This is a genomic window from Variovorax sp. NFACC27, from assembly GCF_048301545.1.
GTDB classification, from domain to species: Bacteria; Pseudomonadota; Gammaproteobacteria; order Burkholderiales; family Burkholderiaceae_C; genus Variovorax; species Variovorax gossypii.
Genome location: NZ_CP157613.1, coordinates 3,700,010 through 3,812,340, shown reverse-complemented (window position 1 = coordinate 3,812,340; position 112,331 = coordinate 3,700,010). Strand labels below are relative to the sequence as shown.

The window sequence follows — 112,331 nt, the reverse complement described above, 5'->3', positions numbered from 1 at the left end:
TCGGCACTCGACCCCGAGACCGTCGGCGAAGTGCTCAGCGTGATGCAGAAGCTCGCGCAGGAGGGCATGACCATGATCGTCGTGACCCACGAGATGGGCTTCGCGAAGCGCGTGGCCGACTGGGTGGTGGTGTTCGAGGCCGGCGCCATCATCGAACAGGGCCCGCCGCAGCAGATCTTCGAAAACCCGACCGTGGAGCGCACGCGCGACTTCCTCGGCCATCTCGGCTGGAACGGCTGAGCACTCTTCTTCCCCCAACAAGACACACGCACAACAGGCACGCAATGAAAATCACCAACGCACGCGTCATCGTCTGCAGCCCCGGGCGCAACTTCGTCACCCTGAAGATCGAGACCGACGAGGGCCTCACCGGCATCGGCGACGCCACGCTGAACGGACGCGAACTGTCCGTGGCCGCCTATCTCACGGAGCACGTCATTCCCTGCCTGATCGGCCGCGACGCGCACCAGATCGAGGACATCTGGCAGTACCTCTACAAGGGCGCCTACTGGCGCCGCGGCCCGGTGACCATGACCGCCATCGCCGCGGTCGACACTGCGCTGTGGGACATCAAGGCCAAGGCCGCCAACCTGCCCCTGTACCAGCTGCTCGGCGGCAAGAGCCGCACCGGCGTGATGGTGTACGGCCACGCCAACGGCCGCGACATCGAGCAGACCGTGGAAGAAGTGCTGCGCTACAAGGAAGAAGGCTATCTGGCGATCCGCGCGCAGAGCGGCGTGCCGGGCCTGGAGAAGGTCTACGGCGTGGGCCGCGGCACCATGTTCTACGAGCCGGCCGACGCCGACCTGCCCAGCGAGCACGACTGGTCGACCGCCAAGTACCTGGAGCACACGCCGAAGCTGTTCGACGCGGTGCGCAGCGCGGTCGGCCCCGACATCCACCTGCTGCACGACGTTCACCACCGCCTGACGCCCATCGAGGCCGGACGGCTGGGCAAGGCGCTGGAGCCCTTCAACCTGTTCTGGATGGAAGACGCCACGCCGGCCGAGAACCAGGAATCCTTCAGGCTGATCCGCCAGCACACGACCACGCCGCTGGCCGTGGGCGAGATCTTCAACAGCATCTGGGACTGCAAGGACCTGATCGAGAACCAGCTGATCGACTACATCCGCACCACGGTGGTCCACGCCGGCGGCATCACGCAGCTGCGCCGCATCGCCGACCTGGCCTCGCTCTACCAGGTGCGCACCGGCTGCCACGGCGCGACCGATCTTTCGCCGGCCTGCATGGGCGCGGCGCTGCACTTCGACATGTGGGTGCCCAACTTCGGCATCCAGGAGTACATGCGCCACACGGAAGAGACCGATGCGGTGTTCCCGCACGCCTACAGCTTTGCCGACGGCATGCTGCACCCGGGCGAGGCGCCGGGCCACGGCGTGGACATCGACGAGAAGCTCGCCGCAAAGTATCCGTACAAGCGCGCCTACCTGCCGGTGAACCGGCAGCAGCACGACGGCACGCTCTGGAACTGGTGAGCGGAGAACACGACGCCATGAAGCGCCTGCATCCCGACGCCCTGCCCCACCTGCCCACGGACGTTGCGAGGCCGCGCTACGCGCGCAGCGAGCTGCGCGCCGGCATCGTCCACCTGGGCGTGGGCGCCTTCCACCGCGCGCACCTCGCCGTCGTCAACGAGGCCGCGCTGCACGCCAGCGGCGACCTGCGCTGGGGCACGGTCGGCGTCTCGCTGCGCGCGGCCGACACGCGCGACGCGCTGCAGCCGCAAGGCGGCCTCTACACACTGGCCCTGCGCGATGCGGCCGACGACGGCAGCCCGCGCGAGACGCTTCAGGTGGTGGGCAACCTGCTCGACGTGCTCGTCGCGCCGGAAGACCCGCAGGCCGTGCTCGAACGCATCGCCCATCCGGACACGCGCATCGTCGGCCTCACGATCACCGAGAAGGGCTACCACCACGACCCGGCCACCGGCGCATTGCGGCTGGACGACGCCGGCATCGCTCACGACCTGGCGAACCCGCAAGCGCCGCGCACCATGCCCGGCTTCGTGGTGCACGCGCTGAACCTGCGCCGCCAGCGCGAGTTGCCGCCGGTCACGCTGCTGTCGTGCGACAACCTGCCCGCCAACGGCGACACGCTGCGCGGCATCGTGCTGGCGTTCGCAAGGCAGGTCGACCCGGCGTTGCACGACTGGATCGACGCGCACTGCACCTTTCCCAACTCGATGGTCGACCGCATCGTGCCGCGCACCACCGACGCCGACCGGGAGCGCATCTCGGCACGGCTGGGCGAGGAAGACGCATGGCCGGTGGTCGGAGAGCCCTTTCTCGAATGGGTGGTGGAAGACCGCTTCGCCAACGGCCGGCCCGACTGGACCGCAGGCGGAGCCCGCTTCGTCGAGCACGCCGAGCCTTTCGAGCGGCTGAAGCTGCGCATGGTCAACGGCAGCCATTCGGCGCTGGCGTACCTGGGCGCGATGGCCGGGCTGCACACGGTGGACCGCGCGGTGGCCGTGCCCGAACTGCGCGCCTACATCGACGCGCTGATGCGCGAGGAGATCGCGCCCACGCTGCCGGTGATGCAAGGGCTGGACCTCGACGGCTATCGTGCGCGGCTGCTGCAGCGCTTTTCGAACCCCGCCCTGCAGCACCAGACGAAGCAGATCGCGATGGACGGCTCGCAGAAGCTGCCGCAGCGCCTGCTGGGCACGGTGCGCGACCGGCTCGCGGCCGGGCAGCCGATCGAACGGTTGGCGTTGGCCGTGGCCGCATGGATCCATTACCTTCGCGGCGTCGACGAGACCGGCGCCTTGCACGACATCCAGGATCCGCTGGCCGCCGCCCTGGCAGAACGGCTGGCGCAGGCCGGCGCGGCGTCGTCCTCGGTGCACGAGCGGGTTGCCTTCTTCACCGGCTTTGCCCCGGTGTTCGGCGAGCTCGGTGGCGTGCCCGCCTTCGTCTACGCGGTGGCCCGGCATCTCGCGATGCTGGAGGAGCGCGGCGTGATCGCGGCGCTCGAGGCGGCCGCGTGACGTGAATCAGGGCGTGGCGAGCACCATCGTCCAGTAGAACGGATAGGCGTTGGCCGAGTTGCCGCGCACGCATGCCAGGGCCACGTGCTTGTAGCTCGCGCCCATCAGGTTGCGGCAGTGGCCTTCGCTCAACTGCCAGGAGTTCATGGCGGACGCCACGCTTGTCTGGCCCGCCGCGATGTTCTCTGCAACGCCCGACCATGCGTAGCCCGCGTCGGTGACGCGCACGCCCACGGTGCTGCCGTCCGAGCCGGTGTGGTCGAAGACATTCTTCGCGACCATGTCGTTCGACTGGCGCGCGGCCGCGGTGTCGAGCCTGGTGTTCCAAGAGAGAGGCGCTGCGGCCGGGAATTGCGTGGCTCCGCAGGTGCGGGCTTCGCTTCGGAACTGGTTGACACGGGTGATCGTGTCCTGCGCGAAGTCCGGCAGGCCGCAGCTCTCGAGAGCGGTGGGCGCAGATGCGGGAGCCGGTGCCGGTGCCGGAGCAGTCGCAGGGGCAGGCGCGGGCGCGGGCGCGGGTGCGTCCGGTACGCCCAGGCCCAGAGGCACTCCTCCACCGCCCCCGCCTCCTCCACCGCCGCACGATGCGAGCAGCAATGTGGCGAGGACGCTGGTGGCGGTGGCTGTGTGTCTCAGGCTCATTCGTTTCTTGTCGCGATCAGGGAAAGCAGGCAGTGCAAGGGTTTCAGAGAAGGCGCGTTCATCGTGCGGAGCGCGATCGGCTGCGCCGTTCCAGCTTCGCCGCCAGTTCGGCCGAGGAAAGTCCGCGCGGAGCGGAGCGGATCGCCTCGTAGCGATAGACGCGAAAGCCGTCCTTCTGGATGAAGCTGAGCGGCTCCCAGCCGCGGGCCAGTGCGCAGTCGGTGATCTGCGCCATCTGCACGCCCAGGTAGTCCTGCAGGCTGTCGGCCACCGCGAGTTCGAATTTCTTCAGTTCGCGGTCCAGTGATTCGATCGCTGCGATGGCCGCCTCGACGGTGGTGAAGGGGCGCACGTGCGTCACGTGCCTGCCGTGCGAGTGGGAGCGTTCCGGCACGGAGCTTTCCGGGCCGAAGTCCACGCTGGCCCCGCCCTCCATGCCGTTGAGGCCGCCAATCGAGCTCATTGCGCTCATCGCGCTCATTTCAGTCATTGCGTTCATGCCATGAACCCCATGTCGCGCAGGTAGGTGATGCCACTGGGCGCGGTGATGTTGTTGAAATTCTTCAGGTTGGGCAGGATGCCGTTGAGGTCGGAGTCGGGCACGCCGAACCACTTGGCCAGCGTTGCGGCGTACTGGTCGACGGATGTGGTGGGCAGGAGCCGGCCCTGGCCGACGTGCCACTGGTCGTCGTCGGCGGAGGTGTTGCCCACGCTCACCGGCGGCGGCGTGCCGTAGAAGGCCTTGCCCTTCACGGCATTGGCGCCGCCGACCACGAAGTGATGGCTGCCCCAGCCGTGGTCGGAGCCGTTGCCGTTGCTCGAAAGCGTGCGGCCGAAGTCGGAGGCGGTGAAGGCCGTCACCTTGTCGGAGACGCCAAGGGCTTCCATCTGCCGCTGGAAGGCGAACAGGGCTTCGGACAGGCGCTGCATCAGCGGACCCTGCTTGGTGTCGAGGTCGTCGTGCAGGTCGTAGCCGCCCATGGAGACGAAGAACACCTGCCGCCTAACTCCCAGCGAAGTGCGCCCGCGGATCAGCCGCGCCACCATCTTGAGCTGGTCGGCCAGGTTGTTGCTGGTCGGGAAGTTGGCGTTCAGGTCGTCGGGCTGGATGGCCGTGGTGATCTTTCCTTCCGCCTCCACCGCGCGCAGCGTGACCTTGTTGTATTCGTTCTCCAGCGTGTGGCCGCGCGCCTGCTGCGCCAGCTGCTGCATGGCGGCCTTGACCGCCGACGAGCCGTAGACGTTGCCGGTGGCCGAACTCACGCTGTTGATGCGCACCGCGCCGCGCGTGCCGACCTGGTACTGCAGCGCCTCGTCGCCCGAGAGGAACACCGCGTTGCCCGCTACAGAGATGCAGGTGAACAGCGACGCGTTGCGCTGCCCGCTCAGCATCAGGTCGCCGAGGTTGCCGCCCCAGCCGATGGTGGAGCCCTCGGGCGAGGACGACTGCCAGATCGACTGCTGGTCGTTGTGCGAGAACAGCTTGGGCGGGATCGGGAAGTCCTTGCGGTTCGTGCCGTTGAACTGCGCGCGCGTGAGCGGCTTGACGAGCGGGCCGACGTTGAGCTGCACCGCCATCTTGCCTTCGTCGAACAGCGTGGTGAGCCTGGTCATCGCCGGGTTCAGCGCGTACTTGCGACCGTTGGCGAGCGAAACGGCAGGCTTGAGCTCGGTGGCTGCGAGCGCTGCGTCGTACGGCAGCGCGATGGCGCCGCGGATGGTGCTGTACTTCGTGTAGCTGTCGGTGTCGAAGTTGACCAGGGTGTTGGCGTAGTCGTTGCCGCCGAACAGGAAGACGCAGACCAGCGCCTTGTAGTCGTCGCCCGGCGCAGCCTGCGCGGCGGCCTCGCCCATGGCGGCGAGGTTGAGTGCGAACGGCAGCGCGGTGCCGGCCATCGCGAGTTGGCCCGAGCGGCGCAGGAAGGCGCGGCGCGTGTGGCGGGCAGGATCGATCAGGTGCATGTTCGGTTCGCTCCGGCTTCTTTCTTCATTTCTGCACGAGGTATTCGGGCGAGCCCATCACCAGCAGCACGCCGGCGCAGATGAGGTCGAGCCTGCGTGCATCGGTCGAGGGGTTCACCAGCGGCGCCTTGCTCAGCGCATCGGTGATCAGCGCGACCGTGGCGGCCGAGAGCTGGTTGCCCGTGAGCAGCAGGTTGAGCCGGCGCACCAGCGCGGCGGGGTCGGTCACCAGCGCCTTCTCGGCCGCATATGTGGCGATCACGTCCTTGCTGTCGAAGCCGTTCTGCAGGATGCCCTGGAGGAAGTTGAGGTAGCCACCAACGCTGGTCTCGTTAACCAGCTGGAACTCGGGCGCCACCATCTTGTTGCTGGCGATGGAGGTCGAGGGCGGCACGTAGCCGGGCCGGAAGAAGTTGAATACCGAGGGCGAGCGCAGCGGGCACTGCCCGAGGCTCTGGCTGGGATCGGAGGTGTTGCCGATGTCCCAGGTGTCGAGCGTCGAGCCGACGCCGAAGGTGCGGCCCCATTGCACGAGCCGCAGCATGGGCTCGCGCAGGTGGCCGAAGTTCGGGTCGGAAAGGCCGGCGGGGCCGCGCGCCTCGTCGTCGAGCAGCACGGCGGCGAACACGCTCTTCATGTCGCCGCGCACGCCGGCGCCGTTGTTGGCGAAGGTGTCGGCCACGCGCTTCACGTAGGCGGGGCTGGGGTTGCTGGTGACCAGCCGCTGGATCAGCTGCCGGCCGATGAAGGGCCCGACGTTCGGGTGATTGAAGAGCGTGTCGAGCGCGATCTTCAATGCCGCCGGGCCGGCCGTGCCTGCGGGCACCGTGGCGCCGAGGAAGCGCGCTTCCAGCATCGAGTGATTGGCCGCCGTGTACGCCATGGGACGCGTGGTCCAGGCGTTGGTCTCGATGGTGTAGCTGGCGTTGGGCGGGCGAAAGGCATTGCGCTCCGCAGCACGGATGTCGAGGTCGTAGCCGGTGAAGACGCGCGCGAGGTTCGTGACGTCACTCTGCACGTAGGTCTCGATCGGCTGGCCGTCGGCGCCGGTCTTCACCGTGCCATTGCTCTCCAGCTGATAGAGGCCGATGGTCATGAGCTGCATGACTTCGCGCGCATAGTTCTCGTCGGGCTGGCGGCCGGAGTTGTCTTCCTTCCTGTTGCCGCGGGTGTTGAGGTAGAAGCCCATCGCGGGATTCAGCGTCACGTCTTCCAGCAGCTGGCGGAAGTTGCCGGTGACACCGTTGGCAAGCATGTCCCAGTACTGCGCCATCATGGACGTGGGCCAGCTCGACCCGATCTCGGTGCCCGAGACCACGAAGATCTCGCTCAGTGCCAGCGCCATGCGCTTGCGCACCGGGTCGGCGGCCGTCATGAGCTGGCGCCAGATCATGGCATCGGCGTTGACAGTCTCGTACGGCTTGCTGTTGACCCACTCCCAGGCCGAAGGCTGGCGCGCCGCACCGAGCTGCTCGCTAAGCCACGGCATGTAGCCCTTGGCGCGCACGGCGGCAATCTCGGCGTCCGAGGCGGAGAACTGGGCCTGCAGCAGGAAGCGGGCGGCCTCGGCGTCGTTCTGCGCCTGGGGATAGTGATAGGGACCGTTGTCGGGCGTCGTGCCCGGACCGGGGTTGGAACCGGGCAGGCCGCCGATCGGAAAGCCAACGCCTGCGGAGCCACCGCCACCCCCGCCTCCACCGCATGCGGCCAGTGCCGCCGCCATGGAGAACGCAGCCGCGACCTTCAGGGGCCGCGAGCCGTCCTGAATTGCCCTGTGCTCGCCTGTTGCCGCTGTCTCCGCGACGTACACCACCTCGTCGGCCGGTCTTGCGCGCTCGGCCTCCAACTGTTCCAGCATGATCCTCGCTCCTGCGGCGTATCGACGCCTGTTGGAGGGATCAAGGCAAGCGGCATGCCCCTGCGGAAAACAACCGGACGGGTGTCCAAAACTGGCGAGGTCGCCACAAAAATGTGTGCCAATGTGACTTTTTAGTCACTCCTTGAAACAAAATTGGCATGCCAGAGGGCATGCCAATGCTTCAGCAAACATTCAGGCGACAGTGTCAATCGCGCTCGTCGTCCCAGCCGTTCGGCGGGCGATAGGGATAGCCGGGGCCGTAGTAGATGCGACCGGGCGGCGGGGTGTAGATCGGAGCCGGACGGTAATACACCGGAGGCGCCGGCCGGTAGTAGACCGGCGGCGGCGGTTCGTAATAGATGGGAGCCGGATACGGGTAGACCGGCGGAGGCGCGTAGTACGGTGCCGGATAGCCGCCGACCACGTAGCCGGGGGTGCCGATCTGCACCGACCAGCTTCCGCGCGCATTTGCGGCTCCAGCAGCCAGCAACGCGCCGGCGATGACGGCACCGACGGCCGCCCACTTGAAAACAGAAGATTGAGGTTTGAGGTTCACGGTGGCTCCAGGGCCAAGGGCGGACACGCCCGGGTGGATACGCAACGCCGGATGCATCTTCGCGGTGCACCCGATTGCATGCAAGCATGGTAGCCAAACGTCACCGCGGCGAGCGGTGACAGCGCCGTGTTCAGCGCGCGATTTCGCGGCGCGAGAGCATCACGTCGCCGCTGGTGGTGTTGAAGGCGATGGTCGGCGCGCTGTAGTCGCTCAGCGGAGCGCCCAGGCCGATTTCGCCGCGGCCGTGCAGCACGCACTCTTCGCGCCGCAGGGCGATCTCGGTGCTCGGCCCGTCGTTGCCGTGGAAGCGCACCCAGGTGCCGTAGGTGCTGACGTCGATCAGCACGCAGCTGCCCTGCCGCAGTTCGATGCGCGCATGAAGCCTCGAGACGCGGGGGTCGTTGACCACGAACTGCGCGTCGTCGACGCGGCCCAGGTGGATCGGAAGCTCCTCCGTGCGGAACATCGAGCGGACATCGAGCCAAGCCAGCTCGATCTGGCCGAACGAGGAGTCGGGCATGCGCAAGGGAGCCAGCGCGGCGGGCACGGTGAGGAATGTCGTCACGTCCTCCTGCCAGTCGATCCGGTGCACGACCGACATCTCGCTGCGCCCGCGGATGTTGATGAGGCCGAGGTCGCGATGCTGCACAGAGCCTTCACGCAATTGGGAGATGACTGCGGCGGTCACCCAGATCTGGCCCGGGCCGGCCAGGTCGCTCAGCCGCGAGGCCAGGTTGACGGCATCGCCGTAGCAATCGCCCTCGACCTCGACCACCTCGCCGCTGGCCACGCCGATCTGCAGCGCCATGCGCAAGGGTGCCGGCCACGCGAGCAGCCGCTTCTGGTGATAGCGCTGCAACTCGATGACCGCATGCGTCGCCGCCGCGCCGCTGGTGAAGATGGCGAACACGCCATCGCCGAGCGACTTCACCACCCGGCCGCCATGCGCCTGGCACACGCCGCCGATCCACTGCGTCAGCCGGGTCACGGTCTCGGTGGCACGCGCATTTCCCATGGCCTCGAAGACCCTCGTGCTCCCCGTCAAGTCCGCGAATACGACTGTGGAATTGACACCCATACTCTTGTGATTCTCGATTTCTATCGCTGGTTGTAAATGCCCGTGGGCTCCCTGCATTTCCACGCAGGCAGTTCTCCTGGCACATGTACGTTCACGCGCCGGAGAGGAAACCTGCTTGTCCTTCGCCTTCGATAAATAAAACTATCGGATCGGGATATGTATACGCCACCTGTGAATGAACAGATGCAAAAGGTTCATTCCATTCAAGACTTGTAGTACTTTGGAAAACAAAATTCAATGACTAGTGAAAACGATAAGTAAAGCGTGTTGTTTACAAACAAGAAACATCGTTTCGGATCTTGTGGAATGGTTAACTGAGGCTTAAGGTAGCGGCCGTTCCCGCTTCCGGCAATACGCTTTCCGTTCCCACCCATGCTCTTGCGCCGCTTTCTTCGTCTGCTGAACGTACCCGGCTTCGGATCCCGCCAGGCGACGGAGAGCCAGCTCGGTCGTATCCGTACTGCGATGCTGTCGGTGCTCCAGGGTCATGGGGGCCACTCGGTCCAGCGCGTCAGTCAGCGCGTGCGTTTCGCCGCCGACGTCGAAGCACTCTGGTACCTGCGGCAGGACGTGATGATGGCGTTGAGCGCCATCGACGGCGAGACCGCCGCCCGTCGGCAAATGAAAGCCATCAACAGCATGTTCAAAGGCGGATTGCCCGGTTCAATGGGGCCTCGGGCGCACCAGCGCTTTACCCAAAGCAAATGAAACAACGACGGCCCTTTCGGGGCCGTTTTCATTTTTAACGTTTTATTTTCTTTGTGTCTTGATCAATGGGCGTGATGATGGTCATGTCCATGGTGATCGTCATGCGCGGATGCGTGTCGGTGGCCCCAAACGAGAAAAATATCACGCCCTTCCGCCGCCATCGATACCTTGGCGCCCACCGGCAATAGCACCTTCGTCTGCACGTGGCCGAACGGCAGGCCCGCGAGCACGGGGATCTTGAGCGACGAACGCAGCCGGTCGATCACCGTGTTCAGACCGAACCCGCGGTCATAGCCCGGCACGCTGCGGATGCCGGTGAACTGCCCGAACACGATCGCGCGCTGGCGCGCCAGCACGCCGGCCATCCGCAGCTGGTCGAGCATTCGTTCGATGCGGTACGGATGCTCGTTGACGTCCTCGATGAAGAGCACGCCCTTGTCCACCACCGGGAAATACGGCGTACCGAGCAGGCTGTTGAGCACGCAGAGATTGCCGCCCCACAGCACCGCGTCCTGCACGGGCTTGAACTTCAGGTCGATGTCGCGCGCCGGCATGCGCCAGCCGGTGCCTTCGCCCTGCCCTGTGACGAGATCGTCGAAGCACGCTTCCATGATGTCGTCAGGGCCGCCTTCGGCGCCGAAGTCTTCGCCGACTGCGGGGCCCGACCAGGTCACGGCGCCGGTCTTGGTCAGCAGCGCGTTCTGCAGCGCGGTGAAGTCGCTGCAGCCGACGAACTCGGTGCCCTTCTCGATCGCCTTGGTCAGCGCCTTGTACGGAATGGCGTCGAGGATCCGCGTGAGCCCGTAGCCGCCGCGCGCGATGAGAGCCACGTCGGCGCCGCTGGCGGCGGCGCGCGAGATTGCGGCGAGCCGTGTGGCGTCGTCGCCCGCGAAGCGCTGGTGCACCGAGAGTGCCGCATCGTCGACTTCGACTTCATGGCCCAGCGCCTTGAGCCGCTTCACGCCGCGCCGGAAAGCGGCCTTGTCGCGGACCGCGCTGGAGGGGGAGTAGATGTAGATGTGTTTGGTCACGCGGTCGAGTATCCCATTGCGTTTCGCACTTGCGGCACGAACGTTCGGGCCTGCTCGGGCGACGGCCCCGAAGAAGTCGCTACGGGCCCGAGCGCACGCAGAGCTGCTTCGTAGCCACGATCGGGGAACGGCGCGCGCCATGCATCGCCGATGCGTTCACGCCCTTCCGGCGCGACAAGCGCGGCGGCAAAACGCTCAGGGGCTGCAGCCATCAGCAACGCGGCAAGTCCGGAGCCTGCATCGCTGTGCACGAGCGCCATCGGCGTCGAGCCGGGTTGCACGCGGTCCAGCCATTCGAGCAGCACGTCGCGATGCCACTCGAGGCGATGCGACGCCTCGCGCTTGGGCTTGTCGCTCCTGCCGAAGCCGATCAGGTCGGGCACCAATGTGCGCACACCGGGCAGGCCCACGAGATGCCGGAAGAAGTAGCCCCACTCGCCGGGCCCGTGCAGGCACAGGCAGCAGGCGGCGCCCGTCCCATCGCCCTCCCCATGTTCGTCGATGTAGTGCATGCGCCAGCCATGCTGGCTCAGAAGGTCCTGCACGTAGTGCGGCGCGAAGCCATAGCCGGACAGCGCATCGAAGCGCTCGTTCGGCGTACGCAGCGCGTCGTCGCGCAGCGGCTCGGCCTGAGCACGCGCGGCGCTGCGGCGTTGCTGGAAGAAAGCCTGCAGCACCGCGGCGCACTCCTGTGCCAGCACCCCGCCCTGCACCTGCGTGTGGTGATTCAGCCGCGGCTCGGCGAAGAGATCGAGCACCGAGCCGGCCGCACCGGTCTTCGGATCGGCCGCGCCGTACACCACGCGCGCGAGGCGCGAGTGCAGCATCGCCCCGGAGCACATCGCGCACGGCTCGAGCGTGACGAACAGCTCGCAGCCGTCGAGCCGGTAGTTGCCGAGCGCCGCCGCGCCGGCGCGCAGTGCATTGATCTCGGCATGCGCGCTCGGATCATGCTGAGCCACGGGCGTATTGCGGCCCGACGCGATCAACCGGCCGTCCTTCACCAGCACCGCTCCCACCGGCACCTCGCCCGCCTCGGCGGCAAGCTGCGCCTCGGCGAGCGCAAGCGCCATCCAGTGCGCATCGTCGTGCGTCACGGGCGACGGGATCGGCTCAGTTGTCATCGGGCATCTGCCGCGTCTTCGCGGCAGCGTCCAGCGCTTCCTTGACCTGTTGCTGAACCTGCTGCGCCTGGTCGCGCACGTTCACGGGTGCGTCACCGGCGGCCGGCGCGGCCACGCCGGGCACAGCCGGCCGCGCGGAGGAAGCCGCGCTCGTCATCTGCTTTTTCGCGAGCAGGCCGACGATCACCAGCGCCAGTACGAGGCCGATCAGGCCGAGTCCGCGCATCTCAGCGACCCTCCGCCACCGGAGCCTCGGCGATCATGCCCAGGCGGTCCATCCACACGGCAAGTGCCTGTTCGTCCGGCGTGCCCGCGCTGTAGACGGCATGCATCGCGGCATGCGATTCGCGCCGGTGCTGGTTGAGCTTGATCTTGCATTGCAGCGCCGTCACGCACAGCTCGAAGCCCACGATGCCGGCGAGCATCTTGAGCTGGAACTCCTCGCCCAGGTCGCGCCACTGCTGCGCGTAGGCGGGTTCGTGGTCGTGGATCAGCTTCTTGAGCAGTGCGTCCTTGTCGCCCGGCTCCTCGATCAGCCGCGCCTCCACGGTGCAGTGCACCGCCAGGTAGTTCCAGGTCGGCACGCGGGCCAGGTCGGGATAGACGGAGGGCGAGAGGTACGAATGCGGTCCGAGGAAGGTGACCGCCGCCCGGGGCCGGGCCTGCAGATAGCGCCAGTGCGGGTTGGGCTTGGCGCAATGTCCCCACAGCACCAGTTCGTCGCCCGCGCGTTGTTCGGCCACCAGCGGCAGGTGCGTGATGTACGGCAGTCCGTCGTCATCGTTCGAGATCAGGCTCGCGAACGGGTGCGAGCGCATCAGCTCCAGCGCGATGGCCGGATCCTTGGCATTGAACTGCGGGGGCATGTACATGGGGCTTATTCCTCGTGGAACCTCGTGGCGAGGCCCCATTCTCCCCGAGCCGCCTACTTTGCGCGCGGCGTCTCCAGCAGCTTCACCATCGCGGTGTAGCCGCGCGCCTTCGCCAGTTGCAGCGGCGTGTTGCCCTGGCGGTCCGTCAGCTTGAGGCTGGCACCGGCGTCGACCAGTGCAGCCAGCGTGCGCTGGTGGCGAGGCCCGCCGTCGCCCAGCACGATGGACTCGATCACCGCCGTCCAGTGCAGGTTGTTGACGTGGTCGAGCGGCGCGCCCGCGGCGATCAGCCTGCGCACCACTTCATCGTGTCCGAGATGGGCCGCCGCGATGAGCGCGGTGCCGTCGTAGCGGCTCGTGGTCTGCCCGGGCTTCGCTCCGAGCGACAGCAGCACCGAGAGCGTCGCGGCGTCGTCCGCCACCGAGGCGATGGTGACGGCGTCGTAGCGGTCGTCCTCCAGCAGGTCGAGGTCCGCGCCGGCCTTGGCCAGCAGCTTGATCGCATCGCGCTGCCGCGCGAACGTGGCGACATGCAGCGGCGTGCGGCCCCGCGCGTCGCGCGCATCGAGATTCGCACCCGAGGCGATGAGCGCCTTCAGCTTCTGCAGGTCGCCATGCCATGCGGCCTGGTGCAGCCCGTCGAAGGCCAGCACCTCGGCCGCCAGCGGCGGCACCTGGGCGAGCGCGCCCAGCGGCACGCCCAGCCCGAGCGCGACCGCCAGCACACCCGGCCAGATACCGCGCGCCTTCATCAGAGCAGGCCCTTGACCTTCTCGAGCGCCGCGTTGGCGCACTGCTCGTCGAGGTGGCCGCCGGGCGCACCGCCCACGCCGACCGCGCCGATCACTTCATTGCCCGACTTGACCGGCACGCCGCCGCCCAGCAGCAGGAAGCCCGGCAGGTACACCAGGTTCGCCGCGCCCGGGTTCTTCTGCGCGCCTTCCATCATGGCCTGCGTGGGGCTCTTGGCCGAAGCCGAAGTCCAGGCCTTGCGCTCGCTCGACGCCAGCGTGTGGGGGCCGGCGTTGTCGGCGCGCTGCACGGCACGCACGGTGCCGGCGCGGTCGACCACGGTGGCGGCCACGTTGTAGCCGTTGGCCGCGCAGGCCGCCACGGCTTCGGCCGCGATCTGGTTGGCCAGCGCGAGAGACATGTTCTTTTCGGTACGCACTGCCGGTGCGGGCGTCTGGGCCTGGGCGACGGAAGCGGCGAGCAGGACAGCGAGGCTGCCGAGGCGAACGATGGTTTGCATTGTTTGGTTTCTCCAGTGGATTCGGGTAGTTGCGCCGGCTGTTGCCGACGGCTGCGCCACTGTAGAAAACACGGCCAGCGACGGCCATTCGTACGGCTACGCCCGCCGCTCCGTAGTTCTACGGAGCGCCGTCGTCCACCAGCACGGCATAGCGCCGGATCAGCTGCGCGAGTGAATCGCAGTCGAGCTTGGCGAACAGGTTCGCACGGTGCGTCTCGACCGTGCGCGGCGACAGCGCCAGCGTTCGCGCGATCTCCTTGTTGGTCAGCCCCTGCACGATGAAGGCGAGCACCTCGCGCTCCCGCTCCGACAGCTGCGACACCCTCTCGCGCGCGGCGTTGTCGGCCTGCGAGCGCTCGCGCGAGCGCACGTGCTGGCGCACCGCCTGCTGCAGCGCCTCGAGCAGTTGCTCGTCGTCCACCGGCTTCTCGAGGAACTCGGCCGCGCCGGCCTTGAAGGCGCGGCGGCACATCTCGACGGTGCCGTGGCCCGTCAGCATGATCACCGGCTGGTCGACGCCCTGCGCCACCAGCCGGTCGAGCACCGTGAGCCCGCTGATGCCGGGCATGCGCACGTCGAGCACGATGGCGCCGACGCTCGCGCGGTCGAAGCCGTCGATGAAGGCCTGCGGGTCGGCCCAGGCCTGCACGCGCAGGCCGACGGTGCCGATCAGCAGCGAGAGGCTGTCGCGCACCGCCTGGTCGTCGTCGATCAGGTGGATCAGCGGCGATTGCGGCTGATGGGTGTTCGGAATGCTCATGAAGACGACGCGACGAGTGGCAGCAGCAAGGTGAAGCGCGCACCGCGCGGCGAGGCATTGGCCGCGCTCAGGCTGCCGCCCATGCCGCCGGCCAGCGTTTCGCTGAGGCTCAGGCCGAGGCCCAGCCCGCCTTCGCGCGTGCTGAAGAAGGGTTCGAAAAGGCGCGGCAGCGCTTCAGGGGCGATGCCGCGCCCGTTGTCGGTCACGGTCAGCACGCCCTCCTGCCCGTTGCGGCCGACCGACACGACGAGGCGCCGTTCGGCCGCAGGCACGAGGTCGAGCGCCTGCAGCGCGTTCATCAGCAGGTTGTGCACGATCTGCTCGAGCGCCACCGCCTCCGCTTGCACGCGCACAGGGGCCTGCGCCGTGGCATCGAACTGCGCGGCGACGTCGTGCTTCGCGAACTCGGGCGCGAGCAGGTGCATGGCACTGCGCACGACCTCCTGCAGCACAAGAGGCCGGGTCTCGCCGCCGGCTTCGGGCCGCTCGATCACGCGGCGCAGGCGCCCCACCACGCCGGCCGCGCGGCGAGCCTGCTCGACCGCCTGCCCCATCGCGTCGCGTGCGGTGACCAGGTCGGGCGGCTCGTCGTCGAGCAGGCGGCGGGCGGCCTGGGCGTTGGCAAGCACCGCCGTCAGCGGCTGGTTGAGTTCGTGCGCGAGGCCTGCCGACAGTTCGCCCAGCGCATTGAGCCTGGCGACCTGCCCGAGCCGCAACAGCTCCTCGGCCCGCCGCCGCGCCACGCGCTGGCGCTGCGCGGCCCACAGGCCCGCCAGCAGCACCGCCATGGCCAGCGCCCAGCCGGCAATGGCGCGCCACGGCAGCTCGCCCCAGCCCACCTGCCGCTCGGCCACGAGATCGAAAGGCTGGCTCGGCGAGGCCAGTGCCTTGCTCAGGGCGAAACGCCATCCGGTCTCCGGGCTCGTGGACAGAACACCGGGTTGCAGCACCAGCTGCTGCCCGTCTCGCTGCAGGCTCAGCCGCACGGGGCTGCGCTGCGGGTTCATCGGCCAGTCGCGCCATGGCACGGAGCCGGCCAGGTCGATGTCGAGCGCGTAGCTGAACGGCGTGGCGCCGATCACCAGCACATAGCGGCCATGGGCCAGGTCGAGCGTTGCCAGCTCGGCGCGCTGCAGGCTGCGCGAACGCGCCTCGGCCGCTGCCAGCACGGCGGCCTGCGAGCTGTCGGGCCAGGGCTCGTCGCGCTCGCGGCGCTGCACGCGCAGGATCGATGAATACACCGAGGGCAGGCGCTGCTCGGGATGGTCCGCGCCGGTGCTGGGCTCCAGCAGCGCGAGCGTGGCCAGCACGGCGTCGTACTGCACCATCTGCTGGCTCATGAGGCGGTGCGCGATGCGCACGTCGGTCTCGAAGTCCTGGTGCATCCGCGCCAGCTCCGAGCGTGCGAGCCACACCGCGCCCACGGCGGTGAGCGCCAGCCATGCCAGCCACCAACCGCCTTGCGAACGCAACCACTGTTTCATGGCGCGGATTGTGCCCGGCGCCGCGACGCCGCCCGGTTGGCCGAAAATGCGGCAACAGACATGGCCGACACACAGGACTCCCTTTTCCCCGATCTCCCGCGCCCCGAGGACGCATCCGCGGCAGCATCTCCGTCCGCCAAGGCGCAGGCCGCCGAACCTTCCGCGAAGAAGAAGCCGCGCACCGCGACAGTCGAGCCAGCGCCGACGAATCCGGAACTGGTCGAACTGGCCGCCGCGCTGCCTCCCAACCTGCGGCTGGGTACATCGTCGTGGAGCTACCCCGGCTGGGCGGACCTGGTGTGGGACGGCGAATACGCCGAGACGGTGCTGTCGAAGAACGGGCTTTCCGCACTCGCGAAGCATCCTCTGTTCCGCACCGTGAGCGTGGACCGCAACTTCTACCGCGCCCTCACCGCCAGCCAGTACGCGCGCTACGCATCCATGGTGCCCGACGACTTCCGCTTCATGGTGAAGGCGCCGAGCCTCGTGACCGACGCCACCGTGCGCGACGAAAGCGGCCGGGGCATGCAGGCCAACCCGGTGTTCCTCAGCAGCGAGATCGCTCGGCAGGAATTCGTGCTGCCCGCACTGGAAGGGCTCGGCCATCGCATCGGCGTGCTGGTGTTCCAGCTGAGCCCGATCCCGGGGCACATCCTGGCCGACCAGCCCGCCCTGCTCGCGCGCATCGCGGCGATGCTCGAATCGCTGCCCGACATCAGGTCGACGGCGCCCGACGCGGTGATCGCCGTCGAGGTGCGCGACCCGCAACTGCTCAACCCTGCCTTCGCCGAGATGTTGCGCAGCGTGGGCGCCACCTTCTGCATGGGCCTGCACGCCAAGATGCCGCCCATCGAAGACCAGCTGCCGATGTTGCGGGCGCTGTGGCCGGGGCCGCTGGTGTGCCGCTGGAACCTGCACCGGCGCCACGGCCGTTTCGGCTACGAAGACGCCGAGAAGCTCTACGGCCCCTTCGACAAGATCGTCGACCCCGATCCGGAAACGCGCGCGGCGCTCGCCAAGGTGATCGCCGGCACCACCCGCGCGGGCCAGAACGCCTTCGTCACCGTGAGCAACAACGCCGAAGGCTGCGCGCCGCTGACGATCGCGCAGCTCGCGCGGGACATCCTCGAACTGGCGCCGCGTTAGCCGATGTTCTGCTTCGCCGCGACCGTCATCTCGACCTCGACGGTCGCGTTCTTCGGCAGCGCATAGACGCCGACCGCCGTGCGCACATGCACGCCGGCGTCGCCGAACACGCGATGCAGCAGGTCGGAGGCGGCATCAGCCACTTCGCTCTGCTGCGTGAAATCGGCCGTGCACTGCACGAACACACCCACGCGCAGGACCTTCTCGACGACATCGAGCGAACCGAGCGCGCGCCGCAGCAGCGCGAGGCTGCGCAGGGCACAGATCTGCGCGCCTTCGCGCGCCTTGTCGAGCGACACAGCGTCGCCCACGCGGCCGGTGACCACCACCGTGGTGCCCACGCGCGGCACCTGCCCGCTCAGGTAGATGGTGCGGCCGTCGCGCACCAGCGGCACGTAGTGGCCGCCGGCGATGATCTCGCCGTCGAAGCTGTGGCCCAGCTCCGCCGCGATCTGGTCGGCGATCTGGTCCCGGGTCTTTTCTGCTGCTGTCGTCATGTCGTTTCCGTGAAAGTGAGAGCCATTGTCGTCAGCTGTTCCGCATCGAAACAGATACAGAAGGCGTCGATGCGAGACAGAACAGCTCAAGCGGCCGGAAGGCCCGATGCGACGTCGGGCCACCGGCCCAGCACTTCATGCACGCCCTCGCCCACGTGGCTGTCGATCAGTACCAGCGAGGCCGCGGTCCATCGGACGGGTTCTTCCAGCGCGTGCTTCTCGAGCTTGCGGCGCGCATAAGCCACCGTCATGTGCGGCGTGAACGAGCGCGGAGGCTTCAGGCCCGCATCGGCCAGCGCCTCGCCCAGGCGCTGCCTGAAGGCCTTGAGCGCCGAGACGCCTTCGTCATCGTCGGCGCACAGCACGAGCGCGCCCTTGGTATAGCTCATGGCCTTCTCGAAGACGATGTCGAACGTGGGCGGCACCACCGACGCCGCAGCCTTGGAGGCCAGCGCGACCTTGTCGGCGGGCACGCTCGGATATCCGCCGAGGTCGAACAGCGTGACATGCAGGCGATGCGCGTCGACCAACGTTCCTTTCAGTGCGTGCTGCGAATTCATGCGCCCGCCGAGCGCGGCGATCGATGTTGCGTCGTGCGAGGCGGGAACGATGGCGAAGAAGAGAGAGTGTTCGAGCGCGGGCGCCACGCGAGGCGCCTTGCTCCGGGGACGTGGCAAAGGTTTCGGCGGAGGCTCGATACCTGGAAGAAGAAGCTGTTCTGACATGTCTCGATCATCGCCCATCGATCGGGCTCTTCATCTGCTCTTCAGCAAGCGTCAAGCAGCCCTTCAGGCTGGCTTTCGAGAATCGTTTCACGAGGGTGGCACCGCAATGCGCAGCCACCTGTCGGATCGATCTCAACCATCCAACCAGGAACTTCATCTTGACGAAAACGCAAGCCTGCACCGCCCTTGCAGCAGCCCTTCTGCTCGGCACCATCTCCACGGCCTCGAGCGCCGCCGGCCCGAACCAGGACACCGGAATCTACGTGGGCGGCGCAATCGGCCGCTCGAGCTACAGCCTCTCGTCTTCCAACCGCGTGCCCGTGCCGTGGGGCGGCCAGAAGAGCAGCAAGGCCGGCACGGCCTACAAGCTGTACGGCGGCTATCGCTTCACCGAGACCTTCGGCGTGGAAGCAGGCTATGCGCGCCTCGGCCGCGTGAGCCAGTGGAGCTCGAACGGCGCCTACTCGCGCCTGCAGGCCGGCACCGGCCAGGTCTTCTACGCGGCCGCCACCGCCCACCTGCCGCTGGGCGAATCGTTCGCCCTCAACGGCCGCCTCGGCGTCGCACGTGGGCGCGTCTCCGGCGACAACAACTGGGCACTGCCCAGCCAGCGCATCTCGGGCAGCTCGACCGGCATGATGGTCGGCTTCGGCGCGGAGTACCGCGTGACGCAGAACCTGTCGATCACCGCTGACTACGACTACTTCGGCAAGCTGTCGAAGCAGGCGAAGGGCGGGATGATGACTGTGGGTTTGAAGGCGAGCTTCTGAGCGTCGCCTCTTTCTTCCGATGACTCGTCGACGCGGCCTCGCATCAGCGGGGCCGCGTTGCTTCGTTCGTCACTCCCACTCAATGGTTTCCGAGGACCGGAAACCCGCATGGATGCTAGCTTTGTGGAGTCGGGGCAGCGTACTTTACCGTCACTTCTACCGTCGAAAAACGACCGCTTTTGCTGGCGCGGGAGATGGGCTCGTTTTGCGAGGTGGCTACTCCAGCAGATCAATCGTCAAGTAGCGGCAACATTCAAGACCCAACTTCGCCCTATCTAGGTGCCCTGGCCGCAGCGTCCGAGGTGTGGTCCGGCAAACCGGCAGTTTCCCGCTACACAGCCCCGGTCACGGCCAGCATCCGCGGCATCGCCGGCGATCTGACCACGCTCAACGCGATGAAGCCGTATCCGCCTGCGCCTTGTTTTGCATATCAGTCGTGCCACTCAAAGCACCCCGTACGCCTGATGAACCTCCTCAGAATCTTGTCGGAAGCTACAACCAGCTGGTGATCGCGATGATTCTCTGCCGACTTGGAACCGTGAAACAGGTTGCATCGAACGAGGTAGATTGTGCGCAAGAGTTGCGGCCAGGTGAGCCGGGCTCCATTCGCCCAGCCAACAGGTTGCTGCTTGACGGTGGCGCGCAGCGCTTCGTCCATGAGCTCTATGCGGTTGAATTTACGAAAAGCGTCTCTTCCGAGCTTCTTGCGCACATCCCGCACGTTCAAGACCGGGAGCAGCGCAGTCAAACTCAGAATGTTCTCCGAGAACTCGGTATCGTCATTCAGGAGAGCCTCGTATGCGGTAACGAGTTTTTCGTGATCAGCCACGGCACTGATCATCGCCGCATCCGTCTCAGCCTGCGTGACGCACTCCATCCACCCGTTGAAAGCCATCCAAACATTGACGAAAGACGAGAAGGCCGAGCGCTGCTGCTCGGACGCTTCGACAAGCTCACGAGCCAAGTCGGCGGCTTCAGGATCAAGAGAACGAAAGTTGTCGAAGCTGGTCATGGAGCAAGCCAAGGCGGAAGTGGATGGATGAGTTTACGAGGCACGGAATTGAGCCGACCGCACGGAGACTTTTTCGACGTCATACAGGCGATGCTTCTTGGCGCCGCCGATCAGTAGAATTTACTGAACACGTTTCCTGTTGCCTGGGCAGTATCCCGTCGCACTTAGCGGCCTAGCGCCTCGATGCGGGCATCGCGGCGCTGAAGGCTATGAGGCTGCTTGCGAGTAATCACCTTGATGGCGCGGATCGACTTCCACTAGGCGATCTGTTGCCCCGGGCTCTGGCAGCTTCGCGCCAAGTTAATAGTCCACGGAGTCGCGCATGACTGAGCCTGGCAAGAGAGTTGCCGACGAGTTCTACATCCACCTGTCGGCGGTTGGGACGATTCAGGATGCATTCACTCGCCAGGCTATCGAGTGCGCCGTCCAGGGCTTGCCTCCGCAGCTTTCGCATGTGCCGAACGTTGCCAAGATCAATGTTCGTACCGGGCGACTGTCTCTGCTTTCCTACCCCGACTTCTTTGAATCTCCCTTTCCCACGCTTGCTGCGACATGGGTGTTTTTGCCTGGCACCGCAACGCCGGCATGGCACCGGACCTATTCGGATTCGCTGAATCCTCCCATTTTGCATCGCAAGGAGTTGCTGGTTGAGTCAACGCAACCTCAGCGAGAGCAATGGGTGGCCCTTACAAAAACTGCAGAGAGTCTCGGCCTTTTCGATGATGTAGCCACGATCGGGTTTCGTCTCAACTGGGACAGGCTGATCAAGAGCAGGGGCTATAGCCTAGTAGGCGACGAGTTCCTTCCGATAGGAAACGATGTCGCCGCAGGTGGTCGGTCTCCAGGGTGGGATTTCGAGGGGCCGATTCAACGCCATCTAACCGCGCTGGCGAGGAGCAGTCTGTCGGCGCCTGTACAGATGCTAGTGCGGCATGGCTTGCTTCAACCTGGAATGACATTCTTTGACTATGGCTGCGGTCGGGGCGGCGATGTTTGTGCGCTTAGCGCGGACGGCGTCGCCGCCAGCGGTTGGGACCCGCACTACCTGCCCGAGGCAACCATCGCTCCCGCCGATGCCGTCAACCTCGGATTCGTAATCAACGTCATTGAGGACCCCGCCGAGAGGATAGAAGCCATCACAAAGGCCTTCGAACTGGCGCGAACCGTGATGTCCGTCGGCGTCATGCTATACGGCGGTGACCTTCCCGGAAAACCTTATCGCGACGGCTTCCTAACGTCGCGAAATACCTTTCAGAAGTATTTTTCGCAGAGCGAACTGAAGGACTATGTCGAGCACGCCCTGCAGCGTAACGTGTTTATGGTCGGGCCGGGCGTCGCCTTTGTCTTTGCAAACACCGAAGCAGAGCAGCGCTTTAGTGCCGGCCGCTACCGGCGCAAGAACGTCGCTCTGCGCCTTTTGGTCACCCGCGCCCCCAGACCGGCTAGTCCGCAGACTATCCGCAAAGTCAAGGCACGCGAGCCACCACCCCCTAGACACTCACGCGCCGAGGAAAAATTCACCGCAGCACGGCCGCTGCTCGATGACCTTTGGACGACGACCCTCGAACTTGGACGCGCACCGGAGGCTGATGAAGTCACGAACTTAGCAGCGATCAATGCAGACCTTGGCGGCCTGCCTAAGGCGCTCCGGCTGCTGGCCCGTCACTACGACTACACGCTGGTGGGCGCGGCGGCCGAGGCGCGTTCAGATGATGTCCGTCTGCTGATGGCGATGCAGCAGTTTGCGAAGCGACCCGCCTATCGACAGCTTGAAAAGCGCCTGCAACGCGACATCAAAGCATTCTTTGGAGACTATCGGTCGGCGCAGGCTGCGGGCCTGCAGCTCTTGCTCGATGCAGCCGATCCTCAGAAGATTCTTGCCGCGTGCCGGCTCGCCGCGACGCAAGGCCTCGGGTGGCTCGACGAGGAACACTCGCTACAAGTCCACATCTCGCTTGTCGAACGCCTTCCTGCGTTGCTTCGCGCCTACGTCACCTGCGGCCTGATCATTTGGGACGCACTCAGTGACGTGCAACTCGTTAAGATCCACATCGCCTCCGGCAAGCTGACCCTAATGGAATTCGAGGCTTTCGACGAAGACCCCCTGCCGCGCCTGCGCCGCCGCATCAAGGTCATAGTCAGGAAACTCGACTGCGATGTCTTCGAATACGGAAGCTCGGCCTATCCGAAGCCCGTGCTGTACCGCAAGAGCCGCTACCTGCACGAAGACCATCCAGGCTACGCCGAGCAACTTGCCTTCGATGAGGCAATCGAGCGATTGGGAGTGCTTAGCGACTTGGAGTTCGGACCTACGGCTGAAGCCCTCACAAGGCTGCTCGACGCCAAGAGGCTGGCCGTCGAAGGAATGCGGCTCGGCCGAAGTGCGTCGATCCCCGACCTCGACGCTCCTTGCGGTGCCTTTCTGACCTATCGCGCGTTGATTCAGTGTGGTGATACCAGGAATCGGCTCGGCATTGCCAATCTCCCCTTCAACCCGGCAACCTACAACGCATTGCATGACCTCGCTACCCAGGTACTCGACCCCGTGATCGATTATTTTGGCTCGATACGACTCACTTACGGCTTTTCGTCAACCGAGCTGACCCGCAACATCGAACGAGGCATAGCGCCGAAACTCGATCAGCATGCCGCCTGCGAGCGCGGACCGAGGGGAGCACTTGTATGCGAGCGCGGCGGCGCAGCCTGCGATTTCCTCGTTGAAGACGAAGACATGCGCGAGGTAGCCGAGTGGATCGTTGCCAACACACCGTTCGACCGCCTCTACTTCTATGGAAGTGATCGGGCCGTTCATGTCAGCTTTTCGTCCACACCTGCCAAGCAAGCTTTTGCAATGATGTCATCGCCTACCGGGCGACTCATGCCGCGTCCGTTCTTACCTAGCGCCTAAAGCTTCAGTCCAATCCTTTTACTCTGCGCGGCAAATTTGCCGGCTCCCCCCTCACCTCCGACCACTTCGCCCTCAGTTCTGCCGCAGGGGGGGATTTGGCACCACACATATAGAGCAGCAGGTCGCGGCACAACACACGATGCTTTGGATCCATCGTGTTGCGATGAGACCAAATGGTCCCGGCGAAAGGCGCCTGATCCAATCGTCGTGGCAGAAGAGCCAGCCATTCCCACCAATTGCCTTCCTTCTCCGTCTTAAGGCGCATCGCCACATCCGTCATCAGCGCGAGGCCCATTGGTCGGAAGTACACGCTGCCACCGTCCGCTGTTCTATGGCGCTGGCACACTTCTTCCACTTCGCTAGCTTTGAAGTACTCCCCAAGGCCTGGTTCTACGACCGAGAGTCTCTCGAAATACTTGATAGCCCACTTGTAATATTTGTCCAATTCTGCGTCGGTTGGTCGGTTGTATTCCAGGTCTTTCTTCTTCGAGCCGCTGAGCTCGAGGAACAATTCCCGAAGCACGTCGTACAGGTTTCCGATCGTCGTGAAGGCGACGCCTTCATCTCTTCCCAGATTATTCGTGTGATGCAAGGCAATTCGCGGCGAGCGAAACCATGGATGATCTTCGACCATACGACGGGCCGTGATTGCCATTGCGTCGTTCTCATCGAGCGCAATTCGCTCCATCTTGGATACAGGAATTGCCGTTTTGTTGAGCGTCGTGAATAGCCGTCTTGTGCGCTCTTTTTTCTCGACACGATGCGCGATGACGAGCACAGAAACTAGGTCCTGCGTCGCGGTTGGAGCCTCCCCGGCGCCCTGCTTCGGCGGAGACTCCATCATGCGCTTCATACCCGCCAGGCGGTGCTGCCCATCAACAGCGAACAATTGCTCGCTTCCACTTAGTTCCAATATGCCGAGCGACTCCCCAGCGTTGCCCAGTTGAGGCCTTCCCTGCCTACCAGCCTGAAGTTCAAGAGGCACCCACTCGGGCGTTCCGCCGTACAACGCAACGACCAGCGAATTGAAGAAGCGCTCAGGCTCCTTTTTCAAATAGTCAGAGATGTCCTCGGCTCGTCCCTCCTTCAGCGAGCGCTGAATCCAAGCCGAAAGCTCCTTGTTGTTGTGAAGTTCATTTCCGAACGACACACGCTCTGCAAGATCGGGAAGTGGAATGACCGTGCTGTAATAGGTCCAGTCGCCGAACCTGCCGCGCAGCGCCGGCAGTGCCAGCGGCAGACTTACATGTGCCGTGGTGTTAGAAGGCATGGCTAGGACTCAAATAGGTTGCAGGATAAGTTCTGTCGGTAAATGGCGGGCGAAATGCCCCGAGCAATTGGGTTTCCAGATTCACCAGCTCCGCTTTGCGCGCCGGCAGGGCTGAGTAAAAGAACTCAAGATGCCCATCCCAAGCATTGAGCATAAAGAACACCCTCGCGCGTTTGAATTTCTTCTTTTCCTGCAGATACTGACCGAAACGGTCACGAAGCGTCGAATCGCTCGTGCCATCCCCGGTCTGCCCGATGTACATCACCCATCCATGAGGAGGCAGACCGGCATGGGGGATCCGCACAACAAACGCATACAGACCGGGCTCCTCCGGCACGCTCTTCTTTGCTGAGGCGCCAAACTTTACGGACTGCCAAGCCAACGGCGGCACAACGTTCGCGCGATGAAACTCGGCAGGCGCGACTATGAATGTGGCGGCCTGGAGCTGGTTGTCGACCAGACTCGCACCTACCGGATCTCGCGTTAGCGCTTCTGACCAATGCATGTCACCCTTTGTCTCGTCTACGAGTTCGTCGCTGGGTCGTTTCGACACCGCCAGCCGGGACCGCCAAGCTCGGCGGGAATAATCTCACCGAATGCGTGATCGCTAGAACGCCTTCACCTTGATGGGCTTCGAGTCCTTGACCGTCATGAATACACCGGTCGGCAACGCCGCAAAGCTGACCTTCTTTCGGAACATGTTCTGCAACACCTGGTTGCTCGCCGCGTTCGTCTTGAAGCAGATTGGAAGACCGATGTTTTCAAGGTGATCGTCACCTGCCCCGTCATAGTCGTCTGGACTCTGCGAGGCAAGTGCCACCATGAGGCCCTTGGATCTGTGCAGCCGTATGTTGTCTGACAGCGCCTTATGCCGAGAAGCAAGCAGATGACGAGCTTCATCGACCGCAAGCACCGCACGAATAGCACGATGGCCCTCCGCATCCTGCGGTGCTTCGCTCGTGCGCTTGAGGAATGTGTTGAGCGCATCGAGAAGCATATAAGCAGCGAGATTCTTCTGCGTGTCGTGCGCGCCTGCAAACGTGATGATCCAACTTTGCGCGAAGAAACGCGAGGGTGGCATCTCCGGACGAAAGATTGTTCGCTCTGTCAGATCGCTGATGGTCGAAATCACGCTGTCTGTCTTCAGCCCTCGATCTTGATAAAAGTCGCGGAGCGTTTGCCCCACATCTTCGAGGCTGATCTGCTTGCGCATCGAGAAGAGCGGACGAAGCGCGTCCTTCACGGTCTCCAACTGCACAGCCCCTGCCTTGCTCTGCATCACCTTCGCGAACGAGTCGCGGAAGCCCATGATGGCGTCCGAAGCAGTTAGGTCCGACTCGTCCGATCCGAAGAACATATCGAGTGGTATGGGCTCGTCGGGCACACGGACGACGCGTGCGCCGATTGCGTTTATAAAGTCGTGCCGATTGGCAAGGTCGCCCTTGCCAAGGTCCAGCACAATCACTGGCGCGCCGCTCTGTTTACGCACTTGGGCGATCATCTCAAGCATGGTGCGCGTCTTGCCGGAACCAGCTTGGCCCATGACCGCCACATGCGGTGAATATCCGACCCCGTTGACCGTCCACCGGAACGGCCCATCGGCGTCAACAGTCCGCCCAAGATCGACGATGACGGGTGAGGGGTCGCGCCCCGGCCCTTCCCACTGGGTCCCAGCGATATCCGCAGTTGCTGTTGGACTCACTCCTCCGGTTTCCGGAAGGTTCGCTCGTCGCCGCACGAGCACATCGACGAACTTGTTGTAGTCCTCGCCTGCCTCTTCCCAATCTTCAAACAGCAGTGCAATGCCGCGATTCCAATGCCGCCTGACAAGGTCCTGCAACGTCGATAGCGTCATTTCGGCCCGAGGGTCGGTGCGGCGCAGGTGGGTGAACAGCAAGCCGACCCAGAGCGGGAGCTCTTCGAGGCCAAACAGCACATCACCTTTGATCGACTTTCCCGCCCCATCTAAGCTGCCGGTCGGATACGTGCTCTCTGAAAGCGACCGCCCGATGGCGAGGCGCGCAACGCGGTTCCTTGCCTGGAGGCCAAGACTTGAACGAAGCTGCTCGGTGCGTTTGTCTGCTTCGGCCGACGTCTGAAAGCCTGCGAGGAGCACCTGTTCCAAGGTGACCGCGCTCATTGCGTCAGCTCCACGAAGTATTCATTCTCGATGGCCGTCGTGCGGCCAACGCCGCTACCGATCTCGGCGTGCTGCAGCAAGTACGTCATGCCGACGTTGGGCTCCATCGCCGCGTAGGTCTCGCGGTCGATTTCCTTGTCCTGCGACAGCAGGATCACTTGCCGCTTCTTGTCGGAAACCCAGTATTTGAGAATGTTCGCTCGATGCGTGCTGTCGAGACGACCCAATGGGGTATCGACCACCAGCGGAGCATCGATACCGGAGATGTCAGCAAGGCCCGCGAGCAGCGCAGTCGCGAACACCTGATTCTCTCCTGCAGATTTATCGAACGGAATCTCCTCGCCCTCTTTGCTCAGGATCGTGGTCCTGCCCGATTCATCGATGTGGATTCGATTCACCTGCTTTTTGTGCGCGAGCTTCTTGTAGACCCCCGTCATTGCCTCAGCGAGTTGCTCCACCTTAAGTGCATAGAGCTGCGGGATCAATTCGTTGATGAGGTTACATACGCGCTCTGCCCTACCGACCATCGATTTGACCGGATTCGCTTGGACAAATTTTTCATGCTCGCGAGCGTAGAGCGCGCGTTCCTGATCGATGGTGCCCTTGAGCCCAGACATCTGTCGCTCAACGTCGCCCAGTTCCCTCTGACGTTGATCCAGCGTCGCATTCACCGCAGTCAGTTCCCCGTTCAGCTTCGCAAGCGAGCCGTCACGGTCCACGCCTTCGATCTTGGTGTAGCGGTTGATCAATTCGCGAATCTTCTTCTGCAGTGATTCACGCTTGGCCACCAGACCGAGCACATCCTGTGCTCCCATGCGCAGGCCATTCATCGACTGAAGCAGGGCCGCACGCTTGGGGCCGAGGTACTCATGCACCACGGTCTCGGCGCAGCCCGCCGGCATCGGATAGAACAAGCTTTCCCATGCAGCGTTCAGACGGGCCTGCAACGCGGCCTCTTGCTCCGAGGTCAGTTCCGGGCTGAGTGGTGGCTCGGTTGTTGCATAGAACGTCCCAATGAACTTGGCCTTCTCGGGCTCCAGGCTTCGCTTGCGAGAGTCCCAGCTATCGCGAGCAATTTCCTCCTGCACCTGCTTTGCGAGTCCTTCCATCAGGTCGCGCGCCACCAAATGGAAAGGAAGCTTGCTTGCAACTAGATCGTCTAGAGCATCCTCAGTGACTTTGAGCTCCGTCTCGGCGTCAGCCTGCTGCTTGACCACGTCTGACACGCTGGCTACATCACCCGCGCCAGCGCCAAGCTGCATCATCCGATTGGTGAGGTCCGTACGTTGAACCTGCAAGCTCTTTACCGACTCATCCAGCGCATGCTGTTTGCGCTCAGCTTCTTCGTAGTCACGCTCGTGATGAGATAAAGTTTCGAACAGCTCACGATGCTTTTGTTCATCCATGACTGAAATGCCAGTGGATCGGTTCGTCTGGAATTCCTCCAGCCGCTTCTTCAGCTTGCGCAGCAAGACCACGCCGAGCAACCCTTCGATACCGGTGCGGATCTGGTCGCCGCGGCTTTGATCGGCAAGTTTCTTCACTTCCTCGCCATCAAAGAAGAAGAAAGGGGCAACGTGCGCAGGTATGAAGCGCTGGTCAAGCAATTCGGGGAGGCGGTCAGAGGCAAGTGCCCGACCTCGTATTCCATCCCGGACTTCATAGATGACTACCTCATCTTCTCCCGTCCAGTCGCCCGATCGGCTGAAGAACCACTTGCGAGTGACCTCAAACCCTTCGGCCTTCGACTGATTGATTTGGAGCTTCACCCACATTGAGTCGCGCCCAGTGCGGATAGCCGTCCCGTGTAAAGCGCGCTCTACGAATTTTCGATAGCCGACGTCATCCTTCAGCCCTGCGCGGCCCAGGTGCTCGACCGCTTCCTTGCCGTATAGCCCGAGGTAAAGTGCCTCCAATACCGACGTCTTTCCGTAGCCGTTCATACCGCCAATCAACACGATATTCCTGCCCGCTCGCGGCTGGGGGAATTCGAATGTCTGATGTTGGTAACTCTTGAAGTTAAACAGTTCAATCTTTGCAATCCACATGGCGTAGTTGTGCTTTCAGTCCATGCGGCTGAGGGTTTCTTCAATGCGCGGGTACACGTTGCGTGCACGCTCCTCGCCCGAACGCTCGCGTTGGATGCCCACCAAATCCTCAAGGACATCCATGGGCACGCCGTGCTTAAGACACAACTGTTCCAAGACGGCGCGTGCACCAGGGTCTGACCAGAGCGGCAGGTCACCGAGAAAAACATCACTCATCACTCTCCTCCTCGTTGTTTGACCGGCCGGCTTATTTCCTCGGCCCATATCGTATGAATCCGCTCGATCTCGTCTCGAGAGATGAGTTCATCGCCATACTCGGCCTGCGTCGCAAGTAATCTGTCGAGAATCATCTTCCGCGCCTGGATCGTGAACGGGCCTGGTACATGTTGAATCTGCTCGCCGCGCGGATTGAAACGAATCTCGCCGTTGCGGCGTTCAACCGATCGGTAGCGCGGATCGTTGCGGATGTCTTTTAGCCATTGCCGAAATTCAATGAGCGCCGAAAAGTGATGGTTGCCTGAATCCACAAATCCTTGAAGGCTCTTGTCCTTCTCAACAACGGTACACGTCCAGCAGCCGAAGCGACTGTTAGCGGTCCCACAGCCTGGGGCCTCATCCTTGCTCAGAACCACGGGGCACTCGCCACCCTCCGCGTCTCTGTAAAGTTGAATCAGATCGCGGTGCGTACCGCCCCAAGGAGGCTCACGCTCACCCAACACCTCCCACACGTCGTCAATCGTCAGATGGACGATAGGCCGGTAGATAAACGCCCCCGGCAACTCCGAGTGCGGCGTCAAATTTGAGTCTGCGAGATTCCGAAATTTGTTGATTGAATTGCGCCGACTGTCGCTCTCGTCCAGCCGCACGCCGAGCGCCACGATTGCAGCCCCATGCGCAGACACGTTGTCGAGGATGTAGCGGCTGGTAGGCTGAATTTTGAGCCGGTCGGTACACCAACGCATCGTCTGATTCGGACTTGGATAACCCTTGCCGATGAGCAATGTCCAGAAAGTCTTATCAGCGGCTGGCCGGGTCGTGACCACTGTTACCGGCAAACGCAAGCTCTCAGCCATTTCTCTCAGCGCCGCCTGCACCTTCGCGAGATGTGCCATGACGAGCGGACTTTCCACCTGCGTATCGTTCGAGACGACGTGAACATGCCGCTTTCGGCGCGACGGCGGAATCTGGAGCAGCGCCTCGAAGACAGCTTGCGCAACAACGGTTGAATCCTTGCCTCCGGAAAAACCGATGATCCAAGGATAGTCCTGAACGTCGGACAGGTATTCCGCGCGCACAGAGGCAACTACCTCATCCCACAGTTCCGTGGTGTCCAAAGGGGCGTCAACTGCCACCGGGGATACTGCCGCAGCAGTGGTCTGTTCAATGAGCATGTATGTTTTGGGCGGCTTTTCGAACAACGCGACTTAACGGTCGGTTCGCTCGAAGGTAATATTTAGGCGCGCGCCAATGGCGGCTGCGAATTTTTTGAGCGTTCTGGTCGAAGGAATGGTGCGACCGGCCTCGAGACGGGCGATGTTGCTCTGCGTAGTTTGCATGCGTTGAGCAACCTCTTCCTGCGTCAGACCTGCGCGACCGCGCGCCTTGGCAATTGCTTCGGCCAACGCGTGCTCTACGTCGAGTGATGCAGACACGTCTCCACTGACCCTGTCTTCCAGTAAATTGGACTGCACTTCCTTGAGCTTTTGCATATGACCCTCTTGCGCGGATTTGCAGCGAGTACGTGCCGAAGACGCACGCCGAACAGAAGCGCCGCCGCGCACGCGCGGATCGCTTCGTGCACCAGCAACGATCGTCTCAGCAATTCCCATCCATGAATTATATCGAAAATGATATGCGAAATCCTACGGGCAACCCCGAATGATGTGGCCGTGGCGAGACCCTCACCCGCTATCCGAAGAATTCGTTCCTTCTCAGGCTTCCGAGGGTGCGTTAGGTCGAGGTCGCGTTCGATTCTCTGTCCACAGGGAAACCAGTTCAGGTTCCGGCTCGTCCGGACGTAGACGCTCCGCGATCCGAGCAATGTCAGTGGGTTTGACGGTGATACGCCCGATCCAAACGTCGACACCCTTCGCCAGCGGCACGAGTACGGAAACAACGGCGCAAAGGCCACGAATGAGCAGCACCTCGATCGACGGACTACTCCGGCCTGCGCGCGCGCCCAGGCCGCGGTCGAAGATCCTGTCGAACCGTTTGACGCTGTCCGAACTGACAGACGCAGGCGCTATCAATGTTGTGACCAATCCGCCTTCGCCCGATGGGCTTCGGCGGGACATGGCCCTCAACTCGCCAATCATGGTCTGTAGGTCTTCTGACAGTCCCCAGATCGTGCCACCAGGTCTGAACCAGAACAGATCCCACGCTTGCGAAGCCTGACCACCTTCGCTATGACGTGCGATCAGCGCCGTCAGGCTCTTTCGATTGCGTTCCAGGCAAGAACTCCCGACGATGAAGGTCACCTCGGAATCGTCGCTCGCCCGTTCCCGGTCCAGCCACGCTTTCAGGTCCACGAAGCCGTCAGCGTCAATTGACTCGTCGATGAACGTCGAATAGGTCAATCGCGCATATTCGGAGCGCGAAGCGGCCGTCGGAACGGGATCACTCAGACTTTTCAGGGCTTGGCTCATCGCGTCGGTCAGAAGACGCAGCTTCTGCGGCCGATCAGTCTCTGTCTCGATCAGGGTCGTCTCCAGCTTTGGCTGGCTACCAAGGACAAGTGATTGCTTGCCGGAAATCTGCGCATAGCTGAAACGTCCTGGTGCAACGTCGGATATTGCGTACAGGCCCCAAGCCTCCGGGTTCTTGATACGCCGGATCAAGCGCAGATAGTCGCGGAAGTTGTCGTGGAACGCCTCGCGGGCAAAGCTCTCCGGAATGTCCGCTCGACCGAGCGAAGGCGTCAGGCCGATCAGGTTCTTGACGTTATGCAACCCCCGCGACCGGATCATGTTCTTGCTGATCAAATCGAACCAGATGCGGGCGGGGAAGCTCTCGACATCGGTGATCACGGGTGGTCCTTCCCCCGCGGTGCGAAACAGTTCCTTGCCCGTCGCGTGGAGCGAAACTTCGTTGCCTTCCAGCGTGATCAACGTCCGAGCCTGGAGATCGGCAAGCACGATCTCCATCTCAGTCTGGCTGAAACCGAAGAAGCGCGCCAATCGGGAGGCGCTGACGCTTTCGCACAGGTTTAACGCCCTCAGTGCGAACTCATCGACCATCGGCATGCGCTTGTCGCGAGTCACCTGGGCAGCGATGAGAAACTCGCGACAGGGCACGTTGAATCCAAAGGAACTCACCTGCACCGGTTCGGAAAGGTCAAGATCATTCATTCGGTCTCTCCGGCTTTCACGACCTTGGCCCCGACCGGGAAGGCCGACATGAAGGTGAGCACCCGTCCCATGGGCGATGTGGATCGCGGCTCCGTCCACATCGGAGCCGATCCCACGACAATCAGTCGCTCCTTCGCCCTCGACACGGCAACGTTGCATCGATTGTTCGAGCCCACGTGACCGATCTCGCCATGCTTGTTCGACCGGACAAGGGAGAGGATGACGATGGTGTTCTCCTTGCCCTGGTACGCATCGACCGTGTCGATTCGCAGCAGGCGGCGGAACTTCGCATCCCAGGTGTGCCGCGCGACAGCCATCTCGATCTTGGCCTTCTGACCGGAGTACATGCAGATGATGCCAATGGGGGACTCGTCGTCGCCCTTGGCGAGTTGATCGACGAGTTCCCTCTGGGTGGCAAGGGACTCCAGCAAACGAACGATCGTCGCCACCTCAGCGTCGTTGTGAAGCGTCGTTTGACCTGGAAGTTTCACTTCCAATGGGTTTCGCTCTTCCGAGGTGTCGATCCAGGTCATAGGCCTGCGCAACCAGTCCGGGGCATCGGCACCTACCATGAAATCCGACGAACGCGCGTCGGAGGTACGAAGCATCACGTCATTTGGCTCATAAAAGCAGGACGAGACCATCTTGCAGATCGCAGGGTCCATCCGGTACTGCTCCGTCAATCGCTGTCCGGCAGAGCGCCCGTATGCTGAGTTGAACGAGCGCTCGAAGTCGCTGGCGGCGAACTGTTCGCGTGCGATGTCTGGACGATCTTCTTGCAGTTGATCAAGCAGTTCGCGGCCAATCATCGGCATCAGTTGCAGGTGGTCACCGACAAGAAGCACTCTGCGCCCGAGTTGGATGGGAACAGCAAGCTCGCTGGGCGTGCATCGCGCGGCCTCGTCCACGATGACCCAGTCGAACGTCTGAGAGTCGATGCGAATTCGGGTTTGCCCAACCCCAACGCACGTTGCCGTGATGATCGAACGGGTCTTGGCCAAGAACTCCTCGAAATTGCGCTGTGGCGAAGCGAGCGACGACAGCCAGTCCTGTGTGAGCGCAAGAATTTCCCGTGCGGAAGTAAGGTCGGCCGGAGATGCCCCGGGATGTCCCTGAAGCAAGCTGGCGAATGCTTCATCAAGCTCTTCAAGGGGCCGCGACCTGTCCACCCGACGATTCAAGCTGGCACGCGCAGCCTCTTCGAACGCGGCGCCGGCGCGTTCGAGCTGCACGCGAGATCTCTCCCGGTCGACCGCAAGTTCGTCGGTCTCCTGCGCAGCCAGCAACTGCAACTGCGCACAGCGTCTGGCCAGAGTGCCAATTGCTTGATCCAACACCACGACATCCTTGGCAATTCCCGCTGGAATCCCCTTCGCGGAAGCCAACTGCGAAAATCTAAACCGTAGCGCGCCTTCGAATCGGAGCCGGTACCTCTCCCTTAACTCTGCCGTATGGTACGGGCGGATACGCTCGGTGATGCCCTTTGAGCCAATGCGCAGCAGGTTTGGCTTGTCGCCATGCCGCTTGTACAGCAGTACCAGTGAGTCGATTACGTTATTCACCGCCTCATGCGATTGACTTGCGATGAGGATTCTCTTGGCCCCTCCCCGTGTGATCAGCCAGTGGGCGAACGAGGCGATGAACCGCGTCTTGCCAGTGCCTGGTGGTCCCTGCAGCAACCCGACCGGGCCCGTGCTGAGGAAGGCCCGAAACGCGGCGTTCTGGCCTTCGTTAAGGCCGTAGGCAGTTAGTTCGTCGTCAGGGATCTTGCCTTCGAAGTCGACGGGCACGGCTTCGACGCGCGGATCGAAGTAGTCAATCAGTTCGGGAATGGCCGACGCGCCGTCGAGAATGCGTCGGACCGCCTTGGCGCGGCGATCGATGGAAGTTCGCTCCCTGCGGTCCGCGAGAAAGATGCTGTCGCCTGCTGTCAACTTGCGAGTCGCATAGCGGATTGCAAGTGTTCCTGCGAAGTCGCTGAGCGCATGATCGACTTCACCAATCCGTCTGTTGCCTTCTGAGTAAACATCGACGATGTCGTCTGGATCGAAGTCGAACGCCTTGCCCAGGTTCTGGAAACGGAACACGACCACGCCTTCGCGGGCAGCGACCTCTCGGGTGAGTCGAAGCTCGATGCGGTCGTTTGCCTCCAAGTCCATGAGCCGTTGCCAATGACTGGCAACCCGGAAAGTTGGAAGCGCCTCGCCATCGTCCGCTTCGGCGGGCGAGCCCACGATGGCCACGCTCTGCACATACTCGAACAGTTCGAGCAGCCCTTCTTCCGGACCATGTCGCAGCGTCAATTGCAGCTTGATCTTGGTCGCACCCAGTGATTCGTGGGCCAGCGTCAGAAAATTCACTGGGTTGTGAAACCATCGCACGAGCTTGTCACCAGCCCCTTCGAACGCGAACTGTTGGTTCGCCGAGGTCAGGTGATATCGAGACGTTCCCCGGTCACGCTTTGCGCGATTCACCAGATACTCCGAGGGCTCGATTCGATGCGTCCCCATCTCAAAGACTCGCGAAGTCAATACGAACGACCGCGCGGCAGGCTCCACGAGCACGGTCGATGCGCGATGAACCGCCGCCACCGCGACCTCGAGGGTCTCGACGACCGGCCGTCCCAAATCCTCCGCTAGCGTCTCGCGCAGCGGTCCGAAACAGTCTTCGGTTCGGTTGGCCACCAGGTCGGCAACGATCCTCAGCACCGCGTATCGGTCTATCGCCTGCTGGCTCAGTCGCTCCCAGTTGGCCGGACACAACATGGGGGTCCTGACAGACCCGTCGCCGACTGGCGAGATGTCGAACGGGTCGATCAGACAAAGCCTTGACGACGCCTCGTCGTAGATGACATTGCGCTGCGCGATGTCGCCGTGGTCGCAGCCGAGTTCATGAAGCGCCGCGACGGCTGCCATCAGCTTGGCGCAGACAGCGAGAAGTTCGCCGGCGTTTAGCAGCCCAAGTTGATCCAGCGGCAGCCCGGTCTCGTGCTCGTACACAACGAAGGGACCGATAGGCGACAGTCCCACGTCAATGAATCGCGGCAGCGCCGCGGTCGGCGCGGACATGATTCTGCTGGCGCTGTCGAGCAGACGCAGCAATGCGAGGTCTGTGGCGGCAGAGAGTCCCCTGGCGAGTCCGTTCCAGATCTTGACGGTGAGCTCTCGACCGTCCGGAGCTGTGCTCACATAGACGGAACAGCGCGGAGTGCCAACGAGCTGCCTCGTGACAGCCCAGCGCAGGTATGGAATGTCTGGTGTCTCATGCCGATCGAGCAGCGATTGGTCGAAGTGCCCGGCGGCCTGCGATTCGATGAGTCGTGTGAACTCGTCCGTCATCGTCCCCGCATCGGGGAAGCGATCTACCGGATGCGGGCTCAACGCCTTCCCCAACCACGAACGGAAGGCAAAAAATTCCTCGCCCAACATGTCCAAGTCCGCCGGGCTTTTGATCGGGCCGCCAGCCAAGATCCACCCCACAAGGTAGCCAGCAAGGTACACGTCGCGTTGGCACCCCGTGCTGGGAAGCTTGGCAGCGCCATCCTCCGGCAGATCGGGGGCATACCCTCGCAGGGTCGTCATCCAGTCGACAACGGATAGTTCATCCGGGATCTGGCAGGACATGAGACCCGTGAGCGCGATCGATGTCGGACCTGACAACCAGACGCTGCGTGGGCCAAGGTCGCGATGGCTGACGAGGCGCCGATGCAGTTCGCTGACGATGTTCAGCAGCCCCGTTGCGATCAGCAGCCGATCGGAGCTCGCCAGATCGTCTCGCGCCTTCTCAAGATATCTGTCCAGCGTCAGCCATCCGTGGCCGAGGGCACGAACCTCGAAGTGGTTGGTCAGAACCTCCTCCGACGATTGCCCAATCTCTCGCAGCAGCGCGTTGCGCTCGATGAGGTCGCTCCCTACCGCAGTGAGGTGAGCGAACGCCCTCGTTTCGCGATCGGCGATCAGCCGACGTCGATCGCCGCTGTTTAGCCCAGGCGGAAGCCGATCAAACGACCAAGTTCGAACGAGCGCCTTAAGTCGGGGCTCCCCTCTACGTTCAGCGCGGTGGTCTTGCCACACGCCGCGCGGGTGCTGGAAGACGTCACCTTCGATGATGCGATGGCCAGCCCAGTCCGCTTCCAGTGGTTGGAATATCTTGGTGTTCCCCGTGACCTGGTCGAAGTCATTGGCGAACTGGTAGAGCTTGAAGAGAGAAATGCGCCGCGGCTGGAGCAACTGTCGCCTGTTTGCAGTGTTTCCGATCGAGCAAGCTTCGGTCAGCGTCCACACATACGGCTTTTCGGTGTGATGGAGATGCTCGCGCGTTGCCTGCCCGGTCAGCACGACGCGTGGTTCGATCCAAAGCGCATCCTTAATCTTGGGGATCTCCGATGCCAAGACCGATTTCAGCTTCCTGGCCTTCTCGCTCACCTGCAACACGGCAGAGCGTCCTCGCGACTGACCGCCCACGTACCATCGATCATTCTGATGGGTAAGCTTGGGATTCCAGTCTTTGATTTCTAGCACGAGGACCTGATCCTCGATCACGACCAGCGCGTCGATCTCCATCGGATCCTGATTGCGCGGATAGCAGTTCAATGCGACATAAAACAGCCATTCAGGTGGAAACGCTTTCGCCAGCGCATCGACGCCCTTGATCTCCCTGGGCATGATCCCCGCGCTGTTCAGGTACCGGACCTTGCACACCATCTGGGATGCCCCTTTGCTTTTTGTTGGCGGACGGGTTGTCGCGACCCACTACTTAACTTTGATCAACGGACGGCGCCGATGATCCGCACGACATTCACTGTGCGAGACCTCGGGCCACGTACACAGCGCGAACCCGTATATGACTTTGTAACAGATATGTGTCGATGATGGCCGTTTGAATGGCTAGGTTCCAAAACTGACGGCGGCATGACAGACAGCCCGTACACAAGATTTAAGACCGATGCAGTCTTGTACCCCACACGAAGTGGGACCGTGTCGTCCTTTCAAGGCGCTGCTGGACAAGCCGACTGCTAGAACAACACCGGTGCTTTTGCGTCACCTGGCGTCACCCGGCGTCGCCGGGTCACGCTGTCGTGCTGCGCATCGAGCCGCTGGCGGCGTCTCGCCCCTCCGGCATCCATCGCTGACGCCTTCGCGCGTGTCCGCGCTGCGCGCTTCGCTTGCCAATCCGGCAACGGTGTGTGTCGGTGGGCTGGCTTGCTGTTCCCTTCACCGTATCACGCCGTTCTCGTCGTCAAGGTCTGCGCGCCCTGCCCTGCGGTTGTGCGCTTGCGTCCTGGCGGCCGTCTTCGAACCCTGACCACTGCGCTGCGCCGTGCTGGTGCCGGTCTCGGGCAATCCCGCCCGATTCACGGAGCCGACGATGGCACACGATCTCTTCTCTTTCGATTCTTCCGTTCTTCTGGTTCGCGATGTCGCGGGCGACTACCGGCCGGCGGACGCCGGCGAGGTGCTGCAGGCCGCGCAGCGGCTGCTGGGACAGCAGTTGCAGGGGCGCGAGGTGCTGTCGTCGCCGCAGGCGGTGCGCGACTTCCTGCGGGTCAAGCTGGGGGCGTTGGAGCACGAGGTGTTTGCCGTGTTGATGCTCGATGCGCAGAACCGGTTGATCGAATACGTCGAACTGTTCCGCGGCACGGTGAGCCAGGCGTCGGTCTATCCCCGGGAGGTGGTCAAGGAGTCGCTGGCGCGCAATGCGGCAGCGCTGATCCTGGTGCACAACCATCCGTCAGGGGTTGCTGAGCCGTCGCGGGCCGATGAGCACCTGACGCAGACGCTGAAAACTGCGCTGGCGCTGGTGGACGTGCGGGTGCTGGACCACCTGATCGTGGCGGGCAACGAGGTGCTGAGCTTCGCGGAGCGCGGGTTGCTGTGACAGAAGGGGCCTTCGGGCCCTTTGATTCTTTCTTTGTCGTGCGCGCTGCGCGCGTCGTCAGTGGTTCTCGAGGGGAATGGCTGAAGCCAATCCCCGCCGCGCAGGCTTGGCGCCCCTTGGTATTGCCGACCAGGCGGCGCCTGATCGGCCAGTGCATGTCGCCGATGCGCGCTTCGCGCTTGCCCACCTCCAAGCTAGGGCGCCTACGGCGCGCGAGGGCGCTCGCCGCGCGGCCGTGGGTCGTCGCTCCCCTGGCCGTTGGCCGGGTTTCCGTCTTTCCCTCCTTCATCGCTGATCCCGCGACCGTAGCCACCGGGGCCTGGCCGTCAAGGCGCGCAGGGCCGTGTCCTCGCCTTCGGCTGCGGGCCGCACCAACCCTGCGCTTGTTTCCTTGACGGCCAGTCCCCGCCGGCACGGTTTTTCGCGGGCGATGAACTCAGGAAAGACGGCGGCAACGGCGACCAGCCCAGGTCACTGCGCCGAACCCACCGAAGCCAACACCGGGCTCCGAATCTTGGAATCCGGCTGGGGTGGAAAACCACAGGAGAGCCGCGCATGCAGACACCGACACCTTGAACCCTCTCCCTCTTTTTCTCCCTTCACTTTCAACGTCCCAGTGTGGGACAGGAGATTTCAATATGAACATCGCTACCCTTCACGAAACCACCGCCATCGCCGCTGCTGTCGCAGCCGTCACGGCTGCGCAGGAACTGCTGCTGCTTCCGCTGTCCAAGCTGCGGCCTTCCAGCCGCAACGTGCGCAAGAGCGGCGGCACGTCAATACCCGAACTGGCCGTGAGCATCGCCCGCGTGGGCCTGCTGCAAAACCTCAACGTGGTGCTGGCTGTCGATGGCGAGCATTACGAGGTCGTGGCCGGTCGCCGTCGCCTCGCCGCGCTCAAGCTGCTGGTCAAGCGGCGCAAGCTCGCCAAGGACTTCGAGGTGGCCTGCCTGCTGGGGTCCGATGCGGCGGCGCGCACCGTGAGCCTGACCGAGAACGTGCAGCGCGAGGCCATGCATCCGGCCGACCAGTTCGAGGCCTTTGCCGATCTGGTGGCCGAGGGACGCCCCATCGAGGACATTGCCGCCGACTTCGGCGTGACGCCCTTGGTGGTGCAGCGGCGCTTGAAGCTCGCCAACGTCTCGCCGCGCCTGCTGGGTGATTACCGGACTGGCGCCGTGACGTTGGAGCAATTGATGGCCCTTGCTATCACCGACGACCATGCGGCGCAGGAGGCGGCGTTCTATGAATCGCCGCAGTGGCAGCGCAGCCCGGAGGCGCTGCGCGACCACCTCACGCATAAAGAGATCGACGCAGGCCGCGATGCGCTCGCGAAGTTCGTGGGCGTTGAGGTCTACGAGCAGGCTGGCGGGGCTGTGCGGCGCGACCTGTTCGCGGACGAGCAGAACGGCATCTTCCTCACGGATGCAGCGCTGCTGGAGTCGCTGACGAAGGAAAGGCTCCTGCCGGTGGCTGAGCAGGTGCAGGCCGAGGGCTGGGGTTGGGTGGACGTGGCGCCGCGTGCCACTTATGCGGATCTGCACCAGTTCCAGCGGATGCGCAGCAAGCGGCGCGAGCCGAGCAAGGCCGAAGCCAAGCGCATCTCCAAGCTCGAAGCGCAGCAACGCAAGCTGCAAGACCGCCTGGACGACGAGAACGAGGACATGACGGAGGAGCAGGCGCAGACCATGCAGGACGAGATGGACAGCCTGGGCAGTGAGCTGGAAGCCTTCGAGCGCACGCTGGTGGTCTATCCGGCGCATGGGATGGCGACGGCGGGGGCCGTGGTGTCACTCGACCACATGGGCGGCGTGATCGTGCATCGCGGGCTGCTGCGCGAGGAACAGGCCAAGGCGTTGCGGGAGCAGGAACGCGGCGGGCACAGTGCGGATGACGAAGCCGAAGACGGCAGTGGGCGGCAGGAGGCCAAACTCACCATTTCGGAGAAACTGGTCAAGCGCCTGAGTGCCCATCGCACCGCCGCCCTGCAGGCCGAGGTCGCCCGGCATCCGCATGTGGCGCTGGTGGCCGTGGTGCACCGGCTTGCGTTGCGCGTTATCCATGACGCGCACTACGGTTCGCCCATCAACATCACCGCCAACCCGCAGGACCGGCTGGAGCAGTACGCGCCGGACGTAGGCGAGGCACCGGCTGCGGTGGGCATGCGACAGGTGCGGGAGGCTTGGGGCAAGCTCCTGCCCAGCGAGCCGGATGCGCTGTTCGCCGAGTTGTTGGCAATGCCACAGCACGAGCTGCTGTCGCTGCTGGCAGTTTGCGTTGGTTTCACGGTGACCGCCATCGCTTCGCGTGAGGACGAAGCCCCGGCTGCTGCGCTGGCGCAAGCAGTTGGGCTGGACATGCACGCGTGGTGGACGCCGACCGCAGCAGGCTACTTCGATCACGTTTCCAAGGCCAAGGCACTGGAAGGGGTGCAGGTCTTCGCGTCCGGTGAGGTGAACCGGCTCGGCAAACTCAAGAAGGCGCAGATCGCCAGCGAGGCCGAGCGGCTGGCAGCGGGCACGGGCTGGCTGCCTGCGATGTTCCGCGCCCCGGAGGTAACGCCGGCTGACGTTGCAAGCGCTGAACCGATTGCTGAGGGGCAGGCCGATGCCGAAAACCACGAGGACGCGCACGCAATGGCGTGATCCTCATGACTCCCCGGCCGCGAGGCCGGGGATCGAGAAATCGGCGCGACGCGCGCGGCAGGTCTGCCGCGCGCGTTTTGACTTCCGGAACGCACAAGCCCAATGCTCCCTGCGTGCCTCCCTACGCCAGTGCTCGCTGCGGTGGGTTGGGAATGCCTGCCGGACACGGGAGCATCGAACAGCACCGGTCGCCCGCTTTCAGCGCGCTGATCGAGCCTTCACAACCGCACCCGGATACCCATGAACCACCAAGGCGTCAGCGAGATATTCTTTGAAGAGTCCTACACCGTGCCATCGGACCAGACGGCGAAGTCGCTTTTCGCGCGGCTTCCGCACGGAAGCGGGTATGCGGAGCGACTGATCGAATGTCTTGCCACCGGCTACCTGGTGGCGGTGGTCGAATCCATTTGCATTCGTGAGATGCAGCAGCACGTCGATGCCGTCGCCGAAGTGGTGGTCGGCCGTTCGATCCGTATCGACCATCGAGGGCCGATCCCACCCGGGTCCCCCCTGCGACTGCGCGGATGGCTTGAACGGCTGGGGGACCGGAGCGCGACATTCCGCGTTCAGGCCCACGATGCGCACGAGGTCGTCTGCGAAGCCACTGTCACGCTGGTGGCTGTCCAGCGGGCACAGATGGAGTCGCGCATCGCGACAAAGGTATTGGCACTCCAATGCCCTGGAACCTAGAAGTGGGGTACCCCGCCGGTGGCGGAGCGCGGACACGACGCAGCTTGCTGCTCTCGGATGTCGTGCAAGCCGTCTTGAATAAAGCGGGCGAATAGTCCGCCAGACGACGGTGGCTCAAAGAGAGCGTTCCGATGCGCCACTCCTTCCGCGCCACAAATGCCGATCCACTCGCAGCGCCGATGCGGTGGGATCGTTCCTTCCTTTTCATTGCGCAGTCGGCATGGACTGGGACCGCTTCGGGGCCGTGCCGGAGCGCTGTTACAGCGGTGATGCTGCTGGGGCCATGCGTCCTTTCGGTACAGGATCACACCCACAGCGGCCTTGTATTTGTCGTGAATCCTGGCGAGGGCACGGCGGCTCTGCACTTCGTTTCGCGCCGCCTCGGGCTTCTTCGCCACAACCGTCCGGCCCGACAAATTTCCCCGACCTGCGGTCTTCCTCGCGAGGCAAATTTCTCGGGCCTCCCGGTCCTTCACTGCGTTGCGGCCCCTTCGCTTCGCTGTGGGATGCGGCGCGCCCGGACCCTCACCCATCGGATCACGCCAAGGCCGCGATGGTCGCGACCTGGTCAACTTCAAAAGGACTTCATCATGGCCAACATCGGCACCTTCACCGCACAGAACGACAGCTACACCGGCACGGTCCGCACCCTGACGCTCAACGTCAAGGTCAAGATCGTGCCCAACGACAAGGAAAGCGAGAACGCCCCGGACTACCGCATCGTCGCCGGCAACTTCGAGATCGGCGCGGCGTGGAAGAAGCTCAGCCGGGCTGAACGCCCCTACCTCTCGGTGACCCTGGATGACCCGTCGTTCCCGGCAACGATCTACGCCCGCCTGGTCGAAGGCGAGGACGGCGCGCACAACCTGATCTGGTCGCGCAGCAAGGGCGACTGAGCGTCGCCCTCGGCGCCCCGCCACTGGCGGGGTGCTTTTCTTCTGCCACTTCGCTACTTCAACAGGTCGGGCAGGCAGTCGGCGAACGCAGGCTGGATCTTGCTCATGGGCTTGGCGACCGCTTCATCCCATGTCAGGACCGCCAAGGTCATGGCGGTCATCGTGAGCAACCCATTGGAATTGCGCAGGATCTGCAGGGCCAGGTGGACCGGAAAGCCCTCGGACTGGCGGCGCAGTGGGTGGATGCCGCCGTGCACGAACGAGTTTAAGGAGTGCCACGACACCTCCTTGAAGTGCGCCAGCATCTGATGCGCGGCCGCGGGCACGTTGGGTCCTACACGCTTGCCGATCTGCTCAATCATCTCGCTGGCCGAGGGCAGATTCTTCGCGGCCTGCTCGCTCTGCAGGGTCAGCGGTGCGCTGAGCTTTTCGATGGCCAGATCGCTGGCGGCATATTGCAGCCACATGGCGCGGGTCAAGGCCTCGAACTGAAGCCGCATCAAGCCGACCGCCGACGTGGCCAATCCCATCGCCATCAAGGCGCGCAGGCTGAGCCCATGCTCGAGCGCCACGGAGCACATGCCGAAGGCGGCCTCGCCACGAGGTGAGGGATCGAACTCGGCGCCGTCGAGCAGGTGCAGCAACGCTTCGTGCAGCTCGTCGGACCGACGGAGCATGGCTTCCAGGGGATCGTCCGACGGTTCTTGTTGGGGAGCTTCCATGCAGGCATCGTATTCGCTCGGTGCTGTTATTGAGCGACAGCAGATCGTCGCAGGCAGGCACCTGTCTAGCGGCTTTGCGGATGTTCCCGAATGAGTAAACCCGTATCTGCGTCTGCTCGCCAATCCGCTTTCACGGCTTTGCGCTTCCACGGTTCAACGGCGATGCGTGAAGGCGGCTTTACGCTTCGGAGGGTTTGTTGAATGCCGGATCGCCGGCTCTACGACTCTCCACATATCCGTCATCCAGCCCAAGCGTTTTTGTGCGTCTCCGGCGATGCCGGCCGCGCTGTCGTGCTGCGCATCGAGCCGCCAGTGGCGTCTCGTCCCTTCGGGCTTCCATCGCTGACGCCTTCGCGCCTGTTGGCGCTGCGCGCTGCGCTTGCCAAGTCAGCTGGGTGGCGCTGGTGGGCGGGCTGGCTTGCTGTTCCCTTCACCGTATCACGCCGTTCTCACCGTCAAGGTCTGCGCGTGCTGTGCACGCTGGCGGCCTGGCGGCCGTCTGCCGAACCCTGACGGCTGCGCTGCGCCGTGCTGCTTCCGGTCTCGGGCAATCCCGCCCTGATTCTTTCCAAGGAGAAGACCATGACGAAGCTCATCACGGACGAACAACGCGCGCAGCTGCTGGCCAACGGCCGGCAGTCCCTCGAACAGGACAACTTCGATCCCGCGCCGGTGGTCAAGCTGTTCACCCCGGACGCCGGGGCGACCTGGCTTCTGACCGAGATCGACCCGGACGACCACGACCATGCATTCGGGCTGTGCGACCTGGGCCTGGGCTACCCTGAGCTGGGGTGGGTCAGCCTGGCAGAACTCGCAACTGTGCGCGGCCGGCTTAGGCTTCCCATTGAACGGGATTTGCACTTCGAAGCGCAGAAACGCTTGAGCACCTATGCGCGAGAGGCACGTCTCACCGGTCGAATCGTGGCCTAGCCAAGACGCATTGGCCGCCGGCGACGGTCGGCGGCCGATCTCGTCCTAGCCCTCTTCCTTGGGAAGACGCGCTTCGGTTTCCAGCATCAGTTCGCCAGCGCTACGGCCCAACGCCCGCGCGATCTTCAGGATCATCGCCAAGGTCGGCATATGCTCGCCGCGCTCGATCTTGCCCATGTGCGAACGCTCGATGCCAGCCTGGTGCGCCAGGGTTTCCTGGGCAACACCATCCTCGGTGCGCAAGGCGCGCACCGCGTCTCCGAAGGCCCGTGCCGGGCCTGCCTCAAATGTCGTCGCGCCGGTCGGCCGCCCGCGCTGTATTCCCTGCTTCTGCATCAACAGAAGCGTTACGTTTTAAAGCAATTAAAACCACGTTATCTTTAACTCATAAAATACCGCCTGACCACGACTGTGGCAGCGCTGATGCAAGCGCTGCAGCACTTACATCTGGCGCTTCCCCGGCTTGCACAGTTCTATTTGAAAGCTATATTCGTATTTCCCCAGGCCATAACGATGACATTCCTAACCGACGAACAGCGCCATCGAATGTTGGCCAACGGCGCCGCGCGCACGCGTGGCGAAACCATCGACCCCCTGCCTGTGGTCAAGCTCTACACCCTCGACGCAGGAGCCGCTTGGCTGCTGACTGAACTCGATGCCGACGAGGATCTGGCCTTCGGGCTGTGCGATGCCGGCACCGGTAGCCCGGAGCTGGGTCAAGTCAGCCTCTCGGCCCTCGAAGGCGTCCGCGGCCCGCGCGGCATGCGCATCGTTGCTGATCCACACTTCAAGCCGCGCCAGCCACTCTCGGGCTACCTGGCAGACGCACAACGGGACGGGTCGATCAACGACTGACCGGTCGCAGGTAGTCGCCGATGGCGCGATGCAGGGTCGCTTCGAAAGCGACCCTGCGCGCCCTCCCCTGTGGCAGGTTTCCTCATTTAAGGAGGATTCCTGTGACGAAGCTAAACCCCGAAGACCTGCCTCGCGCCCCCTGGGCCCTCACCGCCGCCTATCTGTACGTGCTGAACCTTGACGACTGGGGCGTCGCATGGGAGTACCTTCGCCGCCACCCGGGCTACGGCATGGATTGGGTGCGTCGCAGGCGCGTAGTGTCCTTCGCCCGCTGGGGGTTGCGATGTCGCCGAAGATCCAGGTCTCGACGGGCGCTCTGCGCGTCCGCTGTGGCTGTCCTTCCAGGACGGATTGCTGCAGGTGCGGGCCGCGCATGCGCACGACGCCGCAGCCAACCGTTTCGACCTGTGGCGCATTCCCGGCCGCAAGCGCCTGGCGCTTGACGGCCCGGACCTGTCGCTGACTGCCGACCTCAGCGCACGGCGCATGCGCTTGTCGCTGGCGAGCAGCGTGGCTGATGGTGCTGCCTATGTGAGCGCAGTGCCGCTGACGCCGCGCCTGCGGGGCCAGCTCGATGCCTTCCATGCGCAGGCACAGGCCCTGGAAGGCCATGCGCCCCGGGTCGATCCTGCGCGGGCGGTCACCCGCGCCGCGCTGCTGCATCTGCGCGCTCTGCAGGCGCTCGATGCCACGCAGGCGGGCGCATCGCACCGGGACATCGCCCAGGCCTTGTTCGGCCTCGAAGCCGTCGTTCTGCGCTGGCACGAGGATGGCGAACTGCGCGCGCAGGTGCGCCACCTGCTGCGGCGTGCGCAGGGATACGTGACCGGCGGCTATTTGGCTCTCGCCGGCGTGCCGCAGACCACAGCAGACCACCCCGGAGACGAGCCGGTGCGCTGAATCTCTCCCTGCCTTGATCGAGCCCGATTTCCGAGACTGCCTCCATCGGGCCGCGAACGGTTTGCGGCCCATCGACAGCGATGGAGCCCGTCATGGCAGTTGGCAGTTCGTTTCCTTCCCGCACGGCCGCAGCGGCTGCGCCGCAGCCTGCTGCGGTTCCGGCTGCGCCGGCCAATCCGGAGTTCCTGACAACCGACGAGGCCGGCGCCTTTCTGCGCCTGTCGCCGCGCACGCTGGAGAAGCAGCGCGTGCTCGGCGGTGGTCCGCGCTTTCGCAAATTCGGGGCGCGCGTGGTCTACGCCGCCGCCGATCTGCGCGCTTGGGCGGACAGCCACACCTACGGCATGACCTCGGATCCGGGCTACGTGCAGCGCGACTCTGTCCGCTGACATACCTGGGCAACGCCGCATGTCCAAGCGCATGAACGAACGCGAACAGCTTTCGCTGTTCCGCGCGCTGCCGCACGACGGCATGGCGCTGCGTGATGCGCAGGACCTGATGGCCTACCCCTTCTTTTCGCTGGCCAAGTCGCCGCGCATCGTGCCGATCCGCTTCGAGGCCGGCGGCATCTCGCTCACCGTAGAGGGCGTGCCCGAGCACGGAATCGCCACCATCTGGGACGCCGACGTGCTGATCTGGGCTGCCAGCCAGATCATCCAGGCCAAGAAGGAAGGCATCCCGCCTTCCCGGCTGATGGTGGCCACGCCCTACGAGATCCTGCGCTTTGCGCAGCGGAGCACCGGTCGCAGCGACTACCTCGCGCTGCGCGCCGCGCTGGACCGCCTGCAGTCCACCACCGTCGCCACCACGCTGCGCCAGCGCGAGCGCCCAAACGGCGGCAAGCGGGTGCACCGCTTCTCGTGGATCAACGAGTGGAAGGAGTACATCCGGCCGGATGGGCGCTCCGATGGCATCGAGTTGATCTTGGCCGACTGGTTCTTCACCGGCGTGATGGACGAAGCGCTCGTGCTCACGCTTGATCCCACGTATTTCCGGCTTTCAGGCGGCATTGAACGCTGGCTGTACCGGCTCGTGCGCAAGCACGGCGGGCGGCAGCCCAATGGTTGGCGCTTCGAGATGCGGCACCTGTACTTAAAGTCCGGCGCACTCCAGCGCTCGCGCGACTTCGCCGCGCATGTGCGCGGCCTTGCACTGCGCCAGGCGCTGCCGGGCTACCGCCTGTCCGTGGAACGCAGGGGCGGAATCGAGTGGTTGGCCTTTCACCCTTGCACCGACAACTCCCCGCAGACCGACTTATCCACTTCTCGTGTCGACCGAGACTTATCCACAGCTTCTGTTGAAGAACCTGTGGATTTCATGGGGACGGGCTCGGTGGATCACCGGCGCGGGACTCGGGTGATCACCGGCGCAACCATCGGTGGATCACCGGCGCAAAACAGCCCGCAACCCGCGCCCAGCAACGGTTTCGGCCCTCCCTAAACATCTAAAGGGATACATAAATGGAATTCACGCGCGCGCGAACCGACGCTGCCCAAAATGTGGGCAGCGCCTCGCAGGAGGCAGTCCGAACACCCGAAAACCGCTTGCCAGGAAGGCAAGACCGGCCCGGCAAGGTGATCGCATTGCTCAACCAGAAAGGCGGCGCGGGCAAGACCACGCTGGCCACGCACCTGGCCGGCGAACTGGCGATGGCAGGGAGCCGCGTGACGCTGCTGGATGCCGATCCGCAGGGCTCGGCCCTGGACTGGGCGCAACGCCGGCTTCAGAACGGCCAGGGACGGCTCTATGGGGTGTTCGGGCTGGCCAGGGACTCGTTGCACCAGGAAGCGCCGCAGATCGCGCTGGAGGCAGATTACGTGGTGATCGACGGGCCGCCCCGCGTGGCGGCACTTGCGCGCTCCGCGCTGCTGGCCGCCGACCTGGTGCTGATCCCCGTCCAACCCAGCGCCTACGACGTGTGGGCCAGCCACGAGATGGTGACGCTCATTGCCGAAGCCCGGGTGTTCAGGCCGCAGCTTCGCGCGGCCTTCGTGATCAACCGGCGTGTGGTCGGCACGGTGATCGGCCGCGAAGCGCGCGCCGCCCTGGCAGATCAGCCCTTTGCCGCGCTGCAGACCGAAGTCTCGCAGCGCATCGTGTTCGCCGACAGCGTGGCCGCCGGCCGGCTCGCATGCGAGGCCGCGCCAAAGTGCGCCGCCGCGCGCGAGATCGCGGCACTGGCGCAGGCAGTGCGGGAGATGCTGCAATGACGGCATCCGCTCCTTCTGCCGTACCGAAGCGGGCATCCATCGGCCGCAAACCTGCCGCCGACCCGGCATCGACGTGGGTGCGCCAGGCGGACGCACCGGAGAGCCTCGCGAAGGCGTCGATCTACACCGCACGCCTCACCATCGACGTGACGCCGGCGCTGCGGGGCCGCATCAAGGTGATTGCCTTCGAACGTGGCGTCACGGCGGCCGAGATGCTGCGCGAGCTGCTGGAGCGCGAATACGGTGGAGGCCCGTCATGACGCAGCCATCGCCCATTGCCGCGCAGACTTGGCCCCGCGCAGCGCTGCCGCCAAGGCCTGCCCCTATGCGCGTCTCGCTCGCCTTCGTCGAGCATCGCGTTAACGTCTGGCTGCGCTTCGGCCAGCCGGTGCGCGAGACGGTGCTCGACCGCTGGCGGCGCGTGGCAACCTTCGAGCCCAACGCGGTGTGCTGTCGCGTCAAATGGATCGGCAACGACTACGGCACGGCGCTCTGGCAGCTCTTGGTGCTGCAGGCACCGATGCCATTTGATGGCGCACAGCGCATCGCTGGCGTGGTACCTGGCGCGCGCATCCTGCTGCGCGCCGATGGCGCGGAGCAGGTCAAGGCGGTGCTCGAAAAGGTCGACGCCATCGAAGCGCTGGGCATCGATCCGGCCACGGTTGCCGCCACGTACTGGCACACCGTCGGCAACCGGCTGGCTGCACGCCAGCCGCTGCCGGACTACATCAGCGAGCGGCATGCGGCGCATCTTGCGCGCGAGGCACTGCGGTGAGCCGGCGGGTACTTTTTGCCGGCATGGGCATCGGCCTGGCTGCGCTGTGCGCGCCGGCCTTCATGCCGATGTCGGTGCAGGAACGCGTGTTCCTGGTCTACAACCCGACGGACAGCGTGCCGTGCGGCTGGTACCAGGTCGGCAGCATCGACAGCGCAGCTGCGCTGCACGTCGGCAGCATCGTGCTGGCCCGGCTTCCTGTCGACGTGGCAGCCTTCGCAGGACAACGCCGCTACCTGCCGAGCGGCGTGCCGATCCTCAAGCGTATCGGTGCCATTGCGCCGCAGTCTGTGTGCGTTCGAGAACAGGTCGTGCTGATTGATGGTGCAGTGGCGGCGACCGCACGCACACATGACGGCGCGCGCCGGCCATTGCAGGCCTGGCAGCATTGCCGCCCCCTCGCCAGCGGCGAACTGTTCCTGCTCAGCGACACGAACCCAGCCTCGTTCGACAGTCGCTACTTCGGCCCCATCGCCACCTCTGCCGTGCTCGGCATCGCGCGACCCCTGTGGACCTGGAACGCCCCATGAAGCTTGCCTTGTCGCATCACCCAACATGCCGCGGGACTGCAGCCGGGCATGCGCCCGCGCTGCACTCCATCGTGCAGGGAGCCCGCCGCCAGCGTGCAGCGCACGCTGCATCGCCGCTGCCTATCGAGCAGCGCTGCGCACCCGGTGCGCGGCTGGCGGCAGGTCGGAGCCGGGAGCGGATGCGGACGGCGGAGACGGAGGGCCAGATAAAGGGGGTGGCACGCCGCGCCTCTCCAAGCCAGTCTGCACGTGGGTTTGCGGCGGCACCGCGAGGAGTTTCGCGGGTGCCTTACCGACACGGGAACTCGCATGCCTGCGGCGCTTGCCGCGTGCCGTTTGCGATAGCGCGCGCCGTGGTGCGCCTGGGGCTCCGCCATGGCCGGCCGTGACGATGACCGCTTTCGCGTCAAGCCCGCGGCGCCGAAGTCGCGCGCCGGGCCAGGCTCCCAGCGCTTCATCTCGCAGGTGTTCAAGGAGGTGTCGAAGGCCGGGGCCAATCGCTCCGGCAAGAACGCCGGGCGGCCCGCCAACACCTTCGGCCGGGGCCGTGTCGCAGCCACCATGGCCGGCCGGCGCCTTGGCGCCAACGCCCGGCGCGTCATCATCAAGAGCCGCTTCGTGGTGCTCCGTCGCGCCAGCTCAAACTCGGTGGGCGTCCACCTGCGCTACATCGAGCGCGACGGCGTCACACGCGCTGGACAGAAGGGCCAGGCCTATGGGCAGGACACCGATGTGACGGACCTCAAGGCCTTCCAGGAACGCGGCCAGGGCGACCGGCACCAGTTCCGCTTCATCGTCTCGCCCGAGGATGGGCTGGAGCTTGAGGACCTCCGGGGCTTCACCCGCCAGCTCATGCGACGTATGGAGATCGATCTGGAGACCCGACTGGACTGGGTGGCCGTTGATCACTGGGATACGGACAACCCGCACAGCCACATCGTGCTGAACGGCCGCACTGCCAGCAAGGAGGATCTGGTCATCGCCCCGGACTACATGGCCCACGGCATGCGCATGCGCGCCAACGAGATCGCCACCGAGTGGCTGGGGCCTCGCACCGAGGTAGAGATGCGGCAGAGCCTGCTGCGCGAGGTGGACCAGCAGCGGCTCACCAGCCTTGATCGGGCGCTGATTCGGCAGGTCGGACCGGATGGAATCGACCTGACAGGCAACCCGACAGATCGGCAGCGCCAGAATGTCCTGTGCGCACGCCTTCAAAAGCTCGAAGGAATGGGGCTGGCCGAGCGGATGGATGCGAACCGGTGGATGCTGCAACCTGGCATGGTAGCCACGCTTAACACCTTGGGAGAGCGCGAGGACGCGCTGAACACGATGCGCCGGGCGCTCAAGGGCCAGCATCGCCAACTGGTAGTGCATGACGCCGACGGCGCCAACGCCGCGCCAGTGATTGGCCGCATCGCAGGCAAGGGGTTGGCCGACGAACTGAACGACCGCGGCTATCTGGTGGTCGATGGCATTGATGGCCGGGCGCACTACCTGAAGCTGCCGCCCGGAGCCGACCTTTCCGAGCTTCCGATGCATGCGATTGTGGAGGCAAGACAACCGGGACAGGAGAAAGCGGTGGACGGCAACATCATGGCGACGTCGAAGGAAGGCATCTACAGCACGGCCAGTCATCTGGCCCACCTCAAGCTGGCCGGAGATCGTGATCCGCAGACCACCGTCGACACCCATGTGCGCCGGCTCGAAGCGCTTCGCCGCGCCGGTGTGGTGGAGCGCATCGCCGATGGTGTTTGGACGATTCCGCCCGATGTGATTCAGAGGGCGCAACAGCATGATGCGCGAAAGACCGCGGGCCGGGTAATCGAACTGCGGTCGCACCTGCCCATCGAACAGCAGGTGCGCGCCGTCGGGGCGACCTGGCTAGACCGCAATCTGATCACCGATGGCGGCGTGGCGAATCAGGGCTTCGGCGCGCAGGTCCGCGATGCGATGCAGGCCCGCGTGGGCTTCCTCGCGGAGCACGGACTGGCGGAACGCCAAGGCCAGCGCCTGGTCCTCGCACGCAACCTGCTGGTAACCCTGCGCGACCGTGAGCTGGTCACCGCGGGCAAGACCTTGCAAGACCAGACCGGCCAGATCTACCATCCGCTGCAGGACGGTCAACAGGCCAGCGGCGTCTACCGGCAATCTCTCCAACTTGCCAGCGGCCGCTTCGCCATGCTGGACGATGGTATGGGATTTAGCCTGGTTCCCTGGCGCTCGGTAATCGAGCAGCGGCGGGGTGAACAGATTTCCGCTGTCGTACGTGGTTCATCTGTCACATGGAATATCGGTCGTCGACGCGGCGTCTCGATTTGAAGGCGTCGTCAACATCGAGCGGTCGCCCTGACTCCTGAATTCACACCGTAAGATTGACTGCCGAATTTTCAACATGCTCGACTGGAAACATGCAAGCCCGAGTTCTTCGCAAGCGTTTCTCGAGGTAGCGATCTATTCCGAGGCCGCTAGCACCGATTTTCGGGCACCGCCCCGTCATCATGTCAGATATGAGCCTTGCCGAGCCGCAGGCCATCGTCGACAACATCGTGAGCAATACCCTGGCCGCAGGTGTCGTACGTATCGGCCTGGCCCTTCAGCCGGTGATCAACTTGCTGCGAGACTGTCTGCTGGACTTCGATCTAGTCTATGGTGACGAGACCACCGTCCAGGTGCTCAAGAAGTCAGAATGCAAGGCGGAGACAAAGAGCAGTATGTGGGCACAGGTGACCGGCACAGGTCCACCAGTGCGGCTGTTTGCCTATGCAGCAGGACGCGGTGCTGCACATGCCGAGAAACTTTACGCCGGCGTTCCGGCATGTTGCGGCGTTCGTGACTGACGACTACGAGGTCTACAACGTCATCGCCAAAGCCAGCGGTCACATGCACCTCAGATGCCGGGTTCACGCACGTCAACCTCGGATCAAGGCCGAGAGGCGATCCCCAAGACAGCCCGATCGCCGGACCAATTGGCCACGCGTTTCATCAAGCTCACCGGCAAGCTCTACCAGCAGAATCACTGGCCCAGCAATGGTCAGCGGTCGATTGCGCCAAAGCTAAAGTGTCGCGGTGGTGCGCAAGATCGAACACGCGACTGCTCGACCAAGCTGCTGTCTTCAGAGGCCACCCGCTGGCCGTGCGCACCAACAACGGTTCAGAGTTCATCAGTCGCGCCTTCACTGGCTGGGCCAGCACGCATGGCATCCGTCACATCCTGATCGAGCCAGGACGACCCATGCTGAACGGCTACATCGAGAGCTTCAACGGGCAAGTTCAGGGACGAGTGCCTGAACGACCAATGGTTCGAGACGCTGCAACAGGCCCGATCGGCCATCACCCTCTGGCGCCAGGACTGCAACAAGGCCCTTCCGCACAGCAACTGCGGGCGAATGCCGCCGGCGAAGTCGCAGAGCTGCATCGCCAGCGCGCTGGCGATGCAGCTCAGACCAGCTCAGCTACCTCGACCGCTACTCCATCTCCCTACGAAGCTCCTTGCGAACGAGCGCAGCGGCATGGCGGCGCCGCTCATCCGGCGTGAACGGGCGCAAGGGCGTCACCGGATTCGGCTTGCGGTTCGCGTCGACCGCCGCCATCGTGAAGAAGCAGCTGTTCACGTGGCGCGCCTCCTGCGTCCGAATGTTCTCCGCCACTGCCTTGACGCCGACCTCCATCGACGAGGTCCCGGTGTGATTGACTGCCGCCAGGAAGCTCACCAACTCACCGACATGGTGCCTGAACACAACCTGGTCGACCGAAGGGGTCACCACGTAGCTGCCTGAGTAACGCGCGGCACAGGCGTAGGCCACCTGGTCGAGCAGCTTGAGGATGGTGCCGCCGTGCACGTTCCCAGCGAAGTTCGCCGTGTCGGGCGCCATCAGGATGCCCATCGAGAGCTGGTGTGCGGGCATGTCTATGGGTCCCCCTCGGGTCGCTCAGAACAAGGGAACGATGCCGAACAGGCCGGCCGAAAGAATCATCACGGCGACCAGGAGCGCGGCCCACTTAAGTGTGAATTTCTGGTGATCGCCGAACTCGACGCCCGCGACGCCCATCAGCACGTAGTTGGCCGCGACCAATGGGCTCAGTTGATGGATGGGCTGGCCGAGCAGCGACGCGCGCGCAATGATCTCGGGCGCGATGCCGTAGCCCTTCGCGGCTTCGGCCAGGATGGGCACGACGCCGAAGTAGAACGCGTCGTTGGACAGGAAGAAGGTCATCGGCGCACTGAGCAACGCCGTGATCAGCGGCAGGAAATGCCCCGCCGAACCCGGGATCGCCGACACCACGCTTTGGGCGATCGCATCGGTCATCTTCGTACCCGACAGGATGCCTGTGAAAACGCCCGCGGCGAAGATGACTGAGACCACCGAAAGCGCACTGGCCGAGTGCGCCGCGATACGCTCCTTCTGATCCTTGATCGACGGGAAGTTCACCGAGATCGCGATCGCGAAGGCCCCCATGAACAGCAAGGGCAACGGCAGCACGGCCAGCACCAGGCAGGTCATCAACGCGATCGTCAGCAGCAGATTGAAGACCATCATCGCCTTGCTGCTGCGCGGCGCGTCGGATGCATCGAGATCGACGTCACCACCGATCGGAGAAGCCTCGAGGTGCTCCGGCTTCCATTCGATCTTCTTGAGCCTGGCGCGCTCCTTGAGCCCCAGATACCAGGCCACGCCAGCGGTGGCCAGGCAGGCCATCGCCATCGAAGGGATGAGCGGGATAAAGACCTGGTTCGCCTCCAGGTGCAGGGCGCTCATGACCCGCGCGGTAGGGCCGCCCCAAGGCGCGATGTTCATGATGCTGTTGCCCATCATCGTGACGCAGGGAAGGATCAACGGATTGATGCCCAGGCGGCGGTGCAGCGGCAGCATGGCCGTGACGCACAGCAGGTAGGTGGTCGAACCATCGCCATCGAGCGAGACGATCATCGCGAGCAGGGCCGACCCGACGACGATTCGCACCGGATCGCCCTTCGAAAGCCGGACGATCAGACGGATAAGCGGATCGAACAGCCCGACGTCGATCATCAAGCCGAAGTACAGGATCGCGAACAAAAGCAGCACGCCGGTCGGCGCGATCGAGCGCAGCCCACTGATGACCATCGGGCCGATGCTGCCGCCGAAGCCGCCGATCAGCGCGAATACGATCGGAACCACGATCAGGGCGATCAGCGCGGTCGCACGGCCGGTCATGACCAGCGCCATGAAGACGATGATCATGGAGAAGGCAAGGAAGGTCAGCATGTTGTGTCTCTAGGGGTGTGCGGCCGGTGGCGGAATCGGATGCGCTTCGCTGCGCGGCTGGTGGATCGAGCGGCAACAGTCACCCGCGCATCGCTTGACGCGACGCGGGTTTCACTCGACGGAAGGTGAAGGAGGCGCAAGGAGACCGCAGCCTCCATGCGTCAGGCCAGGTCAGCCCAGGGTGGCGCCCTGGCTCGCGCTCGGCACTTCGCTGCCCGGCATGGCATCGGGCAGTTCGTGCTGCGGTCCGCCTACGACCTCCGGCTCGATGCGGGCCGCTGCGTGCGATACATGGTCTTCGGAGGCCCCCGACACGTAGTCGCGCCAGACCAGCGGCAGGATGCCGCCGTGGCGCCAGTACTCCACGTCCTCGGCGGTGTCGAGCCGGATCGTCAGCGGCACCGAGATTTGCGTGCCATCGGACCGACGCACCTTGGCTTCGATGCGTCCCGAGACCTCGAGCTTCAGGGCCAGCGCCGGCAGGTCGATGGTCTCACTGCCGTCGAGCGCCAGCGACTCGGCCGTGGTGCCAGCGTCGAACTGCAGCGGCAACACGCCCATGCCGACCAGGTTCGTGCGGTGGATGCGCTCGAAGCTTTCTGCGATCACGGCTTTCACGCCCAGCAGCGCCACGCCTTTGGCGGCCCAGTCACGCGAAGAACCGCAGCCATAGTTCTTGCCTGCGATGACAGCAAGCGGCACGTCGCGGCGCAGGTATTCCTCCGCCGCTTCGAACACGCGCATCTGCTTGCCCTCCGGCATCAGCTTCGTCTCGCCGCCCTCCACGCCCGGCACGATCCGGTTGCGCAGGCGGATGTTGGCGAAGGTCGCGCGAACGGCGACGTCGTGGTTGCCGCGACGCGTCGTGTAGTTGTTGAAGTCGCGTTTCTCGATGCCCTTGGCCAGCAGGAAATCGGCGGCCGGCGTGCCGAGGCTGATCGCACCCGAGGGCGAGATGTGGTCGGTGGTCACCGAGTCGCCCAGGATCACGAGCGGACGCATACCGACGATGTCCTGCACCGGCGCGGCGTCGCGCGGCAGGTTCTCGAAATACGGCGGTCGGCGGACATAGGTGCTCTTGTCCTGCCACGGAAAGCGTTCGCTGCGTTCGCCGGCCAGTGCGTTCCAGGCCTCGCCGCCGTCGAATAGGTCGGCGTACTTCTCGCGGAAGAGTTCGGGCGCGTAGGCGCCGTCGACCGCATTGGCGACCTCGATGGCCGTGGGCCAGATGTCGCGCAGATAGACAGCCTCGCCGTTGCTTCCGGTGCCGATCGGCTCAGTCGTGACGTCGACCCTCAGGGATCCGGTGAGCGCATAGACCACCACGAGCGCGGGCGATCCGAGGTAGGCCGCCCGCACGTTCGGATGGATGCGCCCTTCAAAGTTCCGGTTGCCCGACAGCACGGCCGTGCCGACCAGCTTCTCGCGTTCGATCGCCTCGACAAGCGCTTCGGGCAACGGGCCCGAACCGCCATTGCAGGTGGTGCAGCCGAAACCGGCCACATGGAAACCCAGGCTGTCCAACGCACTTTGAAGGCCGGCCTTCTCGAGCACCGACGCCGTCACATGGCTACCGGGTACCAGCGAAGTCTTGACCCAAGGTTGCGTCTTGAGGCCCAGCGCCACCGCCTTTTTCGCAACAAGGCCCGCCGCCATCATGTTGACGGGGTTGGCCGTGTTGGTGCAGCTCGTGATGGCCGCGATGAGCACGGCACCATCGCGCAACGCGAAGTCCTCGCCCTTCACCGCAACGGCGCGATGCGGGTCCAGGGGACGGCCCGCGATCTCCTGGTGGTGCTGCAGGAAGGCCGTGGGAACCGTCTCGAGGTCGAGCCGGTCTTCAGGGTTGCGGGGCCCTGCCAGGCAAGGCCGGATCTCGTCAAGGTCGAGCGTGACCACGGTATCGAAGCGAGGCGCCGGCGTCTGAGCGCTGCGCCACAGCTTCTGCGCCTTCGCGAAGGCTTCGACAAGCTCGAGCTGGTCGTCTTCGCGCCCCGTCATGCGCAGGTAGTCCATGGTGCGGTCGTCGATCGGGAAGTAGACAGCGGTCGCGCCGTATTCCGGCGCCATGTTCGCGATCATTCCGCGGTCACCGAGCGACAGCGCCTCCAGGCCGTTGCCGAAGAACTCGACGAACTTGCCCACCACGCCCATGTCGCGCATGCGTTGGGTAATCGCCAGCACCAGGTCGGTCGGCAACACGCCCTCGCGCAACGCACCCTTGACCTCGATGCCCACGACCTCGGGCAGTGCCAGCGCAACCGGCTTGCCCACCATCACGGCTTCGGCTTCGATGCCACCAACGCCCCAGCCAAGCACGCCAAGGCCGTTGATCATCGGCGTGTGGCTGTCGGTCCCGACGCAGGTGTCGGGGATCGCGAGCTCGCCCTCCGCGGTCTTCTCGGTCCACACCACCTTGCCGATGTACTCGAGGTGGATCTGATGCATGATCCCCTTCCCCGGCGGCACGATGCGCACGCCTTCGAAGCTGCTGCTGCACCAGCGCAGGAAAGCAAAGCGCTCGCCATTGCGCTCGTACTCGCGCTCGAGGTTGATGCGGCGCGCATTCGGCGTCGCCCAGCTGTCGACCTGGAGCGAGTGGTCGATGATCACGTCGACCGGCACCTTGGGGCTCACCAGGGAGGCGTCGCCGCCCGCCTCGGCCACCGCATCGCGAATGCCGGCCATGTCGACCAGCATTACCTGGCCGAGAATGTCCTGGCCATAGACCCGCACCGGATAGAAGGTCAGGCCGCTGCCGACGCGCCGCGCCAGCAGGGCTTCCACTTCGGCCTGCGTATCGACGCCACGGCTGGCTTGCCGCAACAGGTTTTCCAGCAAGATGCGCAGCGAGAAGGGAAGCTGATCCACGCCCGGCACGTCGGCAATGGAGACGTAGCGCACCGTTCGGTTGGCGAGCGCGAGCTGCTTGATCTGGGATTCGGATTTCATCGGTTTCTTTCGTGGGAAGCTGAGGGCGCGTGATCGCCTAGATCAAGCCGACCGTCGTCATGACGGTTCGAAGCCGGGTGTGCTCGTCATCGACGAACTTGGAAAACTCATCGCCGGTGATGACGCTGGGGGACCAGGCGTTGGCCTTGAGCGCCTCCTGCCAGCCCTTGGTCTTCGTCGCCGCGAGCACCGCGTCGGTCAGTTCCTTGCGCTGCGCGGGCGTGAGGTTGGCGGCGCCGTAGACGCCGCGCCAGTTGCCGATCTCGATGTTGTAGCCGGCCTCCTTCAAGGTCGGCGCATCGACACCGGGCAGCCGAGTGGGAGACCCGACCGCCAGCACCCGGAACTGGCCGCCTTCGATGTACTTGGCCAGTTCCGCATAGCCGCCGGTGATCGCGGAGATGTGGCCGCCCAGCGTGGCGGACACAACTTCGCCGCCGCCGCCGAAGGGAACGTAGTTAACCTTCGCGACCGGAACGCCTGCGGTCGCCGCCAGTTCGGCGGTGCCGATGTGGTCGACCGATCCCTTCGAACCGCCGCCCCATTTCACGCTCACTGGATTCTTCTTGAAGTCCGTCATCAGTTCGTCGATGGACTTGTACGGGGAGTCCTTGCGAACCGCGATCACGTTGTACTCGGTGAAGAGGCGCGCAATGGGTGTCACGTTCGTGAGCGAGATCTGCGGCTTGTTCTGCACCACACCCGTCACCATGATCGCGCCCATCACGCACAGCGCGTTGACCTCGCCCTTGGAGCTGTTGACGAACTGGGCCAGGCCCAGCGTGCCGCCCGCCCCGTTCTTGTTGTCGTACATGGCCCCTTTGGCGACGCCGGCCTCCTGCATGGCCTTGCCCAGCGTGCGCGCGGTCTGGTCATAGCCGCCGCCCGGCGAACCCGGCGCCATGAAGCGCACGGTCTCCAGCGCATGAGCTGGCAGGATGGCGGCCAAGGCGCCGGTCAGCGCCACAGCGCGGATCAGGGATCGAAGTGGGGAACGCATGGGATGTCTCCTTCGTGGGTAGGACGGGAATGCGAGCCGTCGAACTTCTGCTTGCCTATCGTTGTTTGTATTTTCTAATCACTTTAGTCAATCAAAGACGCGGGTAAACCCTAGGCACGGGCGTTTTGTGGCGAGGTATTCGTGACGCGCATGCGCCGACCCGCATCCGTGGATCGGAAATCAGTCTCCGCCGATGACCGGCGACAGGATCAGGCCGCTTGCGAAAAGACGCTCGGGTCGCGCAGCTTGTTGCGACGGGCGTCGTTGAGATGCGCGCGCATCAGGTTGGCGGCCTGCATGAAGTCCTGCTTCTCAATGGCGTCGAGGATGGCAAGGTGCTCGCCCGCATGCGTGTGGCGCGGACCGCGTTTGGAGGCTTGCCGATATTCCACCAGCCGCCGAAGCTGATTGATGCGGCGCACCGACTGCAGCACGAAGCGGTTGTGGCTCCACTGCGCGATCGTTTCGTGGAAATGGCTGTTCGCCTCGAACAGTTCGATGGGGGTCATGGTCTGGAAGCCACCGTCGACGATGCGCTGCTGCTCGCGGCGCAGTTGCTTCAGCTCCGCCGGCACGCTCATGAACGAGGGGCTGAGGATGGCGCCAGGCTCGATCGACTGCCGGAACAGGTAGCTTTCCTCGTAGGCATCGGGCGAGTCGATCATCGAGAGGAAGCGCCAGCCATGGCCCATGCTCTGTTCGATCCAGCCCTCCTCGGAGATGCGGGACAGCACCTTTCGCAAGGTGCTCCGGGCGACCCCGTAGCGCCGCATCAGGTCGGCCTCGGTCACTTCGTCCGTCAGGCGATCGGATTGCCGGTCATCCACGATGCGAAGGTAGAGCGGATCGTCGGTCGACAGCAGGCCTGCAACCGGGCCGTCCCAATCCTTGGCGTCGACATTGAGGAAGAAGCCCCGGTTGGCATCCTGCTGGAGCACGCCCAGTTGCGCCAGATGGCGCAGCGCGACCTGGATCGGCGAGCGCGAGGTGCCGATGTGCTGGGCCAGGTGGATCTCCGGCAGATGGTCGCCGGCGAGGCGGTTGTCGCGTCTCACCAGGGCAACGATCTCCCGCGCCACCCGCTGTTGCAGGGACGTGAGCTCCGTGGCCGCAGCCGTTTCGTTCACCGAGGACATCCCCGTAGTCTAGAGCCATGCCGCCCCCGACAGGCGGCACTCAATCGATCTTCATCCCGAACTGCTTGATCATCTTCGACCAGCGGTCACCCTCGCGAACGATCAGGTCGCCGAATTCCTTCGGACCGGCCCCCACGGGCTCGGTCATGCCGGCTGACAACCGCTCGGCGACGTCCCTGTCCTTCAGGGCCGCGGCAGCCGCGGAGTGGATCTTCCGGATTGCGGCGTCGGGCGTCCCCTGGGGCACCACCAAGCCCATCCATGACACGAACTCGTAGCCGCTCACGCCGCTTTCGGCCACCGTCGGCACATCCGGCAAGGCCTTGGCGCGCTTCTTCCCCGTCACGGCCAGCGCCTTGAGCTTGCCGGCCTTGATGTGCGGCAGGGCGGCCAGCGGGAAGGCAACGACCGTGCTTATCTCACCGCCCAGCAAGGCGATGATGGCCGGGCCGCCGCCCTTGTAGGGCACGTGGGTGATGTCGACCTTGGCCATCGACTTGAGCATCTCCCCAGCCAGATGGTTCGCGCTGCCGTTGCCGGCCGTGCCGAAGGTGTACTTGCCTGGCTCCTTGCGCGCCAGTTCGAGAAATTCCTTGAGGTTGTTGGCCGGCACCGACGGGTGCGCCACGATGACCAGGTCGATCGAAGTCAGCCAGGTGACCGGCGCGAAGTTCTCCACCTTGTAGCCCGGGTTCGGGTACAGCGTCGGGTTGAGCGCCATCGTTCCCTGGTTCACGAAGGTCACGGTGTAGCCGTCGGCCGCCGCCTTGGCGCCCAGGGCGGTGCCGATGTTGCCGCCGGCACCTCCGCGGTTGTCGATCACCACCGGCTGGCCAAGGACCTCCTGCATCTTCGTTTGGAGGCTGCGGCACACCACGTCGGCGTCGCCGCCAGCCGGCTGCGGAACGATCAGAGTGATCGGCTTGCTCGGAAATTTGTCCTGGGCAAAAGCCCATCGGCTGCCCAAGGACAGAGGGACGACAGCGGCGCTGGTTTGCAGCAGGGAACGGCGGGAAATCGTGGGCATGAGCTTGTCTCCAGATAGGGGGTGGACTGAACGTCGAAATTGCGTCTTGTCGAAAGTGATCATATAATTCAATCCAACAAACGGTCAAGCCATGGAGACAAGCCCCTGCACCATCACTCACGTCGGCGCCCTTCGCGCCTACGTGGGTTGCCGCACGAGCGCTGCGCGCGGCGCGCGGGGCCGGGGCATCGAGGTTTTCGAGCTGTCTTCGGATGGCGCGTGGAATCGCCTGCAGACGGTGCCGGCCGGCGAGAACCCCTCCTACCTGCTGCTCGACGAAGCGCGAGGCGCCCTGCACGGCGTTCACGGCGATGGCGCCACCATCAGCAGCTTTCGCGTCGAACCGACGGGCGAACTGGTTGCCTCGAGTTCCATGTCGACCGAGGGAACGAACCCGGTGCATCTCGCGTTCAGCGCCTGCGGTCGGTGGTTGCTTGTCGCCAACTACGCCGGCGGCAGCGTGGTGTGCTTGCCGGTACTGGCCGATGGCTCGCTGGGCGAGGTTTGCCATCGGCTCGACCTGCCCGATCGGCCCGGACCGCACCGCTCCCAGCAACGGGGCGCACATCCCCATCAACTCGTGCTGGATCCTTCGAAACGCTGGCTTCTCGTTCCCGACAAGGGTGGCGATGCGATCCATACAGTTGCGGTCGACGAGGAAACGGGCTCGCTTCGGCTCGCTTCGAGCTTCGCGGCGGCGCCGGGGAGCGGTCCTCGACACATGGTCTTCTCCGCTGACGGCATTCGCGCCTGGGTGGTGCTGGAGCTTTCGAGCCAGGTGATGGCCTTGCACTTCGATCCGGCCACGGGCTCGATGCGCGCCACGCAACGGACGTCCAGCGTTCCCGACGCCTTCACTGGCGAAAACACGGCTGCCGGCATTGCGCTCTCAGCCGATGGCCGAGCCCTCTTCGTCTCCAACCGCGGCCATGGCAGCGTCGCTCGCTTTGCGATCGATCGCGACAGTGGTGCGCTGACTTCGCCCGAATGGATCGACACGCAAGGCAAGGTGCCCCGCTTCATTACCACCGCGCCGGGCGGTGACCTGGTCGTCGCCAACGAAGACGCGGACACGATCGTTCGCATTGCCCTCACCGAATTCAAGGTCACGCCGCTGACCACCACCGGCAGCCCCGTCTGCATTGCGTTCACGCACCACGTCAAAGGAATCTCATGAGCACCCCTACATCCCAGATTTCCGTCCGAGCCACCTACATGCGAGGTGGCACCAGCAAGGGCGTCTTCTTCAACCTGGTCGATCTGCCCGAAGTGGCTCGACGGCCAGGCTCGGCACGCGATGCCTTAGTGCTTCGCGTCACGGGAAGCCCGGATCCCTACGGCAAGCAGATCGACGGCATGGGCGGCGCGACCTCGAGCACCAGCAAGGTCGTCATCGTCGGCCCGAGCACGCGAGAGGACTGTGACGTCGACTACCTGTTCGGCGCTGTCGCGATCGAAACGCCGGTCGTCGACTGGAGCGGCAACTGCGGCAACCTCACCGCCGCCGTCGGGTCTTTCGCGATCGAGCGCGGCCTGGTCGACGCGCCCAAGGACGGCATAGCGACGGTCCGGATCTGGCAGGCCAACATCCAGAAGAAGATCGTCGCGCACGTGCCTATGCACGCAGGGGCGGTTGCGGAGATCGGCGACTTCGAACTCGATGGCGTGGCGTTTCCAGCCGCCGAGATCAAGCTCGAGTTCCTGGAACCCGGGGCAGACGAGGATGGCGAAGGCGGCGCCATGTTTCCCACGGGCCGCAAGATCGACACAGTCCACGTTCCTGGCGTCGGCGCCGTGGAGGCCACGCTCATCAACGCTGGGAATCCGACGATCTTCGTGGATGCGGCGACGCTCGGCCTGACAGGCTCCGAACTGCAGCCAGAAGTGAACGTCGACGCTGCGATGCTCGCGCGCTGCGAGGCCGTCAGGGCGCATGCGACCGTCGCGATGGGCCTTGCAGCGACAGCCGCAGAGGCGACCGAGAAACGGCCGCACACACCCAAGCTCGCTTTTGTTGCCCCGCCAGCCGCCTACGCGTCATCGAGTGGTAAGCAAGTCCAGGCCACGGACATGGACCTTTGCGCGCGCATCTTCTCAATGGGAAAGCTACACCATGCGATGACGGGCACTGGCGCCGTGGCGATCGCCGTTGCTGCGGCCGTTCCGGGAACGCTGGTCGCTCGCCTCCTCGGCGACGGGCGCCATGACGAGATCCGCTTCGGCCACCCTTCAGGGACGCTCACCGTGGGCGCCGACGCCTCCGAATCGGATGGAACCTGGACCGTGAAAAAGGCAATCATGAGTCGCAGTGCGCGCCGAATCATGGACGGCGAGGTCTTCGTGCCTGCGGGCCTGTTCCGCTGAACCTGGGGGGCGACGTGAGCTTTTCACAGCACGACGTGGCGGCGCTGGCGCCCACAGGCATCCTGCGTGCCACCATCAACCTCGGCAATCCCGTTCTGGCGTGCCAGACGGGCGGCCAGGCGCCGACCGGTGTGTCGGTTGACCTCGCCCGTTTACTCGCCAATCAAATGGGCATCAAGTTGGAACTTATCATGCTTGATAGCGCCGGTAAGGCCGTCGATGCAGTAACGAGCGCAGAGGCCGACATCGGCTTCTTCGCCATCGATCCGGTGCGAGGCAAGGGCATCGCGTTCACCGATTCCTATGTGCGCATCGAAGGCTGCTACTTGGTACGGCAGCAGTCGACCATTCAGACCCACGCGGATGTCGATCGCGCAGGGATTCGGGTCGGCGTTGGCAAGGGGAGCGCCTACGATCTGTATCTCACGCGCACACTCCAGAGCGCCGAAATCATGCGCGAATCGACTTCGCTCGCCGTGGTCGACACATTTATCGCTATGGGATTGGACGTGGCCGCCGGCGTGCGGCAGCAGCTTGAAGCTGACGCGCGAAGGCTAGGCGGCCTGCGCCTGTTGCCCGAGCGATTCATGGTCATCGAGCAGGCGATGGGTCTCCCTAAGAGCCGAGGAGCTTTGGCCACGTCGCTTCTTCAACAGTTTGTCGAGGACGCGAAGTCCTCTGGGTTCGTCAGCAACTCACTTAGACGGCATCGCATCGAAGGGGTATCCATCGCCTCTGCAACAAGCAAGGCTTAAGGATCCAATCGAGCCCCGGATTGCTACAGGAAGCGGGCTTCTGGCCGTCCGCTCTAACGCCGGAGCGGGTCAACAGTTGCCATGATCTCGGGAAAGATCGATAGGTCAAAGTATTTGCGCGAACGTCTTTCGAATGTCGTCCACGAGCACATCCGGTTGCTCCATTGCCGCGAAGTGACCGCCAGCGGTGCCCTCATTGAAATACACCACCTGGCTGTATCGCCGCTCGAGCCAACGACGTGACTTGCGCACATGTTCCTTCGGCAGCATCGTGAAGCCCGTAGGAACCGTAATCGGGCCGGGAGGCTGCCCTCCTGCAGGACCACCCGCTTTTGACAGTTCCCAGTAGAGCCGGGCCGCGGAAGCCCCGGAATCGTTCAGCCAGTACATCATGACGTGGTCGAGTATCTCGTCCTTGGTGAATGTTTCTTCCGCACTGCCACGCGTGCCTCCCGTGTCCTGGAACATCGCGTAAATCCACGCGGCCAGCCCCGCGGGCGAGTCCGCCAGCGAGTAGCCGAGGGTCTGTGGTCGTGTCGATTGCACTTTGGCGTAGCCCGAGAGTTGATCCCAGAACTGGGCGGCGTCCTCCAGCATTTCCTTTTCGGCAGGTGTCGCCTCGGCGGCTTCGGCCGGCGTGGTCATGAACATTGCAAAGTTCAGGTGCACGCCCACCAAGCCCTTGGGTCGCTTTCGGGCGATCGCGTCACACACCCCGGCGCCCAGGTCGCCGCCCTGGAGCGCCCAGCGGTCTTGGTAGCCAAGACGCTGAACAAGCTCAATCCAGGCATCGGCGATGCGCGGCAAGCCCCAGCCGGTGGCTGTGGGCTTACCCGAAAATCCGAAGCCCGGCATCGACGGAGCAATGACATGGAAGGCTTGTGGCCGGACTCCGTCACGCGATGGCGGATGGGTCAGCGGCTCGATCACTTTCTTGAACTCCAGTACCGAGCCGGGCCAGCCGTGGCACAGGACGAGAGGGAGCGCATCCAGATGGGGCGACTGCGCATGAAGAAAGTGCACCATGAGGCCATCGATCTCTGTGGTGTATTGACCCACCCGATTCAGCAGATCTTCCGTCTGGCGCCAGTCGTAGGCGGTGCGCCAATGCACGCACAAGGAGCGCATTGTTTCGAGACGGACACCCTGCGTCATGTCTTCGACTGTTTCCTTGTCGGGAAATCGGGTACGCGCCAAGCGTTCTCGCAGATCGAGGAGTTGCGGTTCGGGCACTTTCAAATGAAAGGGAGAGATCGAGGCTGTGTTCATGGGTAGTTTCTTTTCCTTTAGATGCGATGCCGTGGGTGATTCCTTGGGCTGCGAGGCCCAGCAAATGCGTGGGAGAGGAGCAGAGGCCATCGATCCGAGAAGCGTTCTGCGTTTCATGCCACTTCCCGGGTGTTTGATTTCTGCTGATGCAGCAGCTCGTGAACGCTCGTCCATCCGTTTCCCTTCAGAGCAAGGCTGCATCCTAAGAAGCCGTGGCATGCCTGTCATAGCCGCAACGTTTGGACGTGCCGTTCCAGATGTGGAACGATCGGGGCATGCAACTCTCTGATCTGCGGATTTTTCTTCGCGTGCTCGACAGCGGCTCGCTCTCGGGGGCGGCGCGGGCAACCGGCCTACCCAAATCGTCGATCAGCCGCGCGCTGAATCGCCTGGAGACCGACGTGGGCGCGGCTCTGCTCGACCGCTCGGGACGGCGCGTGAAGCTCACTGACTCAGGTAGCGCGTTGCAGCCGCACGCAGTGTCCCTGCTAGGCGCTGCCGAAGAGGCTCAGGCGTCAGTCGACAGCACCGCCGGGTTGTTGCGCGGCACGCTCAAGGTGAATGCTCCGTTTGCACTCGCCGCCATCTTGCTCACGCCCATGCTCGTGGGCTTCCTGAAGCGGTATCCAGACCTCGACCTAGTTCTGGAGGTCGATAACCGCACGGTCGATCTCGCCGCCGAAGAGGTCGATGTCGCCTTGCGCATCGGCCCGCTACCCAGCTCGGAACTCGTCGCACGCCACCTCACGGACATGGCGCTGTGGACGTGCGCCAGCCCTGCGTATCTGGTGGCCAATGGAACGCCCCACGAACCATCGCAGCTGAGTGCCCATCGCCTGCTGTCACGCATTAACCAGCCCGCGCGCTGGCGCTATACCTCGCCAAAGGGCGAGAACATCGAAGTAAGCGTGCCTCCCCGCACCGTCATCCCCGATGTCGCTGCACTGTTGCCAATCCTCGTCGGCGGCTGCGGCATCGGGCGGCTGCCGGACTTCCTCGCTGCGCCGGCCATCCGTGACGGCTCATTGTCACGATTGCTGCCAGACCACGCGTCTGATGTCGTCGAATTGCACGCCGTGTACACGAACCGGAAGACGCTTTCGACGAAGGCGCGGGTCTTCATCGACGCCGTCGCTAGTCACCTGTCTGAACTGCAAAGAACCCTCGTGTAAGCGGCGTGAGATCAGCGAGTTGTACGCCATGACGCTTGTGGATCTCACCCTTGCAGTGGCGCTGCCCATCCATCGCAATCTTCGAGACGCCCGCCATCTCGCCTCTTCCCGCAGGCAGTATGGAGCCCGCGTGAATGAATGCAGCCTGGCGCTCTCGGCGCGCCTGACCGACGGTGCGCCAGAGAGCATTGAGACCAGCTCGCAGCGTCTTGATCAGATCAGCGATCTTGAGCGCATCAACTTCCATATCTGCGCAATCTCATCGACCTCTTTGGATGCCGACGTCCAAGGCAAAGAGACTTCGTCATCCGGGCTGCTTGTTTCGAACGCAGAGGCTCTTAGGTGCCTGGGCCCCCACGACGACTGCGCGTTGGCCCATGACCAGCTTAGGGCCTGGCGCTCGCCGGACCTCTGCTATTTACTCGCCAGCGTCAACGGGCACTTCTGATGATGCGCTTCCGACATCTACGCTGATGAAGGTACGGCGGCTACCATTGTGAGCCAAGCGAGAAATTCATGCAGTTGGTGGGACCGCTCCGCGGCCGCCGGCAGTAACGCCACATAGTCGGCGCCAGCCACGCGAACTTCGGGAAAAGGAAGTGTTAGTCTTCCCTGGAGCAAGTCGCGCGACAAAGTCGGCAACGTACCGATGCCGACGCCAAGACCATCGACGATGGCCTGCAGACTGACGTGAAAGTGATCGAACCGAAGTACGTTCGCCGGGCGCAGGCTACCCCGGCCCGCCGCGTCGAGCCAAGCATCCCAATCTCCTGCTCGCGTCGCTGTGGCGATAAATGTGTGACGTGCCAGCGCCGACGGACGGTGTAGCGGTTTCTGTTCAAGCAGACTTGGCGCCGCGATGACCGTACGCCATTCGCTGAACAGCGGCGTCTTTGCGAACTGTCGAAATCCCGGTGTGGCGCCCGGATCGCGCCGTATCGCAACATCGAAGCTGCCGCCAAATCCAGGATCGGCACTGCTGGCGGTTGCCAGAACTACTTCAATGTCGGGATGCAGTGCATAGAACTCGGGCAATCGCGGGATAAGCCAGCGCATGGCGAGCGTTGTCTGCGCATTGACGCGCACGACACGTTTGCGCGGCGACTTTCCGAATCTTAAAGTCGCATCTCCCATGCGATCGAAAAGGGCGCCGATCTCGAGGGCGAAAGCGCGAGCGTGGTCAGTCGCGACGCTGCGCCTCCCCTGCCTTAAGAAGAGTTGCTGCCCCAGTCGCTCTTCGAGCGACTTGATTTGTCGGCTCACGGCTCCGTGGGTGATGTTCAACTCGCTCGCCGCGGCAGTGAAGCTTTCCGCGCGCGCCGCCGTTTCGAAAACCCGAAGCGCATTCAAAGGAGGCAAATTTCGGCCCATCTGTGATTTGATCCAACAGTTATCGTGAGAATTTATCGATATGGTGATTTGAGATCACAGCTTATTGTCGCGTAGTTCGAAGTTGCGTACCGATCTGCGCGGGTCATAGCAGAAGAAAGAACGAGGAACGTTGGATGCTGCAAGGGTATATGGTGGTGCTCACGGTGAGCCTGATGGCGGGCGTGCTCAGTGGGGTGGTCGGCACAGGCTCCTCAGTCATGCTGCTGCCGGTGCTCGTGAATGTTTTTGGTCCGAAGGAAGCTGTGCCCGTCATGGCGGTGGCAGCAGTCGTCGGCAATGCGGGGCGTGCGCTGGCTTGGTGGCGGGATGTCGATTGGCGTGCGGTCGGCGCGTATTCGCTGCCAGGCGCGCCCGCTGCGGCGTTGGGCGCAAGAACGCTGTGGGCAATGCCGGGCCATGCGGTCGATATTGCGCTTGGGCTCTTCTTCGTACTGCTAGTTCCGACGCGGCACTTCCTGCGGCGGCGTCAATGGCGGTTGAGCCTTTCTCAACTGGCCGTTGCCGGCGCCGTGACTGGCTTCTTGACCGGGCTGGTTCTGTCAACTGGGCCTCTCAGCGTGCCCCTTTTCACGGCTTATGGCTTGCTAAAAGGCGCATTCCTCGGCACAGAAGCAGTAAGTGCACTGGTCCTCTACTCGACCAAGGTTGTGACGTTTTCTGGCCTGGGCGCACTACCGTTCAGCCTTGTGCTCAAAGGTCTGATCATCGGCGGCGCGCTTACCGTCGGAACCTTCATAGGAAAATTCTTCGTGCTCCGCCTACCCGCACAGATGTTCCAGCGGCTGCTGGATTGCATGATGCTGCTATCCGGGTTGGCACTGCTCGCAGCTGCCCGGTAAAGAACCAGAAAATTGCCGGTTCCCCGTCCGCTCAAACGCATTTACCGAGCGCGCAGGACATGAGCCTGCCCCAATGACTCATACGAATGTCCTTGAGCCACTTGGTCCAGCTGCACCTTGACGGCTCAGATCTACAGGATGAGCACTGCTTGGCGACGACGAGTGCAATGTCAAAGGTCGTTCGCACCCGAAGACCTTCAGACCTTCACGACAAGGAAACGTGGAACGCCAGTCGACTTTAACTGCACTGCCTCTTCATACCCCGGTCAAGCGATTGTTAGCCTCATCTAGGAGCTGCTCACGACCACGTCGGATATGCGCCCGCATGCGTCGCTCGGCTTCGTCCGGGTCCCGAGCCTGCACTGCATCAAGGATCTGGCAGTGCTCCGCGTGTGCAGCCTCAAGGCGATTTCCGCTACGAGCGGAGCGCATCCTGTAGATTTGAAGCAGCCCGTACAAATCGCGGCAGAGCAGAGCCGAAAGCCAGAGATTTCGACTTCCCTTCACTAAGCGTGAATGAAAGTCGTTGTCCTGTGTGCCGTCGCGATAAACGGCGCCAAGCCCCTCCATGGTCATCAACTCCGCGTTCGTCGACAGGCAAGCACGAAGATCGTTGACCTCGCGAAGCGTCATGTTTTCTGCGGCCAGCCGGCACGCCATGCCCTCGAGCGCCTCGCGTGTCATGAGAATTTGCTCCAGGTCATCGACCGACAGCTTGACGACGCGGACCCCCGCATTCGGTGTTCGCTCAAGGATCCGCCGGCCTTCCAGCGTTCGAATCGCTTCGCGCAATGGACCTCGACCGGTACCGAAACGATCCGCTAGCGCCTGCTCCCCAAGCTTATCGCCCGGAGCGAGCTCACCCGTGAAGATCAACTCCTGTAACCGCCGGGCGACGTCGTCAACCCGTAAGGGCTGGCTCGATGGTGCAGAAGCGCTGGTCATCTAAAAACTCCTGAGTGTCCTTGATTGTAAGCAAAACGGTAGCTTTGTTGACATAACCGACAAGCTCCCGCACAATCTCTTTGCCGACAAAGAGGCAATGATGTCGACAAACAAGAAGTCTTGTCTACACAGAAAGTCCGACTTGCGACGCCGACAGACTAAGTGCGCAGTGAGAAACCATGCATCAAATACAAGAGAACTGGACCAACATCCTCGTCCCTACGGGCGCGCTCGGCGTCGGAGTGAGCGAGCGAGAAGTCGCGGCCGGAATCGCCGCTGGGGCGCATGCAATTGCATGTGATGCGGGGTCGACCGACAGCGGTCCGGCCTACCTCGCCACCGGCCGTGCGAAGTACTCTCGCGCCGCAGTCAAATCCGACCTCAAAATTCTCATGAGAGCGCAGTGGGAGGCAAAGATCCCCTTGCTCATTGGCTCCTGCGGAACGTCGGGCTGCGACATGGCGGTGGATTGGATGCGAGATATCGCGCTCGAAATCGCGCTCGAGCATCGAATGAGTCCGAAACTCGCCCTCCTGTATTCAGAGCAGGACCCGATGCTCATGGCGAAGCGAGCCAAGCAAGGAGATATCTCACCGCTGGCCCCCCTCACGACGGCGGACCCCAGCCTATTCCAGGGGTGCGATCGCATCGTCGCACTGATGGGCCCAGAGCCGTACATGGCGGCACTCACGGCCGGCGCGGACATCATTCTCGGTGGCCGCACGACGGACACCGCAGTGCTTGCAGCACTGCCTTTACTGCGCGGGGCCGGTGCCGGCCCAGCTTGGCATGCTGGCAAAACCGCAGAGTGCGGATCGCTTTGCACCACCGAGCCCAGGGCCGGTGGCGTGATGGTTAGGGTGGGCTCAACTTCTTTCGAAGTGGAGCCATTGAACCCCGACAACCGATGCACCGTGAGGACGGTGTCGGCACACATGCTCTATGAGAATAGTGACCCGTACTTGCTGCACGAGCCAGGGGGCATCCTCGATGTTACTGCCGCGCAGTACCGTGCGATAAGTGACAGGACTGTCAGCGTGACGGGATCGGTCTTTCGCCAGCAACCCTACACCATGAAACTGGAAGGCGCCGTCGGTGGCGGCTTCCAGACACTGATGCTCGTCGGCATCCAGGATCCCGTGGTTCTATCTGAGATCGATCGGTTCATCGCGAAGATGCACGGCGTCCTTACACGTCGCGTCACGTCAACCATGGGCGATGCAGCGGGCGAGTTCGACATCTCGATCCGTGCTTATGGCTGGAATGCCGTGAGTGGTGCTGCGATGCCTCCCGATGCGGCGCGTCCTAAGGAAATCGGACTCCTCTTCGTTGCGACGGCAGTTACTCAGGAGATAGCAACGCAGATCGCGAAGACCTGTAACCCGTGGTTCTTCCACCTTCCTCTGCACGAGGAAAAAGAGTTGCCCAGCTACGCCTTCCCATTCTCTCCAGCAGAAATCGAAAGAGGTCAAGTCTTTGAATTCAAACTCAATCATGTGATTCGGGTCGACCGGCCGGAAGAACTCGTGCGAACTGTATACATCAATACGGGAGAAGCAGGCCATGCCCAAGGTCAGTGAAGTCTGTCGTCATGTGCGATCGAAGAATGCCGGTCCTTTCTGGATCACGCTGGACTTGTCATTTCCCGATGTTCCAACGTTCAATGCTTACGCAGGCTCGCCGAGTCTTCAACCTGCCGCGATCGGGGCACTGTTTTCGGTGGACCCCACGCGCGTTAAGCATTTCCTTTTGGACGACTTGTTGGTTGTGAAGATTTCTTATCCACGCACCAAACCGCAAGGTGGCGCGATGGAGCGGGATATGCACGGCGGGCAGCAATACGTCCAGCTACTCGACGTTCATCTGTAATTCGATCGGCGCTTCGGGCCGATCTCAATCTAAAACTACGGAGCCAAAAGTGAAAATTTCTCGCCGTTGGATACTCTCAGGCGCTGCTGCCCTCTGCATGCCCGCCTTCGCACAGACTGTCCCATATCCAAGTAAGCCTGTGAAATTTGTAGTGCCCTTCGCACCTGGAGGCGGGTCCGACACCATGGCGCGCCTTATCGCTCAGAAGCTGAACGAACAACTTGGCTACACCGTGATTGTCGACAACAAGCCTGGCGCTGGCGGAAACCTCGGGGCAGAAGCCGCTCTGCGAGAGCCGGCTGACGGCTATACGTTGCTAGTGATCTCTGGAAGCTATGCGGGTAACGCTGTTCTTATGAAACCGGCGTTCGACCCCGTAGCTGCAATCAAGCCAATCGTTCAGTTTTCGCACGAACCCATCGTGTTCGTTGTCGGAACGAACTCGTCGATCAAAAGCCTCAAGGAACTGGTTGAGAAGGCAAAAAGGAACCCGGGTGCGGTCACTTACGGCAGTTCCGGCGTTGGCGGCCTAGCACATCTGAGCACCGAATACTTTGCCTCAATTGCGGGCATCAAACTCAACCATATCCCGTACAAGGGGACGTCCGGTGCGATGGTTGATCTTGCAGGCGGACAGATCGAGTTTTTCCTCGGCGGAACTACATCGGTCAATGGACTTGTCAAGGGTGGAAAAGTGCGTGCGTTAGCCGTTGCATCGCCGAAGCGAATATCTTCGATGCCCGACGTGCCAACGCTCACAGAGCAGGGGTTCAGCTCATTCAAGGGCGATCTCTGGCACGGTCTTGCCGCAGCGCGAAGCGTTCCTCCCGCAGTTGTAGCCAAGCTGAACAGAGACATCAACACCGTCTTGCAGATGTCAGAGGTAAAGGCTCGCTTGGCTGCCGACGACGTGGCGCCTGCTGGCGGAACGCCTCAAGCCTTCTCCGAGGTCATCCGTGCCGATATGGAACGTTGGCAGGCCGTTGTGAGGCAAGCCGACATCAAGATAAATTGACGTGCCGAGCATCGGCTCGAGGACTGATGCTCGTCAACGTCCCGACGGCATAGATGAATTTCGACTCCATTTCGCCATGCGTGTGGCGAGTCGGAGGCGGAGACGCATCGCGCCCTTTCCTTCTCCCACATAACTGGAAACACCGATGAATGGCCTGATGCAGACTGTGCCGCTGCTCATCTCAAACCTCCTTGTGTTCGCCGAGCGTCACCACGGTGATGCCGAGATCGTGTCGCGCCGCGTCGAAGGCGACATTCATCGCTCCACCTGGACCGGCGTCGCGGCGCGTGCGCGGCAGATCGCCAATGCGCTGGACGGCGAGAACCTGCGGTTCAGTGACCGCGTCGCCACCCTGGCCTGGAACGGCTACCGCCACCTGGAGCTGTACTACGGCGTTAGCGGCTCCGCCCGCGTGCTGCACACTATCAATCCGCGTCTGCATCCCGACCAGATTGCCTGGATCGCCAACCACGCCGAAGACCAGATTCTGTGCTTCGATCTGAGCTTCCTGCCGCTGGTGCAGGCCGTGCACGCGCGCTGCCCGAGCGTGAAGAAATGGATCGCGATGTGCGACGCCGACCGCCTGCCGGCCGACAGCGGCATCCCGAACCTGGTGAGCTACGAGAGCTGGATCGGCGCACAGCCCTCGACCTACGCCTGGTCGACCTTCGACGAGAACTCGGCGTCCAGCATGTGCTACACGAGCGGCACCACCGGCAACCCAAAGGCTGCGCTGTACAGCCACCGCTCGACGCTGCTGCATGCCTACGCGGCAGCATTGCCCGACGTGATGTGCCTGTCGGCACGCGACTCCGTGCTACCGGTGGTGCCGATGTTCCACGTCAATGCCTGGGGCCTTCCCTATTCGGCCGCGCTAGCGGGCGCCAAGCTCGTGTTCCCGGGCCCGGCGATGGACGGCAAGTCGGTGTTCGAGCTGATCGAGTCCGAAAAGGTGAGCTTCGCCGCCGGCGTGCCGACGGTCTGGCAGATGTTGCTGGGCCACGCGCAGACCCATGGCCTGAAGTTCTCGTCGCTCAAGCGCACCGTGATCGGCGGCTCGGCATGCCCGCCGGCCATGATCCATGCATTCCAGGAGCAGTTCGGCGTCGAGGTGCTGCACGCCTGGGGTATGACCGAAATGAGCCCGCTGGGCACGCTGTGCACGTTGAAGAACAAGCACCTCACGCTGTCGCCCGACGCGCAGACCGCGATCCGCCTGAAGCAGGGCCGGGCGATCTTCGGCGTCGACATGAAGATCGTCGACGGCAGCAACCAGGAACTGCCCTGGGACGGCAAGGCCTATGGCGACCTGCTCGTGAAGGGCCCGTGGATCGTCAAGGAGTACTTCAAGGGCGAAGGCGGCGATCCGCTGATTCCCGATGACGAGAACCGCGACTGGTTCCCCACCGGCGACGTGGCGACCATCGACGCCGACGGCTACCTGCAGATCACCGACCGCAGCAAGGACGTGATCAAGTCCGGCGGCGAGTGGATCAGCTCGATCGACATCGAAAACATCGCCATGGCCCATCCGGCGATCGCGATGGCCGCCTGCGTGGGCGTGTTCCATCCGAAGTGGGACGAGCGGCCGATCGTCGTGATTGCGAAGAAACCAGGCGCCGAGGTTTCGCGCGAAGAATTGCTGAAATTCTACGAAGGCAAGACGGCGAAATGGCAGATACCCGACGACGTGGTGCTCGTCGAGGCGATTCCGCTGGGCGCCACCGGCAAGATCCTGAAAACCAAGCTGCGGGAACAGCTCAAGGGCTACAAGCTACCTAAGGACTGAATCATGAGCTATGCCGCTCCCCTTAAGGGCATGCTGTTCGACATCGAACACCTGGCCCGCATCGAAGAGATCGCCAAGCTGCCCGGCTTCGAGGACGCGGGCCTGGACACCGCGCAGGCGGTGCTCGAGGAATGCGCGCGCTTCAACCAGGACGTGGTGGCGCCGCTCAACGTCGCGGGCGACCGCGACCCATCGAGCTTCAAGGACGGTGCGGTGACCACCACCCCCGGCTTCAAGGAAGCCTTCGCACAGTACGCCGCGGGCGGCTGGCAGGGCCTGCAACACCCGGTCGACTTCGGCGGCCAGGGCCTGCCCAAGACCATCGGTGCGGCCTGCGGCGAGATGCTGAACTCGGCGAACATGAGCTTCGCGCTGTGCCCGCTGCTGAGCGACGGCGCCATCGAGGCATTGCTCACGGCCGGCTCCGACGAACTCAAGTCGACGTATCTCGAGAAGCTGGTGAGCGGGCAGTGGACCGGCACCATGAACCTCACCGAGCCGCAGGCCGGCAGCGACCTGTCGCTGGTGCGCAGCCGTGCTGAGCCGCAGCCCGACGGCACGTACAAGGTCTTCGGCACGAAGATCTACATCACCTACGGCGAACACGACATGGCCGAGAACATCGTGCACCTCGTGCTGGCCCGCGTGACCGGCGCGCCCGAGGGCGTGAAAGGCATCAGCCTGTTCGTGGTGCCGAAGTTCATGGTCGGCGACGACGGCGCGCTAGGTGCGCGGAACGACGTGCACTGCGTGAGCATCGAGCACAAGATGGGCATCAAGGCCTCCCCGACGGCCGTGCTGCAGTACGGCGACCACGGAGGGGCCGTGGGGTACATCGTCGGCCAGGAGAACCGCGGCCTCGAGTACATGTTCATCATGATGAACTCGGCCCGCTACGCGGTCGGCATGCAGGGCATCGCCATCGCCGAGCGCGCCTACCAGCACGCCGTCGCCTACGCGAAGGACCGCGTGCAGAGCCGCCCGGTCGACGGCTCGATGAATGCCAGCGCGCCCATCATTCACCACCCCGACGTCAAGCGCATGCTGATGACGATGCGTGCGTACACCGAAGGTTGCCGCGCGATGGCGAGCGTGGCTGCTGCAGCGTACGACGCGTCGCACCACCACCCCGATGCAGAAGCGCGCCAGCAGAACCAGGCCTTCTACGAATTCATGGTGCCGCTGGTGAAGGGCTACAGCACCGAGATGAGCCTGGAAGTGACCTCGCTGGGCGTGCAGGTGCACGGCGGCATGGGCTTCATCGAGGAGACCGGTGCGGCGCAGTACTACCGCGACGCGAAGATCCTCACGATCTACGAAGGCACGACCGCCATCCAGGCCAACGACCTGGTCGGCCGCAAGACCGCGCGTGATGGTGGCCGCACGGCCAAGACCATCGCCGCGCAGATCGCGTCGACCGAGGCTGAGCTTGCGAAGCGAGACAGCGCCGATGCGCAGGCCGTGCTCAAGCGCCTGAAGGCCGCGCGCGAAGCCTTCGTCAAGGTGGTCGACTTCGTCGCGGGCCAGACCAAGGCATCGCCCAACGCCGTGTTCGCAGGCAGCGTGCCCTACCTCATGCTGGCCGGCAACCTGGTCGCCGGGTGGCAACTGGCTCGCTCGCTGCTCGTCGCCGAAGACCTGGCCCAGGCCGGCACCGACGTCGCCTTCATGCAGGCCAAGGTCGCAACCGCGCGCTTCTATGCAGAGCACATCCTGAACAAGGCGCCGGGCATCCGCGACAGCATCGTCGACGGTGCCGAAAGCGTGACGGCGCTGGCGATCGACGCCTTCTGACCTTCGGCAGCGGGCCGTGCGTGTCGCTCACCGGACGCGCGGCACGCGCCGCATCCCTTAAAAAACATTCCAGACAACCCCTTCGGAGACCCGATGTCCAAGCTGCCCCCCGTGCTCGCGAACCTGCCGCTGCCCATCATCGGTTCACCGCTGTTCATCATCAGCAACCCGAAGCTGGTGGTCGCCCAGTGCAAGGCGGGCGTGGTGGGGTCGATGCCGGCGCTCAATGCCCGGCCGGCGGCGCAGTTGGAAGAGTGGCTGATCGAGATCACCGAAGAACTCGCGGCCTACAACAAGGCGAACCCGGACAAGCCGGCCGCGCCCTTCGCCATCAACCAGATCGTGCACAAGAGCAACGACCGGCTGGAGCACGACATGGAAATGGTCGTGAAGTACAAGGTGCCGATCGTCATCACCTCGCTCGGTGCGCGCACCGACGTGAACGATGCGGTGCACAGCTACGGCGGCGTGACGCTGCACGACATCATCAACGACAAGTTCGCACGCAAGGCGATCGAGAAGGGCGCCGACGGCCTCATCGCGGTGGCGGCCGGTGCCGGTGGCCATGCGGGCGTGAAGAGCCCGTTTGCGCTGATCCAGGAGATCCGCCAGTGGTTCGATGGCCCGGTCGCGCTGTCGGGCTCGATCGCCACCGGCGATGCGGTGCTCGCCGCGCAGGCCATGGGCGCCGACTTCGCGTACATCGGTACCGCCTTCATCGCAACGGAGGAAGCGCGCGCCAGCGATGCGTACAAGCAAGCCATCGTGCATGGCAACTCGGACGACATCGTCTACTCGGACTTCTTCACCGGTGTGCACGGTAACTACTTGGCACCAAGCATTGCGGCCGCAGGCATGGACCCGGCTAACCTGCCGCAGGGGGGTCAAGAAAAGATGAACTTCGGTACCAAAGGTGTTGAGGCAACCACCGGCAGCAAGGTGAAGGCTTGGAAAGACATTTGGGGTGCCGGCCAAGGGATCGGGGCAGTCAACAGCGTCTCGACAGTATCGGAATTCGTCGAGAAATTGAAGGCCGAATATCGCTCCGCCCATCAACAGCTTTTAGCCAGCGGCGAACAGCGCAGGTTTGGGTAGCGCTTCGCGTTCCTGATGTCACCCCCAGCGCGGGGAACGTTTGAGTCGAGAAGTCCTGTCTGCTATGCAGTAGAGCTGCTCGCGGGCTTCTTGCGTCGAGCTAATTCAAGGATGTGGAGAGAGTTGGAATGATCGAGCTACGTCATCTGCGTTACTTCATTGCCGTCGCCGAGGAACTGAGTTTCCGCCGCGCCGCAGAGCGAATCCACATCGACCAGACGCCGCTGTCGCGCACCATCCGTGATCTGGAAGACCAACTGGGCGTGCTGCTTTTCATGCGCATGCCACGTAAATTGCGCCTCACGCCCGCTGGTGCGCGTCTGCTAAAGGAGTCCAGCAGACTGTTCATCCGACTGGAACGCACGCAGCGTGTTGTACGCGCGACCGATGCCCGCCACCACGCTCCACTTCGCATCGGCATTGCCGACGACATAGCCCAGCCCAAGTTGTCCGAATTCTTCGCAGGATGGCCAGCACTGGCATCAGAGACGCCACTCGAGTTAACGGAAATGAGCGCCGGTGAACTCGCCGCGGCATTGCGGCGCGAAGAGATCGATGTCGGCATATCTTTCGGTCTGCAACAAGACGAGGCCATCGCTCAGGAGCCGGCCTGGAGCTATCCGCTGATGGCAATGCTACCGTTCGGGCACGAACTGGCATCCTTGGAGAAGGTCGCACTAGTTGACCTGCTGGCCTTCCCATTGATCTCATGCAAGGCCGACCGGCAACCAGGTCTGCTGCGACAAATGAGGACTATCCTCCAGCGTTACAACCTGACTCCGGCGATTGTTGGCGAGGCCAGCAGCCTTGCCGGCTACGTCACCCGCATCGCCGCCGGCATGGGTGTCGGCTTGGCAGATGCTGGTCATGCCGCCACTTTGCGCCGCCCCGACGTGGTCGTGGTGCCGCTCCAAGAAGACGAGCACATCATCACCTGGGTGCTCCACAAGCATCAGCGCTTCGGCTTGCCGGGAGATCTTCAACGCTTCCTGACCCACGCCAAGAACCTGCACTGATCGTTACAAGGCCGGCCGAATCGCAGGGTTGCGTCGCGCCATCGGCCTTGGACAAGCTGCTCATGCTTTGCAATGCTGCAGGCTCGACGGCCTATAGGCCGCGTTGATCGGGCCAGCCACTTGCGTTTTCACGTACCCGCCAGCGTACGCCGTGCCACGCCCTGTTGGGTGTGCGTCGCGGCGATCCGATTCCAGACTCAAGCACTTGTGCCGCTGCGGCACATGCGTGCTGGAACCAGGACGCAATCAATGACGGAAGTAAGACGTAAAGGGGGTGGACGATGCCCACAGGCATCCTCTTCGGACAGATCTCCATTGTGCTGGGTGTGGCCTTCGGCGGCATGTGGTCGGCGACACAGTGGACGGCTCATGCGCTGGGCTATCAACCACGGCTCGGAGCTGCATGGTTCGATATGTTCGGCGTGCCCGTCTACGAGCCCTGGAAGCTCTTCGAGTGGTGGTACTTCTACGATGCCTACGCACCCGACGTGTTCCTTCGCGGCGGCACTATCGCGGCATCGAGCGGCCTGCTCGCCGCCGGCGCGGCTATCGGCATGGCGGTCTGGCGTTCACGTCTGGCCAAGCGAGTCACGACCTACGGGTCGGCCCGCTGGGCCGATGCAGACGAGATCCAGCAGGCGGGCTTGATCCGCGCCACGGGCGTATTCCTCGGCAAGCTGAGCGGAAAGGCTCTCGCATACCTGCGCCACGACGGCCCGGAGCACGTGATGGTCTTTGCCCCCACGCGCTCAGGTAAGGGTGTTGGTCTCGTCATCCCCACGCTGCTGTCATGGACCGGTGCGGCCGTGATCCACGACATCAAGGGCGAGAACTGGAACCTTACCGCGGGCTGGCGCGCGCGCTTCAGCCACTGTCTGCTGTTCAACCCGACCGACGCGAAGAGCGCGGCGTACAACCCGCTGCTTGAAGTGCGAGGCGGCATGCACGAAGTCCGCGACGTGCAGAACATCGCCGATATCCTGGTTGACCCGGAAGGAGCCTTGGAGCGCCGCAACCACTGGGAGAAGACCAGCCATGCGCTATTGGTCGGTGCCATCCTGCACGTGCTTTACGCGAGCGAAGACAAGACGCTGCGCGGCGTTGCCAACTTCCTGTCCGATCCGGAATGCCCGTTCGAGGTGACGCTGCATCGGATGATGACCACGACGCATTTGGGTGACGAGGTTCATCCTGTCGTCGCCTCCGCCGCCCGCGAAGTCCTCAACAAAAGCGATAACGAGCGATCCGGCGTCCTGTCCACCGCCATGAGCTTCCTGGGTCTGTACCGCGATCCCACGGTGGCCGAGGTTACGTCGCGCTGCGACTGGCGCATCGCCGACCTGATCTCGGCCGAGCACCCGGTGTCGCTGTACTTGGTCGTGCCGCCTTCAGACATCAGCCGCACCAAGCCGCTGATCCGTCTGATCCTCAACCAGATCGGCCGGCGATTGACGGAGTCGCTCGACGGCTCGGACGGCATCGCGCGCAAGCACAAGCTGCTTTTGATGCTCGACGAGTTCCCGGCGCTGGGACGGCTCGACTTCTTCGAGAGCGCCCTCGCCTTCATGGCCGGCTACGGCCTGCGCGCCTTTCTGATCGCGCAGTCCCTCAACCAGATCGACAAGGCCTACGGCCAGAACCATTCGATCTTGGACAACTGCCATGTGCGCATCGCGTTCGCCACCAACGACGAGCGGACAGCCAAGCGCATCTCGGAGGCACTGGGCACCGGGACTGAATTGCGCGCGCAGCGCAATTACGCCGGCCACCGGCTGGCACCCTGGCTCGGCCACCTCATGGTCTCACGGCAGGAGACGGCGCGGCCGCTGCTGACGCCGGGCGAAGTGATGCAGCTTCCGCCCGATGACTCCGTGGTGATGGTCTCTGGCCATCCGCCGATCAAGGCGAAGAAACTCCGCTACTACCAGGACCGGAACTTCATTGCACGGGTGCTTGCGCCGCCGGCGCTGGCATCAGGTATCTATGCAGATCGACCTGCGGCACGCTCAGACGATTGGAGTGGGCTGGCACCGCTCGCGGTGAGCGAATCCTCATTCAGTGGCGAAGAAGGCGGCTTTGCCGACGAGGGAGGTCACCAACTCAAGCGCGAGCTCGAAGTGGCCCCCGACACGCCGATCCTTCCGGCCGACGAAGGTCTGCTGGTGCTCGACGACGAGGACGACATGCCGCTGCGTCCGCAGGACGTGGACCGGCAACTCACGCGCAGCGCACGTCTCGCCGCCATGGACCCCGAAGACGGGATCGCCCTATGACCCGCACACGCCTGAACATCTTCATCGAGCCGGCGCACGCCAAGCGCCTGGACCAGGTCTCCGCGCACAAAGGCGTTTCGAAGTCCGCCGTGATCGCGGCGGCACTGGCTTCATTCCTTTCGCCGGACGGCGAGGACCAGCGAGAAGCGGCTCTGGCCAAACGCCTGGACCGCCTCTCGCGGCAGTTCGACCGTCTGGAACGCGACCAGGGCGTGCTGATCGAGACCGTCGCCCTGTACCTGCGCCACTACCTGACCGTGGCGCTGCCGGTGCCCGAGCAGCAGCAGGAGGCCATGCGCGCTCAGGGACGCGCCCGCTATGCCCAGTTCATCGAACAACTGGCCCGCCACATCCAGCGCGGGCGCAGCCTTGTTCGCGAGATCCATCAAGAGATCGAGCCGGCTGCACCGGCACAGCAAACGGGTGAAGGCCACCAGCCGCCCTCCTCCGACGGCGCGAGTCATGGAGACGACCCAGCCATGTCCAGTGAAGGAGAAAAACCATGAGGCGCATCAGCGACGCCCAGGGCGGGGCCACGGGCGACGGCGGCGAATCCGCCGGCCGCCGAATCCGCATGCTGCGCACGGCCATGGGGCCGGAGATCGCGGCGGCGCTCGACGACCCGGAGATCGTTGAAGTGCTGCTGAACCCCGATGGATCGCTGTGGGTGGACCGTCTTGGCAGTGGCCGCGCGCCGACCGGCTCCGCGCTCCCTGCACCGGTGGCCGAACGGATCATCCGGCTCGTGGCTGCGCACGTTCGCACGGAGGTGCATGCGGGCGCGCCGATCCTATCTGCCGAGCTGCCAGAGACGGGCGAGCGATTCTTGGGTGTGCTGCCGCCCGTTGTTCGGGCTCCGTCGTTCGCTATTCGCAAGCGGGCGCTACGCATCATGAATCTCGCACGCTACGTGGAAGACGGCGTGATGACGGCCGATCAGGCGGCATTCCTGCGCTCAGCGGTGCACGACCGGCTGAACATCGTCGTCGCGGGCGGGACCAGTACAGGGAAGACAACGCTCGCGAATGCATTGCTCGACGAGATCGCCGAGACGCGCGATCGCGTGCTGATCCTCGAGGACACGGTGGAGCTGCAGTGCCGCAGCGACGACCACGTCGGCATGCGCACCGAGCCTGGCGTGAGCACCATGGCCGACCTGGTGCGCGCGACCCTGCGGCTGCGGCCGGACCGCATCGTCGTCGGCGAAGTGCGTGGCTCGGAAGCCCTGGACCTGCTCAAGGCCTGGGGTACTGGGCATCCCGGCGGCATCGCCACCGTGCATGCCGGCTCCGCCGCTGGTGCGCTCACGCGGCTCGAACAGCTCGTGCAGGAGGTGAGCGTCACCGTCCCGCGCGCCCTCATCGCCGAGACGGTCAACGTGATCGTCTTCATCGCAGGCCGCGGCCGCGCGCGCCGTGTGCGCGAGATCGCACGCGTCATCGGCTTCGACAGCCATGGCTACCAGCTCGACACCTCGCTTGGGCCGGGCTTTCCTTCGATTTCCCCCAACCCGTCATCCAAAGGAGAACCGACATGACGCATCTGCGCACTTCCGTAAAGCCGCTTCTGTTCGCCGCCACTGCTGCGGCGGCGTTGCTCACCGTTGCGCTGCCCGCGCACGCGGCCGGCTCCAGCATGCCCTGGGAGGCACCACTGCAATCCATCCTCGATTCGATCCAGGGGCCGGTGGCGCGCATCGTGGCGGTGATCGTCATCATCGCCACCGGGCTGGCGCTGGCGTTCGGCGACACCTCTGGAGGCTTCCGCAAGCTGATCCAGATTGTTTTCGGTCTGTCCATCGCGTTCGCGGCTTCCTCGTTCTTCCTGACCTTCTTCAGCTTCACGGGTGGGGCGGTGCTGGCATGAGCACGTCGGCTGCCAACACGTCGGGGCCACCCGGCTTCGAAGTGCCCCTGCATCGGTCGTTGACCGAGCCGATCCTGATGGGCGGGGCGCCGCGCACCGTGGCGATCGCCAATGGCACCCTGGCCGCAGCGGTCGGACTGGGCCTGCAGCTTTGGCTGCCCGGCATCGCGCTGTGGGTCGTCGGCCATTCGCTCGCGGTGTGGGGAGCGCGCGTGGACCCGCAGTTCATGCAGGTGTTCGCGCGGCACATCAAGCACCGGCAACTGCTGGACGTGTGAGGACATCACGATGATGAACCTCACCGAATACCGAAAGCGTCCGGCGCTGCTGGCCGACTGGCTCCCGTGGGCCGGCTTGGTCGCACCCGGAGTCGTGCTCAACAAGGACGGCTCGTTCCAGCGCACGGCGCGTTTCCGCGGGCCAGACCTGGACAGCGCGACACAGGGCGAGCTGGTCGCCACGTCAGCGCGGCTGAACAACGCCCTGCGCCGGCTCGGCTCGGGCTGGGCGCTGTTCGTCGAAGCCGAGCGGCGCGAAGCCGCCGACTACCCTGAATCGTCGTTTCCCGAACCGCTGTCATGGCTGGTCGACGAAGAGCGGCGCGCCTCCTTCGAGGAAGACGCCAGCCACTTCGAGAGCAGCTACCACCTGTCGCTGCTGTATCTGCCTCCGGAGGAATCGCGTGCGCGTGCGGGCCGGCTGCTCTACGAGAACCAGAAGACCGAAGGCGTGGATTGGCGTGAACGGCTGACCACCTTCGTGTCCGAGACCGAACGCTTCTTCGGCCTGCTCGAAGGCGTGATGCCAGAGATTCGCTGGCTCGACGACAGCCAGACATTGACCTACCTGCATGCGTGCATTTCGACGCGCCGACACGCCGTCGCGGTGCCCGAGGTGTCAATGCACCTCGATACGCTGCTGGCGGATGAGCCGCTCACCGGCGGACTGGAGCCGATGCTGGGCGGTTCGCATCTTCGGGTGTTGACCGTGCGCGGTTTCCCGACTTCGACCTGGCCCGGTCTGCTCGACGATTTGAACCGCCTGGGCTTCGCCTACCGCTGGAGCACGCGGTTCATCTGCCTTGACAAAGCCGAAGCGGCGAAGGAACTGAGCCGCCTGCGCCGCCAGTGGTTCGTCAAACGCAAGAACATTGTCGCGCTGCTGCGCGAGACGATCTTCCAGCAGGAGAGCCCACTGGTGGATACCGATGCGTCCAACAAGGCATCCGACGCCGATGCAGCTCTGCAGGAGCTGGGAAGCGACCAGGTGGCGTTCGGCTACGTCACTGCTACAGTGGCCTGGCTCGATGCCGATGCAGCCGCGGCCGACGAAAAGCTGCGGCAGGTGGAGCGAGCCATCCAGGGTCGAGGATTCGTGACGATCCCGGAGACCTTGAACGCGGTCGATGCCTGGCTGTCGTCGATTCCCGGCCATGCCTATGCGAACGTGCGCCAGCCCATCGTATCGACACTGAACCTGGCGCACATGATGCCGGTCTCGGCCGTCTGGGCCGGGCCGGAGCGCAATGCACATCTCGATGGCCCTCCACTGATCGTCACCCGTACCGACGGTGCGACGCCATTCCGGCTGGTCACGCACATCGGCGATGTGGGCCACACGCTGGTGGTCGGGCCGACCGGCATGGGCAAGTCGGTGCTGCTCGCCACATTGGCGATGCAGTTCCGGCGCTACGCAGGTTCCCAGTTGCTCGTCTTCGACATGGGGCGCTCGATGCGCGCCACCGTGCTCGGTCTTGGCGGCGAACATTACGACCTTGGTGCGGACGGAGCCATCGCGTTCCAGCCCTTGGCCCGCATCGACCAGGCCGTCTACCGAACCTGGGCGGCCGAGTGGATCGAAGGACGCTTGGTTCAGGAAGGCGTCGCTGTCGGGCCGGCCGAGAAGGACGCCGTGTGGTCTGCGCTCAACAGCCTGGCGAGCGCGCCGGTCGAACAGCGCACCATGACCGGGCTGTCGGTGCTGCTGCAGTCCAACGCCCTGCGCCAGGCGCTGCAGCCCTACGTGCTGGGTGGTGCGCACGGCACGCTGCTCGACGCGGATTCCGACCGGCTCGGAACGGGTTCGATCCAGTGCTTCGAGATGGAAGAGCTGATGCAGAGCAAGGCAGCGGTGCTGGCTGTGCTGGGGTATCTGTTCGCGCGCTTCGATGAGCGCTTCGACGGCGCGCCGACTTTGTTGATCCTCGACGAGGCGTGGCTGTTCCTCGACGACCCCGTGTTCGCGTCTCGCATCCGCCAGTGGCTCAAGACGCTGCGCAAGAAGAACGTCTCGGTGATCTTTGCCACGCAATCGCTGGCCGACATCCAGAACTCGTCGATTGCGCCGGCCATCGTGGAGAGCTGCGCGAGCCGCATTTTCCTGCCGAACCCGCAGGCGACCGAGCCGCAGATCCGCTCGATCTACGAGGGCTTCGGCCTGAACGCCCGGCAGATCGACATCGTCGCGACCGCGCAGCCGAAGCGGGACTACTACTACCAGTCACGGCTGGGCAATCGGGTCTTCGATCTCGGCCTGGGGCCCGCAGCGCTGGCTTTCGCCGGGGCCTCCTCGCCGGAAGACCAGCGTGCCATCGATGCGGTGCTTGCCGAGGGCGATGCCGGTGCATTCGCCGCCACCTGGCTGCGCCATCGCGGCCTCGACTGGGCGGCCGATCTCATCCCCTCGTTTCCTCCCTTTCCACCCTTTTCGTCCACAACTCAGGAGAACACGCCATGAAAAAGACCTTGCTTGCCGTCGCCGCAGCGGCCTTGATGAGCGCGCTGCCCGCTGCGCATGCGCAGTGGGTCGTGATCGATCCCACCAACCTCGCGCAGAACCTCATGACGGCTGCCAACACGCTGGAACAGATCAATAACCAGATCAAGCAGTTGCAGAACCAGGCGCAGTCGCTGACGAACCAGGCGAAGAACCTGACCGGTCTGGACTTCAGCGCCCTGAACGAACTGCGCGCCGCGCTGTCGGCGACGAACCGATTGATCCAGCAGGCGCAGGGCCTGGCCTTCAACGTGCAGCAGATGGAAACGCAGTTTCAACAGCTGTATCCCGAGTCGTTCAGTGCCACCGTCTCCAGCGGACAGATGGTACTGGATGCGCGCAAGCGCTGGACGAACTCGCTCGACGCGCTTCGCACCGCGACCAAGGTGCAGTCGCGGGCGGTACAGAACTTCGCCTCGGACGAATCGACGCTGACGGATCTGGTGAACCGCAGCCAGTCGGCCGTGGGCGCCTTGCAAGCCACGCAGGCCACCAATCAACTGCTGGCCCTGCAAGCCCGGCAGTCAATCCAGGCGCAGCAGCTTCAGATCACGCAGGACCGGGCGGCGGCGCTGGAACAGGCACGGCAAGTCGCCGTCCAGGAACGTGCACGCGAGGTGCGCCGCCGCTTCATGGGTGCGGGCACGCCATACACGCCTGCCGCGGTGAATTTCTACAGCGAGTGAGGAGACTGCCATGAACAAGCTCTTCATCCTTGCAGCCGTGGCTTCAACCTTGCTGATGGTGGCCTGCGGCAAACCGGCATCTGTCGAATCCGTCGAATCGCTCATGGCGAACCCAGAGCGCTTGAAGGAACTGCGTGCGCAGTGCAAGGCCGACCATGCCAAGGTCGGTGATGCGCAGTGCAATGCGGTGGCCGAAGCCACACGCCGGCGCTTCTTCGGCAGCGGTGGCCCGCCTTACACGCCGCCCGCATCATCGCCAGCGTCGCCGGCGCAGAAGGAGTAGCAGTGCAGGACGTGGCGGTCATTGACCGCTTCCTCGACGTCTTCTCGCGCTATATCGATTCAGGCTTCGGGCTGCTGCGCGGCGAAGTCGCCTTCCTCACGGCCACGCTGATCGCGATCGACGTCACGCTTGCAGGACTCTTCTGGGCCATGAGCCACGCCTCTGGCCAGGGCGATGACGTAATAGCCAAGCTCCTCAAGAAGGTGCTGTACGTCGGAGCCTTCGCCTACATCATCGGCAACTTCAACAGCCTCGCGGGCATTCTGTTCCGCTCCTTCGCCGGGCTTGGCCTGACGGCTTCAGGTTCGGGCATGAGCCAGGCGCAGTTGCTGCAGCCGGGCCAGCTCGCCAAGGTCGGCATCAATGCCGGCCGGCCGATCATGGAGCAGATCGGCACCATGACGGGGTTCCCGGAGGTGTTCGCCAACCTCGACACCATCGCGGTGCTGTTCCTCGCGTGGCTCGTGCTGATCGTGGCGTTCTTCGTGCTGGCGGTGCAGCTCTTCGTCACGCTGATCGAGTTCAAGCTGACCACGCTCGCGGGCTTCGTGCTGGTGCCCTTCGCGCTGTGGAACAAGACCTCGTTCCTGGCTGAAAAGGTTCTGGGCAACGTGGTGTCGTCGGGGATCAAGGTGCTGGTGCTCGCGGTGATCGTGGGCATCGGCTCTGGCCTGTTCGCAGAGTTCACAGTGCCACCAGGCGCAGACCCGAGTATTGACCATGCGCTGGTGATCATGCTGGCGTCGCTGGCGATGCTCGGATTGGGGGTCTTCGGCCCGGGGATCGCGACTGGGCTGGTATCTGGTGCGCCGCAGTTGGGCGCGGGCGCTGCGGCGGGCACCGCGATGGGTGCAGCAGGGCTGGCCGTGGCTGGAGGTGCAGCCGTGGCTGGCGCCGGTTCCGCAGTGGCGGCGGGTGCGCGTATGGCGCCCGGTGCGGCGCAGGCGGCCATTAGCGGCGGCGCGACCGCCGCGCGCTCGGCCAGCGCCCTGGCCAGCGGTGCGAAGTCTGCTTACCAAACGGGCGCTGCCGCATCGGACGGTAGCGGCGTGCGTGCTGCCGGTGCTGGGCTCGCCAGCGTCGCAAAGGCCGGGGCGAGTGCAGCCGGCCAGCGCGTCGCTTCCGGCGCCAAGGCCGTCAAAGACCACGCTGCGAGCTTCGTGGCCGATGCTGCCGCGCCTGCCTCTACTGCTGCATTCGCCTCTGATTCAGCTGCCCGGGGCAGTGCATCGGCCCCTTCCGCAACAGAGCCCGCATGGGCGCAGCGCATGCGCCGCAAGCAGCAGGTGACTCAAGCCGCGACGACCGCAGCCCACGTGCTGCGCTCGGGCGACCACGCCGGTGGTGGCGCCAGTCCCAGTCTGCGGGACAGCTCCAACCCCTGAACCCTTTTTGAAAGGAAACATTGTGCGTTTCAAACGACCCCAGGTGCGGTACTCGGACACGCCCGAGCCCGTCACCCCCTATCAAGCCGCCGCGCAGGTCTGGGACCAGCGCATCGGCGACAGCCGCGTGCAGGCGAAGAACTGGCGCTTGATGGCCTTCGGCAGTCTGTCGCTGGCGCTGCTGATGGCTGGCGGGCTGGTCTGGCGCTCTGCGCAGTCCATCGTCACGCCCTATGTCATCGAGGTGGACAACGCTGGTCAAGTGCGCGCCGTGGGCGAAGCGGCTGCGCCGTACAAGCCGGCCGATGCGCAGCTCGCGTTTCACCTGGCGCGCTTCATCGGCGACGTGCGGTCGCTCTCCATCGACCCGATCGTTGTCCGCCGGAACTGGCTCGAAGCCTACGACTACACGACCGACCGCGGTGCCGCGACGCTGAACGATTACGCACGGACCAACGATCCGTTCTCTCGCATCGGGCAGAGCTCGGTGGCCGTGGAAGTGACCAGCGTAGTCCGGGCCAGCGATGCCTCGTTCCAGGTGCGCTGGATCGAGCGCAGCTACACGAATGGATCGCCTTCGGGCACCGAGCGCTGGACGGCGGTGCTGTCCGTCGTGCTGCAGCCGCCACGCACCGAAGAACGACTGCGCAAGAACCCACTGGGCATCTACGTCAACGGCCTGTCCTGGAGCCGTGAACTCGAATCAACGCAAGGAGCAAAACCGTGAAGCCACATTTCAGTAAGACCGTATCGAGCTTGTTCCTGATCGCCGCGCTAGCGATTGCTGCAGGCTGCGCTACCCAGGGCAAACCTCCGCCGGTGATCTCACTCGATGAACCTGTTGCCGTCGCGGCCAAGGTCTTGCCCGAGCCTGCGAAGCCAATCGAGGTGGTGGCCGTTCCTGAGCCACTACCGTTGCCTGAACAGATGAAGGCGCTGCCAGCCGACGGTGACGCGAAGCCGGCGCCAGAGCCTGCCGACGACAAGTTGCGTGTCTCTCGCGCAAACGAAGAAGCGCGCATCGCGCCGACGCGCGAGGGCTATGTGAACGCGATCCAGATCTGGCCCTATGCGGACGGAGCGCTGTACCAGGTCTACACGAGTCCGGGTCGTGTCACCGTGATCGCGCTGCAGGAGGGTGAGGAATTGGTGACGGTCTCCGCTGGCGACACAGTGCGCTGGATCGTGGGCGACACGGCCAGTGGCGCTGGCGCTGCTCTGCGCGTCAACATCCTGGTGAAGCCAACCCGCGTGGGGCTGAAGACGAATCTTGTCGTCACCACGAATCGGCGCACCTACCTGCTCGAGCTGTCTTCGACGCCGCAGGCCTGGATGGCTTCGGTGTCGTGGGACTACCCGAAGGATCGGATGCTTGCGCTGCAGAAGCAGGCGCGCGAAGCCCAGGCGGCCACGCCGGTGGACTCGGGCCTGTCGCTGGAGCAACTCAAGTTCCGCTATGCGATCACGGGCGACGGACCCTCGTGGAAGCCGCTGCGTGCGTTCGACGACGGGCAGCGGGTCTACATCCAGTTCCCCGGTGGTATCGCACAGGGCGAATTGCCCCCGCTGTTCGTAATCGGGTCGCAAGGGGACGGACAGCTGGTGAACTACCGCTTCCGGTCGCCGTACTACGTCGTTGATCGGCTCTTCGGTGCTGCCGAACTACGGCTGGGTGGGTTCAAGGGCGGCAAGGCCGAGGTCGTGCGCATCGAGCGCACGGATGGCGTTCAACGCGGGAGTGGATCGTGAGCGAGGCCGGCGCAGCATCCATCAAGGCCGATCCTGAAACGCTGGCGCTGCGCGCGAAGCCGCGCCCTGTCGTTCGCCTGAATCGCCGCGTGCTGGCAGTAGGAGCCGGCACGCTCGCCGCGGCGGTGCTGGGCGGCACGCTGTGGTCGTTGCAGTCGCAGCAGCGCTCTCGTTCTCCTGCGAATGAGTTGTTCAACGTCGATCGCATTGCGAAGTCGGAGAGCCTGGACCGACTGCCGAAGGACTATGCAGGCCTTCCGCCGGCGGTGAAGGCTGCACCGCCTGTGCTGGGCGAGCCGTTGCCCGGCGACCTGGGGCCAGCCATCGTGAAATCGCAGCAGCCGATGGAACAGCGGATGGCGCCGCCTGGTACGGATCCGGCGCTGCTGGCCGCCGAAGAAGCGGCGCGGTCGTCGGTGTTTTTCCGGGGGGCCGGAGGCGGGGCCGGTGGCGCCAGGCCGGTGGCTGCCGCTCCACCTACGACATCAGTAGCCAATCCGAATGCAGGCATTGCCGCTCCGACCCAAAATCCGTTCAATGCAACGGCCGGCGGCATGCAGCCCGCGGTGCCGACCGATCCGATTGCAGCGCAGAACCGGCAGGACTCGAAAGAGGCCTTTCTGACGAAAGCGGGAGACGGGGCCACGCGCAATCCAGGAAGTTTGCAGCTGCCCGCATCGCCGTACCAAGTAATGGCGGGCACCGTGATTTCTGCAGCGCTGGTGACAGGGATCAATTCGGACCTGCCGGGGCAGGTGATCGCCAACGTGACGGAGGCGGTCTACGACACCGCCACGGGGCGGCATCTGTTGGTCCCGCAGGGCTCGCGACTGATTGGGCGCTACGACAGCCAAGTGTCCTTCGGCCAACGGCGCGTGCTGCTGGTGTGGACGCGGCTGATCCTGCCAGACACGTCGTCGGTGCAGCTGGACCGTTTGCCGGGGATCGATCCAGCGGGATATGCCGGGCTCGAGGATGGCGTCGACTGGCACTGGGACCGCATCCTGGCCGGTGCGGCGCTGTCGACGCTATTGGGCGTCGGGGCAGAGCTGGCCGCACCGGAGAGTCGTACGGACCAGAACGGCAACCGAACGGTGATCGCCATCCGCGAAGGCGCGCAGGATTCGATCAACCAGGTCGGGCAGGAGATCACGAAGCGCAATGCGAGCATCCAGCCGACGCTGAACATTCGGCCCGGGTTTCCGATGCGGGTGATGGTGAGCAAGGACTTGGTGCTGCGGCCGTACCAACCATTGTTCTTCATGCGAGGTGTCCCGCAATGAGCGCAGCCAAGCTCCGCCTTGGACCATTGCCAAAGGCAACGACGGTGAGGTTTGCTGTGACTATGCCTGCCGACCTGAAGGACATGCTCGACCGTTATGCGGCTCAACATTCACAGGCCTACGGCGAGGAGGTTGACGCGGCGTCCCTCGTCCCCCACATGCTGGAAGCTTTCATGGCGCGCGATCGCGCTTTCAGCAGGGCCGCGAGCAAGCGGCCATCGCCCCAAACTACGCCCGGGCACGCTGCAGAAGGTTCTTGATAGATGTCGGCTCATGCACGATGAGGGCATCAACATTTGCAGTGCCCTCCGCGTGACCGGACTTCCGTGACGCTGTGGCACGGATGGAGTCAATCATGAGAAAAGGCGAAGAGTCAGCCGCTCACAGGGCCTTGCACGGCGGGCACGGCGAACGCATGCAGAGCCCCGAGCAGCAACCCCAATTGGGGGTCTCAAGCGCCCTGTCCTTCCGGCGTACGATCCGGCGGACGGAACTGCACAAGATGGTGCCGCTCTCTGGCACCACGATCTACGACATGGAGCGTCGAGGCGAGTTCCCGCGCCGGTTCAACCTGACCTCGCGCTGCGTGGTGTGGGATCTTGCAGAGGTCGAGGCCTGGATCGAGACACGCCGCCAGGTCTCGGACGCCGCGCAGATGAAGCGTGCGCCCTCCCCCGACGTGCGGCAGCGCAAGCGCCGTCCGGTCAAAGGAATGCTTGCGTCGTGATGACCTTCATCGACGGCGGCAGCAAGGTGGGCGTGTGGGACTTGCCTGCCACCCAGGCGTCGATCATGTCCGCCCACTCTTGCAGCATGTGCCGGCGCTGCTCGGCGTACTCGGCCTTGTTGTAGACCCCGCGCGACGAGCGGCCGTCTTCGTGGGCGAGGCACTTCTCGATCCAGTCACTGTTGAAGCCCAGTTCGTTCAGGATGGTCGAGCCGGTACGGCGCAGGTCATGCACGGTAAAGCCGTCCAAGGGCAGGCCCTTCTCCTTCGCTCGGGCGGCCACCAGCTGCGTTACGCGGTTAAGGGTCGCATTGGACATGCACTTGTCAGGCTCGTAACGCGAAGGCAGCACGTACCTGGAACCGCCAGCGCAAGTGCGCAGCGCGACCATGATGTCGAGCGCCTGCTGCGACAGATAGACGTTGTGCGCCTTGGAACCCTTCATGCGCTCCTTGGGGATGGTCCACAGCGCGTTCTCGAAGTCGATCTCGTTCCAGGTGGCATGGATCAGCTCACCCTTGCGCACGAGGGTAAGCAGGATGAGCCGGAGTGCCAGGCGGATGGTCGGGTACGACGCCACCGTTTCCAATTGATGGTGCATCAGTCGGATTTCGACGGGCGACAAGGCGCGGTCTTTCGGCACGAAGGTCGCGATCGAGGACGGCCCTACGTCGTCGGCCGGATTGGCGACCTTTTCGCCGTGCAGGATGGCAAACCCATAGATTTGCTTGACGATGTCTCGCACGTGGACGGCCGTAGCCGGGGCCCCCCTGCCCTTGACCTTGTTGCAGAGGTCGCGCAGGTCGTCCGAGGTGATTTCGGTCAAGAGGCGGTTCCTGAAGACGGGCAGGATGTCGCGGTCGAGGATGCTCTTGCGCATCGAGCGAGTACTGTCCGCCATCCTTGCGCCCTTGGCCCACCTGTCGGTGAATTCCTGGAAGTTCTTTGCCTCCGACAGACGGCGCTTTTCGCGCTGTTTCTCCTGCGCCGGAGATTTACCGTCAGACACCGCGCGCCGGGCGTCTATGCACCTCTCGCGGGCCCTGGCCAGCGACAAGCCGTCCGCTCCATAACGTCCGATCGTCAGGGTCTCACGGCGGCCGTTCATCCGGTAGTCGTAGCGGAAGGTGACAGTGCCGACCGGCGACACGGTGACGTACATCCCGTCCCGGTCGGTCACCTTGTAGAGCGCGGGCTTGGGCTTGAGGTTCTTGAGCGCGGTGTCGGTGAGCATGCGTTCTCCTGGGTGAGAGCGTCTTTACCGTCAAGCACGCTCAAACTGCAAATACGCCCGGAACCCGCATGAAACCTAGCTTCTTGCCTTCTTTTTTACCGTCATGCGTCGAAACGGGCTGACGGTACAAATTTTAGACCAGAGGAACGAACTTTTGCTACCGACAGATCCGCCGACAACTTGAGTTGCTTGCTACCAATCGTTGGCGATAGATATCGAGGAGAAAATATTTATAAATCAACGACTTACATCAATTTAGCGATAGTTTTCGATTGACCGCGAAGAGCGGCAAATCATTCCCACTCGATCGTCGCCGGCGGCTTGCTCGACACGTCGTAGGTCACGCGGTTGATGCCGCGCACTTCGTTGATGATGCGCCCCGACACCTTCTTCAGCAGCGCATACGGCAGCTCGGCCCAGTCGGCGGTCATGAAGTCGCTGGTCTGCACGGCACGCAGTGCGACCACGTAGTCGTAGGTGCGGCCGTCGCCCATCACGCCCACGCTCTTCACGGGCAGGAACACGGTGAAGGCCTGGCTCGTGAGGTCGTACCAGGTCTTGCCGGTGGCTTCGTCGGTGAAGTTGCGCAGCTCTTCGATGAAGATCGCGTCGGCGCGGCGCAGCAGGTCGGCGTATTCCTTCTTCACTTCGCCGAGGATGCGCACGCCCAGGCCCGGGCCGGGGAACGGGTGGCGGTACACCATCTCGGGCGGCAGTCCGAGGGCCACGCCCAGTTCGCGCACTTCGTCCTTGAACAGGTCGCGCAGCGGCTCGAGCAGCTTGAGGCCCAGCTGTTCGGGCAGGCCGCCCACGTTGTGGTGGCTCTTGATCGTGACGGCCTTCTTGCTCTTGGCGCCGCCCGACTCGATGACGTCGGGGTAGATCGTGCCTTGCGCCAGGAAGGTCGCTCCCTTGTGTCCACCGCCACCGGCCTTGAGCCTGGCGGCTTCCTGCTTGAACACGGTGACGAACTCGCCGCCGATGATCTTGCGCTTGGCTTCGGGGTCGCTCACGCCGGCGAGCTTGCCGAGGAACAGGTCGCTGGCATCGACGCGGATCACCTTCGCGTGCAGCTTGCCTTCGAACATCTCCATGACCATGTCGCCTTCGTTCAGGCGCAGCAGGCCGTGGTCGACGAACACGCAGGTCAGCTGGTCGCCGATGGCGCGGTGGATGAGCGCGGCAGCCACGCTCGAATCGACGCCGCCCGACAGGCCCAGGATGACTTCTTCATCGCCCACCTGCTCGCGGATCTTCTCGACGGCTTCGGCGATGTGGTCGCGCATGACCCAGTCGGGCTGCGCGCCGCAGATGCCGAGCACGAAGCGCTCGAGGATCGCCTTGCCCTGCATCGTGTGCGTGACTTCGGGGTGGAACTGCACCGCGTAGTAGCGGCGCGCCTCGTCGGCCATGCCGGCGATGGGGCAGCTGTCGGTGCTGGCCATGAGCTTGAAGCCCGGCGGCAGTTCGGTGACCTTGTCGCCGTGGCTCATCCACACGTTGAGCATGCCGTGACCTTCGGGCGTGGTGAAGTCGGCGATGTCCTTCAGCAGCGCCGTGTGGCCATGAGCGCGCACGGCCGCGAAGCCGAACTCGCGCTTGTGGCCGCCCTCGACCTTGCCGCCGAGCTGGTGAGCCATGGTCTGCATGCCGTAGCAGATGCCGAGCACCGGCACGCCGAGGTCGAACACGGCCTGCGGGGCCTTGTCCGTGGTCTCTTCGTACACGCTGGCGTGGCTGCCGGAGAGGATCACGCCCTTGAGGTGGCCGTCGGCGGCGTATTCGCGCACCCATTCGTCGGTGACGTCGCAGGGATGCACTTCACTCAGCACGTGGGCTTCGCGCACACGGCGTGCGATGAGCTGCGTGACCTGCGAGCCGAAATCGAGGATGAGGATCTTGTCGTGTTGCATGGCGAAAGGACTCAGAGCGTTGAAATGTCGAGCAGCTTCACTCCCGCCTGGGGTGCAGCCTGGATGAGTTGCTCGTCGAAGGTGGCGAGCGGGAGATTGAGCGACTTGGCGAGCCAGAGATAGCCCGCATCGTAGAGAGACACGCCGGCATCGATGGCGACGGCAAGCACGGCCTTGTGCTGCGCCGGCGCGAGCTCGTGCAGTTCGACGCGATGGCGGATGGCGTCGAGCACGCTCCACAGCCCTTCGACGGCGGACGAGGGAATGCGGCCGCTGCGCACGCCGTTGGCGAGGATGTTGGCGCACTCCCATTGCCAGACGTTGGGTGCCTGCGGCTCGACCTCGTCGCGGCGGATGGCGGCGTAGAGCCTGCGGGTGTGCTCGCTGGCCATGTCTGGAAGCAACCAGGCGGCCGTGACCGAGGCATCCATGACGAAGGCGGTCATTGCTGGCGCCCCTCGTCGAGCAGGGCGCGCGGCTGCGGGCCGGGCTGGATGGTGGCGTGGAGCGCGTCGATCTGGCCCAGCTCGCGCTCGATCTGCTCGTCGGTGATGACCGGCTTGCGGCGCACCGGCAGCATGCGCACGACTTCCTTGCCGTGGCGGGTGATGCGAACCTCCTCGCCCTTTTCGACGGAGTCGATCAGGGCCGAGAAGTTGTTCTTGGCTTCGGCGATGCCGATGGATTGCATTTGGGCCAGAAAATTTGAATCTGGCCCAAATTTTAAACCCAGTCTGGCCCGACTTTCAAGGTCTGGCCAGATTAGGCTCAGTCCGCGCGGTAGTTCGGCGCTTCCTTCGTGATCTGCACGTCGTGGACGTGGCTCTCACGAATGCCGGCGGTGGTGATCTCGACGAACTCGGCCTTGTTCTGCATGTCGGCGATGGTCGCGCAACCGCAGTAGCCCATGCTGGCGCGGACGCCGCCGGCCATCTGGTAGACGATCGAGACGATCGAGCCCTTGTAGGGCACACGGCCTTCGATGCCTTCGGGCACGAGCTTGTCGGTGTTCGGGTTGCCGGTGGTCGACTCCTGGAAGTACCGGTCGGCGCTGCCCTGCTGCATCGCGCCGATGGAGCCCATGCCGCGGTAGCTCTTGTAGCTGCGGCCCTGGTACAGCACGATTTCGCCCGGCGCCTCTTCGGTGCCGGCGAACATGCTGCCCATCATGACAGTGCTCGCGCCAGCCGCGATGGCCTTGGCGATGTCGCCCGAGTAGCGCACGCCGCCGTCGGAAATCAGCGGAATGCCCGTGCCCTGCAGCGCGGTTGCAACGCTGTCGACCGCCATGATCTGCGGCACGCCCACGCCGGCCACGATGCGGGTGGTGCAGATGGAGCCGGGGCCGATGCCGACCTTGACCGCGTCGGCGCCGGCGTCGGCCAGCGCGCGGGCGGCGTCGCCGGTGGCGATGTTGCCGCCGATCACGTCGACCTGCGGATAGTTTTTCTTGACCCAGCGCACGCGCTCGATCACGCCGGCGCTGTGGCCGTGGGCCGTGTCGACCACGATGGCGTCGACGCCGGCCTTCACCAGCGCCTCGACGCGCTCCTCGGTGCCGTCACCCACGCCGACAGCGGCGCCCACGCGCAGGCGGCCGTTGGGGTCGCGCGCGGCATTGGGGAAGCTGGTCTGCTTGGTGATGTCCTTGACGGTGATGAGGCCCTTGAGCTCCCAGTCGCCGTTGATGACGAGCAGGCGCTCGAGCTTGTGCTTGTTCAGCAGCGCCTTGGCTTCGGCGAGCGTGGTGCCGTCGGGCACGGTGATGAGCTTCTCGCGCCGCGTCATGATCTCGCTGACGGGCACGTCGTAGCGGCTTTCGAAACGCAGGTCGCGGCCGGTGACGATGCCGACCACCTTGCCGGCGTCGACCACCGGGAAGCCCGAGATGCCGAGCTGGTCGGACAGCGCCATCACCTGGCGCACCGAGTGCGTCGGCGTGATCACAACCGGATCGCGCAGCACGCCCGACTCGTAGCGCTTCACCCGGGCCACTTCTGCGGCCTGCTGCTGCGCGGTGAGGTTCTTGTGCACGATCCCGATGCCGCCTTCCTGCGCGATGGCGATCGCGAGGCGGGCTTCGGTCACGGTGTCCATGGCCGCAGAGACGAGCGGCAGGTTCAGCGTGATGTTGCGGGAGAGTTTGGTGGCGAGGGAGGTGTCCTTGGGCAGGACCTGGGAGAACGCTGGCACCAACAACACGTCGTCGAAGGTGAGCGCTTTGCCGAGAAGGCGCATGGGTGAAGCTCCAAAAGACGGATTGTAACGAGGCCTCCGGCCGGTTTGCCGGCCCGGGGCCATTTCCGGACGTTGCAAAAGCACCCAACCCGGATGTTGCAAAAAGTAAGGCCCGGCTAAACTTCAGGGATGAAATTCGTGCACTGGCTGGTACTGGGATGTGTCGTTGCTCTGCCGCTGTCGGCGAGCGCTCAATGGCAATGGCTCGACAAGAACGGCAAGAAGGTCTACAGCGACCAGGCTCCGCCGCCCGACGTGCCCGAGAAGAACATCCTGCGCCGCGTAGGCCCGCCGCCGGCGGCGCGGTCCACCGCGAACCCGAATGTCGACGCGCCGCCCCCGGCGGAAGGTGCCGCCGACGCCCCTGCCGCTGCGCCGAAAGCCGCGGCCGCGCCCAAGCCCACGGGCGTCGACAAGGAACTCGAGGAAAAGACCAAGAAGGCCGAAGCAGAGCAAAAGGCCAAGCAGGCCGCGGAAGAGGCAAAGATCGCGAAGGCCAAGGCCGACAACTGCGCCCTCGCCCGCCAGAGCAAGGCCACGGTCGACAGCGGCATCCGGCTGGCAAAGGTCAACGCCAAGGGCGAGCGCGAAATCATGGATGACGCCGCCCGTGCCGCCGAGCAGAAGCGCATTCAGGATGTGATCAACAACGACTGCAAGTAGCACGGTCGTCCGTCAGTCAGTAGCCGGCCTTGCCGCCCTTGCGGCGGTTCGCGAACAGGCCGGTTCCCTTCGAGCCCTGGCGCTGGAAGCGCTCCCGGCGCGCCACCTTGGGGTCCACTGCCAAGGGGCGGCACAGCTCGATGCGGTCGCCGTCCTTCAGGGCCTGATCCCATTCGACCGCCTTGCCCCAGATGCCCGGCGTCATGGCATGGCGCCAGTCCAGATCCGGAAAACGCTGCGAAAGATCGCTGGCCCGGACGGCGTCGACCAGCGTCGCGCCCGGCGGGAGATGCAGCACCTGCTCGAACACCTCGCGCGCTGCGGGGGAGCAGCTCAGCGTGACCTCGATGGTCATCGGAATCAGGACGAGCCGTAGACCTGCTCGGCGCGCTTGACGAAGGCCTCGACCAGGCTGGATGCGATGGTGTCGAACACGGGGCCCACGAGCGCCTGCAGGGCGAAATTGCTGAAGCCGTAGCTCAGGTGAAGCTCGACACGGCAGGCGCGTTCGCCCTCTTCTCCCACGGGCGTGAATTTCCACTTGCCGTCGAGGTTGGAGAACGGCCCGTCGACCAGCTTCAGCTGCACCTCGCGGCCTGGAACATGGGTATTGCGGGTGGTGAAGCTCTGGTGCAGCCCGGCGAAGGCCAGGCCCACTTCGGCCGTCATGCCGGCCTCGTCCTGCTCGATGACGCGGGACTTGTCGCACCACGGGAGAAACTGCGGATACTTCGCCACGTCGGTGACGAGCGCATACATCTCTTCGGCGCTGTACCAGATGAGGACGGACTTGTTGACTGTTTTCATAGAATCGGCACAGCGTGCGCGACGGATTGTATTGAAGCCATGCAGCCCCCATATTCCCGAGTCATGGCCACCAAGAAACAAGATACCTCCTCCCGCATCGCCGACAACAAGAAGGCTGCCTACAACTATTTCTTCGAAGAGCGCTTCGAGGCCGGCATGGTCCTGGAAGGCTGGGAAGTCAAGTCGCTGCGCGAAGGCAAGGTGCAGCTCACCGACGGCTACGTGGTGATCCGCAACGGCGAACTCTTCGTGCTGGGCTGCCAGATCAACCCGCTCAAGAGCGCCTCCACGCATGTCAACCCCGATTCGATCCGTACCAAGAAGCTGCTGCTGAAGAAGGATGAGATCCGCCGCCTTACGGCCAAGGTCGAGCAGAAGGGCTACACGCTGGTGCCGCTCAACCTGCACTGGAAGGCCGGCAAGGTGAAGTGCGAGATTGCGCTGGCAAAGGGCAAGGCCGAGCACGACAAGCGCGACACCATCAAGGACCGCGAAGGCAAGCGCGAGGTCGAGCGCGCGATGAAGAGCCGCAACCGCTGAAGAATCTTTTTTGCGGACGATGGAATAAAAGCCGCGCCTCGGGCGTTTGTGCGGTTGTCACCGGAAGCACCGGTGTCGCCACCAACAAGGAGTTCTTCCATGTCGCCTTTCCGCGCATCTTCCGCCGTCCTGCTGAGCGCCCTTCTCGCGCTCCCCGCCTTCGCCCAGCCCAAGCCCGCCGATGGCGCCCTCGTGGGCCCGAACGGCATGACGCTCTACACCTTCGACAAGGACACGGCCGGCAGCGGCAAGTCGGTCTGCAACGGCGGATGCGCCACCAACTGGCCGCCCTTCATGGCGGCCGACGGCGACAAGCCCAGCGGCGACTTCACCATCGTCACCCGCGACGACGGCAAGAAGCAATGGGCCGCCAAGGGCTGGCCGTTGTACTACTGGGCCAAGGACACCAAGCCGGGCGACAAGACCGGCGACGGCGTCAACGGCACCTGGAAGCCCGCCAAGCCCTGATCCGCCGGCCTTTCCCGCCCTTCGCCCTCCGCCCTTCGCTCCATGGACGCCCGCCTGCTGGTCGAGCACATCCCGAGCCTGCGCCGCTACGCGCGGGCGCTCACGGGCAATGCATGGGCGGCGGACGACCTGGTGCAGGACACGCTGGAGCGCGCCTGCAGCAAGTGGCGCCTGTGGGTGGTGGGCAGCGACCTGCGGGCGTGGCTCTTCACCGTCATGCACAACATCTTCGCGAGCCAGGTGCGCCGCACGCCTCCGCCCCACGCCGTGGTGCCGCTCGACGAGGTGGTGCAGGAGGTGCAGGGAATGGCCGACTCCAGCCGCGACCAGAGCACCGGCATCGACCTGCAGCGCTGCCTGATGCAGTTGCCCGAGGAGCAGCGCGCCGTGCTGCTGCTGGTGACGCTCGAAGACCTGTCGTATGCCGAAGTCGCCAGGGTGCTCGGCGTTCCGGTCGGCACGGTGATGTCGCGCCTGTCGCGTGCCCGCGTGCGGTTGCAGGAGCTGATGGACGGCGCGTCGCCCGCCGTGCGCCCCGGCCTGCGCCGCCTCAAGTGAAAACTGCCGCAGCATCATGAACCGCCCCGCCCCGCCCCCTACCGACGACGAACTGCACGCCTGGGTCGACGGCCAGTTGCCTCCGGACCGCCATGACGCAGTCGAGCAAGCGATTGCACGCGACCCCGCCGTGGCCGCCAGGGTCGCGGCATGGCACGCGCAACGCGACTCCCTGTGCCGGCTGCACGGCGAGCTGCTCGACGCGCCCATCCCCGCACCTCTGCTGGGCGCACTGGACCGCCGCCAGCCGCGCCGGACGCAGCAACGCACTTCGTGGATGCGCTGGAGCGGCCTCGCGGCCGGCCTGCTGGTCGCATTCGCCGCCGGCTGGCTCGGGAATGCGCAATGGACCCAGTGGTCCGCGCCGCGCGCCGGCGCCCAACTCGCCCGTGCGCCGGCCGTGCGGGAGTTCGTTCACGACGCATCGATCGCACACGTCGTCTATGCGCCCGAGAAAAGGCATCCCGTCGAAGTTGCCGCGTCCGAGCAGCAGCACCTGGTGCAGTGGCTCTCCAGGCGCCTGGACCGTCCGCTGAAAGTGCCCGACCTCTCCAGCCAGGGCTACACGCTGGTCGGCGGCCGCCTGCTGCCCGGCGAGACCGGGGCGCGCGCGCAGTTCATGTTCGAGGACGCCGCGGGCGAGCGCGTGACGCTCTACATCGGCACCCTCGACGCCCGCGCCGCCGGCGCGTCGACAACGGCACCTTCCGCCAACGAAACCGCCTTCCGCTTCGCCTCCGAAGGCCCCGTGCCGAGCTTTTACTGGGTGGACCAGGGATTCGGCTATGCCATCGCCGGCAAGCTGCCGCGCGACCTTTTGCTCAAACTCGCGACGCTCGCCTACCGCGATTTGTCGTAACGACCGCATAAACTGCCGGCTCGCGCAATCATCCTGCCCGGCATCCAGTCACCGGCTTGTTTTCGCGATTTTTCAACCGAAGGAGAAACTGCATGAAATTGCTCAGCGCCTCGATCCTCGCGGCGGCCCTGCTTGCCGGCTGCGGCAGCATGTCCAACAAGACCGCAAGCGCACCCGACACGCCCACCCGCACCGCCGACGGCGTGCTGGTCGGACCGAACGGAATGACGCTGTACACCTTCACCAAGGACACCGCCGGTGCCGGCACCTCCGCCTGCAACGGCCAATGCGCAGCCAACTGGCCTCCGCTCGGCGTGGCGGACACCGCCAAGCCCATCGGCGGCTACACCATCATCATTCGCGAAGACGGCAAGCGCCAATGGGCCTACAAGGGCTGGCCGCTGTACTACTGGGCCAAGGACGCCAAGCCCGGCGACAAGACCGGCGACGGCTTCGCCAACGGCGCCTGGAAGCTCGCCCGCCCCTGATCCCCTGCGGACCTGAAGACCCTGAAACGCCGGCACCCGCCGGCGTTTTTTTCTTGCCCGCCCTTTCCAGCGTTTCCTGCTCTTCCTGCCGGTTTCCCCGGTACGGCAACGGCACCACCCGCGGCAGAATCCCCGCATGACGCCTGACGCCAACCCGGACGCGTTCCTCGCCCTGCTGACCCAGGGCCTGATCACCGACGCACAGCACGACGCCGCACGCGCACACCCCGAGTTCTCCACCCTTCCGCCGTTGCCGAGCCCGGCCCACGCGCTGGCATGGATGCGGGTGCGCGGCCTGGTCACCGAGGAGGAGCAGAACGCGGCGCTCGACAGGATCGCCGACGACGCCCCTCATGCGGACGACGCGGCCGACACAGCCATCGATGCCGACGACCTCGTCGAACTGGCCGAACAGGGCATCACGCACGAGGCCATCGCCGCGCTCTTCAAGGACGCCCTGATCGATGCCGAGACGCGCGACATGGCGCTGGCGGAAACACCCGTCGTGGGCACCGCAGCCGCCTCCCCCGTCGCCACGCTGGCCTGGCTGGCGACCGACGGCCCACTCGAGAAGGAAGGCTTCGACGCCCTGCGCGCCCAGGTCGCGACCGAGCCGGCCTTTGCCACGGCCGTCGAGCGCGCCCGCATCGTGACCGAGGCACAGGCCCTGATCGAAGCCGACGAGCAGGCGGCCCGGGCGTGGCAGGCACGCGCGCAGCGCAGCCGGCGCATCGGCACATGGAAGTTCCTGGCGACCGTGGCGGTGATCGGCGGCGGCATCGGCTGGTATGCGTTCGCCCCGGCGAGCGTGCCGGCCTGCGACGCCGCCTCCACGCGCAAGACGCTCGACAGCCTGATGCGCCGCGTGAGCATGGACGTGCGCATGCGTCATCTCGACCCGAGCGGCGGTGCCGTGATCGAGACGCCCTCCGTGAGCAGCCTGCGAGAGATCGGCTATCTCAAGCCGGAGCGCGTGCGCGGCTGCATGGCGGTCATGACGCAGGGCAACAGCAAGGAACCGATGGCCTACACCATCGGCCCCACGGAGCCCAAGGGCGACGAGATGGTGGTGCGCGGCGCGGACGTGGCCATCGTCGAGGCCCGCTTCGGCAACCTCGATGCCGACGGCAGGCCGCTCTACAACGCCGAACCCATCGGCCGCGAGGCGATGGAAAAGGCATTCCGCGAAGGCGCCGCCCCGCTCGGAGCAGCCCGGGCCGCCTCGGCCGCGCGCATGCGTGCGCGCACCGACCCAGGCCTGGTGCGCAAGGACCCGAACCGCTCGCGCGAGATCGCCGAGATCGAACCCACGGGTCCCTGCCGCAAGCTGGAGGACGGCACGGGCCATGCCTGCCCGCTGGTCGTCGAATACAACGACAGCCTGCTGGGAGCCCTCACGGGCGGCGACAGCTCGCTGCCTGTGAGAGGCGAATTCACTTTCGTGGAAGACAACGGCAACTGGCGCGTCGGCGACGATTTCGCGCAGACCTTCATGCGCAAGGTGCTCGAGGCCCGCATGGCCGGCATGGGCGTCCCAAGCACGAGCATCCAGCAGTAGCTCGGCGCGCAGTGCGCCAGCGTGTCAGTGCGCGCCCGGCACGGCCGTGTCGGCCACCGTGGTGCGCCGTCCGCGCAGCGCCAGCAGCTCGTTGAACACCAGCGCACCGATGACCAGCGCGCCGCCGGCCAGCACGCTCGGCGCGGGCTGCTCGCCGGCGCCGATCCAGGCCAGCGCGATGCCGAAGACCACCTCGAGCAAAGCCAGCAATGCGACCTCTGGTGCCTTCAGCACCTGGGCGCACAGCACCGAAAGAACGCACGGAATGGCCAGCTGAAACACGCCCAGGAAAGCCAGCAGCCCGAGATCGTGTGCACCGGCCTTGAACGGCCAGGCAAGTGGCAGCGTGAAGAGCGCGGTGATCACCGCGCCGATGAGCACCGCCGGCACTAGGTCGATCCTGTGGCCCTTGGCCTGCGCATGCTGCACAACGGTCCAGTTCGCAGCACCGGCCAGCGGCACGCACAACGCGAGCAGCGTGCCCGCCAGCGACCCGCCTCCGCCCTGCATCAACTGGGTGCCGTACATCCAGCCGATGCCCGCACCCGCGACCACGATGGCCAGCCAGGTGCGCGCGGGCAGCCTGTGCCCGATGAAGATTCGCGCCGCCAGCGCGGTGAGCAGCGGCCCGAGCGACATGGTGACGAGCACGCTGGCCGTCGAAGCCAGCGTGAGAGCGACCATGAAGGCCGTGAACATCACGGCCCAGCAGACGCCGGAGATCCAGAGCTCGCGCCCGCCGCGGCGCAGCTGGGAGAACACGGCGCGTCCGCGCCAAAGCGGCAAGATCACCAGCAGCGCCAGCGTCGTGAAGAGGCTGCGCCAGAAGGTGATCTCGAAACTGTGCGCCTGTGCCAGGTGCCGCGTGACGACGCCCGCCGTGCCCCACATCAGGGTCACGACGACCATCAGCCAGACGGCGCCGCCGTGCGTCAGGCGCATGGGAGGGAGGAAAGAACCCTGCTGCTGCCGTGCGAGCAGTCGATCGATCAGCCCTGCATCAGGTCGCGGCTGGCACGCTTGCGCTCATGCTCCTTCAGGAAGCGCTTGCGCAGGCGCACGCTCTTGGGCGTGATTTCAACCAGCTCGTCGTCCTCGATGAATTCCACGCCGTATTCGAGCGTGAGTTCGATCGGAGGCGTGATCTTGATCGCGTCTTCCTTGCCCGAAACGCGGAAGTTCGTGAGCTGCTTGGTACGCGTGGCGTTCACCACCAGGTCGTTGTCGCGGCTGTGAATGCCGACGATCATGCCCTCGTACACCGGGTCGTTCGCCTTCACGAACATGCGGCCGCGGTCGTCGAGCTTGCCCAGGGCGTAGGTGAAGATTTCACCGTCGTCCATGGAGATCAGCACGCCGTTCTTGCGGCCGCCGATGTCGCCCTTGTGCGGTTCGTAGCTGTCGAAGATGTTGCTGATGAGGCCCGAGCCGCGCGTGAGGTTCAGGAACTCGTTCGTGAAGCCGATCAGGCCACGCGCCGGAATGCGGTACTCGAGGCGCACGCGGCCACGGCCGTCCGGTTCCATGTTGACCAGCTCGCCCTTGCGTTCGCCCAGTGCCTGCATCACGCCGCCCTGGTGGCCTTCCTCGATGTCGGCCGTCACGAGCTCGATGGGCTCGTGGCGCTCGCCGTTGATTTCGCGGAACACCACGCGCGGCTTCGACACGGCCATTTCGTAGCCTTCGCGACGCATGTTTTCCAGCAGGATGGTCAGGTGCAGTTCACCGCGGCCCATCACTTCGAACACGCCTTCCTCGTCGGTCTCGTTCACGCGCAGCGCGACGTTGTGCTGCAGTTCCTTCTGCAGGCGGTCCCAGATCTGGCGGCTGGTGACGAACTTGCCTTCGCGGCCGGCCAGCGGGCTGGTGTTGACGCAGAAGTTCATCGTCAGCGTGGGCTCGTCGACCTTCAGCATCGGCAGCGGTGCCGGATTGGCCGGGTCGGTGACGGTCACGCCGATGCCGATGTCGGCAATGCCGTTGATCAGCACGATCTCGCCGGGGCCGGCCTCGGTGGCCTGCACGCGGTCCAGGCCCTGGAAGGTCAGCACCTGGTTCACGCGGCCCTTGAGGCTCTTGCCGTCCGGGCCTTCCATGACGACCACGTCCATCATCGGCTTCAGCGTGCCCTGGCTGATGCGGCCCACGCCGATGCGGCCGACGAAGGTCGAGAAGTCGAGCGCGGAAATCTGCAGCTGCAGCGGCGCGGCCGGGTCACCCTTCTGCGAGGGCACGTGCTTCAGGATGGTGTCGAACAGGGCCGACATGTCGGGGCCCCACTGCTCGCCTTGAGCGCCCTCTTCCAGCGACGACCAGCCGTTGATGCCCGAGGCGTACACCACCGGGAAGTCGAGCTGTTCGTCGGTCGCGCCGAGCTTGTCGAACAGGTCGAAGGCGGCGTTGACCACCTTGTCGGGGTTGGCGCCCGGCTTGTCGACCTTGTTCACCACCACGATGGGCTTCAGGCCCAGGGCCAGCGCCTTCTTGGTCACGAAGCGGGTCTGCGGCATCGGGCCTTCCTGGGCGTCGATCAGCAGCAGCACGCCGTCGACCATCGAGAGCGCGCGCTCCACCTCGCCGCCGAAGTCCGCGTGGCCGGGGGTGTCGACGATGTTGATGTGGGTGCCCTTCCAGCTCACGGCGCAGTTCTTGGCCAGGATGGTGATGCCGCGTTCCTTTTCGATCGCGTTGTTGTCCATCACGGTGTCGACCACCTTCTCGTGTTCGGCGAAGGTGCCCGACTGGCGCAGCAACTGGTCGACCATCGTGGTCTTGCCATGGTCAACGTGGGCAATGATGGCGATATTGCGGATTTGCTTGGTACTCATGGTGTCGCTTCGGTCTGTTGTGCGTTCAAAAGAATTTGCTGGATTTCGATGGGGTTCAGCAAGCGCCCCGGAATCAGTTCGCCGGCCTTGACGTGGGCCGTGCCGAGGAAGGCCGGCGGTTGCGTGCCGAAGACGGCAACCTCACCCGCATCGGCCCAGGCCCCGCGGCGGCGCAGGCCCGAAAGAAAGCGTGCTGCATCTTCCGTGCCCAGCGTGACGCGGCTGTGGCCGTCGACGAGCGCTTCGGCCGGCAGCAGCCGGGCCAGGCGCTCTTCCTCGTCCATGGCCTCCAGCGCCTCGATCGTGACGCACTGCGCCTCGACGAAGCCGCCGGTGGCGATGCGGCGCAGCGAGGTCAGGTGCGCGCCGCAGCCGAGCGCCTCGCCGATGTCCTCGCCCAGGGTGCGGATGTAGGTGCCCTTGCTGACGGAGGCAAGGATGCGGATGGTGTCTTCGCTTATCGCGCGGATCTCGAGCTTGTGGATCACCACGTCACGCGGGGCCCGTTCGACCTCCACGCCTTCGCGGGCGTACTCGTACAGCGCCTTGCCGTCCTTCTTGAGCGCGCTGTGCATCGGCGGCACCTGGCGGATCGGGCCGGTGAACTGCGCCTGCACGCGTTCCAGGTCCTCGGGCGCGACGTGCACTGGCCGTTCGGCGATCACCTCGCCCTCGGCATCTCCGGTCGCGGTCTTGATGCCGAGGCGGGCCGTGGCTTCATAGGTCTTGTCGGCGTCCAGGTGCAGCTGGCTGAACTTGGTTGCTGCGCCGAAGCACAGCGGCAGCACGCCGGTGGCCAGCGGATCGAGCGTGCCGGTGTGGCCCGCCTTCTCGGCGCGCAGCAGCCATTTGGCCTTCTGCAAGGCCTGGTTGCTGGAGAAACCCAGCGGTTTGTCGAGCAGCAACACCCCATGCACAGGGCGCCGCTGCACCCTTGTGCGTGGCGCGTTCATGGCTAGTCGTCTTTCGAGCGCGAAGCGACGGCTTGTGCGATGAGCGCGTTCATGTCGGCCGCACGCTCGGTGGTGCGGTCGAACAAGAAGTGCAGCGTGGGCACGGTGTGGATGTGCAGGCGCTTGAACAGGCCGTTGCGCAGGAAGCCCGCGGCCTGGTTCAGCGCTTCGGTCGTCTCGGCCACGTCGCCCGTGAGCAGGCTGAAGAAGATCTTCGCGTGCGCATAGTCGGGCGTGACCTCGACGGCCTGGATCGTGACCATGCCCACGCGCGGATCCTTCAGTTCGCGCGCGATCAACTCCGTCAGATCACGCTGGATCTGATCGGCGACCTTGAAGGCGCGGTTGGGGACGGCGGCTTTTTTCTTGGGCATGAACAGCGATGCTCCGTACGCTTCTTACAGCGTACGTGCGATCTCCTTGATCTCGAAGAATTCGAGCTGGTCGCCCTCTTTGATGTCGTTGAAGTTCTTGAGCTTGATACCGCACTCGAAACCTTCGCGGACTTCGCGCACATCGTCCTTCAGACGCTTGAGCGAGTCGATCTCGCCGGTGTAGATCACCACGTTGTCGCGCAGCAGGCGGAAATGCGCGCTGCGGTTCACCGAACCCGAGGTGATGTACGAACCCGCGACCGTACCGATCTTCGATGCCACGAACACCGTGCGGATCTCGGCCGAGCCGATGATTTCCTCGCGGCGCTCCGGTGCCAGCATGCCCGACATCGCGACCTTGATCTCGTCCACGGCGTCGTAAATGATGCTGTAGTAGTTCAGCTGCACGCCATTGCCTTCGGCCAGCTTGCGCGCGCCGGCATCGGCACGCACGTTGAAGCCGATCACGACCGCCTTCGAGGCGATGGCGAGGTTGATGTCGCTCTCGCTGATGCCACCCACGCCGGCGTACACCACCTGCACCTTGACCTCGTCCGTCGCCAGCTTGAGCAGCGATTGCGCCAGCGCTTCCTGCGAGCCCTGCACGTCGGCCTTGATGATGATGCGCAGCGTCTGCACTTCGCCCGCCGACAGGTCGGTGAACATGTTCTGCAGGTTCGCGGCCTGGGCCTTCGCCAGCTTGGTGTTGCGGAACTTGCCGGCACGATAGGTCGCGATTTCGCGCGCACGGCGCTCGTCGCCCATCACCATGAACTCGTCGCCCGCCTGCGGCACTTCGGTCAGACCCTGGATTTCCACCGGGATCGACGGACCCGCGGACTTGGTCGGCTTGCCGTCCTCGTCCAGCATGGCGCGCACGCGGCCATAGGTCGAGCCGGCCAGCACCACGTCGCCGGTCTTGAGCGTGCCGGACTGCACCAGCACGGTGGCGACCGGGCCGCGGCCCTTGTCTAGCTGCGCTTCGATGACCAGGCCCTTGGCGGCGGCATCCACCGGCGCCTTGAGTTCCAGCACTTCGGCCTGCAGCAGCACCTGCTCGAGCAGGTCGTCGATGCCCTGGCCCGTCTTGGCCGACACGCCGACGAACGGAACGTCGCCGCCATATTCCTCGGGCACGACTTCCTCGGCCACCAGTTCCTGCTTCACGCGGTCCAGGTTGGCATCGGGCTTGTCGATCTTGTTGATCGCGACCACGATCGGCACACCAGCCGCCTTCGCGTGCTTGATGGCTTCCTTGGTCTGGGGCATGACGCCGTCGTCGGCCGCCACCACCAGGATCACGATGTCGGTGGCCTGCGCACCGCGGGCACGCATGGCCGTGAAGGCCTCGTGACCCGGGGTGTCGAGGAACGACACCATGCCGCGCTCGGTTTCCACGTGGTAGGCACCGATGTGCTGCGTGATGCCGCCGGCTTCGCCCGCGGCGACCTTGGCGCGACGGATGTAGTCCAGCAGCGAGGTCTTGCCGTGGTCGACGTGACCCATGACAGTCACGACCGGAGCGCGCGGCATCGGCTCGGCGATCTGCGCCGACACGTCCTCGTCGGTGAAGGCTTCGGGGTCGTCCAGCGCGGCAACCACCGCGTTGTGGCCCATTTCCTCCACCAGGATCATTGCGGTGTCCTGGTCGAGCGACTGGTTGATGGTCGCCATCTGGCCCAGCTTCATCAGCTGCTTGATGACTTCCTGCGCCTTGACGGCCATCTTGTGCGCCAGTTCGGCCACCGTGATGGTCTCGGGCACATGCACTTCGAGCACGCGCGCTTCGACCGGTGCCGCCGGCACGTGCTGCTCGTCATGGCCGCCACGGTCGTTGCCACGGCGACCACGCGGGCCTCCGCGCCAGTTGCCGCGACCGACGCCGCCGCTGGCGTCGCCTCGGGTCTTGATTTCCTTCTTCTTGGCAGGATCGCCAGCCCAGCTCGACGAGAGCTTCGCGGACTTGACTTCCTTGCCGCTGCCCGGCGCGGCGGGTGCAGCCGCGGCTCCCGGAGCGGCGGGCGCGCCTGCACGTGCCGCCGGAGCGGTCGGCTTGTGCAGCGTGCCCTTGACGCCGGCCTTCTCGGCCTGCGGCTTCTCGGGTGCCTTGTGCGGCACCAGCACGCGGGCCGGTGCGTTCATCATGGCGCGGATGGCTTCCGCCTCGGCGAGGGCCTTGCGGCGACGCTCGTCGAGATCGCGGGCGCGGGCAGCCTCTTCTTCGGCACGGGCCTTCGATTCGGCGGCGGCCTTGGCCTTCGCGTCTTCCTTGGCCTGTGCAGCGGCGGCCTGGGCGGCGAGCTTGCTGTTGTCAGCAGCCTTCTCTTCGGCGGCCTTCTGCTCGGCCGCGGCCGTCACCGCGGGTGCGACAGGAGCGGCGGCAACCGGCTTCGCGGCCGCAGCAGCGGCTGCCTCGGCGGCGGCCTTCTTCGCGGCGGCTTCGGCGGCGGCGCGGGCAGCTTCCTGCTCGGCCTTTTCAGCCTTCTCGGCCTGTTCGCGCTCGCGGGCTTCGGCTTCTTCGCGCAGGCGACGCTTCTCGGCCAGCTCTTCTTCCTGGCGGCGGATCAGTTCGGCCTGGCGGCGCGCCTCTTCCTCGCGGCGGGCCAGCTCGGCCTCGTCGATGCGGGGTGCTGCGGGAGCGGCAGCCGGAGCCTCGGCCGCCTGCTGCGCGGGTTCGGACGCGGCCAGGTGGCCGTCGTCGCGCTGGATGAAGGTGCGCTTCTTGCGCACCTCGACCTGGATGGTGCGGGCGCGACCGGTGGAGTCGGCCTGCTTGATCTCGCTGGTCGACTTCTTGGTCAGCGTGATCTTCTTGCGCTCGGGCTCGACAGTGCCGTGGCTGGCCTTCAGGTGGCCGAGCAGGCGCTGCTTGTCGGCCTCGGTGAGTGCATCGGTGACGGCCGCCTTGGGCACGCCTGCGCTCTTGAGCTGGTCAAGCAAGGTTTCGGGAGTCTTCTTGAGCTCGTTCGCGAACTCGGCGACAGTGGTACTGGACATATTGGTTTCGTGCCTCCATGACCGTCACTCTTGGCCGGCGAACCAATGTTCGCGGGCCTTCAAGATGAGGGCTTTGGCGTCATCGGCGCTCTGGCCGGTGATCTCGGTGAGTTCATCGACCGCGAGGTCGGCAAGGTCGTCACGGGTGTTCACGCCCGCTTCGTGCAGCTTGGGAATCAGCTCGGGGTCCAGGCCCTCGAGGTCGCGCAGGTCCTGCGACACCGACGACTGGGCCTCGACGCCTTCTTCCTTGGCGATCTCCATGGTCAGCAGCGCATCCTTGGCGCGCGCGCGCAGCTCGTTGATCGTGTCTTCGTCGAAGGCTTCGATCTCCAGCATTTCGGAGATGGGCACGTAGGCCACTTCCTCGAGGCTGTTGAAGCCTTCCGAAATGAGGATGTCGGCGATTTCCTCGTCGACGTCGAGCTTCTCCATGAACAGCTTGCGGCTGGCGTCGGTTTCGCTCGCCTGCTTCTGGGCCGATTCGTTGGCGTCCATGATGTTGATCTTCCAGCCAGTGAGGTCGGAAGCCAGGCGCACGTTCTGGCCGCCGCGGCCGATGGCGATGGCGAGGTTTTCCTCGTCGACCACCACGTCCATGGCGTGCTTTTCCTCGTCGACCACGATCGACGACACGTTGGCCGGAGCCAGCGCACCGATCACGAACTGGGCGGGGTCTTCGCTCCATAGGACGATGTCCACGCGCTCGCCGGCCAGCTCGTTGGTCACGGCGTTGACGCGGGTGCCGCGCACGCCGACGCAGGTGCCGATCGGGTCGACGCGCTTGTCGTGCGAGAGCACGGCGATCTTGGCGCGCGAACCGGGGTCGCGAGCGCAGCTCTTGATTTCGAGCAGGCCCTGCTCGATCTCGGGCACTTCCTGGCGGAACAGCTCGATCATGAATTCGGGAGCCGAGCGCGACAGGATGATCGGAGCGCCGCGCAGTGTCAGGTCGACTTCCATGATCATTGCGCGCACGCGGTCGCCGTTGCGCAGGTTTTCCTTGGCGATCATCTCGCTGCGACGCAGGCGGCCTTCGACGCGGCCGGCCTCGACGATGATGTCGCCCTTGTCCAGGCGCTTGACGGTGCCCACGAAGATCTTGTCGCCGCGCGACATGAAGTCGTTGAGCAGCATCTCGCGTTCTGCGTCGCGGATCTTCTGCAGGATGACCTGCTTCGCAGCCATGGCGCCGATGCGGCCGATGGGCACGGAGTCGACAGCTTCCTCGATGTACTCGCCGACCTCGATGTCGGGCATTTCTTCCTTGGCTTCGAACAGCAGGATTTCCTGGTCGGGCAGCTGCAGGCCGGCCTCGTCGGGCACGACGTGCCAGCGGCGGAAGGTTTCGTAGTCGCCGCTGTCGCGATCGACCGAGACGCGGATGTCCACGTCGCCCTGATGAAGTTTCTTGGTGGCTTGCGCCAGCGCGGACTCGACCGCGCCGAAGACAACGTCGCGCTCGACGTTCTTCTCGCGCGAGATCGCATCCACCAACATCAACATTTCGCGATTCATGCCACCACTCCTCTGGTCAGTCCGGAACCTGCGTTCCGTCGTCAATATCCGAAAAACCCGGTTGGGTTTTGGCCTTGCGGCCCTTGAAATCCACAATTGGCGCAAGCCGCGCCTCGCGCAACTCGTCCAGCACGAAGCCCAGCGCCTGCAGCGTTGCCGGCGCGCGCTTCTTGCTCACTTTTTGACCCGGCTTGGGCTCGGGCGCATCGCTCCAGACGATTTGCCAGCCCGGGGCGCCGGCGCCCTCTACCTGTGCGGCCCGCTCCAGCGTGCCGCGAAATTTCTTGCGGTTGGCAGCCACCTGGCCAGCCGCCGCGGCGCCCATTGGCGCCTTGAGCGTGATGTCGATCACCTCGCCCACGAAACGCTCGAAATCCTGCTCATTGCGAAGCGGCCGGTCAATACCCGGCGATGACACTTCGAGCCGCTTGTAGTCGACGCCGTCGACCTCAAGCGCGAATTGCAGCTGGCGCGTCACCTTCTCGCAGTCCTCGACCGTGACGAAGGGCTCCGGCAGGTCCGCGGCCACAGCTTCCGAGGTGGAGGCCTCCCAGGGCAAATCAATCGTCACGCGCAGCAATCCCCCGGCCGAACGCTCGATCTCGACCAGGTCGTAGCCGAGGCCGGCCACGGTTTGTTCCACTACTTGCTGCAATGCCACGTGTTCGAAAGCGCCTTTTAAATGCCCGGCCCTGCCATCCGCCCGCCACGGATGCCAGATAGCCATGAATGAATGCCTGGAATGGATGGACCAAAAAAAACGGGCGGTTGGTACCCGCCCGTTTGGTCGTGAGCCTCGAATTATATGCTATTTGTGCAATTAATGAAGGGCCTTTGAACGCCCCGCGCGGCTATTGCCCGGCATTGCCACGCGATTTGAACCAGACCAGCGCAAACAGGACCGCTCCCAGCGCCAATGCCGCCGCCGCGACCAGCAGCGGCAACTGGAAAGACCCCGTCCGCTGGGCGAGCGGCGCGGCAAACAGCGGACCGACGATCTGCCCCACCCCGTAGGAAGCCGTCGCGTAGCCGATCAGCCCGGCTGCCGCATTGCCGCGCAGCCGGCGCGCATCCCGCATCGCGAAAAGGGTGATGGCGGTGAACGGCATGCCCAGCAGGAGACTGCCGAGCGCGAATCCGGCGATGCTCGGCCAGGCCACCGACAGAACGACTCCCAGCGCCTGCAGCGCGTAGGCGACGGCCAGGAGCAGCCGGTTGTCCCAGTGCGTCGGTGCGCGGGCCCCGATCAGCGCGCCCGGAATGATGGCCAGCCCGAACAGCGGCCAGAAGAAGTCCGGCCAGGGCGACCCAGGCAACGCCTGGCGGGCGATCACCGGCAGGAAGGTGGCGGTGATGATGTAGCCGAAGCCCGCCAGCCCGTAGAGCGCGACCAGCCAGATCGCGTC

The 112,331-nt window shown here is 64.4% G+C and carries 107 protein-coding genes and 2 pseudogenes (2 of these 109 running past the window's edge); 57 read left to right on the top strand and 52 right to left on the bottom strand.

Translation table 11 applies throughout. The features are described from left to right. The 3 genes in view from ABL840_RS17900 to ABL840_RS17890 are tightly spaced (at most 44 nt apart) and all read left to right on the top strand, a layout consistent with a single transcriptional unit that may run on beyond the window. Positions 1-240: the end of an amino acid ABC transporter ATP-binding protein gene (locus tag ABL840_RS17900; protein WP_093195278.1), read on the top strand. 555 nt of this gene lie to the left of the window's left edge; 240 of the gene's 795 nt are visible here — the last part of the coding sequence; its start codon lies beyond the left edge, outside the window; the stop codon is at positions 238-240. A 44-nt stretch (positions 241-284) separates the two neighbouring features. Then, a complete protein-coding gene (gene manD / locus ABL840_RS17895; protein WP_093195279.1) occupies positions 285-1,496 on the top strand; it encodes a D-mannonate dehydratase ManD in 1,212 nt (403 codons plus the stop codon). A gap of 17 nt (positions 1,497-1,513) precedes the next feature. Next, positions 1,514-3,010: a mannitol dehydrogenase family protein gene (locus ABL840_RS17890; RefSeq protein ID WP_093303114.1), complete on the top strand. Its 1,497-nt coding sequence runs from the start codon at positions 1,514-1,516 to the stop codon at positions 3,008-3,010. A gap of 6 nt (positions 3,011-3,016) precedes the next feature. Here the strand turns inward: ABL840_RS17890 and ABL840_RS17885 are convergent, their stop codons facing one another. The 6 genes from ABL840_RS17885 to ABL840_RS17860 all read right to left on the bottom strand — a co-directional run bounded on the left by ABL840_RS17885 (position 3,017) and on the right by ABL840_RS17860 (position 9,106). Continuing rightward, positions 3,017-3,652 carry a CAP domain-containing protein gene (locus ABL840_RS17885; protein ID WP_103893591.1) on the bottom strand — a complete coding sequence of 212 codons (636 nt, stop codon included), beginning with the start codon at positions 3,650-3,652 and terminating at the stop codon, positions 3,017-3,019. Positions 3,653-3,710: 58 nt separating this feature from the next. Then, complete coding sequence (locus ABL840_RS17880; RefSeq protein WP_418116319.1) at positions 3,711-4,133, bottom strand: hypothetical protein; 423 nt, start codon at positions 4,131-4,133, stop codon at positions 3,711-3,713. 14 nt (positions 4,134-4,147) lie between these two features. Then, positions 4,148-5,614: a DUF1501 domain-containing protein gene (locus tag ABL840_RS17875; protein WP_093303111.1), complete on the bottom strand. Its 1,467-nt coding sequence runs from the start codon at positions 5,612-5,614 to the stop codon at positions 4,148-4,150. A gap of 25 nt (positions 5,615-5,639) precedes the next feature. Continuing rightward, complete coding sequence (locus ABL840_RS17870; RefSeq protein WP_093303108.1) at positions 5,640-7,472, bottom strand: DUF1800 domain-containing protein; 1,833 nt, start codon at positions 7,470-7,472, stop codon at positions 5,640-5,642. Positions 7,473-7,677: 205 nt separating this feature from the next. Then, positions 7,678-8,028, bottom strand: a complete 351-nt coding sequence (locus tag ABL840_RS17865) for a hypothetical protein (protein WP_093303106.1) — start codon at positions 8,026-8,028, stop codon at positions 7,678-7,680. Positions 8,029-8,158: 130 nt separating this feature from the next. Next, on the bottom strand, positions 8,159-9,106 hold the full coding sequence (locus ABL840_RS17860; protein WP_093195285.1) for an adenylate/guanylate cyclase domain-containing protein: 948 nt from the start codon (positions 9,104-9,106) through the stop codon (positions 8,159-8,161). A 372-nt stretch (positions 9,107-9,478) separates the two neighbouring features. Between ABL840_RS17860 and ABL840_RS17855 the strand changes: the two genes are divergently transcribed. Further along, positions 9,479-9,814 (top strand): hypothetical protein, encoded by a 336-nt coding sequence (locus ABL840_RS17855; RefSeq protein ID WP_093195286.1) that lies wholly within the window; start codon positions 9,479-9,481, stop codon positions 9,812-9,814. 62 nt (positions 9,815-9,876) lie between these two features. On the opposite strand, the gene ABL840_RS17850 is transcribed toward ABL840_RS17855, so the two are convergent. The 8 genes from ABL840_RS17850 to ABL840_RS17815 form a co-directional block, all read right to left on the bottom strand. Continuing rightward, complete coding sequence (locus tag ABL840_RS17850) at positions 9,877-10,845, bottom strand: LD-carboxypeptidase (RefSeq protein ID WP_093303103.1); 969 nt, start codon at positions 10,843-10,845, stop codon at positions 9,877-9,879. After that, positions 10,842-11,969 (bottom strand): tRNA adenosine(34) deaminase TadA, encoded by a 1,128-nt coding sequence (gene tadA, locus ABL840_RS17845; RefSeq protein WP_093303102.1) that lies wholly within the window; start codon positions 11,967-11,969, stop codon positions 10,842-10,844. The genes ABL840_RS17850 and tadA overlap by 4 nt, the downstream gene beginning before the upstream one ends. Beyond that, the gene (locus ABL840_RS17840) at positions 11,959-12,195 is read right to left on the bottom strand and encodes a hypothetical protein (protein ID WP_093303099.1); all 237 of its coding nucleotides are present in this window, start codon (positions 12,193-12,195) and stop codon (positions 11,959-11,961) included. Before ABL840_RS17840 ends, tadA begins: the two co-directional genes overlap by 11 nt. Position 12,196: 1 nt before the next feature. Next, positions 12,197-12,841 carry an FMN-binding negative transcriptional regulator gene (locus tag ABL840_RS17835; RefSeq protein WP_093303097.1) on the bottom strand — a complete coding sequence of 215 codons (645 nt, stop codon included), beginning with the start codon at positions 12,839-12,841 and terminating at the stop codon, positions 12,197-12,199. Positions 12,842-12,894: 53 nt separating this feature from the next. Next, the gene (locus tag ABL840_RS17830) at positions 12,895-13,593 is read right to left on the bottom strand and encodes an ankyrin repeat domain-containing protein (protein WP_093303095.1); all 699 of its coding nucleotides are present in this window, start codon (positions 13,591-13,593) and stop codon (positions 12,895-12,897) included. Beyond that, entirely contained in the window at positions 13,593-14,093 is a 501-nt protein-coding gene (locus ABL840_RS17825; RefSeq protein ID WP_093195292.1) for a GlcG/HbpS family heme-binding protein, read from the bottom strand. The genes ABL840_RS17830 and ABL840_RS17825 overlap by 1 nt, the downstream gene beginning before the upstream one ends. Before the next feature lie 118 nt (positions 14,094-14,211). Next, positions 14,212-14,853 carry a response regulator transcription factor gene (locus tag ABL840_RS17820; protein ID WP_093195293.1) on the bottom strand — a complete coding sequence of 214 codons (642 nt, stop codon included), beginning with the start codon at positions 14,851-14,853 and terminating at the stop codon, positions 14,212-14,214. Next, on the bottom strand, positions 14,850-16,337 hold the full coding sequence (locus ABL840_RS17815; RefSeq protein ID WP_093303093.1) for a sensor histidine kinase: 1,488 nt from the start codon (positions 16,335-16,337) through the stop codon (positions 14,850-14,852). Before ABL840_RS17815 ends, ABL840_RS17820 begins: the two co-directional genes overlap by 4 nt. A 60-nt stretch (positions 16,338-16,397) precedes the next feature. On the opposite strand from ABL840_RS17815, the gene ABL840_RS17810 reads away from it, so the two are divergent. Continuing rightward, positions 16,398-17,483, top strand: a complete 1,086-nt coding sequence (locus ABL840_RS17810; RefSeq protein WP_093303090.1) for a DUF72 domain-containing protein — start codon at positions 16,398-16,400, stop codon at positions 17,481-17,483. On the opposite strand, the gene ABL840_RS17805 is transcribed toward ABL840_RS17810, so the two are convergent. Further along, positions 17,480-17,980 carry a RidA family protein gene (locus ABL840_RS17805; protein ID WP_093303087.1) on the bottom strand — a complete coding sequence of 167 codons (501 nt, stop codon included), beginning with the start codon at positions 17,978-17,980 and terminating at the stop codon, positions 17,480-17,482. The two genes, ABL840_RS17810 and ABL840_RS17805, sit on opposite strands and share 4 nt — an antisense overlap. 86 nt (positions 17,981-18,066) lie before the next feature. Further along, a complete protein-coding gene (locus tag ABL840_RS17800) occupies positions 18,067-18,627 on the bottom strand; it encodes a 2'-5' RNA ligase family protein (RefSeq protein WP_418116318.1) in 561 nt (186 codons plus the stop codon). A 236-nt stretch (positions 18,628-18,863) separates the two neighbouring features. Here ABL840_RS17800 and ABL840_RS17795 point away from each other — a divergent pair, with 236 nt between their 5' ends. Then, complete coding sequence (locus ABL840_RS17795) at positions 18,864-19,475, top strand: outer membrane beta-barrel protein (protein ID WP_176947501.1); 612 nt, start codon at positions 18,864-18,866, stop codon at positions 19,473-19,475. Between the two features lie 430 nt (positions 19,476-19,905). Here ABL840_RS17795 and ABL840_RS17790 read toward each other — a convergent pair whose 3' ends face one another. Further along, the gene (locus ABL840_RS17790) at positions 19,906-20,487 is read right to left on the bottom strand and encodes a hypothetical protein (protein WP_093303082.1); all 582 of its coding nucleotides are present in this window, start codon (positions 20,485-20,487) and stop codon (positions 19,906-19,908) included. A 322-nt stretch (positions 20,488-20,809) separates the two neighbouring features. On the opposite strand from ABL840_RS17790, the gene ABL840_RS17785 reads away from it, so the two are divergent. Beyond that, positions 20,810-23,395 (top strand): DNA phosphorothioation-associated putative methyltransferase, encoded by a 2,586-nt coding sequence (locus ABL840_RS17785; RefSeq protein WP_093303080.1) that lies wholly within the window; start codon positions 20,810-20,812, stop codon positions 23,393-23,395. 4 nt (positions 23,396-23,399) lie between these two features. Here ABL840_RS17785 and ABL840_RS17780 read toward each other — a convergent pair whose 3' ends face one another. From ABL840_RS17780 to ABL840_RS17740, 9 genes are all read right to left on the bottom strand, one after another. Then, entirely contained in the window at positions 23,400-24,665 is a 1,266-nt protein-coding gene (locus tag ABL840_RS17780; protein ID WP_093303077.1) for a DNA sulfur modification protein DndB, read from the bottom strand. Continuing rightward, complete coding sequence (locus ABL840_RS17775; RefSeq protein WP_143042940.1) at positions 24,655-25,170, bottom strand: hypothetical protein; 516 nt, start codon at positions 25,168-25,170, stop codon at positions 24,655-24,657. The genes ABL840_RS17780 and ABL840_RS17775 overlap by 11 nt, the downstream gene beginning before the upstream one ends. Positions 25,171-25,272: 102 nt before the next feature. Beyond that, on the bottom strand, positions 25,273-26,805 hold the full coding sequence (locus tag ABL840_RS17770; RefSeq protein ID WP_093303074.1) for a DndE family protein: 1,533 nt from the start codon (positions 26,803-26,805) through the stop codon (positions 25,273-25,275). After that, positions 26,802-28,853: a DNA sulfur modification protein DndD gene (gene dndD / locus ABL840_RS17765; protein ID WP_093303071.1), complete on the bottom strand. Its 2,052-nt coding sequence runs from the start codon at positions 28,851-28,853 to the stop codon at positions 26,802-26,804. The genes ABL840_RS17770 and dndD overlap by 4 nt, the downstream gene beginning before the upstream one ends. Positions 28,854-28,868: 15 nt before the next feature. After that, positions 28,869-29,069, bottom strand: coding sequence for a DNA modification system-associated small protein (locus ABL840_RS17760; RefSeq protein WP_093303069.1), 201 nt, complete (start codon positions 29,067-29,069; stop codon positions 28,869-28,871). Then, a complete protein-coding gene (dndC, locus tag ABL840_RS17755; RefSeq protein WP_093303066.1) occupies positions 29,069-30,244 on the bottom strand; it encodes a DNA phosphorothioation system sulfurtransferase DndC in 1,176 nt (391 codons plus the stop codon). Before dndC ends, ABL840_RS17760 begins: the two co-directional genes overlap by 1 nt. A gap of 33 nt (positions 30,245-30,277) precedes the next feature. Next, positions 30,278-30,562 carry a helix-turn-helix domain-containing protein gene (locus ABL840_RS17750; RefSeq protein ID WP_093303063.1) on the bottom strand — a complete coding sequence of 95 codons (285 nt, stop codon included), beginning with the start codon at positions 30,560-30,562 and terminating at the stop codon, positions 30,278-30,280. Positions 30,563-30,784: 222 nt separating this feature from the next. Continuing rightward, positions 30,785-32,200, bottom strand: a complete 1,416-nt coding sequence (locus ABL840_RS17745; RefSeq protein ID WP_093303061.1) for a hypothetical protein — start codon at positions 32,198-32,200, stop codon at positions 30,785-30,787. Continuing rightward, entirely contained in the window at positions 32,197-36,903 is a 4,707-nt protein-coding gene (locus ABL840_RS17740) for an AAA domain-containing protein (protein ID WP_093303058.1), read from the bottom strand. The genes ABL840_RS17745 and ABL840_RS17740 overlap by 4 nt, the downstream gene beginning before the upstream one ends. A gap of 664 nt (positions 36,904-37,567) precedes the next feature. Between ABL840_RS17740 and radC the strand changes: the two genes are divergently transcribed. The 4 genes from radC (at position 37,568) to ABL840_RS17720 (ending at position 42,308) form a co-directional block, all read left to right on the top strand. Further along, entirely contained in the window at positions 37,568-38,077 is a 510-nt protein-coding gene (radC, locus tag ABL840_RS17735) for a RadC family protein (protein ID WP_093303056.1), read from the top strand. Positions 38,078-38,715: 638 nt separating this feature from the next. After that, positions 38,716-40,722 (top strand): ParB/RepB/Spo0J family partition protein, encoded by a 2,007-nt coding sequence (locus ABL840_RS17730; RefSeq protein ID WP_093303053.1) that lies wholly within the window; start codon positions 38,716-38,718, stop codon positions 40,720-40,722. A gap of 240 nt (positions 40,723-40,962) precedes the next feature. After that, a complete protein-coding gene (locus ABL840_RS17725; protein WP_093303051.1) occupies positions 40,963-41,412 on the top strand; it encodes a thioesterase family protein in 450 nt (149 codons plus the stop codon). Between the two features lie 590 nt (positions 41,413-42,002). Beyond that, positions 42,003-42,308 (top strand): DUF736 domain-containing protein, encoded by a 306-nt coding sequence (locus ABL840_RS17720; RefSeq protein WP_076196773.1) that lies wholly within the window; start codon positions 42,003-42,005, stop codon positions 42,306-42,308. A 53-nt stretch (positions 42,309-42,361) separates the two neighbouring features. Here the strand turns inward: ABL840_RS17720 and ABL840_RS17715 are convergent, their stop codons facing one another. Next, positions 42,362-43,030 (bottom strand): DUF6988 family protein, encoded by a 669-nt coding sequence (locus ABL840_RS17715; protein WP_093303048.1) that lies wholly within the window; start codon positions 43,028-43,030, stop codon positions 42,362-42,364. Between the two features lie 582 nt (positions 43,031-43,612). Between ABL840_RS17715 and ABL840_RS17710 the strand changes: the two genes are divergently transcribed. Next, a complete protein-coding gene (locus tag ABL840_RS17710) occupies positions 43,613-43,960 on the top strand; it encodes a DUF2958 domain-containing protein (protein ID WP_093303046.1) in 348 nt (115 codons plus the stop codon). A 45-nt stretch (positions 43,961-44,005) separates the two neighbouring features. On the opposite strand, the gene ABL840_RS17705 is transcribed toward ABL840_RS17710, so the two are convergent. Then, positions 44,006-44,296 carry a helix-turn-helix domain-containing protein gene (locus ABL840_RS17705; protein WP_093303043.1) on the bottom strand — a complete coding sequence of 97 codons (291 nt, stop codon included), beginning with the start codon at positions 44,294-44,296 and terminating at the stop codon, positions 44,006-44,008. 177 nt (positions 44,297-44,473) lie between these two features. Here ABL840_RS17705 and ABL840_RS17700 point away from each other — a divergent pair, with 177 nt between their 5' ends. The 11 genes and pseudogenes from ABL840_RS17700 to ABL840_RS17650 form a co-directional block, all read left to right on the top strand. After that, a complete protein-coding gene (locus ABL840_RS17700; RefSeq protein ID WP_093303308.1) occupies positions 44,474-44,815 on the top strand; it encodes a DUF2958 domain-containing protein in 342 nt (113 codons plus the stop codon). Between the two features lie 360 nt (positions 44,816-45,175). Then, entirely contained in the window at positions 45,176-45,715 is a 540-nt protein-coding gene (locus tag ABL840_RS17695) for a DUF2285 domain-containing protein (protein WP_418116369.1), read from the top strand. 92 nt (positions 45,716-45,807) lie between these two features. Beyond that, complete coding sequence (locus ABL840_RS17690; protein ID WP_093303041.1) at positions 45,808-46,104, top strand: helix-turn-helix transcriptional regulator; 297 nt, start codon at positions 45,808-45,810, stop codon at positions 46,102-46,104. Between the two features lie 19 nt (positions 46,105-46,123). Then, positions 46,124-46,942: pseudogene (locus ABL840_RS17685) on the top strand (replication initiator protein A); the annotation flags it as partial. Between the two features lie 233 nt (positions 46,943-47,175). Next, entirely contained in the window at positions 47,176-47,925 is a 750-nt protein-coding gene (parA, locus tag ABL840_RS17680) for a ParA family partition ATPase (protein ID WP_093303036.1), read from the top strand. After that, on the top strand, positions 47,922-48,185 hold the full coding sequence (locus ABL840_RS17675; protein ID WP_093303033.1) for a chromosome partitioning protein ParB: 264 nt from the start codon (positions 47,922-47,924) through the stop codon (positions 48,183-48,185). The genes parA and ABL840_RS17675 overlap by 4 nt, the downstream gene beginning before the upstream one ends. Then, positions 48,182-48,700: a DUF2840 domain-containing protein gene (locus ABL840_RS17670; RefSeq protein ID WP_093303031.1), complete on the top strand. Its 519-nt coding sequence runs from the start codon at positions 48,182-48,184 to the stop codon at positions 48,698-48,700. The genes ABL840_RS17675 and ABL840_RS17670 overlap by 4 nt, the downstream gene beginning before the upstream one ends. 23 nt (positions 48,701-48,723) lie before the next feature. Further along, positions 48,724-49,230, top strand: coding sequence for a S26 family signal peptidase (locus ABL840_RS17665; protein ID WP_093303028.1), 507 nt, complete (start codon positions 48,724-48,726; stop codon positions 49,228-49,230). Between the two features lie 375 nt (positions 49,231-49,605). Continuing rightward, entirely contained in the window at positions 49,606-51,549 is a 1,944-nt protein-coding gene (locus ABL840_RS17660; RefSeq protein ID WP_093303026.1) for a DUF3363 domain-containing protein, read from the top strand. A gap of 179 nt (positions 51,550-51,728) precedes the next feature. After that, on the top strand, positions 51,729-52,067 hold the full coding sequence (locus ABL840_RS17655; protein ID WP_093303024.1) for an IS66 family transposase: 339 nt from the start codon (positions 51,729-51,731) through the stop codon (positions 52,065-52,067). 251 nt (positions 52,068-52,318) lie between these two features. After that, positions 52,319-52,640 (top strand): annotated as a pseudogene (locus ABL840_RS17650) (integrase core domain-containing protein); the annotation flags it as partial. 54 nt (positions 52,641-52,694) lie between these two features. Here the strand turns inward: ABL840_RS17650 and ABL840_RS17645 are convergent. The 6 genes from ABL840_RS17645 to ABL840_RS17620 form a co-directional block, all read right to left on the bottom strand. Beyond that, positions 52,695-53,141 (bottom strand): acyl-CoA thioesterase, encoded by a 447-nt coding sequence (locus ABL840_RS17645; RefSeq protein ID WP_093303018.1) that lies wholly within the window; start codon positions 53,139-53,141, stop codon positions 52,695-52,697. A gap of 18 nt (positions 53,142-53,159) precedes the next feature. Beyond that, complete coding sequence (locus tag ABL840_RS17640) at positions 53,160-54,473, bottom strand: CitMHS family transporter (RefSeq protein WP_093303016.1); 1,314 nt, start codon at positions 54,471-54,473, stop codon at positions 53,160-53,162. Positions 54,474-54,644: 171 nt separating this feature from the next. Next, a complete protein-coding gene (gene acnA, locus ABL840_RS17635; RefSeq protein ID WP_093303014.1) occupies positions 54,645-57,425 on the bottom strand; it encodes an aconitate hydratase AcnA in 2,781 nt (926 codons plus the stop codon). 37 nt (positions 57,426-57,462) lie between these two features. Beyond that, a complete protein-coding gene (locus tag ABL840_RS17630; RefSeq protein ID WP_093303011.1) occupies positions 57,463-58,425 on the bottom strand; it encodes a Bug family tripartite tricarboxylate transporter substrate binding protein in 963 nt (320 codons plus the stop codon). 209 nt (positions 58,426-58,634) lie between these two features. Further along, on the bottom strand, positions 58,635-59,552 hold the full coding sequence (locus ABL840_RS17625; protein ID WP_418116317.1) for a GntR family transcriptional regulator: 918 nt from the start codon (positions 59,550-59,552) through the stop codon (positions 58,635-58,637). 49 nt (positions 59,553-59,601) lie between these two features. Continuing rightward, positions 59,602-60,588, bottom strand: coding sequence for a Bug family tripartite tricarboxylate transporter substrate binding protein (locus tag ABL840_RS17620; RefSeq protein ID WP_176947499.1), 987 nt, complete (start codon positions 60,586-60,588; stop codon positions 59,602-59,604). Positions 60,589-60,679: 91 nt separating this feature from the next. On the opposite strand from ABL840_RS17620, the gene ABL840_RS17615 reads away from it, so the two are divergent. Genes ABL840_RS17615 through ABL840_RS17605 form a run of 3 tightly spaced genes read left to right on the top strand, consistent with a single transcriptional unit; the run spans position 60,680 to position 63,707 of the window. Next, positions 60,680-61,765, top strand: coding sequence for a lactonase family protein (locus tag ABL840_RS17615; protein ID WP_093303003.1), 1,086 nt, complete (start codon positions 60,680-60,682; stop codon positions 61,763-61,765). Beyond that, on the top strand, positions 61,762-62,952 hold the full coding sequence (gene prpF / locus ABL840_RS17610) for a 2-methylaconitate cis-trans isomerase PrpF (RefSeq protein WP_093303001.1): 1,191 nt from the start codon (positions 61,762-61,764) through the stop codon (positions 62,950-62,952). The genes ABL840_RS17615 and prpF overlap by 4 nt, the downstream gene beginning before the upstream one ends. Before the next feature lie 14 nt (positions 62,953-62,966). Beyond that, positions 62,967-63,707 (top strand): transporter substrate-binding domain-containing protein, encoded by a 741-nt coding sequence (locus ABL840_RS17605; RefSeq protein ID WP_093302999.1) that lies wholly within the window; start codon positions 62,967-62,969, stop codon positions 63,705-63,707. A 105-nt stretch (positions 63,708-63,812) separates the two neighbouring features. Here the strand turns inward: ABL840_RS17605 and ABL840_RS17600 are convergent, their stop codons facing one another. After that, entirely contained in the window at positions 63,813-64,976 is a 1,164-nt protein-coding gene (locus ABL840_RS17600; protein WP_093302996.1) for an epoxide hydrolase family protein, read from the bottom strand. A gap of 275 nt (positions 64,977-65,251) precedes the next feature. Between ABL840_RS17600 and ABL840_RS17595 the strand changes: the two genes are divergently transcribed. Together ABL840_RS17595 and ABL840_RS17590 are read left to right on the top strand one after the other, a co-directional pair. After that, positions 65,252-66,148, top strand: coding sequence for a LysR family transcriptional regulator (locus tag ABL840_RS17595; RefSeq protein ID WP_176947498.1), 897 nt, complete (start codon positions 65,252-65,254; stop codon positions 66,146-66,148). A gap of 28 nt (positions 66,149-66,176) precedes the next feature. Further along, positions 66,177-66,596, top strand: coding sequence for a hypothetical protein (locus ABL840_RS17590; RefSeq protein WP_093429321.1), 420 nt, complete (start codon positions 66,177-66,179; stop codon positions 66,594-66,596). Positions 66,597-66,613: 17 nt separating this feature from the next. Here the strand turns inward: ABL840_RS17590 and ABL840_RS17585 are convergent, their stop codons facing one another. Then, positions 66,614-67,519 carry a LysR substrate-binding domain-containing protein gene (locus tag ABL840_RS17585; protein ID WP_093302988.1) on the bottom strand — a complete coding sequence of 302 codons (906 nt, stop codon included), beginning with the start codon at positions 67,517-67,519 and terminating at the stop codon, positions 66,614-66,616. Positions 67,520-67,653: 134 nt separating this feature from the next. Between ABL840_RS17585 and ABL840_RS17580 the strand changes: the two genes are divergently transcribed. Further along, positions 67,654-68,379 carry a sulfite exporter TauE/SafE family protein gene (locus tag ABL840_RS17580; protein WP_093302986.1) on the top strand — a complete coding sequence of 242 codons (726 nt, stop codon included), beginning with the start codon at positions 67,654-67,656 and terminating at the stop codon, positions 68,377-68,379. A gap of 255 nt (positions 68,380-68,634) precedes the next feature. Here the strand turns inward: ABL840_RS17580 and ABL840_RS17575 are convergent, their stop codons facing one another. Further along, positions 68,635-69,324 carry a GntR family transcriptional regulator gene (locus tag ABL840_RS17575; protein ID WP_093302985.1) on the bottom strand — a complete coding sequence of 230 codons (690 nt, stop codon included), beginning with the start codon at positions 69,322-69,324 and terminating at the stop codon, positions 68,635-68,637. A gap of 179 nt (positions 69,325-69,503) precedes the next feature. On the opposite strand from ABL840_RS17575, the gene ABL840_RS17570 reads away from it, so the two are divergent. The 21 genes from ABL840_RS17570 to ABL840_RS17470 all read left to right on the top strand — a co-directional run bounded on the left by ABL840_RS17570 (position 69,504) and on the right by ABL840_RS17470 (position 90,929). Continuing rightward, complete coding sequence (locus ABL840_RS17570) at positions 69,504-70,904, top strand: acyclic terpene utilization AtuA family protein (RefSeq protein ID WP_093302982.1); 1,401 nt, start codon at positions 69,504-69,506, stop codon at positions 70,902-70,904. Continuing rightward, positions 70,888-71,193: a DUF4387 domain-containing protein gene (locus tag ABL840_RS17565; RefSeq protein WP_093302979.1), complete on the top strand. Its 306-nt coding sequence runs from the start codon at positions 70,888-70,890 to the stop codon at positions 71,191-71,193. Before ABL840_RS17570 ends, ABL840_RS17565 begins: the two co-directional genes overlap by 17 nt. A gap of 184 nt (positions 71,194-71,377) precedes the next feature. Then, positions 71,378-72,208 carry a tripartite tricarboxylate transporter substrate-binding protein gene (locus tag ABL840_RS17560; RefSeq protein WP_176947497.1) on the top strand — a complete coding sequence of 277 codons (831 nt, stop codon included), beginning with the start codon at positions 71,378-71,380 and terminating at the stop codon, positions 72,206-72,208. Between the two features lie 145 nt (positions 72,209-72,353). Further along, on the top strand, positions 72,354-73,997 hold the full coding sequence (locus ABL840_RS17555; protein ID WP_093302973.1) for a 3-(methylthio)propionyl-CoA ligase: 1,644 nt from the start codon (positions 72,354-72,356) through the stop codon (positions 73,995-73,997). 3 nt (positions 73,998-74,000) lie between these two features. After that, positions 74,001-75,791 (top strand): acyl-CoA dehydrogenase, encoded by a 1,791-nt coding sequence (locus tag ABL840_RS17550; protein ID WP_093302970.1) that lies wholly within the window; start codon positions 74,001-74,003, stop codon positions 75,789-75,791. A gap of 93 nt (positions 75,792-75,884) precedes the next feature. Then, positions 75,885-76,886, top strand: a complete 1,002-nt coding sequence (locus ABL840_RS17545; protein ID WP_093302966.1) for an NAD(P)H-dependent flavin oxidoreductase — start codon at positions 75,885-75,887, stop codon at positions 76,884-76,886. A 128-nt stretch (positions 76,887-77,014) separates the two neighbouring features. Beyond that, on the top strand, positions 77,015-77,902 hold the full coding sequence (locus ABL840_RS17540; RefSeq protein ID WP_093302963.1) for a LysR family transcriptional regulator: 888 nt from the start codon (positions 77,015-77,017) through the stop codon (positions 77,900-77,902). A gap of 281 nt (positions 77,903-78,183) precedes the next feature. Further along, entirely contained in the window at positions 78,184-80,175 is a 1,992-nt protein-coding gene (locus ABL840_RS17535) for a conjugal transfer protein TraG (protein WP_093302960.1), read from the top strand. Then, on the top strand, positions 80,172-80,681 hold the full coding sequence (locus ABL840_RS17530) for a CopG family transcriptional regulator (protein WP_418116316.1): 510 nt from the start codon (positions 80,172-80,174) through the stop codon (positions 80,679-80,681). The genes ABL840_RS17535 and ABL840_RS17530 overlap by 4 nt, the downstream gene beginning before the upstream one ends. Then, positions 80,678-81,712 (top strand): P-type conjugative transfer ATPase TrbB, encoded by a 1,035-nt coding sequence (gene trbB / locus ABL840_RS17525; protein WP_093302958.1) that lies wholly within the window; start codon positions 80,678-80,680, stop codon positions 81,710-81,712. Before ABL840_RS17530 ends, trbB begins: the two co-directional genes overlap by 4 nt. Then, a complete protein-coding gene (locus ABL840_RS17520) occupies positions 81,709-82,041 on the top strand; it encodes a TrbC/VirB2 family protein (RefSeq protein ID WP_093302955.1) in 333 nt (110 codons plus the stop codon). The genes trbB and ABL840_RS17520 overlap by 4 nt, the downstream gene beginning before the upstream one ends. Further along, positions 82,038-82,319 carry a VirB3 family type IV secretion system protein gene (locus ABL840_RS17515; protein WP_093302951.1) on the top strand — a complete coding sequence of 94 codons (282 nt, stop codon included), beginning with the start codon at positions 82,038-82,040 and terminating at the stop codon, positions 82,317-82,319. The genes ABL840_RS17520 and ABL840_RS17515 overlap by 4 nt, the downstream gene beginning before the upstream one ends. Before the next feature lie 10 nt (positions 82,320-82,329). Further along, the gene (gene trbE / locus ABL840_RS17510; protein ID WP_093302949.1) at positions 82,330-84,777 is read left to right on the top strand and encodes a conjugal transfer protein TrbE; all 2,448 of its coding nucleotides are present in this window, start codon (positions 82,330-82,332) and stop codon (positions 84,775-84,777) included. Beyond that, positions 84,774-85,502, top strand: coding sequence for a P-type conjugative transfer protein TrbJ (trbJ, locus tag ABL840_RS17505; RefSeq protein ID WP_093302946.1), 729 nt, complete (start codon positions 84,774-84,776; stop codon positions 85,500-85,502). Before trbE ends, trbJ begins: the two co-directional genes overlap by 4 nt. Before the next feature lie 10 nt (positions 85,503-85,512). After that, positions 85,513-85,785, top strand: coding sequence for an EexN family lipoprotein (locus ABL840_RS17500; RefSeq protein WP_093302943.1), 273 nt, complete (start codon positions 85,513-85,515; stop codon positions 85,783-85,785). Positions 85,786-85,787: 2 nt separating this feature from the next. Then, positions 85,788-87,170, top strand: coding sequence for a P-type conjugative transfer protein TrbL (trbL, locus tag ABL840_RS17495; RefSeq protein WP_093302940.1), 1,383 nt, complete (start codon positions 85,788-85,790; stop codon positions 87,168-87,170). Between the two features lie 22 nt (positions 87,171-87,192). Then, positions 87,193-87,897, top strand: coding sequence for a conjugal transfer protein TrbF (gene trbF, locus ABL840_RS17490; protein ID WP_093302938.1), 705 nt, complete (start codon positions 87,193-87,195; stop codon positions 87,895-87,897). Beyond that, complete coding sequence (gene trbG, locus ABL840_RS17485; RefSeq protein ID WP_176947496.1) at positions 87,894-88,919, top strand: P-type conjugative transfer protein TrbG; 1,026 nt, start codon at positions 87,894-87,896, stop codon at positions 88,917-88,919. The genes trbF and trbG overlap by 4 nt, the downstream gene beginning before the upstream one ends. Further along, positions 88,916-90,202: a TrbI/VirB10 family protein gene (locus tag ABL840_RS17480; protein ID WP_418116315.1), complete on the top strand. Its 1,287-nt coding sequence runs from the start codon at positions 88,916-88,918 to the stop codon at positions 90,200-90,202. The genes trbG and ABL840_RS17480 overlap by 4 nt, the downstream gene beginning before the upstream one ends. Further along, positions 90,199-90,462 carry a DUF2274 domain-containing protein gene (locus ABL840_RS17475; RefSeq protein WP_093302935.1) on the top strand — a complete coding sequence of 88 codons (264 nt, stop codon included), beginning with the start codon at positions 90,199-90,201 and terminating at the stop codon, positions 90,460-90,462. The genes ABL840_RS17480 and ABL840_RS17475 overlap by 4 nt, the downstream gene beginning before the upstream one ends. Positions 90,463-90,617: 155 nt before the next feature. Next, on the top strand, positions 90,618-90,929 hold the full coding sequence (locus ABL840_RS17470; RefSeq protein ID WP_093303300.1) for an AlpA family phage regulatory protein: 312 nt from the start codon (positions 90,618-90,620) through the stop codon (positions 90,927-90,929). Here the strand turns inward: ABL840_RS17470 and ABL840_RS17465 are convergent. The 5 genes from ABL840_RS17465 to guaB form a co-directional block, all read right to left on the bottom strand. Beyond that, positions 90,907-92,163 (bottom strand): tyrosine-type recombinase/integrase, encoded by a 1,257-nt coding sequence (locus ABL840_RS17465; RefSeq protein WP_093302933.1) that lies wholly within the window; start codon positions 92,161-92,163, stop codon positions 90,907-90,909. The genes ABL840_RS17470 and ABL840_RS17465 overlap by 23 nt on opposite strands. 293 nt (positions 92,164-92,456) lie before the next feature. Next, positions 92,457-94,076 (bottom strand): glutamine-hydrolyzing GMP synthase, encoded by a 1,620-nt coding sequence (gene guaA / locus ABL840_RS17460; protein ID WP_093302930.1) that lies wholly within the window; start codon positions 94,074-94,076, stop codon positions 92,457-92,459. A gap of 11 nt (positions 94,077-94,087) precedes the next feature. Then, positions 94,088-94,522, bottom strand: coding sequence for a type II toxin-antitoxin system VapC family toxin (locus ABL840_RS17455; protein ID WP_170217035.1), 435 nt, complete (start codon positions 94,520-94,522; stop codon positions 94,088-94,090). Beyond that, a complete protein-coding gene (locus ABL840_RS17450) occupies positions 94,519-94,767 on the bottom strand; it encodes a type II toxin-antitoxin system Phd/YefM family antitoxin (protein WP_093195299.1) in 249 nt (82 codons plus the stop codon). The genes ABL840_RS17455 and ABL840_RS17450 overlap by 4 nt, the downstream gene beginning before the upstream one ends. A gap of 77 nt (positions 94,768-94,844) precedes the next feature. Next, on the bottom strand, positions 94,845-96,314 hold the full coding sequence (guaB, locus tag ABL840_RS17445) for an IMP dehydrogenase (protein WP_093195300.1): 1,470 nt from the start codon (positions 96,312-96,314) through the stop codon (positions 94,845-94,847). Positions 96,315-96,443: 129 nt separating this feature from the next. Here guaB and ABL840_RS17440 point away from each other — a divergent pair, with 129 nt between their 5' ends. Then, the gene (locus tag ABL840_RS17440) at positions 96,444-96,977 is read left to right on the top strand and encodes a DUF4124 domain-containing protein (protein ID WP_093302928.1); all 534 of its coding nucleotides are present in this window, start codon (positions 96,444-96,446) and stop codon (positions 96,975-96,977) included. Between the two features lie 16 nt (positions 96,978-96,993). Here ABL840_RS17440 and ABL840_RS17435 read toward each other — a convergent pair whose 3' ends face one another. Next, positions 96,994-97,332, bottom strand: coding sequence for an RnfH family protein (locus ABL840_RS17435; RefSeq protein ID WP_093302925.1), 339 nt, complete (start codon positions 97,330-97,332; stop codon positions 96,994-96,996). 5 nt (positions 97,333-97,337) lie between these two features. After that, positions 97,338-97,784 carry a type II toxin-antitoxin system RatA family toxin gene (locus tag ABL840_RS17430; protein ID WP_093195303.1) on the bottom strand — a complete coding sequence of 149 codons (447 nt, stop codon included), beginning with the start codon at positions 97,782-97,784 and terminating at the stop codon, positions 97,338-97,340. Positions 97,785-97,847: 63 nt separating this feature from the next. On the opposite strand from ABL840_RS17430, the gene smpB reads away from it, so the two are divergent. The 6 genes from smpB to ABL840_RS17400 all read left to right on the top strand — a co-directional run bounded on the left by smpB (position 97,848) and on the right by ABL840_RS17400 (position 102,255). Then, the gene (gene smpB, locus ABL840_RS17425; RefSeq protein ID WP_093195304.1) at positions 97,848-98,324 is read left to right on the top strand and encodes an SsrA-binding protein SmpB; all 477 of its coding nucleotides are present in this window, start codon (positions 97,848-97,850) and stop codon (positions 98,322-98,324) included. 99 nt (positions 98,325-98,423) lie between these two features. Beyond that, the gene (locus ABL840_RS17420) at positions 98,424-98,792 is read left to right on the top strand and encodes a hypothetical protein (protein ID WP_093302922.1); all 369 of its coding nucleotides are present in this window, start codon (positions 98,424-98,426) and stop codon (positions 98,790-98,792) included. Positions 98,793-98,834: 42 nt separating this feature from the next. After that, the gene (locus ABL840_RS17415) at positions 98,835-99,350 is read left to right on the top strand and encodes an RNA polymerase sigma factor (RefSeq protein WP_093302920.1); all 516 of its coding nucleotides are present in this window, start codon (positions 98,835-98,837) and stop codon (positions 99,348-99,350) included. A 16-nt stretch (positions 99,351-99,366) separates the two neighbouring features. Next, on the top strand, positions 99,367-100,209 hold the full coding sequence (locus ABL840_RS17410; protein WP_093302917.1) for an anti-sigma factor family protein: 843 nt from the start codon (positions 99,367-99,369) through the stop codon (positions 100,207-100,209). Positions 100,210-100,301: 92 nt separating this feature from the next. Further along, positions 100,302-100,697, top strand: coding sequence for an ATP-binding protein (locus tag ABL840_RS17405; protein ID WP_093195308.1), 396 nt, complete (start codon positions 100,302-100,304; stop codon positions 100,695-100,697). A 136-nt stretch (positions 100,698-100,833) separates the two neighbouring features. Continuing rightward, a complete protein-coding gene (locus ABL840_RS17400) occupies positions 100,834-102,255 on the top strand; it encodes a hypothetical protein (RefSeq protein ID WP_093302914.1) in 1,422 nt (473 codons plus the stop codon). A gap of 24 nt (positions 102,256-102,279) precedes the next feature. On the opposite strand, the gene ABL840_RS17395 is transcribed toward ABL840_RS17400, so the two are convergent. The 8 genes from ABL840_RS17395 to ABL840_RS17360 all read right to left on the bottom strand — a co-directional run. Next, positions 102,280-103,197 carry a DMT family transporter gene (locus ABL840_RS17395; RefSeq protein WP_093302912.1) on the bottom strand — a complete coding sequence of 306 codons (918 nt, stop codon included), beginning with the start codon at positions 103,195-103,197 and terminating at the stop codon, positions 102,280-102,282. A gap of 47 nt (positions 103,198-103,244) precedes the next feature. Continuing rightward, a complete protein-coding gene (gene typA, locus ABL840_RS17390) occupies positions 103,245-105,083 on the bottom strand; it encodes a translational GTPase TypA (RefSeq protein WP_093195311.1) in 1,839 nt (612 codons plus the stop codon). Next, positions 105,080-106,036, bottom strand: a complete 957-nt coding sequence (gene truB / locus ABL840_RS17385) for a tRNA pseudouridine(55) synthase TruB (RefSeq protein WP_093302909.1) — start codon at positions 106,034-106,036, stop codon at positions 105,080-105,082. The genes typA and truB overlap by 4 nt, the downstream gene beginning before the upstream one ends. A 2-nt stretch (positions 106,037-106,038) precedes the next feature. After that, positions 106,039-106,410 (bottom strand): 30S ribosome-binding factor RbfA, encoded by a 372-nt coding sequence (gene rbfA / locus ABL840_RS17380; RefSeq protein WP_093195313.1) that lies wholly within the window; start codon positions 106,408-106,410, stop codon positions 106,039-106,041. Between the two features lie 24 nt (positions 106,411-106,434). Further along, the gene (infB, locus tag ABL840_RS17375) at positions 106,435-109,407 is read right to left on the bottom strand and encodes a translation initiation factor IF-2 (protein ID WP_093195314.1); all 2,973 of its coding nucleotides are present in this window, start codon (positions 109,405-109,407) and stop codon (positions 106,435-106,437) included. Between the two features lie 24 nt (positions 109,408-109,431). Continuing rightward, positions 109,432-110,925 (bottom strand): transcription termination factor NusA, encoded by a 1,494-nt coding sequence (nusA, locus tag ABL840_RS17370; RefSeq protein ID WP_093195315.1) that lies wholly within the window; start codon positions 110,923-110,925, stop codon positions 109,432-109,434. A gap of 16 nt (positions 110,926-110,941) precedes the next feature. Further along, entirely contained in the window at positions 110,942-111,586 is a 645-nt protein-coding gene (gene rimP / locus ABL840_RS17365; protein WP_093302905.1) for a ribosome maturation factor RimP, read from the bottom strand. A 190-nt stretch (positions 111,587-111,776) separates the two neighbouring features. Then, positions 111,777-112,331, bottom strand: the 3' portion of a protein-coding gene (locus ABL840_RS17360) for a YbfB/YjiJ family MFS transporter (RefSeq protein ID WP_093302903.1). The gene runs 645 nt beyond the window's last position; only the last 555 of its 1,200 coding nucleotides appear in the window; its start codon lies beyond the right edge, outside the window; the stop codon is at positions 111,777-111,779.

Excerpts from the sequence above, each read along its gene's own strand:
- ABL840_RS17760 (WP_093303069.1), bottom strand. The coding sequence starts at position 29,069 with ATGAGTGATGTTTTTCTCGGTGACCTGCCGCTCTGGTCAGACCCTGGT.
- ABL840_RS17815 (WP_093303093.1), bottom strand. The coding sequence starts at position 16,337 with ATGAAACAGTGGTTGCGTTCGCAAGGCGGTTGGTGGCTGGCATGGCTG.
- ABL840_RS17835 (WP_093303097.1), bottom strand. The coding sequence starts at position 12,841 with ATGTACATGCCCCCGCAGTTCAATGCCAAGGATCCGGCCATCGCGCTG.
- ABL840_RS17430 (WP_093195303.1), bottom strand. The coding sequence starts at position 97,784 with ATGAAAACAGTCAACAAGTCCGTCCTCATCTGGTACAGCGCCGAAGAG.
- ABL840_RS17620 (WP_176947499.1), bottom strand. The coding sequence starts at position 60,588 with ATGCCCACGATTTCCCGCCGTTCCCTGCTGCAAACCAGCGCCGCTGTC.
- dndD (WP_093303071.1), bottom strand. The coding sequence starts at position 28,853 with ATGTGGATTGCAAAGATTGAACTGTTTAACTTCAAGAGTTACCAACAT.
- trbB (WP_093302958.1), top strand. The coding sequence starts at position 80,678 with ATGAGGCGCATCAGCGACGCCCAGGGCGGGGCCACGGGCGACGGCGGC.
- ABL840_RS17875 (WP_093303111.1), bottom strand. The coding sequence starts at position 5,614 with ATGCACCTGATCGATCCTGCCCGCCACACGCGCCGCGCCTTCCTGCGC.
- ABL840_RS17520 (WP_093302955.1), top strand. The coding sequence starts at position 81,709 with ATGACGCATCTGCGCACTTCCGTAAAGCCGCTTCTGTTCGCCGCCACT.
- ABL840_RS17555 (WP_093302973.1), top strand. The coding sequence starts at position 72,354 with ATGAATGGCCTGATGCAGACTGTGCCGCTGCTCATCTCAAACCTCCTT.
- ABL840_RS17805 (WP_093303087.1), bottom strand. The coding sequence starts at position 17,980 with ATGACGACAGCAGCAGAAAAGACCCGGGACCAGATCGCCGACCAGATC.
- ABL840_RS17715 (WP_093303048.1), bottom strand. The coding sequence starts at position 43,030 with ATGGAAGCTCCCCAACAAGAACCGTCGGACGATCCCCTGGAAGCCATG.
- ABL840_RS17470 (WP_093303300.1), top strand. The coding sequence starts at position 90,618 with ATGCAGAGCCCCGAGCAGCAACCCCAATTGGGGGTCTCAAGCGCCCTG.
- ABL840_RS17595 (WP_176947498.1), top strand. The coding sequence starts at position 65,252 with ATGCAACTCTCTGATCTGCGGATTTTTCTTCGCGTGCTCGACAGCGGC.
- ABL840_RS17830 (WP_093303095.1), bottom strand. The coding sequence starts at position 13,593 with ATGAAGGCGCGCGGTATCTGGCCGGGTGTGCTGGCGGTCGCGCTCGGG.
- trbJ (WP_093302946.1), top strand. The coding sequence starts at position 84,774 with ATGAAAAAGACCTTGCTTGCCGTCGCCGCAGCGGCCTTGATGAGCGCG.
- ABL840_RS17670 (WP_093303031.1), top strand. The coding sequence starts at position 48,182 with ATGACGCAGCCATCGCCCATTGCCGCGCAGACTTGGCCCCGCGCAGCG.
- ABL840_RS17690 (WP_093303041.1), top strand. The coding sequence starts at position 45,808 with ATGGCAGTTGGCAGTTCGTTTCCTTCCCGCACGGCCGCAGCGGCTGCG.
- ABL840_RS17890 (WP_093303114.1), top strand. The coding sequence starts at position 1,514 with ATGAAGCGCCTGCATCCCGACGCCCTGCCCCACCTGCCCACGGACGTT.
- ABL840_RS17725 (WP_093303051.1), top strand. The coding sequence starts at position 40,963 with ATGAACCACCAAGGCGTCAGCGAGATATTCTTTGAAGAGTCCTACACC.
- ABL840_RS17435 (WP_093302925.1), bottom strand. The coding sequence starts at position 97,332 with ATGACCATCGAGGTCACGCTGAGCTGCTCCCCCGCAGCGCGCGAGGTG.
- ABL840_RS17665 (WP_093303028.1), top strand. The coding sequence starts at position 48,724 with ATGGGCATCGGCCTGGCTGCGCTGTGCGCGCCGGCCTTCATGCCGATG.
- ABL840_RS17630 (WP_093303011.1), bottom strand. The coding sequence starts at position 58,425 with ATGCGTTCCCCACTTCGATCCCTGATCCGCGCTGTGGCGCTGACCGGC.
- ABL840_RS17585 (WP_093302988.1), bottom strand. The coding sequence starts at position 67,519 with ATGGGCCGAAATTTGCCTCCTTTGAATGCGCTTCGGGTTTTCGAAACG.
- guaA (WP_093302930.1), bottom strand. The coding sequence starts at position 94,076 with ATGCAACACGACAAGATCCTCATCCTCGATTTCGGCTCGCAGGTCACG.
- ABL840_RS17565 (WP_093302979.1), top strand. The coding sequence starts at position 70,888 with ATGCCCAAGGTCAGTGAAGTCTGTCGTCATGTGCGATCGAAGAATGCC.
- ABL840_RS17600 (WP_093302996.1), bottom strand. The coding sequence starts at position 64,976 with ATGAACACAGCCTCGATCTCTCCCTTTCATTTGAAAGTGCCCGAACCG.
- ABL840_RS17465 (WP_093302933.1), bottom strand. The coding sequence starts at position 92,163 with ATGCTCACCGACACCGCGCTCAAGAACCTCAAGCCCAAGCCCGCGCTC.
- ABL840_RS17775 (WP_143042940.1), bottom strand. The coding sequence starts at position 25,170 with ATGCATTGGTCAGAAGCGCTAACGCGAGATCCGGTAGGTGCGAGTCTG.
- ABL840_RS17395 (WP_093302912.1), bottom strand. The coding sequence starts at position 103,197 with ATGCGCCTGACGCACGGCGGCGCCGTCTGGCTGATGGTCGTCGTGACC.
- ABL840_RS17570 (WP_093302982.1), top strand. The coding sequence starts at position 69,504 with ATGCATCAAATACAAGAGAACTGGACCAACATCCTCGTCCCTACGGGC.
- ABL840_RS17720 (WP_076196773.1), top strand. The coding sequence starts at position 42,003 with ATGGCCAACATCGGCACCTTCACCGCACAGAACGACAGCTACACCGGC.
- ABL840_RS17790 (WP_093303082.1), bottom strand. The coding sequence starts at position 20,487 with ATGACCAGCTTCGACAACTTTCGTTCTCTTGATCCTGAAGCCGCCGAC.
- ABL840_RS17590 (WP_093429321.1), top strand. The coding sequence starts at position 66,177 with ATGACGCTTGTGGATCTCACCCTTGCAGTGGCGCTGCCCATCCATCGC.
- ABL840_RS17750 (WP_093303063.1), bottom strand. The coding sequence starts at position 30,562 with ATGCAAAAGCTCAAGGAAGTGCAGTCCAATTTACTGGAAGACAGGGTC.
- ABL840_RS17785 (WP_093303080.1), top strand. The coding sequence starts at position 20,810 with ATGACTGAGCCTGGCAAGAGAGTTGCCGACGAGTTCTACATCCACCTG.
- ABL840_RS17740 (WP_093303058.1), bottom strand. The coding sequence starts at position 36,903 with ATGGTGTGCAAGGTCCGGTACCTGAACAGCGCGGGGATCATGCCCAGG.
- guaB (WP_093195300.1), bottom strand. The coding sequence starts at position 96,314 with ATGCGCCTTCTCGGCAAAGCGCTCACCTTCGACGACGTGTTGTTGGTG.
- ABL840_RS17575 (WP_093302985.1), bottom strand. The coding sequence starts at position 69,324 with ATGACCAGCGCTTCTGCACCATCGAGCCAGCCCTTACGGGTTGACGAC.
- manD (WP_093195279.1), top strand. The coding sequence starts at position 285 with ATGAAAATCACCAACGCACGCGTCATCGTCTGCAGCCCCGGGCGCAAC.
- parA (WP_093303036.1), top strand. The coding sequence starts at position 47,176 with ATGGAATTCACGCGCGCGCGAACCGACGCTGCCCAAAATGTGGGCAGC.
- ABL840_RS17825 (WP_093195292.1), bottom strand. The coding sequence starts at position 14,093 with ATGCAAACCATCGTTCGCCTCGGCAGCCTCGCTGTCCTGCTCGCCGCT.
- ABL840_RS17855 (WP_093195286.1), top strand. The coding sequence starts at position 9,479 with ATGCTCTTGCGCCGCTTTCTTCGTCTGCTGAACGTACCCGGCTTCGGA.
- ABL840_RS17640 (WP_093303016.1), bottom strand. The coding sequence starts at position 54,473 with ATGCTGACCTTCCTTGCCTTCTCCATGATCATCGTCTTCATGGCGCTG.
- ABL840_RS17675 (WP_093303033.1), top strand. The coding sequence starts at position 47,922 with ATGACGGCATCCGCTCCTTCTGCCGTACCGAAGCGGGCATCCATCGGC.
- smpB (WP_093195304.1), top strand. The coding sequence starts at position 97,848 with ATGGCCACCAAGAAACAAGATACCTCCTCCCGCATCGCCGACAACAAG.
- ABL840_RS17475 (WP_093302935.1), top strand. The coding sequence starts at position 90,199 with ATGAGCGCAGCCAAGCTCCGCCTTGGACCATTGCCAAAGGCAACGACG.
- ABL840_RS17405 (WP_093195308.1), top strand. The coding sequence starts at position 100,302 with ATGAAATTGCTCAGCGCCTCGATCCTCGCGGCGGCCCTGCTTGCCGGC.
- ABL840_RS17450 (WP_093195299.1), bottom strand. The coding sequence starts at position 94,767 with ATGCAATCCATCGGCATCGCCGAAGCCAAGAACAACTTCTCGGCCCTG.
- ABL840_RS17410 (WP_093302917.1), top strand. The coding sequence starts at position 99,367 with ATGAACCGCCCCGCCCCGCCCCCTACCGACGACGAACTGCACGCCTGG.
- ABL840_RS17550 (WP_093302970.1), top strand. The coding sequence starts at position 74,001 with ATGAGCTATGCCGCTCCCCTTAAGGGCATGCTGTTCGACATCGAACAC.
- ABL840_RS17745 (WP_093303061.1), bottom strand. The coding sequence starts at position 32,200 with ATGAATGATCTTGACCTTTCCGAACCGGTGCAGGTGAGTTCCTTTGGA.
- trbE (WP_093302949.1), top strand. The coding sequence starts at position 82,330 with ATGATGAACCTCACCGAATACCGAAAGCGTCCGGCGCTGCTGGCCGAC.
- ABL840_RS17820 (WP_093195293.1), bottom strand. The coding sequence starts at position 14,853 with ATGAGCATTCCGAACACCCATCAGCCGCAATCGCCGCTGATCCACCTG.
- ABL840_RS17560 (WP_176947497.1), top strand. The coding sequence starts at position 71,378 with ATGGCGCGCCTTATCGCTCAGAAGCTGAACGAACAACTTGGCTACACC.
- ABL840_RS17515 (WP_093302951.1), top strand. The coding sequence starts at position 82,038 with ATGAGCACGTCGGCTGCCAACACGTCGGGGCCACCCGGCTTCGAAGTG.
- ABL840_RS17705 (WP_093303043.1), bottom strand. The coding sequence starts at position 44,296 with ATGCAGAAGCAGGGAATACAGCGCGGGCGGCCGACCGGCGCGACGACA.
- ABL840_RS17660 (WP_093303026.1), top strand. The coding sequence starts at position 49,606 with ATGGCCGGCCGTGACGATGACCGCTTTCGCGTCAAGCCCGCGGCGCCG.
- ABL840_RS17420 (WP_093302922.1), top strand. The coding sequence starts at position 98,424 with ATGTCGCCTTTCCGCGCATCTTCCGCCGTCCTGCTGAGCGCCCTTCTC.
- ABL840_RS17700 (WP_093303308.1), top strand. The coding sequence starts at position 44,474 with ATGACATTCCTAACCGACGAACAGCGCCATCGAATGTTGGCCAACGGC.
- ABL840_RS17730 (WP_093303053.1), top strand. The coding sequence starts at position 38,716 with ATGAACATCGCTACCCTTCACGAAACCACCGCCATCGCCGCTGCTGTC.
- infB (WP_093195314.1), bottom strand. The coding sequence starts at position 109,407 with ATGTCCAGTACCACTGTCGCCGAGTTCGCGAACGAGCTCAAGAAGACT.
- acnA (WP_093303014.1), bottom strand. The coding sequence starts at position 57,425 with ATGAAATCCGAATCCCAGATCAAGCAGCTCGCGCTCGCCAACCGAACG.
- ABL840_RS17500 (WP_093302943.1), top strand. The coding sequence starts at position 85,513 with ATGAACAAGCTCTTCATCCTTGCAGCCGTGGCTTCAACCTTGCTGATG.
- dndC (WP_093303066.1), bottom strand. The coding sequence starts at position 30,244 with ATGCTCATTGAACAGACCACTGCTGCGGCAGTATCCCCGGTGGCAGTT.
- ABL840_RS17615 (WP_093303003.1), top strand. The coding sequence starts at position 60,680 with ATGGAGACAAGCCCCTGCACCATCACTCACGTCGGCGCCCTTCGCGCC.
- ABL840_RS17810 (WP_093303090.1), top strand. The coding sequence starts at position 16,398 with ATGGCCGACACACAGGACTCCCTTTTCCCCGATCTCCCGCGCCCCGAG.
- ABL840_RS17455 (WP_170217035.1), bottom strand. The coding sequence starts at position 94,522 with ATGACCGCCTTCGTCATGGATGCCTCGGTCACGGCCGCCTGGTTGCTT.
- ABL840_RS17530 (WP_418116316.1), top strand. The coding sequence starts at position 80,172 with ATGACCCGCACACGCCTGAACATCTTCATCGAGCCGGCGCACGCCAAG.
- ABL840_RS17870 (WP_093303108.1), bottom strand. The coding sequence starts at position 7,472 with ATGCTGGAACAGTTGGAGGCCGAGCGCGCAAGACCGGCCGACGAGGTG.
- ABL840_RS17770 (WP_093303074.1), bottom strand. The coding sequence starts at position 26,805 with ATGAGCGCGGTCACCTTGGAACAGGTGCTCCTCGCAGGCTTTCAGACG.
- ABL840_RS17580 (WP_093302986.1), top strand. The coding sequence starts at position 67,654 with ATGCTGCAAGGGTATATGGTGGTGCTCACGGTGAGCCTGATGGCGGGC.
- ABL840_RS17710 (WP_093303046.1), top strand. The coding sequence starts at position 43,613 with ATGACGAAGCTCATCACGGACGAACAACGCGCGCAGCTGCTGGCCAAC.
- ABL840_RS17545 (WP_093302966.1), top strand. The coding sequence starts at position 75,885 with ATGTCCAAGCTGCCCCCCGTGCTCGCGAACCTGCCGCTGCCCATCATC.
- ABL840_RS17885 (WP_103893591.1), bottom strand. The coding sequence starts at position 3,652 with ATGAGCCTGAGACACACAGCCACCGCCACCAGCGTCCTCGCCACATTG.
- ABL840_RS17880 (WP_418116319.1), bottom strand. The coding sequence starts at position 4,133 with ATGAGCGCGATGAGCGCAATGAGCTCGATTGGCGGCCTCAACGGCATG.
- ABL840_RS17860 (WP_093195285.1), bottom strand. The coding sequence starts at position 9,106 with ATGGGTGTCAATTCCACAGTCGTATTCGCGGACTTGACGGGGAGCACG.
- ABL840_RS17780 (WP_093303077.1), bottom strand. The coding sequence starts at position 24,665 with ATGCCTTCTAACACCACGGCACATGTAAGTCTGCCGCTGGCACTGCCG.
- truB (WP_093302909.1), bottom strand. The coding sequence starts at position 106,036 with ATGAACGCGCCACGCACAAGGGTGCAGCGGCGCCCTGTGCATGGGGTG.
- ABL840_RS17535 (WP_093302960.1), top strand. The coding sequence starts at position 78,184 with ATGCCCACAGGCATCCTCTTCGGACAGATCTCCATTGTGCTGGGTGTG.
- radC (WP_093303056.1), top strand. The coding sequence starts at position 37,568 with ATGGCACACGATCTCTTCTCTTTCGATTCTTCCGTTCTTCTGGTTCGC.
- rbfA (WP_093195313.1), bottom strand. The coding sequence starts at position 106,410 with ATGCCCAAGAAAAAAGCCGCCGTCCCCAACCGCGCCTTCAAGGTCGCC.
- nusA (WP_093195315.1), bottom strand. The coding sequence starts at position 110,925 with ATGAATCGCGAAATGTTGATGTTGGTGGATGCGATCTCGCGCGAGAAG.
- ABL840_RS17400 (WP_093302914.1), top strand. The coding sequence starts at position 100,834 with ATGACGCCTGACGCCAACCCGGACGCGTTCCTCGCCCTGCTGACCCAG.
- ABL840_RS17655 (WP_093303024.1), top strand. The coding sequence starts at position 51,729 with ATGTCAGATATGAGCCTTGCCGAGCCGCAGGCCATCGTCGACAACATC.
- prpF (WP_093303001.1), top strand. The coding sequence starts at position 61,762 with ATGAGCACCCCTACATCCCAGATTTCCGTCCGAGCCACCTACATGCGA.
- ABL840_RS17415 (WP_093302920.1), top strand. The coding sequence starts at position 98,835 with ATGGACGCCCGCCTGCTGGTCGAGCACATCCCGAGCCTGCGCCGCTAC.
- tadA (WP_093303102.1), bottom strand. The coding sequence starts at position 11,969 with ATGACAACTGAGCCGATCCCGTCGCCCGTGACGCACGACGATGCGCAC.
- ABL840_RS17840 (WP_093303099.1), bottom strand. The coding sequence starts at position 12,195 with ATGCGCGGACTCGGCCTGATCGGCCTCGTACTGGCGCTGGTGATCGTC.
- ABL840_RS17540 (WP_093302963.1), top strand. The coding sequence starts at position 77,015 with ATGATCGAGCTACGTCATCTGCGTTACTTCATTGCCGTCGCCGAGGAA.
- typA (WP_093195311.1), bottom strand. The coding sequence starts at position 105,083 with ATGAGTACCAAGCAAATCCGCAATATCGCCATCATTGCCCACGTTGAC.
- ABL840_RS17440 (WP_093302928.1), top strand. The coding sequence starts at position 96,444 with ATGAAATTCGTGCACTGGCTGGTACTGGGATGTGTCGTTGCTCTGCCG.